This is a genomic window from Enterococcus avium (assembly GCF_002891025.1).
Taxonomy (GTDB): Bacteria; Bacillota; Bacilli; order Lactobacillales; family Enterococcaceae; genus Enterococcus_A; species Enterococcus_A avium.
The window spans coordinates 230,686-346,028 of the sequence record NZ_NBSL01000003.1 but is presented as its reverse complement, the minus strand read 5'-3'; the positions used below and the strand labels follow the sequence as shown (position 1 = coordinate 346,028).

General features: G+C 39.3%; 110 protein-coding genes, 2 pseudogenes, 1 riboswitch and 1 other annotated feature (1 of these 114 running past the window's edge). Of the genes and pseudogenes, 77 read left to right on the top strand and 35 right to left on the bottom strand.

Annotation, left to right across the window (positions count from 1 at the left end; translation table 11 throughout):
* The first annotated feature begins 83 nt into the window (after window positions 1–83).
* A complete protein-coding gene (locus tag AUF14_RS17335; protein WP_048721262.1) occupies window positions 84–1,988 on the top strand; it encodes an alkyl/aryl-sulfatase in 1,905 nt (634 codons plus the stop codon).
* A 57-nt stretch (window positions 1,989–2,045) separates the two neighbouring features.
* Here the strand turns inward: AUF14_RS17335 and AUF14_RS17330 are convergent, their stop codons facing one another.
* From AUF14_RS17330 to AUF14_RS17310, 5 genes are all read right to left on the bottom strand, one after another.
* Window positions 2,046–3,566, bottom strand: a complete 1,521-nt coding sequence (locus AUF14_RS17330; RefSeq protein ID WP_048721264.1) for a chloride channel protein — start codon at window positions 3,564–3,566, stop codon at window positions 2,046–2,048.
* 57 nt (window positions 3,567–3,623) lie between these two features.
* Window positions 3,624–4,709, bottom strand: coding sequence for a replication initiator protein A (locus AUF14_RS17325; RefSeq protein WP_049220254.1), 1,086 nt, complete (start codon window positions 4,707–4,709; stop codon window positions 3,624–3,626).
* Window positions 4,710–5,360: 651 nt separating this feature from the next.
* Window positions 5,361–5,900 carry a hypothetical protein gene (locus AUF14_RS17320; protein WP_049220255.1) on the bottom strand — a complete coding sequence of 180 codons (540 nt, stop codon included), beginning with the start codon at window positions 5,898–5,900 and terminating at the stop codon, window positions 5,361–5,363.
* A 12-nt stretch (window positions 5,901–5,912) separates the two neighbouring features.
* The gene (locus AUF14_RS17315; protein ID WP_016178916.1) at window positions 5,913–6,761 is read right to left on the bottom strand and encodes a ParA family protein; all 849 of its coding nucleotides are present in this window, start codon (window positions 6,759–6,761) and stop codon (window positions 5,913–5,915) included.
* A 1,097-nt stretch (window positions 6,762–7,858) separates the two neighbouring features.
* Window positions 7,859–8,926 (bottom strand): iron-containing alcohol dehydrogenase family protein, encoded by a 1,068-nt coding sequence (locus AUF14_RS17310; protein WP_102866294.1) that lies wholly within the window; start codon window positions 8,924–8,926, stop codon window positions 7,859–7,861.
* 227 nt (window positions 8,927–9,153) lie between these two features.
* Window positions 9,154–9,386, top strand: a binding site (T-box leader).
* A gap of 82 nt (window positions 9,387–9,468) precedes the next feature.
* On the opposite strand from AUF14_RS17310, the gene AUF14_RS17305 reads away from it, so the two are divergent.
* The 5 genes from AUF14_RS17305 (at window position 9,469) to trhA (ending at window position 13,097) form a co-directional block, all read left to right on the top strand.
* Window positions 9,469–10,293 (top strand): MetQ/NlpA family ABC transporter substrate-binding protein, encoded by an 825-nt coding sequence (locus AUF14_RS17305; protein WP_102866660.1) that lies wholly within the window; start codon window positions 9,469–9,471, stop codon window positions 10,291–10,293.
* A 36-nt stretch (window positions 10,294–10,329) separates the two neighbouring features.
* The gene (locus AUF14_RS17300; RefSeq protein ID WP_102866293.1) at window positions 10,330–11,343 is read left to right on the top strand and encodes a methionine ABC transporter ATP-binding protein; all 1,014 of its coding nucleotides are present in this window, start codon (window positions 10,330–10,332) and stop codon (window positions 11,341–11,343) included.
* Window positions 11,343–12,005: a methionine ABC transporter permease gene (locus tag AUF14_RS17295; protein ID WP_049219734.1), complete on the top strand. Its 663-nt coding sequence runs from the start codon at window positions 11,343–11,345 to the stop codon at window positions 12,003–12,005. Before AUF14_RS17300 ends, AUF14_RS17295 begins: the two co-directional genes overlap by 1 nt.
* Before the next feature lie 81 nt (window positions 12,006–12,086).
* Window positions 12,087–12,374: a hypothetical protein gene (locus tag AUF14_RS17290; protein WP_016178921.1), complete on the top strand. Its 288-nt coding sequence runs from the start codon at window positions 12,087–12,089 to the stop codon at window positions 12,372–12,374.
* Between the two features lie 87 nt (window positions 12,375–12,461).
* Entirely contained in the window at window positions 12,462–13,097 is a 636-nt protein-coding gene (gene trhA, locus AUF14_RS17285) for a PAQR family membrane homeostasis protein TrhA (protein WP_102866292.1), read from the top strand.
* Window positions 13,098–13,148: 51 nt separating this feature from the next.
* Here trhA and AUF14_RS17280 read toward each other — a convergent pair whose 3' ends face one another.
* Window positions 13,149–14,324: an AI-2E family transporter gene (locus AUF14_RS17280; RefSeq protein ID WP_102866291.1), complete on the bottom strand. Its 1,176-nt coding sequence runs from the start codon at window positions 14,322–14,324 to the stop codon at window positions 13,149–13,151.
* A gap of 334 nt (window positions 14,325–14,658) precedes the next feature.
* On the opposite strand from AUF14_RS17280, the gene AUF14_RS17275 reads away from it, so the two are divergent.
* Both AUF14_RS17275 and AUF14_RS17270 read left to right on the top strand, forming a co-directional pair.
* On the top strand, window positions 14,659–14,940 hold the full coding sequence (locus AUF14_RS17275; protein ID WP_049219731.1) for a metal-sensing transcriptional repressor: 282 nt from the start codon (window positions 14,659–14,661) through the stop codon (window positions 14,938–14,940).
* 13 nt (window positions 14,941–14,953) lie between these two features.
* Entirely contained in the window at window positions 14,954–16,291 is a 1,338-nt protein-coding gene (locus AUF14_RS17270) for an MATE family efflux transporter (RefSeq protein ID WP_102866290.1), read from the top strand.
* A gap of 159 nt (window positions 16,292–16,450) precedes the next feature.
* Here the strand turns inward: AUF14_RS17270 and AUF14_RS17265 are convergent, their stop codons facing one another.
* Window positions 16,451–17,323 (bottom strand): cation diffusion facilitator family transporter, encoded by an 873-nt coding sequence (locus AUF14_RS17265; RefSeq protein ID WP_102866289.1) that lies wholly within the window; start codon window positions 17,321–17,323, stop codon window positions 16,451–16,453.
* Between the two features lie 380 nt (window positions 17,324–17,703).
* On the opposite strand from AUF14_RS17265, the gene AUF14_RS17260 reads away from it, so the two are divergent.
* From AUF14_RS17260 to AUF14_RS22605, 3 genes are all read left to right on the top strand, one after another.
* Window positions 17,704–18,405, top strand: a complete 702-nt coding sequence (locus AUF14_RS17260; RefSeq protein ID WP_102866288.1) for a MarR family winged helix-turn-helix transcriptional regulator — start codon at window positions 17,704–17,706, stop codon at window positions 18,403–18,405.
* 374 nt (window positions 18,406–18,779) lie between these two features.
* Window positions 18,780–19,223 carry a GNAT family N-acetyltransferase gene (locus AUF14_RS17250; protein ID WP_227656377.1) on the top strand — a complete coding sequence of 148 codons (444 nt, stop codon included), beginning with the start codon at window positions 18,780–18,782 and terminating at the stop codon, window positions 19,221–19,223.
* A gap of 49 nt (window positions 19,224–19,272) precedes the next feature.
* The gene (locus AUF14_RS22605) at window positions 19,273–19,440 is read left to right on the top strand and encodes a hypothetical protein (RefSeq protein ID WP_176674903.1); all 168 of its coding nucleotides are present in this window, start codon (window positions 19,273–19,275) and stop codon (window positions 19,438–19,440) included.
* Between the two features lie 42 nt (window positions 19,441–19,482).
* Here AUF14_RS22605 and AUF14_RS17245 read toward each other — a convergent pair whose 3' ends face one another.
* The 10 genes from AUF14_RS17245 to AUF14_RS17200 form a co-directional block, all read right to left on the bottom strand.
* On the bottom strand, window positions 19,483–19,890 hold the full coding sequence (locus AUF14_RS17245) for a hypothetical protein (RefSeq protein WP_102866286.1): 408 nt from the start codon (window positions 19,888–19,890) through the stop codon (window positions 19,483–19,485).
* 511 nt (window positions 19,891–20,401) lie between these two features.
* On the bottom strand, window positions 20,402–21,064 hold the full coding sequence (locus AUF14_RS17240; protein ID WP_102866285.1) for a hypothetical protein: 663 nt from the start codon (window positions 21,062–21,064) through the stop codon (window positions 20,402–20,404).
* Between the two features lie 324 nt (window positions 21,065–21,388).
* Window positions 21,389–22,102, bottom strand: a complete 714-nt coding sequence (locus AUF14_RS17235) for a GntR family transcriptional regulator (RefSeq protein WP_102866284.1) — start codon at window positions 22,100–22,102, stop codon at window positions 21,389–21,391.
* The gene (locus AUF14_RS17230) at window positions 22,083–23,129 is read right to left on the bottom strand and encodes an ADP-ribosylglycohydrolase family protein (protein ID WP_102866283.1); all 1,047 of its coding nucleotides are present in this window, start codon (window positions 23,127–23,129) and stop codon (window positions 22,083–22,085) included. Before AUF14_RS17230 ends, AUF14_RS17235 begins: the two co-directional genes overlap by 20 nt.
* Window positions 23,130–23,150: 21 nt before the next feature.
* Window positions 23,151–24,533, bottom strand: coding sequence for a PTS transporter subunit EIIC (locus AUF14_RS17225; RefSeq protein ID WP_102866282.1), 1,383 nt, complete (start codon window positions 24,531–24,533; stop codon window positions 23,151–23,153).
* A 257-nt stretch (window positions 24,534–24,790) separates the two neighbouring features.
* A complete protein-coding gene (locus AUF14_RS17220; RefSeq protein WP_102866281.1) occupies window positions 24,791–25,588 on the bottom strand; it encodes a C40 family peptidase in 798 nt (265 codons plus the stop codon).
* A gap of 149 nt (window positions 25,589–25,737) precedes the next feature.
* A complete protein-coding gene (locus AUF14_RS17215; protein ID WP_227656376.1) occupies window positions 25,738–26,259 on the bottom strand; it encodes a DUF2922 family protein in 522 nt (173 codons plus the stop codon).
* A 37-nt stretch (window positions 26,260–26,296) separates the two neighbouring features.
* Window positions 26,297–26,686, bottom strand: a complete 390-nt coding sequence (locus tag AUF14_RS17210) for a hypothetical protein (RefSeq protein WP_102866280.1) — start codon at window positions 26,684–26,686, stop codon at window positions 26,297–26,299.
* A 71-nt stretch (window positions 26,687–26,757) separates the two neighbouring features.
* Complete coding sequence (locus AUF14_RS17205) at window positions 26,758–26,970, bottom strand: DUF2922 family protein (protein WP_016178933.1); 213 nt, start codon at window positions 26,968–26,970, stop codon at window positions 26,758–26,760.
* Between the two features lie 17 nt (window positions 26,971–26,987).
* The gene (locus AUF14_RS17200; protein WP_102866279.1) at window positions 26,988–27,191 is read right to left on the bottom strand and encodes a hypothetical protein; all 204 of its coding nucleotides are present in this window, start codon (window positions 27,189–27,191) and stop codon (window positions 26,988–26,990) included.
* Window positions 27,192–27,750: 559 nt separating this feature from the next.
* Here AUF14_RS17200 and AUF14_RS17195 point away from each other — a divergent pair.
* The 4 genes from AUF14_RS17195 to AUF14_RS17180 all read left to right on the top strand — a co-directional run bounded on the left by AUF14_RS17195 (window position 27,751) and on the right by AUF14_RS17180 (window position 33,038).
* Complete coding sequence (locus AUF14_RS17195) at window positions 27,751–28,590, top strand: Cof-type HAD-IIB family hydrolase (RefSeq protein ID WP_102866278.1); 840 nt, start codon at window positions 27,751–27,753, stop codon at window positions 28,588–28,590.
* A gap of 291 nt (window positions 28,591–28,881) precedes the next feature.
* Window positions 28,882–29,724: a PRD domain-containing protein gene (locus AUF14_RS17190; protein ID WP_048718398.1), complete on the top strand. Its 843-nt coding sequence runs from the start codon at window positions 28,882–28,884 to the stop codon at window positions 29,722–29,724.
* A 4-nt stretch (window positions 29,725–29,728) separates the two neighbouring features.
* Entirely contained in the window at window positions 29,729–31,573 is a 1,845-nt protein-coding gene (locus AUF14_RS17185) for a beta-glucoside-specific PTS transporter subunit IIABC (RefSeq protein ID WP_048718400.1), read from the top strand.
* 19 nt (window positions 31,574–31,592) lie between these two features.
* Window positions 31,593–33,038, top strand: coding sequence for a glycoside hydrolase family 1 protein (locus tag AUF14_RS17180; protein WP_102866277.1), 1,446 nt, complete (start codon window positions 31,593–31,595; stop codon window positions 33,036–33,038).
* A gap of 236 nt (window positions 33,039–33,274) precedes the next feature.
* Here the strand turns inward: AUF14_RS17180 and AUF14_RS17175 are convergent, their stop codons facing one another.
* Window positions 33,275–33,517, bottom strand: a complete 243-nt coding sequence (locus tag AUF14_RS17175; RefSeq protein ID WP_102866276.1) for an AbrB/MazE/SpoVT family DNA-binding domain-containing protein — start codon at window positions 33,515–33,517, stop codon at window positions 33,275–33,277.
* A 195-nt stretch (window positions 33,518–33,712) separates the two neighbouring features.
* On the opposite strand from AUF14_RS17175, the gene AUF14_RS17170 reads away from it, so the two are divergent.
* Together AUF14_RS17170 and AUF14_RS17165 are read left to right on the top strand one after the other, a co-directional pair.
* Window positions 33,713–34,300 (top strand): type IV toxin-antitoxin system AbiEi family antitoxin domain-containing protein, encoded by a 588-nt coding sequence (locus tag AUF14_RS17170; RefSeq protein WP_048718405.1) that lies wholly within the window; start codon window positions 33,713–33,715, stop codon window positions 34,298–34,300.
* On the top strand, window positions 34,297–35,151 hold the full coding sequence (locus AUF14_RS17165) for a nucleotidyl transferase AbiEii/AbiGii toxin family protein (protein WP_102866275.1): 855 nt from the start codon (window positions 34,297–34,299) through the stop codon (window positions 35,149–35,151). Before AUF14_RS17170 ends, AUF14_RS17165 begins: the two co-directional genes overlap by 4 nt.
* A gap of 199 nt (window positions 35,152–35,350) precedes the next feature.
* Here the strand turns inward: AUF14_RS17165 and tnpB are convergent, their stop codons facing one another.
* Complete coding sequence (gene tnpB / locus AUF14_RS17160; protein ID WP_102866274.1) at window positions 35,351–36,490, bottom strand: IS200/IS605 family element RNA-guided endonuclease TnpB; 1,140 nt, start codon at window positions 36,488–36,490, stop codon at window positions 35,351–35,353.
* Window positions 36,491–36,691: 201 nt separating this feature from the next.
* Between tnpB and AUF14_RS17155 the strand changes: the two genes are divergently transcribed.
* The 16 genes from AUF14_RS17155 (at window position 36,692) to alsE (ending at window position 52,454) form a co-directional block, all read left to right on the top strand.
* Window positions 36,692–37,087: a VOC family protein gene (locus AUF14_RS17155; RefSeq protein ID WP_102866273.1), complete on the top strand. Its 396-nt coding sequence runs from the start codon at window positions 36,692–36,694 to the stop codon at window positions 37,085–37,087.
* Window positions 37,088–37,386: 299 nt separating this feature from the next.
* On the top strand, window positions 37,387–39,303 hold the full coding sequence (locus AUF14_RS17150; RefSeq protein ID WP_102866272.1) for a BglG family transcription antiterminator: 1,917 nt from the start codon (window positions 37,387–37,389) through the stop codon (window positions 39,301–39,303).
* Window positions 39,269–39,778 (top strand): PTS sugar transporter subunit IIA, encoded by a 510-nt coding sequence (locus AUF14_RS17145; RefSeq protein WP_048719086.1) that lies wholly within the window; start codon window positions 39,269–39,271, stop codon window positions 39,776–39,778. The genes AUF14_RS17150 and AUF14_RS17145 overlap by 35 nt, the downstream gene beginning before the upstream one ends.
* 47 nt (window positions 39,779–39,825) lie before the next feature.
* Entirely contained in the window at window positions 39,826–40,140 is a 315-nt protein-coding gene (locus AUF14_RS17140; RefSeq protein WP_016178943.1) for a PTS fructose transporter subunit IIB, read from the top strand.
* Between the two features lie 18 nt (window positions 40,141–40,158).
* Window positions 40,159–41,253 carry a PTS fructose transporter subunit IIC gene (locus tag AUF14_RS17135; protein ID WP_102866271.1) on the top strand — a complete coding sequence of 365 codons (1,095 nt, stop codon included), beginning with the start codon at window positions 40,159–40,161 and terminating at the stop codon, window positions 41,251–41,253.
* Window positions 41,254–41,527: 274 nt separating this feature from the next.
* Complete coding sequence (locus AUF14_RS17130) at window positions 41,528–42,805, top strand: class II D-tagatose-bisphosphate aldolase non-catalytic subunit (protein ID WP_102866270.1); 1,278 nt, start codon at window positions 41,528–41,530, stop codon at window positions 42,803–42,805.
* A gap of 137 nt (window positions 42,806–42,942) precedes the next feature.
* A complete protein-coding gene (locus tag AUF14_RS17125; RefSeq protein ID WP_102866269.1) occupies window positions 42,943–43,656 on the top strand; it encodes an HAD family hydrolase in 714 nt (237 codons plus the stop codon).
* Window positions 43,657–44,119: 463 nt separating this feature from the next.
* Window positions 44,120–46,642, top strand: coding sequence for a sigma-54-dependent transcriptional regulator (locus AUF14_RS17120; RefSeq protein WP_102866268.1), 2,523 nt, complete (start codon window positions 44,120–44,122; stop codon window positions 46,640–46,642).
* Between the two features lie 185 nt (window positions 46,643–46,827).
* Window positions 46,828–47,244: a PTS sugar transporter subunit IIA gene (locus tag AUF14_RS17115; RefSeq protein ID WP_102866267.1), complete on the top strand. Its 417-nt coding sequence runs from the start codon at window positions 46,828–46,830 to the stop codon at window positions 47,242–47,244.
* A gap of 2 nt (window positions 47,245–47,246) precedes the next feature.
* The gene (locus AUF14_RS17110) at window positions 47,247–47,723 is read left to right on the top strand and encodes a PTS system mannose/fructose/N-acetylgalactosamine-transporter subunit IIB (RefSeq protein ID WP_102866266.1); all 477 of its coding nucleotides are present in this window, start codon (window positions 47,247–47,249) and stop codon (window positions 47,721–47,723) included.
* A 46-nt stretch (window positions 47,724–47,769) separates the two neighbouring features.
* Window positions 47,770–48,528, top strand: a complete 759-nt coding sequence (locus AUF14_RS22900; protein ID WP_102866265.1) for a PTS mannose/fructose/sorbose/N-acetylgalactosamine transporter subunit IIC — start codon at window positions 47,770–47,772, stop codon at window positions 48,526–48,528.
* Window positions 48,529–49,356 (top strand): PTS system mannose/fructose/sorbose family transporter subunit IID, encoded by an 828-nt coding sequence (locus AUF14_RS22895; protein WP_010741506.1) that lies wholly within the window; start codon window positions 48,529–48,531, stop codon window positions 49,354–49,356. It abuts the gene before it with no gap.
* A 17-nt stretch (window positions 49,357–49,373) separates the two neighbouring features.
* A complete protein-coding gene (locus AUF14_RS17095; RefSeq protein WP_102866264.1) occupies window positions 49,374–50,426 on the top strand; it encodes a galactitol-1-phosphate 5-dehydrogenase in 1,053 nt (350 codons plus the stop codon).
* On the top strand, window positions 50,410–50,964 hold the full coding sequence (gene hxlB / locus AUF14_RS17090) for a 6-phospho-3-hexuloisomerase (RefSeq protein ID WP_102866263.1): 555 nt from the start codon (window positions 50,410–50,412) through the stop codon (window positions 50,962–50,964). Before AUF14_RS17095 ends, hxlB begins: the two co-directional genes overlap by 17 nt.
* Before the next feature lie 49 nt (window positions 50,965–51,013).
* Window positions 51,014–51,757, top strand: a complete 744-nt coding sequence (locus AUF14_RS17085) for an SDR family NAD(P)-dependent oxidoreductase (protein ID WP_102866262.1) — start codon at window positions 51,014–51,016, stop codon at window positions 51,755–51,757.
* A gap of 19 nt (window positions 51,758–51,776) precedes the next feature.
* On the top strand, window positions 51,777–52,454 hold the full coding sequence (gene alsE / locus AUF14_RS17080) for a D-allulose 6-phosphate 3-epimerase (protein ID WP_102866261.1): 678 nt from the start codon (window positions 51,777–51,779) through the stop codon (window positions 52,452–52,454).
* 220 nt (window positions 52,455–52,674) lie between these two features.
* Here the strand turns inward: alsE and AUF14_RS17075 are convergent, their stop codons facing one another.
* Window positions 52,675–53,850 carry an MFS transporter gene (locus tag AUF14_RS17075; protein WP_102866260.1) on the bottom strand — a complete coding sequence of 392 codons (1,176 nt, stop codon included), beginning with the start codon at window positions 53,848–53,850 and terminating at the stop codon, window positions 52,675–52,677.
* A gap of 305 nt (window positions 53,851–54,155) precedes the next feature.
* On the opposite strand from AUF14_RS17075, the gene AUF14_RS17070 reads away from it, so the two are divergent.
* The 10 genes and pseudogenes from AUF14_RS17070 (at window position 54,156) to AUF14_RS22885 (ending at window position 63,205) form a co-directional block, all read left to right on the top strand.
* Window positions 54,156–56,063 carry a beta-glucoside-specific PTS transporter subunit IIABC gene (locus tag AUF14_RS17070; protein WP_102866259.1) on the top strand — a complete coding sequence of 636 codons (1,908 nt, stop codon included), beginning with the start codon at window positions 54,156–54,158 and terminating at the stop codon, window positions 56,061–56,063.
* 77 nt (window positions 56,064–56,140) lie between these two features.
* Window positions 56,141–57,544, top strand: a complete 1,404-nt coding sequence (locus AUF14_RS17065) for a glycoside hydrolase family 1 protein (protein ID WP_102866258.1) — start codon at window positions 56,141–56,143, stop codon at window positions 57,542–57,544.
* Between the two features lie 23 nt (window positions 57,545–57,567).
* Window positions 57,568–58,431, top strand: a complete 864-nt coding sequence (locus tag AUF14_RS17060; protein ID WP_102866257.1) for a PRD domain-containing protein — start codon at window positions 57,568–57,570, stop codon at window positions 58,429–58,431.
* A 419-nt stretch (window positions 58,432–58,850) separates the two neighbouring features.
* Window positions 58,851–59,006, top strand: a pseudogene (locus tag AUF14_RS17055) (family 1 glycosylhydrolase); the annotation flags it as partial.
* Window positions 59,007–59,116: 110 nt separating this feature from the next.
* Window positions 59,117–59,253: riboswitch (FMN riboswitch) on the top strand.
* A gap of 232 nt (window positions 59,254–59,485) precedes the next feature.
* Window positions 59,486–60,541: a bifunctional diaminohydroxyphosphoribosylaminopyrimidine deaminase/5-amino-6-(5-phosphoribosylamino)uracil reductase RibD gene (ribD, locus tag AUF14_RS17050; protein ID WP_102866256.1), complete on the top strand. Its 1,056-nt coding sequence runs from the start codon at window positions 59,486–59,488 to the stop codon at window positions 60,539–60,541.
* 3 nt (window positions 60,542–60,544) lie between these two features.
* Window positions 60,545–61,147 (top strand): riboflavin synthase, encoded by a 603-nt coding sequence (locus tag AUF14_RS17045; RefSeq protein ID WP_049219715.1) that lies wholly within the window; start codon window positions 60,545–60,547, stop codon window positions 61,145–61,147.
* Window positions 61,140–62,321 carry a GTP cyclohydrolase II gene (gene ribA / locus AUF14_RS17040; RefSeq protein ID WP_102866255.1) on the top strand — a complete coding sequence of 394 codons (1,182 nt, stop codon included), beginning with the start codon at window positions 61,140–61,142 and terminating at the stop codon, window positions 62,319–62,321. The genes AUF14_RS17045 and ribA overlap by 8 nt, the downstream gene beginning before the upstream one ends.
* A gap of 18 nt (window positions 62,322–62,339) precedes the next feature.
* Entirely contained in the window at window positions 62,340–62,807 is a 468-nt protein-coding gene (gene ribH / locus AUF14_RS17035) for a 6,7-dimethyl-8-ribityllumazine synthase (protein ID WP_102866254.1), read from the top strand.
* Window positions 62,808–62,869: 62 nt separating this feature from the next.
* Entirely contained in the window at window positions 62,870–63,028 is a 159-nt protein-coding gene (locus AUF14_RS22890; RefSeq protein WP_227656435.1) for a DUF234 domain-containing protein, read from the top strand.
* A 12-nt stretch (window positions 63,029–63,040) separates the two neighbouring features.
* The gene (locus tag AUF14_RS22885) at window positions 63,041–63,205 is read left to right on the top strand and encodes a hypothetical protein (RefSeq protein ID WP_227656375.1); all 165 of its coding nucleotides are present in this window, start codon (window positions 63,041–63,043) and stop codon (window positions 63,203–63,205) included.
* A gap of 228 nt (window positions 63,206–63,433) precedes the next feature.
* Here the strand turns inward: AUF14_RS22885 and AUF14_RS17025 are convergent, their stop codons facing one another.
* Window positions 63,434–64,894 (bottom strand): glycoside hydrolase family 1 protein, encoded by a 1,461-nt coding sequence (locus AUF14_RS17025; protein ID WP_102866253.1) that lies wholly within the window; start codon window positions 64,892–64,894, stop codon window positions 63,434–63,436.
* 218 nt (window positions 64,895–65,112) lie between these two features.
* Here AUF14_RS17025 and AUF14_RS17020 point away from each other — a divergent pair, with 218 nt between their 5' ends.
* Entirely contained in the window at window positions 65,113–66,480 is a 1,368-nt protein-coding gene (locus tag AUF14_RS17020; protein ID WP_102866252.1) for a PTS transporter subunit EIIC, read from the top strand.
* 50 nt (window positions 66,481–66,530) lie between these two features.
* On the opposite strand, the gene AUF14_RS17015 is transcribed toward AUF14_RS17020, so the two are convergent.
* The 6 genes from AUF14_RS17015 to AUF14_RS16990 form a co-directional block, all read right to left on the bottom strand.
* Entirely contained in the window at window positions 66,531–67,370 is an 840-nt protein-coding gene (locus AUF14_RS17015) for a MurR/RpiR family transcriptional regulator (protein ID WP_102866251.1), read from the bottom strand.
* A 248-nt stretch (window positions 67,371–67,618) separates the two neighbouring features.
* The gene (locus AUF14_RS17010) at window positions 67,619–68,050 is read right to left on the bottom strand and encodes a phage holin family protein (RefSeq protein WP_102866250.1); all 432 of its coding nucleotides are present in this window, start codon (window positions 68,048–68,050) and stop codon (window positions 67,619–67,621) included.
* A gap of 89 nt (window positions 68,051–68,139) precedes the next feature.
* Entirely contained in the window at window positions 68,140–68,697 is a 558-nt protein-coding gene (locus tag AUF14_RS17005) for a DUF2922 family protein (protein ID WP_102866249.1), read from the bottom strand.
* Between the two features lie 44 nt (window positions 68,698–68,741).
* A complete protein-coding gene (locus tag AUF14_RS17000; RefSeq protein ID WP_102866248.1) occupies window positions 68,742–69,125 on the bottom strand; it encodes a hypothetical protein in 384 nt (127 codons plus the stop codon).
* 98 nt (window positions 69,126–69,223) lie between these two features.
* Window positions 69,224–69,457 carry a DUF2922 domain-containing protein gene (locus tag AUF14_RS16995; RefSeq protein ID WP_102866247.1) on the bottom strand — a complete coding sequence of 78 codons (234 nt, stop codon included), beginning with the start codon at window positions 69,455–69,457 and terminating at the stop codon, window positions 69,224–69,226.
* A gap of 16 nt (window positions 69,458–69,473) precedes the next feature.
* Window positions 69,474–69,677, bottom strand: a complete 204-nt coding sequence (locus AUF14_RS16990) for a DUF1659 domain-containing protein (protein ID WP_102866246.1) — start codon at window positions 69,675–69,677, stop codon at window positions 69,474–69,476.
* 511 nt (window positions 69,678–70,188) lie between these two features.
* Between AUF14_RS16990 and AUF14_RS16985 the strand changes: the two genes are divergently transcribed.
* Together AUF14_RS16985 and AUF14_RS16980 are read left to right on the top strand one after the other, a co-directional pair.
* A complete protein-coding gene (locus AUF14_RS16985) occupies window positions 70,189–70,437 on the top strand; it encodes a type II toxin-antitoxin system Phd/YefM family antitoxin (protein WP_016178964.1) in 249 nt (82 codons plus the stop codon).
* Window positions 70,438–70,722 (top strand): Txe/YoeB family addiction module toxin, encoded by a 285-nt coding sequence (locus tag AUF14_RS16980; RefSeq protein WP_016178965.1) that lies wholly within the window; start codon window positions 70,438–70,440, stop codon window positions 70,720–70,722.
* 608 nt (window positions 70,723–71,330) lie between these two features.
* Here the strand turns inward: AUF14_RS16980 and AUF14_RS23175 are convergent.
* The 3 genes and pseudogenes from AUF14_RS23175 to AUF14_RS16975 all read right to left on the bottom strand — a co-directional run.
* Window positions 71,331–71,477 (bottom strand): annotated as a pseudogene (locus tag AUF14_RS23175) (DUF6577 family protein); the annotation flags it as partial.
* A gap of 18 nt (window positions 71,478–71,495) precedes the next feature.
* Window positions 71,496–71,642, bottom strand: coding sequence for a hypothetical protein (locus AUF14_RS22595; RefSeq protein WP_016178966.1), 147 nt, complete (start codon window positions 71,640–71,642; stop codon window positions 71,496–71,498).
* Window positions 71,643–72,006: 364 nt separating this feature from the next.
* A complete protein-coding gene (locus AUF14_RS16975) occupies window positions 72,007–72,696 on the bottom strand; it encodes a hypothetical protein (RefSeq protein WP_102866245.1) in 690 nt (229 codons plus the stop codon).
* 646 nt (window positions 72,697–73,342) lie between these two features.
* On the opposite strand from AUF14_RS16975, the gene AUF14_RS16970 reads away from it, so the two are divergent.
* The 14 genes from AUF14_RS16970 to arcA all read left to right on the top strand — a co-directional run bounded on the left by AUF14_RS16970 (window position 73,343) and on the right by arcA (window position 89,607).
* Window positions 73,343–74,458, top strand: coding sequence for a tyrosine-type recombinase/integrase (locus tag AUF14_RS16970; protein WP_102866244.1), 1,116 nt, complete (start codon window positions 73,343–73,345; stop codon window positions 74,456–74,458).
* A 448-nt stretch (window positions 74,459–74,906) separates the two neighbouring features.
* Window positions 74,907–75,587, top strand: coding sequence for a WxL domain-containing protein (locus AUF14_RS16965; RefSeq protein ID WP_102866243.1), 681 nt, complete (start codon window positions 74,907–74,909; stop codon window positions 75,585–75,587).
* Window positions 75,588–75,647: 60 nt separating this feature from the next.
* Window positions 75,648–76,679, top strand: a complete 1,032-nt coding sequence (locus tag AUF14_RS16960) for a DUF916 and DUF3324 domain-containing protein (protein WP_102866242.1) — start codon at window positions 75,648–75,650, stop codon at window positions 76,677–76,679.
* 42 nt (window positions 76,680–76,721) lie between these two features.
* The gene (locus AUF14_RS16955; protein WP_193756251.1) at window positions 76,722–77,018 is read left to right on the top strand and encodes an LPXTG cell wall anchor domain-containing protein; all 297 of its coding nucleotides are present in this window, start codon (window positions 76,722–76,724) and stop codon (window positions 77,016–77,018) included.
* Window positions 77,011–79,566, top strand: a complete 2,556-nt coding sequence (locus AUF14_RS16950) for a WxL domain-containing protein (protein WP_102866240.1) — start codon at window positions 77,011–77,013, stop codon at window positions 79,564–79,566. Before AUF14_RS16955 ends, AUF14_RS16950 begins: the two co-directional genes overlap by 8 nt.
* A gap of 8 nt (window positions 79,567–79,574) precedes the next feature.
* Window positions 79,575–79,802 carry a hypothetical protein gene (locus AUF14_RS16945; protein WP_102866239.1) on the top strand — a complete coding sequence of 76 codons (228 nt, stop codon included), beginning with the start codon at window positions 79,575–79,577 and terminating at the stop codon, window positions 79,800–79,802.
* A 52-nt stretch (window positions 79,803–79,854) separates the two neighbouring features.
* On the top strand, window positions 79,855–80,595 hold the full coding sequence (locus AUF14_RS16940; protein ID WP_102866238.1) for a winged helix-turn-helix domain-containing protein: 741 nt from the start codon (window positions 79,855–79,857) through the stop codon (window positions 80,593–80,595).
* Window positions 80,596–80,841: 246 nt separating this feature from the next.
* Entirely contained in the window at window positions 80,842–81,780 is a 939-nt protein-coding gene (locus AUF14_RS16935) for an Rpn family recombination-promoting nuclease/putative transposase (RefSeq protein WP_102866237.1), read from the top strand.
* A 504-nt stretch (window positions 81,781–82,284) separates the two neighbouring features.
* Window positions 82,285–82,869 carry a hypothetical protein gene (locus AUF14_RS22880; protein WP_227656374.1) on the top strand — a complete coding sequence of 195 codons (585 nt, stop codon included), beginning with the start codon at window positions 82,285–82,287 and terminating at the stop codon, window positions 82,867–82,869.
* A gap of 449 nt (window positions 82,870–83,318) precedes the next feature.
* The gene (locus AUF14_RS16920; RefSeq protein WP_102866236.1) at window positions 83,319–86,774 is read left to right on the top strand and encodes a mucin-binding protein; all 3,456 of its coding nucleotides are present in this window, start codon (window positions 83,319–83,321) and stop codon (window positions 86,772–86,774) included.
* 160 nt (window positions 86,775–86,934) lie between these two features.
* Window positions 86,935–87,546: a helix-turn-helix domain-containing protein gene (locus AUF14_RS16915; RefSeq protein WP_102866235.1), complete on the top strand. Its 612-nt coding sequence runs from the start codon at window positions 86,935–86,937 to the stop codon at window positions 87,544–87,546.
* 125 nt (window positions 87,547–87,671) lie between these two features.
* Window positions 87,672–87,956, top strand: coding sequence for a type II toxin-antitoxin system RelB/DinJ family antitoxin (locus tag AUF14_RS16910; protein WP_016178970.1), 285 nt, complete (start codon window positions 87,672–87,674; stop codon window positions 87,954–87,956).
* A gap of 83 nt (window positions 87,957–88,039) precedes the next feature.
* Entirely contained in the window at window positions 88,040–88,300 is a 261-nt protein-coding gene (locus tag AUF14_RS16905) for a type II toxin-antitoxin system YafQ family toxin (protein ID WP_265331650.1), read from the top strand.
* 113 nt (window positions 88,301–88,413) lie between these two features.
* Window positions 88,414–89,607 carry an arginine deiminase gene (gene arcA, locus AUF14_RS16900; RefSeq protein ID WP_102866234.1) on the top strand — a complete coding sequence of 398 codons (1,194 nt, stop codon included), beginning with the start codon at window positions 88,414–88,416 and terminating at the stop codon, window positions 89,605–89,607.
* Between the two features lie 194 nt (window positions 89,608–89,801).
* Here arcA and AUF14_RS16895 read toward each other — a convergent pair whose 3' ends face one another.
* Together AUF14_RS16895 and mazE are read right to left on the bottom strand one after the other, a co-directional pair.
* Window positions 89,802–90,143: a type II toxin-antitoxin system PemK/MazF family toxin gene (locus AUF14_RS16895; RefSeq protein WP_016178972.1), complete on the bottom strand. Its 342-nt coding sequence runs from the start codon at window positions 90,141–90,143 to the stop codon at window positions 89,802–89,804.
* A complete protein-coding gene (mazE, locus tag AUF14_RS16890) occupies window positions 90,143–90,373 on the bottom strand; it encodes a type II toxin-antitoxin system PemI/MazE family antitoxin (RefSeq protein ID WP_016178973.1) in 231 nt (76 codons plus the stop codon). Before mazE ends, AUF14_RS16895 begins: the two co-directional genes overlap by 1 nt.
* A 172-nt stretch (window positions 90,374–90,545) precedes the next feature.
* Between mazE and fic the strand changes: the two genes are divergently transcribed.
* Window positions 90,546–91,154 (top strand): protein adenylyltransferase Fic, encoded by a 609-nt coding sequence (gene fic / locus AUF14_RS16885; RefSeq protein WP_102866233.1) that lies wholly within the window; start codon window positions 90,546–90,548, stop codon window positions 91,152–91,154.
* A 38-nt stretch (window positions 91,155–91,192) separates the two neighbouring features.
* Here the strand turns inward: fic and AUF14_RS16880 are convergent, their stop codons facing one another.
* The gene (locus AUF14_RS16880; protein WP_176674937.1) at window positions 91,193–92,137 is read right to left on the bottom strand and encodes an AraC family transcriptional regulator; all 945 of its coding nucleotides are present in this window, start codon (window positions 92,135–92,137) and stop codon (window positions 91,193–91,195) included.
* 153 nt (window positions 92,138–92,290) lie between these two features.
* On the opposite strand from AUF14_RS16880, the gene AUF14_RS16875 reads away from it, so the two are divergent.
* The 5 genes from AUF14_RS16875 (at window position 92,291) to ptsG (ending at window position 102,847) form a co-directional block, all read left to right on the top strand.
* The gene (locus AUF14_RS16875) at window positions 92,291–93,694 is read left to right on the top strand and encodes a PTS transporter subunit EIIC (protein ID WP_102866231.1); all 1,404 of its coding nucleotides are present in this window, start codon (window positions 92,291–92,293) and stop codon (window positions 93,692–93,694) included.
* A 1-nt stretch (window position 93,695) separates the two neighbouring features.
* A complete protein-coding gene (locus AUF14_RS16870; protein ID WP_102866230.1) occupies window positions 93,696–96,506 on the top strand; it encodes an alpha-L-rhamnosidase in 2,811 nt (936 codons plus the stop codon).
* 560 nt (window positions 96,507–97,066) lie between these two features.
* A complete protein-coding gene (locus tag AUF14_RS16865; protein ID WP_102866229.1) occupies window positions 97,067–99,982 on the top strand; it encodes a mucin-binding protein in 2,916 nt (971 codons plus the stop codon).
* A gap of 360 nt (window positions 99,983–100,342) precedes the next feature.
* A complete protein-coding gene (locus AUF14_RS16860; protein WP_048718113.1) occupies window positions 100,343–100,762 on the top strand; it encodes a hypothetical protein in 420 nt (139 codons plus the stop codon).
* A gap of 24 nt (window positions 100,763–100,786) precedes the next feature.
* Window positions 100,787–102,847: a glucose-specific PTS transporter subunit IIBC gene (gene ptsG, locus AUF14_RS16855; RefSeq protein WP_102866228.1), complete on the top strand. Its 2,061-nt coding sequence runs from the start codon at window positions 100,787–100,789 to the stop codon at window positions 102,845–102,847.
* Window positions 102,848–103,216: 369 nt separating this feature from the next.
* On the opposite strand, the gene AUF14_RS16845 is transcribed toward ptsG, so the two are convergent.
* On the bottom strand, window positions 103,217–103,777 hold the full coding sequence (locus tag AUF14_RS16845; protein ID WP_016178980.1) for an LOG family protein: 561 nt from the start codon (window positions 103,775–103,777) through the stop codon (window positions 103,217–103,219).
* Window positions 103,778–103,858: 81 nt separating this feature from the next.
* Between AUF14_RS16845 and AUF14_RS16840 the strand changes: the two genes are divergently transcribed.
* Entirely contained in the window at window positions 103,859–104,179 is a 321-nt protein-coding gene (locus AUF14_RS16840) for a MazG nucleotide pyrophosphohydrolase domain-containing protein (RefSeq protein ID WP_102866227.1), read from the top strand.
* Window positions 104,180–104,213: 34 nt separating this feature from the next.
* Here the strand turns inward: AUF14_RS16840 and AUF14_RS16835 are convergent, their stop codons facing one another.
* Complete coding sequence (locus tag AUF14_RS16835; protein ID WP_102866226.1) at window positions 104,214–104,990, bottom strand: glycyl-radical enzyme activating protein; 777 nt, start codon at window positions 104,988–104,990, stop codon at window positions 104,214–104,216.
* Between the two features lie 148 nt (window positions 104,991–105,138).
* Between AUF14_RS16835 and AUF14_RS16830 the strand changes: the two genes are divergently transcribed.
* The 10 genes from AUF14_RS16830 to AUF14_RS16785 all read left to right on the top strand — a co-directional run.
* Window positions 105,139–105,885, top strand: a complete 747-nt coding sequence (locus AUF14_RS16830; RefSeq protein ID WP_102866225.1) for a DeoR/GlpR family DNA-binding transcription regulator — start codon at window positions 105,139–105,141, stop codon at window positions 105,883–105,885.
* Between the two features lie 149 nt (window positions 105,886–106,034).
* A complete protein-coding gene (locus tag AUF14_RS16825; protein WP_102866224.1) occupies window positions 106,035–108,476 on the top strand; it encodes a glycyl radical protein in 2,442 nt (813 codons plus the stop codon).
* 297 nt (window positions 108,477–108,773) lie between these two features.
* A complete protein-coding gene (locus tag AUF14_RS16820; protein ID WP_102866223.1) occupies window positions 108,774–109,721 on the top strand; it encodes a serine hydrolase domain-containing protein in 948 nt (315 codons plus the stop codon).
* A gap of 249 nt (window positions 109,722–109,970) precedes the next feature.
* Entirely contained in the window at window positions 109,971–110,984 is a 1,014-nt protein-coding gene (locus tag AUF14_RS16815) for a Gfo/Idh/MocA family protein (RefSeq protein ID WP_102866222.1), read from the top strand.
* 29 nt (window positions 110,985–111,013) lie between these two features.
* On the top strand, window positions 111,014–111,490 hold the full coding sequence (locus AUF14_RS16810; RefSeq protein WP_102866221.1) for a PTS sugar transporter subunit IIB: 477 nt from the start codon (window positions 111,014–111,016) through the stop codon (window positions 111,488–111,490).
* A 110-nt stretch (window positions 111,491–111,600) separates the two neighbouring features.
* Window positions 111,601–112,362, top strand: a complete 762-nt coding sequence (locus AUF14_RS16805) for a PTS mannose/fructose/sorbose/N-acetylgalactosamine transporter subunit IIC (RefSeq protein ID WP_016178997.1) — start codon at window positions 111,601–111,603, stop codon at window positions 112,360–112,362.
* A 4-nt stretch (window positions 112,363–112,366) separates the two neighbouring features.
* Window positions 112,367–113,182, top strand: a complete 816-nt coding sequence (locus AUF14_RS16800) for a PTS system mannose/fructose/sorbose family transporter subunit IID (protein WP_102866220.1) — start codon at window positions 112,367–112,369, stop codon at window positions 113,180–113,182.
* A gap of 17 nt (window positions 113,183–113,199) precedes the next feature.
* On the top strand, window positions 113,200–113,601 hold the full coding sequence (locus AUF14_RS16795) for a PTS sugar transporter subunit IIA (protein ID WP_102866219.1): 402 nt from the start codon (window positions 113,200–113,202) through the stop codon (window positions 113,599–113,601).
* Window positions 113,602–113,632: 31 nt separating this feature from the next.
* Window positions 113,633–114,442 (top strand): MurR/RpiR family transcriptional regulator, encoded by an 810-nt coding sequence (locus AUF14_RS16790; RefSeq protein WP_048722226.1) that lies wholly within the window; start codon window positions 113,633–113,635, stop codon window positions 114,440–114,442.
* A 385-nt stretch (window positions 114,443–114,827) separates the two neighbouring features.
* On the top strand, window positions 114,828–115,343 hold the 5' portion of the coding sequence (locus AUF14_RS16785) for a YczE/YyaS/YitT family protein (RefSeq protein WP_102866218.1). The gene runs 132 nt beyond the window's last position; the window shows 516 of its 648 coding nt (coding positions 1–516); it begins with the start codon at window positions 114,828–114,830; its stop codon lies off the right edge, out of view.

The following is a 115,343-nucleotide window of genomic DNA, read 5'->3' as shown; positions in this document are numbered from 1 at the left end:
CTTTCTGACCATCAGCTCTAGTTTGACAGTTTATCGCGAAATCGCTTACCATTGATTTATCACATTTTTAAAAGGAGGTACTTATGGAAAAAGCTAGTCATCATACCTGTCAGCATAATCAACATGTGAAATCCAGCTTGCCTTTCAATCATAATCACGAGTTGAATCTTGCCAGACAAAATTGTGTTGCCTCGTTTAACAAACTTGAAATTATCCAAGAAAACAAAGTGATTTGGAGTCAAAAAGCTTATGATTTTTTGGAGAAGGACTGCCCTACTTCCGCAAATCCCAGTCTATGGGAAAATGCCCGCTGTAATCATCAGACAGGATTATTTCGTGTAACAGATAAGATTTTTCAACTTCGCGGCTTTGATATGGCGAACTTGAGTCTGATTTTGACTCCGCAAAATACTTGGGTGATTTTTGACACCTTGATGAGTATTGAATGTTCCCGAGCAGCGATTGAATTTGCCAATCGCTGGTTTGAAGAAAATGACTATCCAATTGTTGACGGACACATTGCAGGAATTGTTATCAGCCACTCTCATGTGGATCATTTTGGCGGAATTCGCGGGTTGTTTCCTGATTTCACGTTAGAGCCAGAGATACCTATTTTTGCTCCAACAGGTTTTACTGAAGCCGCGATTGCTGAAAATTTGATGGCCGGCAAAGCCATGGGACGAAGAGCAGGCTACCAATATGGCACCCTGCTAGAAAAATCCTCCACTGGCTCACTGTCAATCGGGATCGGTCAAGGGCAGTCTTTAGGAACGGTTAGTTTTGAGCTGCCGACAAAAGAGATTACTGAAAATCAAACGCTGGAAATAGATGGATTAGAAATGGTTTTTCAATTAACTCCCGGTACAGAAGCTCCCGCCGAAATGAACACATATTTTCCTCAGTATAAAGCATTGTGGATGGCAGAAAACTGTACCTGTACCATGCATAATTTATATACACTACGAGGGGCGCAGGTTCGTGATGCGACAGCTTGGGCAAAATATCTTCTAGAAGCCCAGCAATTATTTGGAGAACAAGCTCGGGTTATGTTTCATGCTCACACTTGGCCGCGATATGCAACAGCCGAAGTCCCCGACGCAATTAAAGATTACTTAATCTCTCAAGCTCGATTATATAAAGGTATCCATGACCAGACGTTATCCGCGATCAATAAAGGATACACCATCAACGAACTTGAAAGTCAGATTATGCTGCCAAAGGAATTAACGGAAAAATGGTACTTAAGACCTTACTACGGAACACTGAGTCATAATAGTAAAGCCGTCTATCAAAAATATATGGGCTGGTATGATTCGAATCCAGTAAATTTGGACCCGCTGCCGCCGATTGAAGAAGCTAAAAATTTCGTCAATTATATGGGTGGCGCACAGAAAATTTTACAAAAAGCCGCTGAAGACTATCAAAACGGTAACTATCGCTGGGTAGCTAAAGTAACCAATCTGATCGTTTTCGCAGAACCAGACAATCAGGATGCGCGCCTTCTTTGCAATAAGGCTCTCACCCAATTGGGGTATCAGGCAGAGTCAGGTACTTGGCGTAATGAATACTTAACTGGTGCTCTGGAGCTCGCGCAGGGAACAATCAAAAATCCCGATCATTATGCCAATGGATCTCAGGATCTGATCAGTCATCTCACTGGGGAAATGGTGCTCAATTATTTAAGTTTACTCACTATCCCTAGCGACAAACAGCTTTCTGGTATAGTTGTTTTTGAAGATGATTGGACTTTTGAAAATGGCGCGTACAAACAACGAAGCTCTTGTTACCAACTTGATTATTGGCGAGGAATCTTAACTTACTTTCCAATTAATTCAACTAATCTAGCATCACCAGAATATCTTTATCGTGGAAACAGAATACCTTTTATGAATCAGCTTCTCTATACGAAAACAGAGGAACTAAAAGAATGGCGTCAGCTATTTGAAATAAATCCTGACGAACGTTACTTCAATATTATTGAACCTTAATAAAATGGAACAACCAAAAAGCAGCAGAAATTCTCAATAGAAAATTTCTGCTGCTTTTTATTTACGTCGATGGCGACTCATCCGAGTCATTGGTGCATCAGATGAGGGTCTATCTGTTTTGGTTTCAACCGTTCGTTTTGGTTCACGTGAAGGACGAGCTTCTTTTCGGGTTAAAATTTCTTGCTTTGGTTTGGCAACACGCGGCTGCACATCTGAATTTTCAGCCTTTTTACGATCTGCTGCTTTTCTTAATTCTGAAACATCTCGTGTAGCGCTCTTTTCTTCTGTTTTTACTGAAGGTTTTTTAGTTCGCTTCGGCAATTCAGGAAATTTAAAGGATTTAATTGTTTGCTCTTCGTGGAAAAAGGGAATTCGTTGTAAAAACAAGTTGCCCAGATATCCCGCTAACCAGATCCACAAAAATAATTCCACTGGAAACAGTAATAAAAATAAACAGGCTGTAGCAAGTGGCTGTTTCAAGATTACTGCACAAGCGCTAGCTGTAAAAACAGCTACCAATAAGCCAGGTGAGTACGGCGATAGATTCGCAAAAGCCAATGCAACAGCGATACTTCCAAAAATCATCGGAAAGATTGTTCCGCCTCGCCAGTTGCAGGCCAGACAAATCATCGTAATCGCTATTTTACCAAATCCGATTAATAGCAGAATGAAAAAACTCATGGTTTCTGCCTGACGAGTAAAAGACAAGAGACTATGCTCGCCGGAAAATAAAAAGTATGGAGAGATCGTTCCCAATAATCCTAGAAGTACTCCCGCTAAAATAGCCAAAGGCAGTGGATTTTTGATCCGTTGATTCAGCTTGTCGCCCTTTTCTTGTAAAACCAAGAAAAATTTCCCAAAAAGCGCGCCTAAAATAATCATGGGAATAACCAGCAGCAAACCTTGCCAAGTAAAACTGCTCTCCATTCTGCGAATCGCAAACACTTGCTCTTGGTTAGGAAAGAGATTGTACGCTAAAAGATAACCAATGAAACCTGTAAACGTCGTAAAAATGTATAAAACGTATTTTTTAAGTTTACTTTCCGTCACCACTTGCCAATTATCACGTTCCACCGAACGTCCCACACCGAACAATGGTGTCATAAAGATAACACCCATGGATGTCCCGATGCTAAACTCGATCATATCGGTTCGCTGGTCAGCGGAGAGCTTCCTCCGATCAGCCATATACGTGACGAGACCACCAATGATTGCTACCAGAGCCGCTTCAGGCCCTAAGCTTGCGCCAAATAGCAACACGATCAAAGCGCCTAGTAAATTTCGAATCAGCTTTCCATCGTGATAATCGACTCGCTGTGTTTCTTGAAACTCATCAAAAGATTCTTGCAAGGTTCGAGGGTACCGTCCAAACGTTTTAACAAAAAAACCAATAGCTACCCCACCAATCGTACAAAGAATCAAAGGATAAAAGCGCGGATCCCCCAGCGCTTTAGGCAGTGTCTGCCATAAAAGTTGATGACCTACCTCTGCCAGCCCCATAAATAAAGCTATAATGACTCCTACAGCTAATCCTAAAAGCCCACTATAACCAAAAAGTGCTAGTTTAAACTTATTCATAAAATTAACCTTTCTATACTGATAGACTCCGCTACATTATATCAAAGGTTTTCGTTCTTAGGAGACCTTTTTAGAGACTTTTTGCGTTTTTTCAAGCTTTTGCCGCAGATTTTTTTGTTGAATAATTAATTGAACCGATGAAAGCGTTTGTTTAAGATCAGCGGTTAGCTCGTAATGATCAATTAGGTATTGTCGAGTTTTCTCGGTAAAGAAGCCCTTCATGAAGGCAAAAAAGAACCCTTCTGGATTTTTAACCGTTTTATAACGATACATTTGTTCGATAGCCTTAGCAATTGCATCCCCAATGTCACCCTTGAAATATTCGTTGTGTTCAAAGGTTAATACTTCAGCTTCTGCTGGTAATCCTGCTTGGATATATTGCTGTGTGCTGGCATATTTAGCTTTGAAAATAGTATCTACAAACCACCGTGCCTTTTGATAATTTCCCTCGCAAAATGGTAGAAATCGTTGAAAAGCTTGCTGTGGTAATAAATGAGCGTAACGAGCATTCAGGCCTTCGATCAAACTTTGATCCTGCGAAGTAGCTGTAATTTGCGGCGACTTGCTGGTTACTTTTGTTGCATTTGTGGTTTGTTTTGCTAATTGTTTTTGTGTACTTGTAAGCAAATCTTGCGAGCTCCTAGACGCAGATTCTGCTTGTCTATCCACAGTGGATAACTCGGCTTTTTTTTCAGGAACTGAGTTTTCCACAGGAGTTAAGGTTTTTGTGCTCATATAATTTTTAAAAGACAATTGAACAACCATTCCCTTTTCAGGTGCTTTAGGATTAGAAACATAGATACGATAGTTCTTTAACCCATGACGCAGAACCTGAATTAAGCCCGCTTTTATCAATACATTTTTCAAAGTTGTTATTTTTCGTTCAGACACACGTAACAAAGCTGCCGCTTCTTCGTTTGAAAAATAGATATAAGGAATCCCTGCTTCATCTAGCCAGCTTCCGTCTTTTTGGGAGTTGTAAATACTGCAAGTCATGCGCATTGTGTAAAGGGCATGGAGCATCATTGCTTCAATAGAAAGCTTTTCATATTGTGGATTATTAATTAAATTCATATCAATCGGAATATAATTTCCGTTGGGTAAGTTTGTTGCTGTCATGATATTTTCTAAATTTGTGGACACGACAAAAAACCTCCTTATTCACTCTCAAAATTATTTACGAAAGTTTTAAAGGAATGCTTACTGTCACAAGATATTTGATTGAGAAAGTATCCAAAATATGGTATACTTAATAGAAGGTTAGGCAAACGCCAATTTTTCTAACCCTTAAACGTTTATCTAAATGTGACAGGCTAATTCGCCAAAATTAGCTCAAACCTTTGAGTTTAAAGATCGCCAAATCTTTAAACTCTTTTTTTCGTTTTTTTCTACATGTATAGAATAATGGATTAAAAGCCTGTTGTAAAGCGATTCCCTACCATCTTTTTTTAGAGTAAACTTTTATTATGTTTATAAAACAAATTAAGGTTTACTCTAATATAGAGATAAAAACAATTTTGGTTTACTTTATTAAAGGATATAAAAGTATTTATAGTAAACCTTAAATTAAGTATTGTCTTCCCCCTGTTCGAGTTGTAATGTGGATAAAAAGTAATGTGGATAAGGACTTCTTTAGTTATCCACAGCCTACATAGAGAAAGCTCGTCTTTAGGAAAAAGTAAACTTTAAAAAATAATAAACAATAATAAAGGTAAACTTAAATAACAGATAACTTTTAAAAAAGTAAACCGTAATGCAAGATGAACTCTACATTACGGTTTACTTTTTTTACGTCTATTTCTCATCATTTTCTAATTCTTTGAATAATTTTTGGTACTTTGGCTTCTCTTTATACTCTTCCATCGAGGCTTCTTCAAGTTGATTTAAGAAACTTCGATCATCTCTTGAAAGACCTTTTTCAAGATAATAGTCGTATAAGAAGTCAATCATTTTATCTGGTGTATACCCATCGAACTTTGCATTGATTAAATTTTGCATGCGAATCTTAGTTCGGGCAGAGATTTTTTGCATTTCTAAAGCTTTTAAACGTGGATCGTAATATTGACGTTTACGCCCTCTCTTCCCTGCTTCTGATTCTTTGGGTTGAGGAGGATGTTGCTGAATTTGATTTCTCTCATTTAATTGTCTCGATTCATCGTGAAATGAAGAACGACGAAAATCTGTTTCTGGGCTTAGCGTACGTTTTGCTAAGAGGTCTTGAGAGCTAGGTTTCTTCTCTTCTTTATCTTGATTGGAATACTCAGACATTTTTTCAATGCCTTTATTCTTTTTATTCGCCGTTAAAAGCGAATCTAGCTTCATTTTTTTCGCCATTTAACGTCTCCCCTACTCTTCACCGCTCAATATAAGGCGATGTTCATCAATTTCGTCCAAAATATTGACGAAAACCTCGTGTGCGCGCTTGTCCCATTGCTCAACTTTACCGTTTTTGTTGATTTCATAGGTTATTCCGGACCCATCGTAGCGTTTCAAACGGCTTTGATTTAACACAACCGTATCTAAAAGATGCGCACCGTAGATTTCTCTTGCTGCAGTATAGATCTCTTGGTCAACGGAGTCCCGCTTTTGCATCATAAATGGAACAATCCCTACGACTTCAAGATCTGTTTCGTACTGTTCAATGAAGAAATTCATGTAATCAATGTAATTTTGCGCTCCTTTGAGTGATTTCACCTGTGTTTGCAAAATGACGATAACATATTCTGCTACATACATGGCGGCATTTGAATAAGTGCTGATTGTCGGAGGCACATCAATATAGATGACATCATAAATACTCTTAAGTGGTTCGATCAATTCCTCCATGTATTTAAATTGAGACAATTTATCGCCAGGATATTTCTCAATCATATAATCAGGAAAATCAGAAAATGAAATATTCGCCGGGATCAGATCCAAATTCGGAATGATCTGGTAAATTGAGGACTGAATGTCACCAGAACGAACAGCCTCCCAAATGGTTGCATCAAATTCGTCAGGCAAGGTATCATTGCCAAAATTTTCAGCAGTCAGCGACAATACGTCACTTGTATTCCCTTGAGGGTCCAAATCAATAACTAATGTCTTACGATCTTTCCGAAAAGCACTCTCGAAGGAAAGCATTTGAACGGTCGTCGATTTACCTACGCCCCCTTTAAAATTTCCTACTACATATGTCTCAGCTTTTTTTGGCATACTAATTCTCCAATCGTAATTTCTCAATTTAAAGTTTACTATAAAACGATAATAATATCAATAAGGTTTACTATAATTCATTAAATGAGGTAAACTATAATTGGCTATGGAGATAAAGTTTACTGTAATTACATAAAATAGAGTTCACTTTAATTAATAAATGAGGTATACTCTATTGTATCAAATGAGGTAAACTTTATCTTATATGTAGTTTACCTCATTTGATTATTTAAGTTAACGTTTTTCTATATAAGAGTATACTTGAATTTAATAAAAAGTAAACTTTATCTGTAGCAATATCCTTTAATATCAGTATTTATCTTTCAAAAAAGTCTACTTTAAAAAGAATATAGGTAAACCAATGATTAGTTAAAAGTAAACCTTATATTATTTTTAATCTTAATAAAGTAAACCGTTTTAAATTAAAGTAAACTGCATTTATTTCTATTAAGGTAAACTATTTATACTTATAAAAGTAAACTCTAAAATTATCAATATTATGAGGTAAACTTTTTCTATATGAAATTAAGTAAACTTTTTTGAATAAGAAAGTTTACTTAAATATTCTAAATTGAAGTTTACCTATAAATAAAAAGTCAACTTTAAATCGAATGTTTAAGGTAAACTGTATAATATAAATTTAAAGTAAACCCTTATTTAATTAGAGTAAACCTCAATGCTTAATAGGGTTTACTTCATTTAAAATAAATTGAAGTAAACTGTGAATTTTATCTATTATATAAAAGAAATCGAGATTAAAATAACTACTTAGAAACAGTGGTAATTGAAACAGCGATGAGAGGCATATTTCATTAGGGAATTTAAGGTAAACTTAAAAAGAAAATAATCTATTTGATAAAGTAAACTTTAAATTAAAGAAATTCATTTAACGTAATGATATTAGAGTAAACCTTTATTTAAAATACAAAAAAGGTTTACTTTAATTAAAATGCTTAATTAATAGTGTTATTAGAGGTAAACTCTATTAATAGATAGAAATTTATTGTATTTGAGGTAAACTCTATATTGGAGTGATAAAAGGTAAACTTAAATAAAATAAGCCATTGAGGTATACCTCAATGGCTTAAAAGTAAACTTTATAAAAATTCTATCGTTTGAATCGCTCGATAGATCTGATCCGCGGTGATATGAGGATCAACCATATTAAAGGTTTCATTTGGCGAGGCGGCATGTTCGATTACTGGTGTTAAAGCGTTCTTTGATGTGTCGAAGACTTCCAGATCTTTCAGTTTTAAAGGCAACCCGATTTTTTTATAAAAGGGTCTAAGCTTTTCGATTTCCTCTAGGTCTTTTGTGTGTGCTAATTGAACCAAAATACCATAGGCGACTTTCATGCCATGAAGCTGATTATGAGTTGCTTCTAAATAAGAGAGACCATCATGGACAGCATGAGCACCCCCAGAGCGGCCATAGGATGCAGCAAACCCGCCTGTTTCTCCAGCTAAACCAATGATTGTATCGGTAACACGACTGAAGGCAGGGGTTGCTTGGTGATTTTCAAGATCTTTGATAGCAGGAATGGCATCTTCTAAAAGAAGCTGCTGAATGGCTTTCGCACTGGCGATCCCAAGTCGAACATAAGCGGATTTTTCATCTTCGTCTAGATTTCGTGTAATTCCTTCAATTTCATACCATTTTGCTAGTGTATCACCGATACCGGCAACAAAGTAATCTTTTGGTGTTGCTAATAGGAAATTTGAATCTACGAGTGTTAAGAAGGGCGCGCGTTTCATAAATCCCATCGCTTTAAATGTCCGATTCGGATGATAGACTGCGACAATTGGAGTAAATGGAGCACAATTAGAGATCAATGTAGGAATCACCATTAGCTCGGCGTTTAGCTCTTCAGCAACCATTTTTGCTGTATCAATGACACGTCCGCCACCGATTGCAAGAATCAACTCGGCATGTCCAATCTGAGTGGCTAATTCCACTGCGTTTTCGTGGCTTGAACTGCCATCGTAACGATATGTTGGGTAATGTAGTTCCTTGTGATAGTATTTTTTGAATGCTTCAGAGGATTTCTCGCCGGTGATAACCGAGATTTTCTTGAAGTCAGCTAAATAGCTGGGTAAATTTTGCAGGATATTTGCACCGCTGGCATAGCGATTGGCGCCAGGGCGTACTTCGGTAGTGATGTCCATTGAATTCAACTCCTTTTTATATTGAAGAACAAGCCGTCAGTGGAAGACTTGCTCCATTTTAAACGAATACCGAGATGATTAAATGAAACATGGTATCTATTCGTTTGGTGAGATTTCAACTAGTTTATGCTTTGTTAAAATTAAAGTCAACTGTGTTTTTAATGATAAAAAGTATTGACAGCTTTTATTTTAACCTGTAAGATACGATTTAACAATTTGCTAAACAAAGAAACGTGATGAAGAGAAAAGTATAAATGACGAAGCATCAAAGAGAGTCCGGGCAGGTGAGAGCGGATATGCGGAAGAATTTAGAAAATGGTCTCTGAATGGCATTGCCGATAAGTAGGCAATGACGGGGCAGCGCTCGTTACCAACGCTCAAGTATGATTGTACTTGTTGAGGCAAGAGTTGTGAGGCTTTTGCAAATGAAGGTGGTATCGCGAGTTAGCTCGTCCTTTTCCAACACATAATGTGTGGAAGAGGGCGGGCTTTTTTCTTTGGCAAAAAAATTATACTTTAAAACGAATATGGAGGAAATGATGATGAAAAAAATAGGAAAAGGAATTTTATTAGGTGTAGCGGCATTGGCAGTTAGCGGAATCTTGGCAGGCTGTGGAACAAAAAGTGAGGCGCAGCCGTTGGATGAAAAGAAAGTAACGATTGGTGTGACGTCGGGTCCTCATCAGGAGATTTTAGAAGAGGTTGCTAAGCAAGCGAAAAAAGACGGACTTGATATCACAGTAAAAAGCTTCGACGATTATAATACGCCAAATACTGCATTAAACGATGGGGATTTGGATGGAAATAGCTATCAGACGTTCTCTTTTCTTGAGCAGCAGGTGAAGGATAAGGACTATAAAATTGAATCCGCCTTTAAAACAGTGGCTTTCCCATTAGGGGTTTACTCTAAAAAAGTTTCGAATTTAAGTAAACTTCAAAAGGGGGATAAAATCGGTGTACCGAATGACCCGACGAATGAGTATCGGGCGTTGAAGCTATTGGAAGAAGCTGGTGTTCTGAAGTTGAAAGAGGGCGTGGAAATTAAAGCGACCAAGAATGATATTGCGGAAAACCCTAAGGATATTGAGATCGTTGAATTAGAGGCTTCACAGATTCCGTCTCAGCTAGGCGAGCTGGCGGCAGCAGCAATCAATACCAATTTTGCCTTTGGTGCGGGATTGACCATTAACGATGATGCAATCTACCACGAGCCATTAAAGGATAACCCTAATTACAATGTCTTCGCAGTTCGCACAGAAAACAAAGATGACAAGATCGTTAAAGAGATTAAGAAATATTACCAATCAGACGAAACGAAGAAATTTATTGAGGAAAAATTCAAAGGCTCTGTGGTTCCAGCTTTTTAGTAATACCAGATAGATGAATGAGAAAGGGAGCTTCACATGATTGAACTTAGAAATGTGTCAAAGGTTTACCAACAAAAAAAGCGTCGAATCGAAGCGGTAAAAGAGGTGAGCCTAACGATCCAACAGGGCGAGATTTTCGGCGTGGTGGGTTATTCTGGTGCTGGAAAATCAACATTGATTCGCATGATTAATTTTTTGGAGCCGCCAACAACAGGACAAATTTTGATTAATGATCAGGATTTGGGCGAGCTTAACAAAAAAGAATTATTGTTGACTAGACGTAAAATTGGGATGATTTTTCAAGGGTACAATCTGTTATCGACAGCGACTGTTTATGAAAATATTGCCAAGCCCTTGAAGCTGGAGGGAGTGCCTAAAGAGGTGATTGCAGAGCGTGTGGACAGGTATTTAGACTTAGTTGGCTTAACGGATCGAAAAGACAATTATCCCGCACAGTTATCCGGCGGGCAGCGACAGCGGGTGGCAATTGCCCGCGCATTGGCTCATGAACCTGAAATATTATTATCAGATGAGGCTACCAGTGCGTTAGATCCTGAGACAACAGAATCCATTTTGACGTTATTGACGAAGATCAATCAGGAGCTGGGGATCACGATTTTTCTGATTACTCATGAGATTGACGTGGTACAGCGTATCTGTGATCGTGTAGCGGTGATGGAAGAAGGTAAGGTCGTCGAGGTAGGTCCTGTGATCGATCTGTTTACCCGTCCTGAAGAGGAAACGACGAAACGGTTCATTGGTGCAAATGATGGCTACAACGTCCCAGAAGAGGTCCTAGCGTCTTATAAGGGAACTGGCAGGCTGGTTCAGCTGCAATTTATTGGAGAAGAGGCGACGGAACCTGTTTTGGCAAAGGTCGCGAAGGATTTTCCTTTATGTCCCAATATTCTCAGCGGGAACATCGGCTATTTGAAGGACAAGCGTCATGGTCAGCTGCTGGTTCAGTTTGACGGCGGAACAGAAGCCGATTTCCAAGCGGCGAAGGAGTATATTGAAAATCAAGGAATCATCGTTGAGGGGGTTGTGTAATGAGCGAATTTTGGAATCAGTGGGGCAATGTCGTAATCGAAGGATTGGGTCAAACGCTTGTGATGGTGTGTGTGGCGTTAGGGCTGTCAATCGTTATTGGGATACCATTGGGAGTACTGTTAGTCATTGCTCGTCCTGGCGGTTTGAACAGCAATTTGCCTCTATATTCGATTTTAAACAGTATTATTAATGTGCTGCGCTCGTTGCCATTTATCATTTTATTATTTTTGATATTGCCAGTGACTAAGCTGATTATGGGCACCACTATCGGTGTACAGGGCGTCCTTTTGCCACTGATCATCTACACGGCGCCTTATCTGGCTCGGTTAGTAGAGACGTCGCTTTTAGAAGTCGATGGCGGGGTGATCGAAGCCTACCAAGCAATGGGAATCAGTCATTTTCATATTATCCGCAGTGTGCTGTTGAGAGAGGCGCGGGGCGGAATTATTCGCGGCTTAACGATCGCCATGATTGGTTTGATCGGAGCTACCGCAATGGCCGGTCTAGTCGGAGCAGGAGGACTAGGAAGCATTGCCTATCAATATGGTTTTTTACGCAATGAGCCGGCAGTGATGTACACCACGATTATTTTACTGATTGTACTGGTTCAGATTGTTCAGTCGTTAGGCAATACCATCGCTAAAAGCTTGGATCGAAGTTAAGAATATTACGATGAACCGAAGGAGCGTTTTCCCCGGGTTCATCGTTTTCTTTTTGCTATAATAAAAGTGGAGGTGAGGTCGTTGAAAGCCAAAGATTTATTGACTGCAATCCAGATAGATGCGGCGGGTGAGCTGAAGAAACTGTCTTCATATACTTATGTTTTTGTGAAGGATGGAGACAAACAGACGAATCATTTAAGGATCAAAACAGAAGAGTCAAAGATTATTTTACAGAAGCAGCAAAATCAGGTATTAACACTGAATGAACTGATCAAGGTATTGAATACGGCCAAGGAATCAGAAATTTATGTAGAGGACGAGCTGGTTTTTGGCTATAAATTGGTTAAACAGGGAATTTCCTTAGGATGAGCTATCATCTAGTTTTATAAACTAGATTGAATTATTTTGTTAACTATGATATAGTATCTTTAATAAATTATTCGAGGTGACAAATAAATGAATACACAGTTTAGCCGGAAATATCTGATCACAAATGAAGTGTTGAATGCGGTGACGCATGGTATAGGGGTAGTGTTGAGTATTGTTGGGTTTGTTTTTTTGCTGAAGAAGGCGGATAGCGGGCTGCATTATGTATCATTTATTATCTATGGCGTCTCGCTGCTACTACTGTTTTTAGCTTCAACGTTGTATCACAGCTTGATTTTCACCAAGGCGAAGAAAGTTTTTCAGGTCTTTGATCACTGTTCGATCTATCTGCTGATCGCTGGAACCTATACGCCATATTGTTTGCTCTATATTAAAGGAACGATCGGAATTGTTTTGTTAAGTGTCATTTGGTTGGCGGCGATCGTCGGGATTGTCTACAAAAGCTTGACGCTAAGCAAAGTTAAATCGGTCTCGAAATTGTCTACGATCATCTACAATGTGATGGGATGGGTAGTCGTGATTGCTTTGCCAAGTCTTTATCATAGTGTTGGATTGAAGGGCTTGCTGCTGTTAGTTGGCGGAGGCGTCGCTTATACCGTCGGATCGGTCTTTTACAGTATGAAGAATCGTCGCTATATGCATGTTGTTTGGCATTTGTTCGTGATGCTTGGCGCGATGCTGATGTTCTTTTCGATTTATCTATAAAAAATAATCAAAAATGAGTTGTCTCCAAATTGCGGAGACAACTCATTTTTTTTATAGATAATCATCTTCGGAAAAGCCAGTGTTGCGATAGGCTCCTTCATCAGCGAAGTACTTATTATAGCGCTGCTTGAACTTGCGGAAGGTGAAGACGACGAACAATTTGATCATGGAGTAGATCGGGATACCGAAGATTACACCGACTAATCCTAATAGATCCCCCATTACCAATAATACGACTAGAATCGTGATTGGATGAATCTTCAATTTGTCTCCCATGACCCGCGGTACAACCAAATCCCCATGAAGTAGCTGAACAACAAACCAAGCGATCACGAATTTTACCACCATCAGATTCGAATCCTGAAAGGCAATGAACATTCCTGGCAGAAAGGCCAAAAATGATCCGATATATGGGATGATACTCAAAATCCCTGCAGCCAGTGCAATGACTGTCGCAAATTCCAGCCCTAACAGCAGGAAGACGATCCAATAAATCAAGCCTAGCAGCAAGGAAGCGATCACTTGTCCTTTTAAGAAGGCGCCTAATTGTTGATTGGCTATTCGGATCAAGGCGCTCGAATCTTTTCTGAAACGTGGCGGAATCAGTTCAATTACTGCATTGTACAATTTATACGGACTTTGCAGTAAAAAGAAGGCGATAATCGGTCCGGTAAACAAGGTAATAGCGGTACTGGAAACTGCTGAAAAGATTGTTCCCAAACCTTTGGCACCGTCTTGCCAGTTATTTCCTAGATAGGTAAGGGCTTCTTTTGCCAGCTTGTCCAACGAATCCAAAGCCTGATCAGAAGAAGTCGCAAATGGTGTGGCATCCAAAATATTCCGAATCGATTTTTGGAAATCATCGACATAAGAAGGGAACTGCTTAATCAACTCTTGCGCTTGATTTTGGATTACCGGTATAAGCCGCGCACCTCCAAAGAAAAGCATTCCGAAAATTACCACATAGGTGAGAACGATGCTGAGGGTGCGTGGTACACCTTTTTTACTCAGAAAATTGACTACTGGATTCAGTAAATAATACAGCAGCAAAGCAAAGATCATCGGCGGCAGCACCGTTGTAATAATGACCACCAGTGGTTTAAAAATGAATGACACAGTATTTAATAAATAGATGGCCAAGGAACTCAAAATAATCAGTCCAATAATGTAATACGATGTTTTCCCGCCAAAAAATTGAATGATTTTTGAGGGTTTCTCTTTTTCCATAGGATGAGTCTCCTTCTATGTTTAATTCGAACGTCGTCAAGGTCTCAATGGGATAGCTAATAAAAATATCAGCAGGTTGGGCCATAGTAAATTACTGAACGAACATCCGCATAAAATAGTATACCGAAAGTAGGTAAGCATGTATACTTTTCAGAGTTTTTGGAGAAACGAGATTAAAATATTAGCATTCTTATGCCCTCCATCTGTTAACAGTGGATTTTGACTTTATTACTTGAAAGTTTTACAATAACCATATGGGGTGTGGGGGTATATAGCATATGATGAGTGCTGTAATATACTCAAGTTTTATCAAAGGAAAAGAGGAGGAACAAACATGTCACATAGACCGGATCATCAGGTGGATAACCTTGTAAAACGAATCAATCGGATCGAAGGACAAATTGGCGGGATCAAGAAAATGATCGTTGATGAAAAGCCTTTTGACGAAGTGATCATTCAATTGAATTCTGCTAAGGCAGCGATACAAAAGATTTCTCAAATATTACTAGAAGCACATGCAGATCATACCTTTATGGATGCTGTGGAAAGCGGGAAGACCGAACAGGAATTGGAAAGTTTAAGGCGGGCGATTCATCAATACAGCAAGATGCTATAAGTGAGGTGATTAGATGCCTTCACTCAAAGAAAATAAAATTTTAGCATTGGCGATTCCAGCGACGATCGAAAATATTTTGCAGACGACAGTAGGATTTATTGATGCTCTGATGATTTCAAAGATCGGCTTAGTGGCGGTGAGTGCAGTCGGCATTGCTAACACGGTCTTGAATGTGTATTTGGCCCTTTTTATCGCGCTAGGTGTCGGGGCTTCAGCCTTGATTGCTCAAAAAATTGGGGCAAAGAAAAGTGACGAAGCACAAACAGTTACCAATCAATCTGTTCTTTTAACCGTTGCAATCAGTGTGCTGCTTGGTATGCTCTCGATATTTTTTGGTAGCTCGTTATTGCGTGTGATGGGAGCATCGGCAGCTGTTTTGCATGAGTCGCTGCGGTTTTTCACTGTTGTAGGCGGTGGCGCGATATTCATGGGTCTGATGACGATTTTTGGCAGCATTTTACGGGCAACCGGAGATACGAAATCACCTATGCAGGTCAGTGTTGTGGTGAATATTGGGAATATCGTGATCGATTATCTCTTGATTTTCGGTATAGGACCTATTCCCGCTCTAGGCGTTTTAGGGACAGCGATTGGTACGGTTTTATCCCGGCTGCTGGGATGTTGGCTGCTTTATCGAAGGGTACAGCTTTCTAAAAGTCCATTGGATTGGTCAACCTTGTTTACTGCGGGGAATTATCGTCCGCTGATCAATTTATCGATTCCAGCAACTTTGGAACGGTTAGTGATGCGACTGGGACAGGTGCTTTATTTTGGTTTGATTGTCAGCATTAGTGCTAAGACCTTTGCGGCTCATTCGATTGCCGGAAATATTGAGAGCTTCACATATATGCCCGCATATGGTCTGGCGACAGCAGCGACGACTTTAGTAGGGAACGCTGTTGGTGCACGGGATTACTTGCAGGCGAAAAAATACGGCTATTCGGCGGCTAAATACGGTGTGATCTTTATGTCACTGCTGGGCGTGATTCTATTTTTCGGTGCGTCATTTTTTGCCTCGTTGTTTACTTCAGATCAAGAAGCGTTGCGACAGATTGTGATTGCCTTGCGGATCGATGCCTTCGCACAACCGGGATTGGCGATCAGCTTGATTACGACGGGCGCTTTACAAGGAATGGGAGATACCAAGTCGCCTTTATACAGCACAGCATTTGGCATGTGGGGAATTCGGGTTGTGGGTGTGATCATACTTTCTAAGTACTTGGGGCTTGGGATCGCTGGTATTTGGCTATCGATCGCGATTGACCTGTACCTGCGTTCTTTATTCCTAGTCTATAAATTTAACCATAATCTTAGTGGCGAAGTAATAACCATCAAAGAACCTTCTGAGTAGTGACTTGGAAGGTTCTTTTTAACGGAAACTACATGCAAACTGAGATTGACAAGCCTAGAATACGGCAGTGCTGAAAATGTACGACCGGTTAAAATTCTTTCTGATAAAAGCGCTTCGTTTCCTCCGGGTTTTGTAAGGATGAAACGAAGCGTCTTTTGTTTAATCACTCGGTTCAACATGGATATCGGTCTCGAAAATTTGAAACTTCTCTTGCAACAATTTCTCAATTTGATCGGTGATGTCATGACTTTCTTTGACTGTTAGATCAGGCTTCATGGTAATGGTGACGTCGAGATAGACATTAGCGCCGTAACTGCGACCCTTGATACTTTTAACTGCTTGCACTTGTTTGATCTGGCTAAGCGCTTCATTGTATTGATTCAGTTGTGTTTGGTCAAAGCCGTCAGAAAGTGAAAAGACGCTTTCTTTGAAAATATCCACAGCCGTTTTCAAGATCAGTAATGCCACAACGATGGCGGCCGTACTGTCGAGCCAGCCCAAGTTGAAGGAAGCCGCAAAAACCGCGATGGCTGTCCCGATACTGGTCCATGCATCGCTGCGATTATCCTTGGCAGCGGCCATTAATCCAGGACTTTTGACTTCTTCGGAAAGTCGTTTATTGAAGAAATAGACACCATACATAACAATAGCCGAAATAATTCCGACTATTGCCGCAGTGATATCTGGTGCTTCAGTTTTTTTATTGATTACGGAAAGAATCGAACTGTAAAGCACCTGCATTCCTACCAGCAGCATAATAAAGGAAGTCACTAAACTAGCGACATTCTCTGCTTTCCAGTGTCCATAGCGATGATCCGCATCCGCTGGTTTTTGCGCGATCCGTAAGCCGATCAGAACAGCAACGGAAGCGAGAATATCGGTGAAATTATTCAGTCCATCGGCTCGTAAGGCTTCGGAGTTAGCTAAATTGCCTACTATCAGTTTCATAGCGGAAACTAGGATATAGGTGGCGATACTAATCAGCGCGCCTAACTCCGCTTTTTTTAATTGTTCATAACGGTTATTTACCATAATTTACACCCCAAAAAATAAAATGTTTTATCACTATACACTTTAGTTCATCGATAAAACAAGCATTTTTCTAAACTGTAATCATTTTGGGGCAGCTAAACTATTTTACGATTGGCGCCATGAAAAACCCTTCTAAGCTTAGCTAATTTTATTGCTCAGGACTACTTTTGAATGATTCCGAAGTATTTATGCCCAAAAAATTGACGGCTAATCCTTGATGTAAGAGGTTTTTAGCACTATTGATAAAAAAATCATCAAAAAAAATAAAAATTTTTCAGTTTTATTCATTGACAATGATTAGGTACCGAAGTATAATAAATTCAAATAAAAGGTTAGGTACCTAAAATATAGGTACCGAAACAAAGGGAGGATGAGTGACGATGAGCGAGTATACAAAAGAATTATTGAAACGTCTATCCTATGTAGGAAGTGCCAGTCGTCAGTTGATGGTTGTAGGTAATTGTCAGAAGAGTGCACCCACCCAGCAATTGGTTTTAGATATTTTGGCAGAAGAGGATGGTGTAACCTCTGGGGTGCTAGCAGAAATTTTGGATATGCGTCCAAGTTCGGTCACCGAAATTTTGAACAAGTTGGAAAGCCGGGGAGAAATAAAACGTCGCGAAGATGAACAGGATAAGCGGATTAAACGGATCTATATCACAGAGATCGGCCGCGAGAAGGCCAATTTAAACAAACCACAAGAACGCTCGGAAGAATTCTTCGCCGGCTTAACGGATGAAGAATTACATACTTTGGATCAATTACTGAATAAGGTGATTGATGGCTGGAGCGAAGATTTCGGCGGTCGACCTGAATTTCCAAATGATCCATTTGAAGCGATTGAAGCGTTAAAAGCGATGAAGCTCCAATTCGAGCCTCATATGAAAGAGTTTGGTCGAATGTCACAAGCTGAACGCCGCCAAATGAAGCGAGCGTGGAGAGAACAAATGCGTAATCAATTCGGCAGAGACGGCTTTGGCCCAGGTCCATTCGGTCCAGAGCATCCTAGAGGTCCGAAAGAAGACCATAGAAAAAAAGACCCGCATGATCAGTCCAAAGATAAAGATTGGGAAAATTGGTAAACAAATGCGGCTTGAAAATCAAACTAATTTTTCCTCGGAAAAATTATTCTTTAATATGAAAAAGGATGTCAGTTCCACTTTTCGCAGTTTATACGGTGGGGAAACGAATAAAAGAGTAATGACACTCAACAAAAGAACAACTAGTGGAATGATATACGGCTTGAAAATCAAACTAATTTTACCTCGGAAAAATTAATTCTTTAATATGAAAAAGGATGTCAGTTCCACTTTTCGCAGTTTATACGGTGGGGAAACGAATAAAAGAGTAATGACACTCAACAAAAGAACAACTAGTGGAATGATATACGGCTTGAAAATCAAACTAATTTTTCCTTGGAAAAATTAATTCTTTAATATGAAAAAGGAGGTCATTGATGATGAGAATCGAAATGGCTGAATTATTTAGCAAGGAACACACTAGCGCAGTAAAATTGCGTAAACAAGTATTAGGTGGAAAAATTGACTGGGACAATGAAAAGAATTTACACGTTTTTGTCGCAATCGAAAACGATGAGGTTGTTGGAACTGCGGCGATTCAATTATATCCTTTTGGGATTGCACGTGTCCGTCAAGTGGCAGTAGCACCAGAATATCAGGGCCAGCACATTGGTGATCAACTGATGAACAGCTTAGAAGAATTTTCTCAAGAACACGGGCATTTGCGCATCATTCTAACAGGACGTAAAACAGCCCAATTGTTTTATATGAAACGTGATTACCAGCGAATGTTGTTTTCATTTAAAAAGCATGAAATTGAATTTTTATGGATGACAAAGACATTGCCAACAGTAGAAGTTCCCGTCTTTTCTGAAAATTAGTCGAACAATTGTCTGCCTCTCAGTGTTATGAAAAAGGAGGAAATCTGTTATGAAGGAGTTATTTGATCCGAGAAGAAAAGAAAACGAACCAAAGAAGCATACAAGCAAGGAATTTGAAAAAATTCGTGTCGAATTAGAAGCTAAATCACGCCTCTTCACCACGACACTTGGAATAGTGAATTATCAAAAGTATCACGAATTATACGATTTGAATTAATAAGAGAGAACACACATGTGTCCTTCTCAAAACTTTTTTACGTTAGAGAATCTGTAGCAAAAAAATGATACCAACAACGCCAACTACGATGCTAAAAAGCACGATGACCACCCGTTTAACCAGGTTGTTCTGGATTGAACGGGAGCTGGTAATTCCTAGAATGGAAAAGATCCCCATCAAAGCAATCAACACATTACAAAAGAACGGATAGTAGCTAAAGGGTAAAGGTGTATAAATTGCGACAAAAGGAAATAAACATAAGACCCCCAAAAGAGACAGAATTGTGAAGCTGATAAACAGCAATGATCGGGCCTTTTTATTTTTGATCAGAAGCGCCGACGCCGTTCCACCAAAAATACTGATCAGAATCGAAGATAACCCAAATAAAAGTATCGGAAGAATAATTCCACAAAGAATGAGGGGAATTAGAATCAATATGACATGAAACATAGGACGACTCCTTTCGCAAGTACGCTGATCAACCATTCCATTCATCTTGTTTAAATAAAATGAACGGATAACAGACATTTCCTATTATTATTATCTGTGAAAAAGGCTTTGAAAACAACCATTGGTAGGCCATTTGTATTGTTCGAGATTGGAAGTCATCACTTTTTAAAATTTTAAAATCAAAACAGCGAAGACTTTTTCAAGGAAAAAGATTTCGCTGTCTTTGATTATCGGGCATGAAACGCTTTGTGCAGTAGCTGGGAAATAAGAATGATCACAATTATCCCGAAAATGGCCGAGAGCAAGGAGTTTTGTCCAAATAACAGCCAGAGACTTATGGCGATGATTTCTAATCCAAAGATCACGTACTTCATTTTCGGCCCACTTTCTTTTTGTAAAGAATAGTTGTTAGAGCGTGAAAACGTCAATTGGTTTGCTTCTGCATATGCGAATAGGGGTTTGTGTCTATTATCTACAGTCTAAATGCTGAAAACTTCTTACCTTCTAAAATCTACTGCACTGCCTCTAGCATGACATCCATCTGATCAGGCTCTACATTGCCGGCATAGTTAGGGGTAATAAGAGATAATTCGCCATTTTTATTATTGATCAGATACATCACATTGTTTTGATCTTGTCCGCCGGTACCTGAAAGATGCTGGGTTAGGGTGATTTGAGTGTTTACTTTGACTGTGCGAATGCCGCTTCCGTCCTGAGAGAAAACACGGATTTCCTTTGTTGGAATCGTATCAACTTGGGCCGCAAATTGATCTCCAGAATTCGATTGACGACTAGCAAAGGTTACAGTCGTTCCGCCATTATTTTGCAAAGTGATTGAAGGAGGAACGTTTACTCCCCGTAAATTAAAGGTAGCAGGGCTACTGAATTGAGTGACATCCACTGCATAGGGTGCTGCTTGATTAACGGCTGCACTTTCTGATGATTCGGTACTACTAGAAGAGGCCTCTGTGCTGCTAGAGCTTTGTGAGGATTCACTTGAATTGCTGACCGAACTTGCTGATGATTTGGAAGAGGACGCACTGATACTGCTCTTTTTAGTGACTGATGATTCAGAGACTTTAACTTCCTTGTTGTCTTTTTTGTTATTGCAGCCTGCCAGAAATAGTACGCAAATAACAGCAATAGTAGCGATAGAACTTAATTTTTTTAACATGTTCTCCGTCCTTTTGAATAATTTTTTCCTAAAATGCGATGTTTTTTATGAATGACCTATATAGGATAAAAGAGCGATTCATTCTTTGAACGATAATAAATGAAAACCATCACAAATTTGGATAACTATTATTTTATAGTAAATAGATCAGAAAATACATAGTCATTAATCTGCATAGTAATGTTGGAAAATGAATAATTAAAAAATGTTTTTTAGAGAGAATTTGTGGGTGTTGGAAAAGATGAGCTGTTTTATTATTTATAGGGTTATATGAAAATATAAAACGTTCCTCTACCATACTAAGCAAAGGAACGTTTACTTTGTTTATGGAACCTGCAACTGTATATTGTAACGATAACGGTCTCCGCGATAAAAGAATTCGGTATATTCGATTAACCGATCCTTTTGGTCTCGTGTAACTCTTTCAACATACAATAACGGTTTGTTTTCTTCTATCTCTAAACATTTAGCTAGTTGTTTATCTGAAATGACTGACTCGATCGTTTCTTGAGCTTTTGTAACTATAAAGCCTTTTTCTCGTAATAATTTGTATAAAGAAGCATCGGGAGCTTCGAGTTCATCTGCTGACAATTCAATGAACGAAGGGCAATACACTCTTTGGAAACTGATGGGAATCCCATCTACCCAACGAATTCGTTCATGACAACTAACTTTAGCGCCTTTTGGTAATTCCAAATGTGAACAAACCGTTGGATCTGCCACAATCGATTCAGTAAAGGAATACAGAGACGAATGTGCATCACGATCATTGTTCTCTTCGGTAAAACTCAATAAAGTTTGTAATTGAAGCGATTCTTTCTGGCTCAATACAATCGTACCCACACCGTGAATGCGTTGTAAATAGCCTTCATCTACTAACAGCTTAACTGCATTCCGAACGGTAATTCGACTGACACTGAAGCGCTGTTGCAGCTCAGGTTCTGCAGGGAATGCTTCTCCAACTGTGTACACGCCATTAATAATTTCTTGTTTTAATTCTTCATAAATTGCTAAATATTTAACACTGTTTCCCTTCATGAAACCCCACCACATCTGCTAATGAATTTGCTAGTTGAACTAGATTAAAATCATTGGCAGACTGGACAATTTCTAATAAAGATTGGAATTGCGAATTAGATTGATCAATAAAAGCTCCCACCATAGAACCAACGATGGTTGCGATGGTATCTGTATCATATCCAATATTTACTGCATCAATGACTGCTTGCAGTACATTCTCTTTATTTAAAGCGATAATGCCAAAGGCACAAGGAACCGCTTCCGAAATATGCAACCCACTGCCAACGACTTGCGAAAGTTGACGCAATCGTTCTTCTTTCGTTCCGACACCGTTAACAATAGTATACGCTAGTTGAATACGTTCGACAACACTCGGTCCAGCCACTTCACGAGAGACTTCTTTTGCCAAAGTTTCGCCTCGAACAGCACCATAAAACCCTGCGGACAGCACATCGTCAACTGTAGCATGTGAAGCTAAAGAAACACTTGTTGCCGCTGCGACAGCACACGCGCCAGAAATTGCCAATGAGTTATCATGGGTTACTTGTGCGATTGATATTGCTGCATTAATAGCACCCTCTATGTTGTTTGGGAATAAAATTCCAGCAGGGGCAATCTTCATGGCCGCACCGTTAGTTGCTTTAGATGCGTAGTCTACGGTGACAGCACCTGGCAGAGGTTTCATTTCCAAGGAAGGGTCTTTGTACATAGCAATAGCGCTTCTTGTTGTTGGACCGGCAAATCGATCAAAATACAACGGAACATCGGACCAAGCTAACATGGCTTTGATAATCGTTTCTTTTTCTAACTTCCCATCGTTCGCTAAAATTTCATTACATAAAAAATATATTTGTGAAAAATCGTCAGTAACTTGTCCAGCCTCATTTCCTAAAGCAAAGGCTGTTTCACCAGGTTTTTTAAAATCAGTCACTTTTCCAAAAAGAGCCCGAATTTGGTCAAAAGATAAATTTTCTGTTGCAGCGCCCATTGCATCTCCAATTGCCGCCATTGCTAAAGTTCCTAAAATTTTTGAATGTAAAGTCATTGTATTTTTTCCCTTCTTGTTCTAATTTTTTGTCATTTCTGCTTCTGAATCTTTTACACCTAATAAAAGGGTTAAGATCATTCCGCCAATAAATGAGATTATCAGACCAACGATATATGCCCATAAAGTAGGTCCGGCAAATGCTGGAATTGTCGTTAATCCACCGAAAACAAAGGCGTTTCCGATAACGTCAAAGGCGCCCATAAATGCTCCGCCCAGCGCAGCACCCAAACAACCTGCGATCAAAGGCGTTTTAAACTTAACCCCCAAACCATAAATAGCCGGTTCAACGATCCCTGATAAAAAGACCGAAGTAATCGCTGTTAAAGAGAAGGTTTTAAGCTTCTGGTTTCGAGAACGTAGAAAGATGGCAAACGCGGCGCCTGCCATTCCAAAGTTAGCAGTCGCACCATAAGCAATAAAGGCCGAATGCCCAGTACGTGCGATTTCTGGAATGATTACCATCGTATTCGGTGCCCAGTGAACTCCAAACATAATCAAGATGTTCCAAATCCCTCCGATGACAGCACCAGTTACGATTTGATTAATATTTGCTAACCAACCAACAATATTGGCAATCCCAATACTTAGATAATTTCCAAGAGGTCCAAATACACTTACAGCAACTGGAACTAGCACTAACAATAAAATGGTCGGAATCACAATCATATGGAGACTATTCGGTAGTTTTTTCTTCATAAAATGCTCCATAACAGATTGTAGCCAGACAGTTAAGATAGCTGGAATTACTTGACTGGTGTAATTAAATACAGGAATGGAGATTCCAAAAAGCTGGATCATATTTCCACCATTACCTTGGATTAAATTAATAAAATCAGGCATAATCAATGCGCCTAGAATAGCTACAGCAATGAAAGGACTTGTTTTAAAACGATTTGCTGAGGTAATCGCTACCAATAGTGGTAAGAAATAAAAAACGGAAGTAGCAGCGAGTGTCAACATTAGATTTGTTGTACTTTCGGTAGATAACCAACCCAACTCGTTCGCTAAAATCGTAAAGCCGCGTAGTAACCCAGATCCTGCAAGTAATGGCAATAAAGGGGAGAAGATACTAACAACCAAAGCGACAAAATCATTTAAAAAATGTCTTTCCTTTGGTTCGGTTTTCAAATTTCCTGCTGCGGGAGAAGTGTGGGTATCTAGTGTTTGAATAAATGCCTCATAAACTTCTCCAACATTCGTACCAATAACCACCTGAAAACCCGAATCTTTATCAACAATACCAGTAACACCATCTAAATCTTGAATTTCCTTTGTTTGTACTAAACTTCGATCAATGAATTGCGGCCTTAGTCGTGTGGCACAATGAGTAATTGATTGTACATTTTCTGAACCTCCCATAAGTTTCAATAATTGTTTTGCTAAAACATCAGACTTTTCCATCACATTTTTCCTCCTTATCCTAAAAAATAATTGCGACATTGGATAAGACGTTATAACGTCTTATCCTTTAACAGAGTATACAACATAAAATAGTCAATGTAAACGCAATCATTTATGTTTTTTTAATAATTTTGAAAATTACAATATCTTTTTTGAGGATTCTAAATACAATAAAATACTTGATGCTTTCCAAAATAGATATCTCACACATCAAATACCCCTTGAGACTAAGCACTCAAGGAGTATTTTTAGATCATCTACACCCGTCCTTTATTCAATCTATCTTGCAGCACCTTCACACAATCGGATATGGGACTGATCAGGCCATCTCGTTTTGTGCCCATTCTTTTTTGCAATGCTAGACAGGTGACAGGACCAAAGTTTCCGTCTACGGGCACACGTAAATAAGCTTGGAGCGCGCGAATCATGTTCGAGCCGCCTGAACCATACTGAACGGATGGAATAAACTGATTTGCAGGGTTTTTGATTTGACCGCTGATATTTCCATCTTTGATAGCGCAATTCAGCACTTCCTGTAAACGTCGAGTGGTGGCGGGACCCCAAGAACCATCAATCGCTAGGATTTTTTGCTGACTGCTGGTTTGGCTAGGTCCAACGACGGTCGTTTGTTTTACTCGAAAATAACGAACAGGTAGGCCTGAATAATCACCCATCCAACCAATTGCTTTAGTAACAGCGATGTTTTGACAGCCTTTGGAGTAGGTACAATGCAGGGCATCGCCATTGATAGCTCCTAAGAACCAGCCGCAATGTCCAGCTGATCCTAGCGAGGCACCTTCGTAACCTGCGACCCATAAATCCCCTCGTCGGACTTCTTGCCGGGTGATTTCCTTAAGTAAAATCCCGTTCAATCCAAAGAGCGTTTCTGTATTGCCGATGGCGGTATATTTAGGTAAAAGGCCAGCTGCGATCAATGAACGGAAAACAAAGTTGGAGCAATCCATGGCACCTGCTCCAAGACGATTCGACATGGAATAACAGATTTTTCCGCGCAAAGCCAAGCCATATTGTAAAGCTGCTTCTGTATTTGACATTGAATCACCTCTTTTATTATGATGTTTTATTCGTATACAGCCAGACATTACATTAAATGTTTTAGCTGCAATTTTTCCGAAACTGTTTTTGCACGTGCAAATGCATTCGAATTTTTCCTACACATGATTGAGTAGACAGTGCCCGGGATTTAGTTATCGGTAGGGTCTTCCTTATTTCGACTCCTTCGTCTGAAAATCCGTTGGAACAGCCCTCTATCTTCAGCTGCTTTTTTCGTTGGTTCTGTCACTTGTGGTGTAGGGTACTCCGCCGATTGAACGGAAGCTAAGTGATGCTCCATTGATTGATTTTCATGCTGCTCTTCTAAAGAGACTTTATCGGTAAGAACCACTGTTGGAAAGACGGCTAGTTCCTGTTTGTTTGCTGCGTTAAAAAAGCTGACTGGTTCATTAGCTTGTTCTATTTCAGGCTCAGGATCGTGTTCCGGATCAAAAAGCACTTCTTCCTCATAAATGCGGATTTTTGCGGTGACAACAGAATCAAATAGTTTTACGCCGTCTTGTTCAAAAATATCTAGTGTTGTTAATAGTTTGCAAGCTTCTTTGATTTCTGGTGCTGACAGATTTGGGTCTAGGCCTTTGTAGGTCCAGTCATGGGTGCCGCCGTTGCTTTTCCCAAATGTTGCGACTAAATCTCGGGTCATTTTTTTCATTTCCTTTCTCTCATTTTTTCTGCGTAGGTTATTCTTATCAGGTTTCGGTTGTTTCTGTTTCTTCAGGTCGGACAATTGAGATTAGTGAACGGACGATGGACACGGTCTTTTGACCAAAGTTACGTAATGGAAAAACTCTCAAGTTTAATTGTTTCCACTCGGATTCCATAAAATAATCCTCAAAGTAATAGAAAAATCGCTTCATGGTGCGAGTGGCCTTGGTATTCATAAACAGATAGCGGACGAGATCCTTTAGAATGTGGGCAAACTCCTGCGCACCTAGTTTGAATCTCACGCGTAAAGCTAAAATATATTTGATAGTCAGGCTGCTATTCTGTGTTTCTTGATACTGCTCTATGATGCGTTTTTCTAATGTTTCCGGTTTTAACGAAAATAGTTTTTGATGTGACAAAAGCTGCTGATTCATTTTTTTCTCCTCCTGTGTTCTCTATTTAATGAAGAAGGGCGAGAGCATCGCACCTTCTCCAAATAGTCTCTCTAAAAAATAGTGATCTCGGTAATTTTGACATATTTCGCGCTTTCAACTGTGTCGAATAAATCAGCGCCGTCTTTATGAAATAGCTTTACCTTCGTTAGACGTTGCAACAAGTCTTTGACCTCAACCGCTGATTTATTTGGATCTGGATTATTGAGGCTCCAGGTTTGACGTTTACCTAAGCTGGTTCTAAATACTGTGACAAGTTTAAACATGTATATTTTCCTCCTTATTATTTGGTATATCGTGATTGACTAGTTAAGATAACGCCGTCTAGGGCGCTGCCTGCTGGTGAAAGTTCTGTCAGGATCGCGCCTAATTCCAGAACCACCTCTTCGGTTGGTTCATCGATGACATTTGGAAAACTGACTTTTTTTGGCTTGTCTTCCCCTGAATCAATCTGTACCTGCAATTTGTTGCCGAGTTTTTGGATCATTTTACTTCCTCCATATTTTGATATTTTTTGTTCCGGCCGGTGATTTAACGATAAAGGCCAAACACAAACTTGGTCAAAACCGGAAAAATTACATTTGGGGGTCAAAATTGCACGTTTCTTGCTCCCTTTTCTAGAAGAAATCGCATAAGAAGGGGATTGCGTAAAAAAAATACTCCGAAAACCGTGCAATTTTCAGGGGTAAATGCAATTTTGCCCACTTTGACACATTTTATGTTTTAGGCATTGGAGAAGAATGTTGTATTGATCGCTTTTCTGCACGGAAAATCTTTCGAAAAAAATTTCCTTTTTTGTTCTGCTTAATATTTTCTTAATAATTTACAAACAAAAATCATCTGAACAGATAAGAGGAATTTATTCCGTCGATAGATTTAGGATGGCTAATAAAGTTTGATAAACGCTGGAATTAAAAATTTTTTCAATTATAATGAGTAACTATCAGGCAACCTGTGAATAAGTGAACAGATCGCGGCGGAAAGGATTATAAAAACGAGACTTATTTAGAGCCTTATAAACAGGTTTTTTAGAATGGAGATATGAAATGAGAAAGATCGTTTTTTTAGATATCGATGGAACACTGTGCAATGATAGTGGCGTCGTGCCAGCTAGTACTGAGAACGCAATTAAGCAGGTACATCAAAATGAGCATCGCTTCTTTTTATGTACGGGGCGTTCAAAAGCAGAAATACCAGCGGAGGTCCTGGATTTACCTATCAGCGGAATTATCGGAGCAGGTGGAGGCTACTGCGAGGTCGAAGGTGAGGTGATTCTTCATCAGGTGTTTGATTCAGCGGAATTAAAAAAACTTATCGGCTTCTTAGAAGAGCACGGTGTGGAATACTATCTTGAGTCCAATCAGGGCTTGTTCGCGAGTGCGAATTTGCGTAGTTGTTTAGTCAAGCTGACGTTGAATGGATTAGCGGAAAATTCAGTAGAAGGGCAAGCAAAAATAAACGAGATCAAATGGTTTTTAGATCTTTTGATTGAAGATCCATCGCGCATCGACTATGAAGATGTTAACAAGCTGTCCTTTGTAAACCATGCAATACCTTATGAAACCATCCACAAAAAATACAATGGTGATTTCTACATGCTGCGAAGCACTGTTCCTGCCTTTGGAGCAGACAGCGGTGAGATCGGAATAAAAAATATCAACAAAAAAACCGCAATCGAAAAATTGCTGGCGCATATCAGACAGGGGAAAGAAGATTGCTTAGCTTTTGGCGATGGTGAGAATGATATTCCAATGTTTGAAGCAGTCGCAACCGGTATCGCCATGTCAAATGCCAGTGAGCGTCTAAAAGCAGTGGCTGATGAAATCACGTATAGCTCAGATGAGGATGGGATTGCTTATATGTTGGAGAAAATGGGGCTTGTATGATTAGTGTTTTAGTTGAATTTAGACTAACAGATCCTTAAAAATTAGTGATATTTTTTTGTAGTAAAGTAAATAACAAATAAATTTCTTTTACTTATTTTTCATTACTCTTTTGAGAGTCATATGAAAAAAAGGATTGACACTCTTTTTAACTATGCTATTATGTTTCTATAAATAGAGAACGGTTGCAGACGTGCTGTAACCTTGAGGCGTGTTACTGTTAGAAGGCAAACCTCATACTGTACCCAAGGGGTGGAGTATGAGGTTTTTTAGTGTCTAAAAATGGAGGGAAACATGAAAATCAAAAAGTTTTTAAACAATAACGTAGTGTTATTGAAAAAGGGTAGCAATGAGATTATCGGATTTTCTACAGGCATCAGCTTCAAGAAAAAAGCAGGAGATGATGTGGAGGAGAGCGATTTTGAAAAGATTTTTGTCTTGGATACCCATGCGATGCTGGAGCATTTCAGCTATCAGTTAAGCAAGTGTGATCCAAAATATGTAAAGCTGGTTACTCAAATCGTTGAGTATGCCAAACAAAATTATCACCTAGGAGTTAATGACTATATTTATCTGACTCTTCTAGATCATATTGATTTTACAGTGAGACGTTTGAAGGAGAATATGACTTTCAAAAGTCCATTACAATATGAGGTTCGGCGTTTTTATCCTGATGAGTATGCGATTGGGGTATACGCGGTGCAATTATTAGAACGAGAACTTGATTTGGAAATTCCAACTGAAGAAGCCATATCAATTGCCTTACATTTTGTAAACATTCAATCAACGAAAAGAGATATGACAGTCACCAATAAAATCACAAAATTTATTGAGGATGTGTTGACCATCGTGCGTTATGAATACAATCAAAGCTTTGACGAAAGCAGCTTTCATTTTTCACGATTTGTCACACACTTGCATTATTTTGCTCAAAACGTGATTAATCATACCATGCCTAGCTATGAGCAGACGGACTTATATGAACAGGTGGAAAAAATGTATCCTCAAGCGTTTCACTGTGTCGGAAAAATCAAAGTCTATATCGAAAATACTTACAACATTACGATTTCTGAAAATGAAGAAATTTATTTAACCTTGCATATCCAAAAACTGACAGAACAAATTGAAAAGGGGTAAATTTATGGACTACAAACAATTAGCTGCTGACATTTATGAAAAAGTTGGCGGTGCAAAAAATATTCAACATGTTACTCATTGCGCAACACGTTTACGTTTTACCTTAGCCGATATTAAAAAGGCAGATGGAGAAGGAATTAAACAGTTACGAGGTGTAACAGGATTAGTTGAGGGAAATGGACAATTCCAAGTAATTATTGGACCGGACGTTTCTAGTGTATACGCTCAATTACCTGGGGCGGGATCGGCTGAAGAAAGGGCAGGAAAACAACAATCAGTTGTTTCGCGTTTGTTAGATTTTATTGCTGGCTGCTTTACACCAATGATTGCAATTGTGGCGGCCGGCGGGATGTTACAAGTATTACTGTCGCTACTACAACTTTCTGGGTTGTTAGCGGAAACAGATGATACCTATCTTGTTCTCTATCAAGTTTCTCAAGCGGCATTTTTCTTTATTCCAGTATTTTTAGGAAATTCGGTTGCTAAACGATTAAAAATTGATCCGTTCTTGGGTAGCTTTATTGGGGCCATTTTTGTGATGCCGGGATTGACTGAATTGATTAGTCAAAAAGGCGGAATCTCTTTATTAGGTTTTGCGATTCCCAATGTCAGCTATAATGCATCTGTACTTCCAGTATTATTAAGCGTTTGGTTCATGTCCTATGTATACAAATTTGCAGATAAAATTTTACCTAACAGTGTCAAATTTATCTTGCGTCCACTGATTTCAGTGATTGTGATTACGCCTTTTGCTTTATTACTTTTGGGTCCCCTGGGTGTGATGATTGGTAATTATGTAGCAGAATTCTTAAATTACTTAACAAATAATTTTGGACCACTGGCAGTCTTGTTTATGGGAGCCTTTGCGCAATTACTTGTAATGACGGGGATGCATACGACATTGACACCGATTTTATTAACTTCTTTAGCAACCTATGGCTATGACAATTTGATTGTACCAGGAATGCTTTTAGGCTTAGCAGCTGAAGCGGCGATTTGTTTGGCTGCCGGAATCAAAGCGAAGGACACTGAATTCAAACAGCTGAGCTTTTCTTCTGCGATAACTGCTTTAATGGGCGTATCAGAGCCTGCGTTATATGGTGTGACGTTGCGTTTGAAAAAGCCGATTGTTGGTATGATTTTAGGTGGGGCAGTCGGCGGCTTATATTTCGGCTTAATGAATATTAATACTCCTGTCGTAATCGCTTCTTTTGTGGCACTACCTTCTTACAGCAATGTTTTACATGCGGCGATTGGATCATTAATCACTTTTGTTATTGCCTTTGGCTATACATGGGTCATGGTAAAAGACGCTGATTTCCCGAATGCGAATATACCAAGTGACCAGCCTGTTGAAAAAGGAGAACAAAAAACACCACCTTTGAAACCAGCAGCAGAAAAGATGATCATGGCACCATTATCAGGTACAGTGATCCCTTTAAGTGAAACGAACGATCAAGCCTTTTCTTCTTTAGCTTTAGGGAAGGGGTTAGCAATCAAACCGGCAGACAATAGAATTGTCGCGCCGTTTTCTGGGACAGTATCAGCGGTATTCCCTGGAAATCATGCTATCGGTTTGATTAGTGATGCTGGAATCGAGTTGTTGATTCATATTGGAATTGACACTGTGAACATGAAGGGCGAATCCTTTATTCGAGAAGTCAATGAAGGAGACAGTATTCATCCTGGTCAGGAATTACTTCGTTTTGATTCGCAAAAGATTCAAGAGGCCGGTTATGAGGATACTGTGATGATCACGGTAACGAATACGTCAAATTATTTAGACGTTATCCCAGCTACTGAAATGAAACAAGTAAGCGCCAGCGATCAATTTCTGGCAGTATTTTAAGAAGGGCGGAAAAAGATCAATGAGTTTTCCAACGAATTTTTTATGGGGCGGCGCCTCAGCTGCTAACCAATATGAAGGCGGCTATAATGAAGGCGGAAAAGGCTTAGCCTGTGCGGATCTTATCAGCGGAGGAAGTCATACTGCTTCACGCCAAATTACGACGAATGTTAAAGAAAAACTGCTCTATCCGAGCCATGAAGCAACGGACTTTTACCATCATTACAAAGAAGACATCGCCTTGTTTGCGGAGGCGGGCTTTAAAGCTTTTCGTTTATCGATTAACTGGACGAGGATTTTTCCTAAGGGAATGGATCAAGAGGCCAATGAAGCGGGACTGCAATTTTATGATCAGGTGTTTGACGAGTGTAAAAAATATGGCATTGAGCCTGTGGTAACGATTGCTCATTTTGATGTCCCTGCGTATTTAAGTGAACAGTACAACGGGTGGGCCAGTCGAGAAGTAATTGACTTTTATGAACGCTATGCAACGACGATTTTTGATCGCTATCAAGATAAGGTCAAGTATTGGATTACCTTCAATGAAATAAATACAGCGACATTAACCATTGGAAATTTTCTTTCTCTCGGTTTACAGGTTGGCGAAACAGCTTTTATTGAACAATCCGATAATCCGCAGCTACGCTATCAGGCGTTACACCATCAGTTTGTTGCCAGTGCGAAAGTGGTGAAGCTAGCACGGGAAAAATATCCGCATTTTCATATGGGCTGCATGATTTCCTATATGCCTAGGTATCCATATACTTGTCATCCCAACGATGTATTATTGGCTAAACAAGAGGAAAATATGCATTCAAAATTCTGCGGAGATGTTCAAGTGACCGGTAAATATCCGTACTATGCAAAGAGTTATTTTGCAGAACAAGGAATTGAGATTGCATTTGCTGAAGAGGATGCAGCGATTCTTGCAGAAGGAACGGTTGACTATTATACATTTAGTTATTACTTAACCTTATGTGTCTCGGCTGATGATGCAGTAGAGAAAAACGGTCATAGTATGATCGGTGGTTCGGGTGTAAACAATCCTTATCTAGAGCAAACAGAATGGAATGCCATGATCGATCCAGTTGGCTTACGGATTACGTTAAACGATATCTATGATCGCTATCAGTTGCCAATGATGATTGTGGAGAATGGAATCGGAGTGTCCGAGGAGCTCACACCGGATGGTCAGGTTCACGATCAGTATCGGATTGATTATCTGAAAAAGCACATTATTGAAATGGAAAAGGCATTAGCTGATGGTGTTGATCTATTCGGCTATACGATTTGGAGTGCGGTGGATATCGTGAGTGCCTCCACTGGTGAAATGAAGAAGCGTTATGGCTTGATCTTCGTTGACAAATACGATGATGGTACCGGGACTTTGAAACGTTACAAGAAGGATAGTTTTTATTGGTACAAAGAGTTAATTGAGTCAAACGGGGGTAATCTGACGTTAAGGTAAAAAATGTGTAGCGTCGTTGCTTAAGCAATGACGCTTTTTGTGCAAAGCAATATGAAGAGACAGCTTTAATTAAAAGAGAGGGTCTAATGAGATTTGCAAAATTATTTTAAGAAAGTCTATTTACGATAAATCGAGACCTGTATGGGATTGGTGGCTCTATGATAAAATACCTGTTTCGTATGCATAGAAAACAGGTATTTTTGGTGAAATATCTTCTGCCTTTAAATAGTAGATCGTTATCTATCCACCAATTTTTTATAGAGTTCATTGTGCTTTTGAACGGATGCGGCGGTCAGCAACGCTAAACTATTGCGCTGCGCTTCTTTAACTTCTTTCTTTACAAAAGCGTCCTTCAGCTTCTCTTCGTCGACGAAAACAATATCCGATTCATTCACTCCAATACTCTCTAAAAATTCTTTTGAGAGAGTAATTCCAACAGTATTTCCAATTTTTCGAAGTTTTCTTTCGTGAATTACCATATTAAAACCGCCTTTCGTATAGTCAGTATATCATGATCGGTGATGTGTAAAAGTATAACTTCTGTTTGTCAACGTTAGACATGAGAGAGTCTTTTTTGATAGTGAAGAGGTCAGAAAATAGATTACATAGATTAAAATAAACTACTATTGTGCTATAATGAAACATAGTAGATAGTACGAAAGTAGGTTTTTCAAATGAATAAAAAAGATAAAGTCTTAGAGATTGCCTATAAGAATAATGGAATTCTATTAACTAAACAAATTACTGATGCGGGAATTTACCGGAGTGCTCTGCAAGAACTGGAAGCAGAGGGAAAAATAATAAGAGTTCAACATGGTGTTTATGTCACATCTGATGGATATGTTGACGATTTTTTTCTGCTACAACACAGGTTTCCAAAAGGGATTTACTCTCACGAAACAGCATTGTATTTATTAGGTTATTCCGATCGTGCGCCGCTTAAAATCGTAATGACTTTTCCTCAAGGTCAGTCATCTACAAGGATGAAAAAAGCCCATATTCGACCAGTGATGATTTCAAACAATTATGAAATAGGCAAAACAATTATTAATAGAAATGGTACCGATATTTCAGTCTATACTATTGAGCGAACCCTCGTAGATTTACTAAAGCCGCGCTATGATACCGATATGGAGCAATTAGTACCAGCGTTAAAACGTTATGCCAACAGTACAGAAAAGGATGTTAACAAATTATTTCGATATGCAAAACTATTTGGTGTGGAAAAAAAAATGAATGACTATATGGGGGTGTTATTGTGATTTTCAAAAATGCTATGAGTTTTAAGGCAAAAATTAATCAAATTGCTAAAGAAAAGGGGATACCCGCACAACAAGTACAACAAAACTATCTAATAGAGATATTTTTGGAGAAATTAGCTAGATCTAAGTATAGAGATAACTTTATCATTAAAGGCGGTTATTTGATTGGCGGGATGATCGGGTTAGATCTGCGAGCTACAATGGATCTGGATACTACAATTGTCGGGATTGAATTAAGTTCTGAAAATTTGTATTCAATTGCCGAGGAGATAGTAAAGGTTCAAACTGAAGAATCCTTCCATTTATCAGTATTCGGCGTAGAAAATATACGAGAAAAGGACCAATACCCAGGATTAAAAATAAAACTAATTGCCAATTTTGAAAGAATCCATGAAGTAGTAACGATTGACGTTACAACAGGAGATGCGATCACCCCAAAAGAAATAGATTTCAAATTTGAAAAAATGTTTAGCAATGAAGAAATTCAAGTTTGGTCCTATCCCATAGAAAATGTTCTTGCAGAAAAATTAGAAACCATTTTATCTAGAGGGATTGCTACAACTAGACCGCGTGATTTTTATGATGTTTTCATATTGAGTAGTGTTCGTTCAAACAAAATAGATTACGTCATTTTAGGTAAAGCGTTAGAAAACACTAAAGAAAAGAGAAGATCCACTTTTGACCTTAAGGATCATGATTCAATATTAAGTGAAATTCAACTATCGGACTTTCAACAACAATTATGGATTAAATATCAGAATCAATATCCCTATGCAAAAGAGATTAGTTTTGATTCAGTTATCCATTCAATAGCAAAACTAATATCAAAATTTTATGAGAACGATCATTGAAGCATTACTGTTTTATAATTACGAGAGCCTTGCAATCGTATAAAAAACTTTCCACAAATGGTACACTGATTGAACCTCTCATGACTAAAGTCACGAGATTCTTGGGAACAGAGCATACTTGATAGCGTATGTCTTTACTACCAGCGGTGTCTCTTATTGACCAAGCTATCCCCGTAGTTCCTACGGTTCTTGAGTTTATCTAAGCCAATGTTTGTAATCGTAATCCTTCAGCCAAAATATTTTTACTGGCATTGATGTCGCGATCATGATGCGCGTGACAAACAGGGCAACTCCATTCTCGAATGTTGAGTGACTTCTTGCTGTCTTTGTGCCCGCATTCTGAACAAAGCTGACTAGACGGAAACCATTTATCTACTTTGATGATTTCTCGTCCATACCATTCAGCCTTGTATTGTAATTTAGTGACAAAGCTAGACCAAGATACGTCTGAAATACTTTTTGCCAGTTTATGATTTTTCGACATACCTTTCGTGTTTAAGTCTTCGATACAGATAATATCGTGGTTTTTGACAATCTCTGTACTCCACTTATTCAGAAAGTCCGTGCGTTGATTGATTACTTTTTCGTGCAATCGAGCGACTTTTTGCTTTTGTTTTTGATAGTTTTTCGCTTCAAATAGTTCTTTTCCTGCTTTTTTCGCGTTTAATGCTCGGCGAGACAATTTTCGTTGTTCACGTTTAAGTGTCTTCTCCATTTTGGACGTGAAGCGATTATTATCGATTTTTTGACCACTAGAAAGAATCGCAAAATCAGTGATGCCTAAATCAATTCCGATTTCTAAGTTTGTTTCAGGTAATTCTGGGACTTCTTCTTCACAAAGGATTGAGACAAAAAATTTCCCACTTGGATTTTTCCGAATGGTCGCGTTTAAGATTCGCCCTTTGAGTTCTCGACTTTTCGCAAACTTAACAATTCCTAACTTCGGTAATGTCACGAAACGATCTGTAATCGTGATATTATTGTTCACATTTTTCGTCGTATAACTTTGAACGGGATTCTTTTTACTTTTAAATCGCGGTCGGTTCGTTTGTTTCTTAAAAAAACGAGAAAAGGAGTCAGAAAGATTTTTGATTGAGGATTGAAGCGCAATACTATCGACTTCTTTTAGCCAACTCGTTGCTTCATTCTTTTTCATCTGAGGCAACATGGCAGAACAGGAATTATAGGTTAAACCTTTGCCATTTTTAGAATATTCTTCATTCCAAAGAGCCAAAAAGTGGTTATAGACAAAACGAACACACCCAATCGTTTTAATGATCAAAACCTCTTGGTCGGCGTTGGGGTAGATTCTGAATTTGTAGGCTTTGTGTCGCAGCATAGCATTCACCTCAATCTGTCGAAATTTTTTCGCATCGAATCCGTTTCCATCATTTTAACATAGGTATATACTAAATTTGAATATGTCGGTCGTTTAACATAGCTAAAGCTATGCCACGACCGAATCCGATTCATCTGCATGAATAAAGTCGCGAGTGTTCTCGGCTAATTCATAAAACGCAATCTTATGGAGGTATTTGCCATGGTGACACCCTATATCTTATTCGACAAGCAATGCGAAGAGGCGATGCAGTTTTATGAAAGGGTTTTTTCTGGGGAAAAGAAGAATATTCTTAGATACAACGATTACGTCCCAGATGGTGTGGAGGAGGATGTCAGTAATTACGTCCTGCATGGTGAGCTGGAGCTTTTTGGCACGCCGTTTACTTTTGCGGATGAAGTGGCTAAGCCAGTTGTTTCCGGCAATAATCTGCACTTGACGATCAATCCGCATGAGGTGAAGGAAGCATCCGAGATGTTTGATGAGCTGAAAGAGAGCGGCGAGGTCTTTCTTCCGCCAGCCGAAACCTTTTATAGTCCGTTCCATGCATCCGTTATGGATAAGTATGGCATCGTGTGGAATATTATTGTTGTTTAAGTATGTTTTATAGAAGAAGCTCCCCACTCACGTCGTAATGATTGGAGTTGTGGGAGTTTTTTTGTTTTTACACGAAAAGTATATCATTATCTTTTTATAGAGTAAGAGTTCATTCGCAGATTATTTGCAAAATTTTAGCCTTATTTTCTGCAACAAGTAACGAGATGTTGTAGCGACTTGTTGCAGGGAAATGTAATAGTCAATCTCAAAAAGCCCATCTATAATGAAGCCATGATCATGATAACGCTATCAAAAAGATTAAGGCCTTTATTCTAGATAGTAAGGAAGTGTTTTTCATCATGCTTACAAAAAGACAAAAAGAATTGTTGGAGTTGTTGGCTCAGCAAAGCGACTTTCAAACAGTGGAGTATTTTGCAAGCAAGCTGGGGGTTTCAAAACGAACCACTCACAGCGAATTAAGGATCATTGAAGATTATCTCCAGAGCTCGGGAGAATATCTTGAAAAAAAGCGTGGCGTTGGTATCGCGATAAAGCGTTTCAAAGAAGTCGAAGCGATCGAGGAAAAAAAAGAAGCCAGTGATATCTATAATACCTTCAATCGAAGAGTCGAAATCATGAATATTCTGCTATTTAATGAAAAGGTAGTCAGCTTCAATCATTTATCAGATAGCTTTATGGTTAGTAAAACTTCTATTATCAAGGATTTTGAATTTATCATGAAAATTCTGAATGTTGGCTCGAGGATTAAGTTATGCAGCGATATTCATGGAACGTCATTAGTAGGAAGCGAAGAAGATATCCAGAAAGCGTTATTACAGTTCAATCGTTATTTACTAAATAATTCTGAACTGTATGACGAGGATTTCGCTGAAAAGATCAAATTACTTGATACGTATTATGGTGAGAGCTTGATCAATGTTTGCTCAAATATTTTGTATACGTATATCCGAGAAAATGTGAACGCTATCTCTGATTATTACGTACAGAATATCTTGAATATTTTTATTATCTTGGTTTTCAGAATCGCTAAGGGGCATCATATTGAAGAGTTGAAAAGAACAGATGCCAGTGAAACAACGATTTTTTTTGAAGAAAGTGCGGTTCGAATGCTGCATAAGGCGGCTTTGCGATTGGAGCTTACTTATACCAATGAAGATGTCCATTACTTATCACTACAGCTCATTTCAAATCGTTTTGAACCGTTACCGGAAGAAGAGATCGATGAAGTAATCGTCGAGCGGCTGCTTTCAAGAGTATCCGCGGCGTTAAATATCAACTTTGCCAGTGACCAAAAGCTGGAAGAGCAATTGAAAAACCACATTCCGCCAATGATCTATCGGTTACGCTCAAACAATAAAACAGAAAATCCGTTTACTTCACAAATCAAGAATGAATTCTCTTTGACCTTCAATGTCATTTGGGTGGTCTTAAGTGAGTATGAGCAGGAATTAGGTATCAGCTTTAATGAAGATGAAATTGCGTTTTTAACGATGTATTTTCAAGCCGCGATTGAACGGGCACGGATGAATCGGAAAATTTTGATCGTTTGTCAAATGGGGATTGCGACTTCGGAGCTGTTGATCAATCGAATAAAAAATGTTTTGCCCTCATTGGATACTTTTGAGGTGGCTTCGGTCGCAGAATTAGAACAGATGCCTCTGAATGAGTATGACTTGATTATTTCTACGATCAAAGTGGATCTTCCGAAAAAGCAAGTCATCTTGGTCTCGCCGTTTTTGACCAAGGAAGATATTGAACGAATCAAACAGTCTGATCTTTTACCAAAGGCTGAAAATAACGTGTTGAAGCTTGTACGAGCCCATCATCTGATGAAATTTGTCGATAAGGATTTTGTCTTTGTAAACACTGATTTTTCTTCTAAGGAAGAGCTGATCGAACAAGTTGGCGAGGTCCTGATTGAAAATGGGTTTGTGACTCAGCAATTTATTCAAACAGTCCAGGAGCGTGAAGAGATGGGCAGCACGGATCTTCCAACAGGGACAGCTGTCCCTCATGGCAATTCAATCTGTGTCAATCAAACAATCATCGTTCTAGTTAAAAACAAAAAGAAATTCAAATGGAATAAATATTATGTTGATCTGGTGTTTTTGATTTGTATCGCGAAGCAGGATACCTTCCAAACGCGGAATATTTTAGCCGATATTTATAACATCATCGATAGAAATGAACAATTAAAACAATTACGTGAGGCAACGACAAATGATGTGTTGTTTAGAAAACTTGGGAGTGAGTAAGATGGAGAAAGTGCAGGAAAACAGCAAAGGTGTTATTACAACTGATTTAATTTTTTTAGATAGTGATTTAGACAATCAAGAAGAAGCAATCCAACACATCGTTGATACGGCAGAGTTTGTCGGATACGTAGAAGATGCAGATACCTTGTTTCAAGCAGTGATGAAACGGGAGGATGAAGTACCCACCGCGATCGGTTATGATATCGCGATTCCTCATGGAAAAACAGAAGCGGTGTTGAAGCCTTTCATTGCTTTTTTACGAGTGAAGCAACCCTTTCAGTGGGCGAAAGAAAATGAAGAAATGGTTCGTTTGGTCTTTTTGATCGGTGTGCCGCAAAACAGCGAAAGCAAGATGCATCTAAAATTTATCTCGCAATTAAGTAAGAAATTACTGGATGATGACTTTAGAAATAAATTATTGAAGGAAACAGACAAGCATAAAATATATGAACATTTAAGTTCTATTGAAATTTAAAAAATGGTATACGAAATGAACACAAATACGTTAAGGAGGAATACAAAATGAAAATAGTTGCAGTTACAGCATGTCCGACAGGGATCGCACACACCTATATGGCACAAGAGGCGATTGAAAAAGAATGCAAAAAACGTGGACATGAGGTCCAAGTAGAAACACAAGGCAGTATGGGGATTGAAAATGAGCTAGAACAAGAAGACATTGATCAAGCAGATGTATTGATCTTGGCGGTGGCCATCGATGTGGAAGATGGCGAACGTTTTGAAGAAAAGATCGATTCTGGCAAATCGTTGTCAGTGGAGCCAGGGGATATGATCAAATACCCTGCCAAGTACATTGATGAAGCAGAAAAATTATAGAAAGGGAGACTTAAAAAAATGAAAAAAGAGAAAAAGTTCGTTAAAGACTTACAAAAAGCCTTTAATACTGGGGTTTCTTTCATGTTGCCATCAGTCGTTGTTGGAGGTATCTTCTTAGCCGTCGCTTTAGCTACCGGTAAGGCGACTGATGCTGGGATGGAAATCACCAGTCCCTTCATGCAAAACCTGAATGATTTGGGTGCGGCAGGTTTTGCGATGATGATTCCTTTGCTTTCAGGTTATATCGCGAATTCATTAGCGGGTAAACCAGGTTTAGTACCGGGGATGATCTTAGGTTTTGTGGCGAATAATCCGATCGGTGCAGGTCAAGTCAAGACAGGCTTCCTTGGTGCGATGATAATGGGTGTGGCCGCTGGTTACTTTGTTCGCTGGTGTAAAACCTGGAAGGTGCCATCAACAATCAAAACAATCATGCCGATCTTGATTGTCCCGGTAGTGACGACCTTTGTACTGGGTATGTTCTATATTTACGTTATCTCTGTGCCGATCGGTGTAGCGATGGATTGGTTAGTTGAAGTTCTTGGGCAAATGCAAGGTGGAAGCGCACTTATTCTAGGCTTGATCTTAGGTGCTATGACGGCGGTCGATATGGGTGGACCGATCAATAAAACAGCGACCGCATTTACATTAGCCTTGATGGCCGAAGGCGTCTACGAGCCAAATGGCGCGCATCGTATCGCTTGTGCGATCCCGCCATTGGCAATGGCAATCTCGACATTTGTTGATCGGAAAAAATATACCGCCGAAGATAAAGACTTGGGAATTTCGGCATTCTTCATGTCCCTGATCGGTATCACAGAAGGCGCGATTCCATTTGCGGCAAAAGACATCAAACGGGTCCTGCCAGCAATCATTATCGGGAGTGCAGTCGGTGGCGCCATGGGTATGGCGACTGGTGTAGAAGCGTTAGTTCCTCATGGTGGATTTATTATCTTGCCGGTCGTGAACGGTAAATTATGGTATGCACTTTCCATCATCGTTGGTGCAGTAATCTCAGCAGGGATTCTGCATTTCACGAAACCAAGTTTAGTTGATGAAAAAAGTCAGGAAAAAAAGCCTGATGCTACTGAACAGGCGGAAGTAGCGAAGTAAAAATGTGTTTATAATGAAGCGATAAAGCAAGATGGAGTTTAACATCCTCTTGCTTTTTTAGTGTAAATATCATTATAAAAATAACAGATAAAAAGTATAGATAGCTCTAATCAATTGCAACAAGTTCCAACCGATTCTGCAACAAGTAACGGCGCTGATGCATTGACTTGTTGCAAACAAATGTAATATTCACGCCTGCATTTCCACCTTATACTTTAAGTGTGATAAGAAACATGGACTCAAATTTAATTACATGAAATGGAGATGTCAAGGAATGGAAAAGCTACCGATTAAAACAGTCGTAGAAGGGTTACTTGATTTACAGGCAACAGGAGAAAGTGCTACTTTACTAGGAATTGGACCGATGTCAAAAAACTGTGTTCAAGCAACACTGGAGCTATCAAAAGATGATGATTATCCTGTAATGTTTATTGCCAGCCGGAATCAAGTGGATGCAGATGAATTGGGCGGCGGCTATGTAAATGGTTGGAATCAATTTACCTTTGCTAAAGCGGTGGAGGAAGTTGCAGCTGAAATCGGCTATGACAATCTATACTACTTATGTCGAGATCACGGCGGGCCTTGGCAGCGTGATAAAGAACGCAACGACCATCTGCCAACCGAAAAAGCGATGGAATTAGGGAAAAAATCATACGTTGCCGATATTGAAGCCGGCTTTGATTTATTGATGATCGATCCAACCAAAGATCCGTTCGAAGTTGGGAAAGTCATTCCATTAGATACTGTATTGGAACGGACAGTGGATTTGATTGAATTTTGTGAACAAGAACGTAAAGCGCGGAATTTACCAGAGATCGGCTATGAAGTTGGAACCGAAGAAACCAATGGCGGCTTAACTTCAACGGAAACCTACGAAACATTTATTCTTAAATTGAAGGAAGAGTTAGAAAAACGCGGATTGCCAATGCCGACCTTCATCGTTGGACAGACAGGAACGTTGACCCGTAAGACTGAACAGGTCGGAACCTTCAATTTTAAAAACGCCTATGATTTAGCCCAAATGGCAAAGAAATACGGCGTTGGATTGAAGGAACACAACGGCGATTACTTAGATGATGTGACACTGCTAGAACATATTCCTTCAGCAATCACTGCAACAAATGTGGCGCCACAATACGGTACGGAAGAAACTCGGGCGTACTTGAATCTGGCGGCAGTCGAAGCAAAATTAGTGGAGTATGGTTTAGTCAAGGATGCTTCAAACACACGGGATGTTTTATTAGAACACGCGATCAAGAGCGAACGCTGGAGAAAATGGATGGTTGGCGAACAGAAAGAATTAACCGTTGATCAAATCATGGAACAAAATGACGCCGAACTTCAAGCGGAAATCCTAGACATTGCCGGTCACTATACCTTCAATGACGATGAAGTAAAAGCCGAAATCGAAAAAATGTACAAGAACTTGAAGGCGCATAATATCGATGGCCAACGTTATGTAGTCGATCATATCAAACGTCCAATTCGTGACTATGCAGAGTGTTACAACCTAAATGGTGTAACAACACGTATTAAGAATAGCGTCAAATAGATAGACGATTAGTCAAACAAAAAAGCAGCTGACATAGCATTACTGGATAAATAGGAAAGTCTAGAATGAACTGGAACGAGCACGATTTATGAGTGTTTCGTTTCAGTTTTTTAGTAGATATATAAGGAGAAGTTAAAGTGACGGCAATAATTTTTGATATTGATGATACATTATATGATCAGTTAGCTCCCTTTAAGCGAGCCTTTGAGAAGCATTTTTATTCCCCGGATATTCCAGTCGAGGAACTTTTTAAGTTGAGTCGTATGTACAGCGATGAAGTTTTTGAGGAGTCAGAAAATGGCACGATGACTCATACTGAAATGCATATCTATCGCATTCGAAGAGCGTTAGAGCACTTTGATCAATCCATTACGGATCAACAAGCAAGAACTTTCCAGCTGGATTATCAAATAAATCAAAACAATATCCAATTCTTGCCTGAAATGCGAGAAGCCTTCGACATATGCGTCAAGCATGGCATTCAGTTGGGAATTATTACCAACGGTCCAGCAGACCATCAGTTAGAAAAAGTCAACACGTTACAGCTACACCAGTGGATACCAGCCGAGAGGATAGTAGTCTCTGGCGAGTTAGGCTATTCAAAACCTAATTTAAAAATATTTCAACATGCTGAAACGATCATGGGATTAGATAAGAATACCACCTATTATGTGGGAGACTCATTTGTTAATGATGTTGTTGGCGCCAAAAATGCTGGCTGGAAAACAGTGTGGATAAATCGGAGAAAACACGATATTTCTGGGTACGATGTATCGCCGGATTATACAGTTGATGAGAATAGGACGATGAAACAGGTTATTTGTTCGGCTGTATCAAGTGGAAATCTTTAAATACCCTCCAACTAAAGGAGTAAAGAAGGCAAATTCAACAATATCAAATGTCAATTTTGCTCTCTTTTTGATTTCTAATCTAACATCCTTATTCAATTTTTGGTTTAGGTAGTTGTTCAATGTATTCTTTTATTGGTGAGAAATCATCATTGCTTGATAAACTAACAAGGTACATTGTTCTTGCAAGATTGCACCGTTTACTCTCAAATCCACCTATTAAAATTTGGTATAGATTGCAATTGTCTATCTTTTTCGATGATTTATGATAATCACACAAGAGTTAGATGTCACAACTGTACAAAAATTCCATTTTAATAATTTTTGATTTTTTACTTAGAAATACGAACTTTTATATGTGATATTACAAAAAACAATCATCCATTTAAACGGTTGATTGTTTTTCTATATTGAAAGCGCTTCTTAACCTGTGTACAATGTCACTAAACAAAAGGGGGTAGGGAGAATGGGGAGAAAGGCGAGTATTTTTACTTTCTTATGCAAACAAACAGAGGCCTTTATTTCTGGTGAACATTCACCGAAACTTGATTCTACTAGTATCTCTGGAGAACTGGGAATAGCACGTTACAATGTAAGTCGGGATCTGAATCGATTAGCAGAAGAAGGAAAAGTGTTAAAGCTTTCCGGTCGTCCAGTATGCTTTCTTACGAAGGAAACGCTCGAACAGCATATGGGAAACGGATTGAAAATGGATGCTGAATGGACGCTGGACAAGCTAAGAGAATTATTGAAAGAAGACTCTAAAAATAGTCTCAATGATTTTCCTTTTACGGAATTGATCGGGTATGATGGTTCCTTGGAAAATGCAGTTAGACAAGCTAAAGCAGCGCTATTGTATCCACCATTTGGCTTACATTCTTTATTAACGGGACCGTCTGGCTCAGGAAAAACAACATTTGCGCGCTTTATGTATCAATATGCGAAGCATGCGGGAAAATTGCAGGAGGATTCTCCTTATGTGGTTTTCAATTGTGCAGATTATTCAAATAATCAACATTTACTATTAGACCACCTATTTGGTCATGTAAAACATGCCTTTACAGGAGCAGAGTCAGATAAGGACGGATTAGTTGCAACAGCCGACAATGGAATTCTTTTTTTAGATGAAATTCATCGCCTACCGCCAGAAGGTCAAGAAATGTTGTTTTCGATCATGGACCGAGGAGAGTACTATCGCCTAGGAGAGTCAGCAAATCCTCGAAAGGTCCGTGTATTAATCATTGGTGCTACTACGGAGGAAATTGAAGGAAATATTTTGTCTACATTCTTAAGACGAATCCCTTTAAAAATTTCTATGCCCAGTGTAAAAGAACGAGGATTAGCTGAGAAAATTAAGTTGATTTATTTTTGCTTTAAGCAAGAAGCGAAGAAAATTGAACGTAAGTTACAGGTCAATGAAGATGTCATTCGTTTCTTTCTGCAATATGACCCAGTTGGCAATATTGGACAGATGAAAAATGATATTCAATTGTTGTGTGCCAACGCCTTGGTGGATAGTATTTCCAATAATCCTGAGCTCATTCAAGTAAAATTATCACATCTTTCAACGTATTTGATTGATCAATTTTATTATGCGCATTCTCCCGAAATTAATGGTGAGTTGCGAGAAAAATTGAAATTGCTGCAAATCGACGAATTTGTCTTCACTCCGGAAGAAGATCGGGATTACGATCCATTTCTTTTAGTTGATGAAGAGGAAAGTGTTTCTCATGATGTGTTAGAAACTTATCATAAATATTTAGATGGAAAGGGCTCTTTGTCACCGTTAAAGTCAATTATTCATGGAAAAGCACAGGAGTTGGCAGAAAAACAAGGAAATCAGCAGCAGGCAATCTTCAAAATTGTCTCCCGAAAAAATTATGAGGTTACGGTCAATATTTTAAAGAGAATCGCTACAAGAGAGCATTATCACTTAGAAGAGAGCAACATCAAAAGTCTAGCGTTGCATTTAGATACCTTGATTGAAAAGATTACAGAGGGGTATTCTTTTAGAGATAATTCTTTTTTAGAGCATAAACGACCAAATGAGTTGGCAATGGAAAAAGAAATTGGTGTAGCTGAACAAATCTGTCGTGAAATCTCCAATCAACTTGAAGTTCAGTTACCCGAGAGTGAAAAGTACTTTATCTCGTTGTATTTGAAAGCAATGAATGAAAAGTATACTGAGAAAAAAATCGGAGTTTTGATTTTGATGCACGGAACAAGTGCGGCTACTGACCTAGCCAATACGGCCAATCAATTACTGAATGTTGATCATGCAGTCGGATTGAATATGCCTTTGTCTCAATCGGTTGGCGATACGCTGGAAAAAGCTACCGAATTGATCCAAAAAGTCGATCAAGGAAAAGGCGTCGTGATTCTGAGTGACATGGGTTCGCTGAACATGTTTGGCGATATCATCACCAAAAAGACCGGAATTCCAACGAAGACGATTAAAATGGTGACGACTCCAATGGTCATCGAAGCAACTAGAAAATCATTGTTGCCGAAAATGTCGATCACCGAGCTTTCGGAAGATATTGTTGAGCAAAGTGCCTATATTGGGAATAGTGTAGAAGACTTTCAAGTAAAGACAATGGAAGAAAAAGGCACGGTGTTTACAGATGATCGTCGCAGTAAAATCATTTGTATCCTAGAAGAGAGCCTGATCTTCTTAGATGGTGCCACCATTTATGATCTGTTGGAGATCGAAGCGAAAAAGATTGCCACAGCTTTCCAGATTGAGCATTTCGAAGATTTTTGGATTAAATTTCTTTTTCATACCAGCAATATGATCGAACGAGCGATTCGTAAAGAACAATTTTTGCGAGAAGATACGGGTGTGATTGTTGAAAATAATCGTGAGTTGTATCAATATCTTAAAGATCTACTAACACCTATCGAAAATCGTTATGCAATTGTTGTCGAGGATAGTGAAATTAGCTATTTAATGGAATTGATCGAAGTAAATACAGATTTAGTTTACTAACCGACACACTGTATGAAAGAATAGCAGCACACTATTTTTCATTTAACAGCACACTAACAAAATAAGTTGTTCATTCGAAAGCATTAAATACGTTTTGTCGTTGAAACGTTGATTTAATGCTTTCTTTTTGTCTGTTCATAAAGTTGGCACGTTTATTGCTCTATAAAAAGTGAGGAGGTGAAAGGATGATCGGTGTATTACTACTAACTCATGGGGAACTTGCTGCTGGTTATCTTTCAGCATTGAGGTTAATTACTGGAGAAGCGGAAAATATCGATACATTAGGTTTGTATCATGAAACAAGTATTGAAGACTATAAAGAAGAGGTCGCTGCCAAAATGCTGAAAATGGAGCAAGGGGAAGGGGTCATCGTTTTTTGCGATATCTTTGGCGCAAGTCCCTACAACGTAACCGCTCAAAATTATCAAGTATTAAAAGACAAGGTAAACTATCGTTCAATCACTGGTGTAAATCTACCAATGGTGATCGAAGCAGTTTGCAGCAGAGAAAATATGGACTTAAATGAATTAGCAAAACATATTCAAACAGTCGGAAAAGAAGGAATCAAAGAACTTTTTGAAAATTATGGGAAGGATGAATAAATATGAGTGAAATCGTATTAACCAGAATCGATGATCGCCTAATCCACGGCCAAGTAATGACGGCGTGGGTGAAAAAGACGCGAGCGAATCAAATTTTGATTATTGATGATGAAGTCGCAAAAGATGATTTTATGAGTGAGATTTTAAAAATGTCGGCACCTGCTGGAATCGATATCGTGGTAAAAGGGTTAGAGGATGCTGTAACTTTTTTAAACACGCAAGAAAAAGAAAATAAACGGTTGATTATTTTAGTGAAGGCGCCGGTCACTATCGACACGATCGTGGAAAAAGGGATCGCGATCGACAAATTAGTGGTAGGGGGAATGGGGGCTAAAGCGAACCGACGAGTGTTGTACAAAAATATTTCAGCCTCTGATGAAGAGCGCGCCACCTTCAAAAAATTAATTGATCGTGGCATTCCTGTTGTGATTCATATTATTCCGGATCAAAAGGAAACCGATCTTTCAAAATATCTATAAAAAGTAAGGGCTATAAATAGTTTTTAAAGGAATAGGAGGAAGAAAAATGCTTTTATCTGCAATATTAGTTGCTATTATTTCAACGGTTTGTAATTGGTGGCCGAGCCATTTAATCACTCGCTCATGGCTTTATCCGATTTGGTCAGGGTTTCTAGTGGCGCTTGCAATGGGAGAGCCGATGATTGGGATGCAAGCGGCGGCTTATATCAACTTGGCTTATCTAGGTTGGATCACCGCAGGGGGAACCATGCCGGGAAACTTGCCAGTCGCAGCAGTATTTGGTACGGCGATGACAATTTTATCAGGTGCAGATCCAAGTTTAGCGGTAACATTTGCGGTACCATTCAGTTTGTTTGGGATTTTAACCTTCCAATTAACAATGTCTATCAATGCTCTTTGGGTCCATCGGGCAGAAAAATTCTTAGACAATGGAAATATTCGAGCAATGCGCCTAATGAATTATGTTCCATCAGGGATTTTAAATTTTCTTGTTACAGGGGTTCCAGCCTTTATTCTTGTCTATTTTGGAGCAGAGCCTATGAAGAACCTGTTGAATATGATTCCAGATTCTTTTGTTAACGCGATGCAAGTGGTCGGAGCGATCATGCCTGCATTAGGGATTGCGATGTTGATCAGTTTTATGGGGAATAAAAAGATTATGCCATTCTTCTTCTTTGGGTTCATTTTGGCAGTCTACTTGAAATTGGATGTCATGGCAGTCACGGCTGTTGCCGCAATCATGGGCTTTGTGTTCTATAATACTGGATTTCTTGATATGAAACCTGCTGGAAAGGAGCAATCATAAATGGAAGCAAAATTAACGAGAAAAGAATTATTAAAAAATTGGGCGCTGACTTATTCGAGTGAAACCGCTTATAACTATGAACGTCTGCAAGCTTTAGGCCAAGCAAACGCGATGGTTCCAGTCATTCGGAAGCTTTACCCTGAAGACAAAGAACGTCAAGTACAAGAATTGAAAAAATATTTTGTCTTTTATAACACGGAACCTTCTTTCATTGGAACAATGATACCCGGAGTTGCCGCAGCAATGGAAGAACAACGTGCCAATGGTGCTGAAGATATCACGGATGAAACGATTAATTCATTACGGACAGGTTTGATGGGACCAATCGCAGGGATTGGAGATACCGTCAGTCAAGGGATCGTTTATCCGATCTTGGCAGGTATCGCGTGTTCATTAGCCATTGATGGTAGCTATGTTGGACCGATCTTCTTTGAAATCGCCTACAAGATTTGTTTGATCGGCTTTGGCTGGAATATGTATCGTTTGGGTTACCAAAAGGGGAAATCCTTTATTTTAACGATGCTGCGTGAAGGAACGATTGCTCGTTTGACAGAGATTTTTAGTATGGTCGGTTTGATGGTTGTCGGTTGTATGACGGCTTCACGAGTGAATATTGAGATCCCGATGATCTTGAATATTAAGGGAGTCAAACTGGGGATTCAGGAACAGGTGATCGATGCGCTGATGCCAGGGTTAGTTCCCTTAGCGATCACGATGTTGGTTTACTGGTTAGTCCGTAAAAAGGTAAATATCAATTTAATCATTCTGATTATCTTTGTATTAGGGATCTCATTATCCTATCTAGGTGTCTTAGGAATTCCGAAATAAATGGGAGGAAATAATGCATGAAAGCAGTCGATTTAAAAGCAATCAATCAATTGGAACTAGTAGAAAAAGAGAAACCTGTACCCAAAAAGGGGGAAGTATTGATAAATGTTATGGCCTGCGGTATCTGCGGATCGGATATTCCGCGGGTTTACGTAACAGGCTCATATCATTTTCCGACTGTATTGGGGCATGAATTCTCGGGAAAAATCGTAGAAGTCGCTGATGATGTTAGTTCAGATTATTTAGGCAAGAAAGCTGCCGTTTTTCCACTTTTACCTTGTAATGAGTGTGAGTATTGTCAATCTGGCTATTATGCCCAATGTAAAAATTATAATTATTTTGGTTCAAGAACAGATGGCGGTTTTGAAGAATACTTAGCGGTTCCCTTGTTCAATCTGGTTCTTTTAGAAGATCAAGTGAGCTATGAGGAAGGGGCGATGGTCGAACCAGCTACTGTGGCTCAGCACGTCATTAATAAAGCCGAACTAACTGTTGGCGATAACGTGGTGATTTATGGGGCGGGTCCGATTGGTGTCATGGTGGCACAATGGGCTCAAATCAATGGTGCGGGGAAGGTTTTATTGATTGATATTGACCCAACGAAAGTTGCTTTCGCCCGAGAATTAGGCTTTGAACATGTCTGCAATAGTCAGGAAAAAGAGGCTGAAAGCTTTATATTAGAAACCTTAGGCGGAAAGTTAGCGGATGTTGCGATTGAGGCCACAGGTTCTAGCGGGGCTTTTGATCAATGTGCGCAATCCATTCGAACATTTGGACGAGTGGTCTTGTTGGGAAATCCTCATTCGGATATGGTTCTTAAGCAGAAAACGTATGATCAATTCATGCGAAAAGAAGGCACAATCGTCGGAATGTTCAACAGTGTGTACGAACATTTTCCTAAAAATGAATGGCAAGTGACTGCTCAAGCAATTGCTAATAAGCAGTTAAATTTGAAACCGTTAGTGACCCATAAAGTTCCAATCGAAGAGCTGATTGGAGCATTTGACATGATTCATGAGAAAAAAGAATTTTACAATAAGGTGTTGATGGTCAATGAAAAATTATTATGAGAACAGTCAAGCAGTAATGGAAGAATTGGAACATTTATTAGAAAAAATTTCCAGTGAAGAAATTGATCAATATGTAAAAGCATTATTGGAAGCTCGTGAGGTCTTTTTTATCGGTGTTGGCCGAGTGCGTTTGTCATTAGAGGCGGCGGTTAAGAGACTGACGCATCTGGAAATTAGCTGTCACATGGTTGGTGATTTAAATGAACCACCGATTACCGATAAGGATCTTTTAGTTGTGGGCAGCGGCTCAGGGGAATCAGTTATACCTTTGGAAATTGCCAAAAAAGCGAAATCGTATGGTGCAACAGTCATACACTTGACCTCCAATCCGGATAGTTCGATCGCAAAATTGGCTGATCACATTGTTAAATTTGATAGTCCTTCGAAAAGCAATCAAACCTTTACCTCGATTCAACCGATGACAACTGTATTTGAACAAGGACTGCTCATTTTCCATGATGTATTAGCCTTACGTTTGATGAATGAAAAGCAGATGACCATGGATGATCTGAAAAATCGTCACGCGAATTTAGAATAGCGATCTGTTCTAGTTTTGTAGTGAGGTTATTCCAAAAGGAGCTAAATAAATGAGTAATGAAAAGAAAATTGCTTTTATCACGGGTGCTGCCGGTGGTCTCGGCACGTCGGTAGTCAAAAAATTACTAGATAAGAATTTTATCGTTTTGGTTAATGATAACAATCAAGAGAATGTTCAACCCTTATTAGATCAATTCAAAGAACAGGAAATACACGCATTCTGTTTCGATGTGACAGAAGAAACAGCTTGGGAAAAAGCAGTCACTGAAATCAAAGAGCAATTTGGTAAAGTAGACGTGCTATTCAATAATGCCGGCATCTTCAAAATCGAAACGATTGAAGAAACCAGTGTAGAGCTATGGAAGAAAACGATGGATGTCAATGCATTGAGTATTTTCTTAGGGGTCAAGGCAATGTCTCCATTACTAGGCGAAGGCAGCAGTATCATTAATACCAGTTCGATCGCGTCATTTTTAGGATCGAAGAATCGGATTGCCTATGCAGCTTCAAAGGGTGCTGTTTCCGCTTTGACTAAAGCGGTGGCCATCGAATTTGCCCCTCGTGGCATTCGAGCCAACTCTGTTCATCCGGCTTACATCAAAACTCAGATGGCTGAACATGCGGCAGAGGCTACGGAACGGACAATGGAAGAAATGGGCAGTCGAATCCCCTTATATCAACGAATCAGTACCGCTGATGAAGTCGCCGATGTGGTTGTTTTTCTGGCATCGGATGCATCCCGCTTTATGACTGGATCTGAAGTGGTTGTTGATGGAGGACAATCGGTTAATTAATAGGAAAGAGGAACAAAACATGGTAAAAATATCTCCGTCCCTGATGTGTATGGATATCAGCAAATTTGAAGAACAGATCAATTGTTTGAACCAGATCGTGGATTACTATCATATCGATATTATGGATGGGCATTACGTTAGCAACATGACCTTGTCTCCGTGGTTCATTGAACAGTTAAAGGAGCATACAGCAATTCCTTTGGATGCTCACTTGATGGTGACGAATCCGATTGAGTATGTTGATCAGTTATTAGATTTAGGCGTAGAAGTGATCAGTATTCATGCAGAATATCTGAATGGGCATGCTTTCCGATTAAGCGAAACAATCAAACAGCAGGGAAAGAAAATGGGCGTGGTTTTGAATCCTGAAACTCCGTTGACGATCATTTCTGATTATCTTCATTTGATTGATATTGTGACAGTAATGACGGTAGACCCTGGTTTTGCCGGACAGACATTCATTTCAGAAAGCTTGGACAAAGTACGAAAACTGAAAGCTTGTCGTGAAGAACACAAGTTAACGTTTGACATTCAAATCGATGGGTCTTGTAATGAAAAGACGTATCATACTATGATTGAGGCTGGAGCAGATATTTTGATTGTAGGTTCAAGTGGGCTATTTAATTTAGATAGCTCAATTGAAAAATCGGTGAAATTAATGCAGGAACATCTTTCAACGGCTACTCAAACAAAATAAGTTCGTTTCGTCTGCTGGATAAAAAGTTAAGTGAAAGTATAATTTGAATTGCGGAGAACGACGTATTAGATGTTCTCCGCTTTACACATTTAAAATATTAATGTTTTTTCTGTTCTCCTGACCTAGTACGTTCACTTATACACTCAAGGATCAATCCCCTTTAATACAATTTTTTTATTACCCTCAAAAGTCAGTTTCGAGCTAATTTTCGAGGGTCGTTTCAGAGAGAGTTTTCTTTCTTCTTTTGAACAGTGTAATAAACAAGAACAACTACCCCACCAACAAGTGAAGAGATTGACAATACCCAGTAGGCGATTTTCAAGTTCAATGCATTATTGATGGCACCGACTATAACAGGAAAAAGCGTCATACCAATCGCGTAGATTGCCTGAAAGAAGCCCATAGCGCTTGATTTTTTATTGAGTTCTATGCCTTCCATGGCTTCAGAAGTGAGTAATGAGAATAGGATTCCAGTACCGACACCGGGAATGAGTTGTAAAAGATAAAAAACTAGCAGGGCATTTGCCAATGGAACAGTAAAACAATAAAGTGCCAGCAGGCCAAATGATGAGAAGGTTAGCCATTTTCTGCGCTGATAATTCAGAGAGATACCTGAACCAATTCGAGAAAAGATAACTGCTGATAACATGTAAGTGATCGAGGAGAGTCCAACTTGAAAATCAGTCGCACCTTGTTCTTTGAGTAATTGATTTGTAAAGGACATAGTTGTAGACATTTGAATTCCTTGTTGAATGAGAGCTAAAAAAGAGAATAAAATTAATTTTGGCTGCTTGCCAACAGCTAGTAGCTCTTTTACATTAACGGCTATTTCAATGTTTGTGTCTGTTTTTTTTAGTTTTAATGAAATAACAAAACCAGAGAAACCTCCTAAGACACTCAATAAACAAATATTCGTCATGCCAATATGATTATATAGTAGGCTGCTCGTAATAAAACCAATCAGCATGCCAATATTATTCGTCATGATAATTTTTCCAGTTGCTGCGGTTTGCATTTGGTTATCATGGAGACTAAGGTAGTAAACCATGAAAGAAATCCAAGTAGCACTGGCAAAGCCTGAGAAAACATTACCTAATAAAAAACCAGTGCCGCTTTGAAAAAAGATGCGAAATAAGGAAGCAATTCCCGCACACAAAGTGCCCAATGAAATAAATAAACGGTGGTTCGGCCGCAAATCAGCCAAGATACCCACAGGCAGGCGTAGTGCCAACTGAGAAATGCCGTAAGAGCCAACAATCACGCCGATGAAACTCGTAGAGACATTGATTGCTGCTAAGTAAGGAGTCTGGTAAGGGATATAAACATATTGGGCAAACCAAAATAACGCGACTATTATTAATAATATTTTTTGTTCTTGTTTTTTTATGATGAACACACCCTTCGTGATTTAAAAATTCAAGGACAAGCATAACGTAAAATGAGAAAAAAATGCAAATAAAATTTTTATTTTGAATTCGCTTGCATTTGAAAAAATCACATGCTATAGTGTGGATGTAAATTTAATAACCGCGTTCGTTTGACGCGTTACTGGTAATGCAGGCGAGATCAAGTGTACGTAAATGATATCCATGGCTCATGGTGTTATTTATGTATATTTGATCTTTTTTTTGTTAAAAAACGCGGACCTTTGGCCAAGGGAAATCGAAGATCACAAAAAATAAATTTTTGGAGGATTAAAAAATGGATAACCACGATGTGGCACAACGAATTTTAGAAGATGTCGGCGGGAAAGAGAATATTTCCAGCTTGACCCATTGTTTTACTCGTTTGCGCTTTGTGCTAAAGGACAAAAGCAAAGCAAATAAAGAAGTCATTTCAAATTTGGAAGGGGTCATCCAGGTTGTTGAGGCAAGCGGGCAGTTTCAAATCGTCTTAGGGAATAAAGTTGAAAAGATCTATGATGAACTGATGCCGATGGTGGGTGAGTTAGAGGAAACGAACAATGATGATGGCGAAAAAGTTGGTATTGGGACGAAAATTTTAAATACAGTAGCCGCAATCTTTACGCCAACGGTTCCGGCAATCGCAGCATCAGGTATGTTAAAAGGGATCTTAGCCGTCGCAGCATTGATTGGGCTGAATATGTATGGTGTCGATATTAAAACATACAACACGTACATCATTTTAAACGCAGCTTCTGATGCACTCTTTTATTTTATGCCGATTATTTTAGCACGTTCAGCTGCGAAAGTTTTCAAAACCAACGATTATATCGCTATGATTTTAGGAGCGACGCTTTGTTATCCGGCAATTGTTGATTTAATGACAGGTGAGAATCCAGTGACCTTATTCGGTATCGGAATTACACAAGCAAATTATGTATCGTCCGTTGTGCCGATTATTATTGCTGTTTTTGTTTTGGCATACGTAGAGGGCTTCGTCAAAAAAATCATGCCGGAAGTATTAAAAGTCATCATGGTTCCAACGTTGTCGTTATTGGTGATGGTGCCGGCAACCTTAATGATTTTTGGTCCAATTGGTATTTATTTTGGTAATGTAGTGAACTGGGCGTACTACTATATCATGGGGTTGAGCCCAATCTTATTAGGCGCCTTCATTGGTGGAATCTGGTGTGTGTTGGTTATCTTTGGTGCGCATCGGGCGATTATTCCGATCGGGATCAACGATGTAGCCAAAACCGGGCGTCAAAATTTACTAGCTTTTGCTGGAGCAGCTAATTTTTCTCAAGCTGGAGCAGCTTTAGGGGTATTTTTGAAAACGAAAAATAAAAACTTAAAAACAGTCGCAGCTTCAGCAACGGTAACTGCGTTGTTCGGAATCACTGAACCGGCAATTTATGGCGCCAATTTACGTCTGAAAAAACCAATGATTTATGCCGTGATCAGCGGGGCGCTGGGCGGAGCATTGATGGGCTGGGGAGGCTCTTATGGAAATGCGTTTGCTAACCAAGGAGTGTTGACGATCCCAGTATACGCAGAGGCAGGAACGAAAGCCTTTGTTTGCTACCTGTTAGGATGTTTAATTGCTTTTGGCGGTGCTTGTATTATGACGGTTGTTTTAGGGTTTAAAGATCTTCCAGAGGAAAATGCAAAGAAGGTTCAGGAAACATTGACGGATGCGGTGAAGGAAGCGATTAACGATGATTTGGTATTTGAGGACAGTGATTTAGTCGTAGATTCACCGGTAGAAGGTCGGACAATTTCCTTAGCGGATGTCCCAGATGAAGTTTTTGCTTCTGGAGCAATGGGCAAAGGAATCGCCGTGTATCCAAGCAAAGGTGAGATCGTAGCGCCAATGGATGCAACGGTCAGTGTACTTTATCCAACCATGCACGCCATCGGCTTAACATTAGATAATGGCGTTGAGATGTTGATTCATATTGGAATTGATACAGTGAATTTGGATGGGAAATTCTTTGAAAAGCATGCGAATGTTGGAGAGCATTTGACTAAAGGACAGCGAATCGTTTCCTTCAATATGCAAGGAATTGAAGCTGCGGGATATGACTTAACGACATCAGTAATTATTACGAATTCGAATAATTATGTAGCGATTGGTTCAACCAAAGATAATCATATTGAAACAAACAGCAGCTTATTATTTTTGCTGACGAATTCAGCAATTTAAACAACCCAAGAAGTGCAGATGAGCTGTATTCTGATAAACATCATGTATTTGAAAAAGTATGAAGGAGCTAAAATTATATGAAAAAATTTGATGAAAACTTTTGGTGGGGAGCTTCTTCCTCAGCCTTTCAAATAGAAGGAGCTTGGGATGAGGACGGCAAAGGGGAATCTGTTACTGACCACAATTCATTTACCCGTTCTGCTCAACAGGCGGACACAAAAGTAGCGAGTGATTTTTATCACCGTTATGAAGAAGATATCAAGCTGATGAAAGAATTAGGATTAAAAACGTATCGCTTCTCGCTTTCATGGGCGCGCATTATTCCTGATGGAGACGGTGAAGTGAATGAACGAGGAATAGCCTTCTATAATAAGGTCATCGATTGCTTGATTGAAAATGAGATTGTTCCTTTTGTGACCTTATATCATTTTGATTTACCTTATGCGCTTGCTGTAAAGTATAATGGATGGGAGGCACGAGCTTGTGTGGATGCTTTTAGACGATATGCCCAAGTATGCTACCAAGCGTTTGGTGATCGAGTGAAGCACTGGCAAGTGAATAATGAACAAAACTTGATGATTCGCGTGGACGAACGAATGAATATGTACGATGTGAAGCCAGAGGACCGAGAACGTGTTCGGGCGCAAATGGATTATCACATGTTTGTGGCTCATGCCCATGCGACGAATGATTGCCATGAAATGATTCCAGGCAGCAGCATCGGACCAGCAGTTTCATCAACGATGACCTATCCGGCTTCCAACAAGCCGATGGATATTTGGGCAGCTAAAATGAATGATAATTTTAAAACAAATTATGCGTTGGAAATGTATTGCTTCGGACAATATCCTGGTTATTATCAAACTTATTTAGAAAAGGCAGGCATTGCACCAGTTATACTACCGGAAGATAAAACGATTCTTAATGCGGCAAAACCAGATTTTATTGCGCTGAATTACTATCGGACACTCGTAGCTAGCTATTTGCCAGCTGATGAAACGCACCCATTCGGAACCCGGGAAAAAGATGTTGATTTTGATCTGTATGGATACTTCCGAGTGGAGAAAAACCAACATTTAATCGCTACAGAATACGGTGCACAAATTGATCCAATGGGGTTACGGCTGGTCCTGAATGAGTATTATCGTCAATTCCGATTACCGTTGATTATTACTGAAAATGGATTAGGGACAGCGGATGTGTTGACTGAGGATGGAAAAATTCATGACCAATATCGAATTGATTATCTTCGCGATCACATTGCAGCTTGTTATGATGCGATTCAAGACGGAGTTGAATTATTCGGTTATTGTCCGTGGTCAGTGATGGACATATTAAGTTCCCATCAAGGCTTTAAGAAGCGTTATGGATTTATTTATGTAAATAGAGCGGATCACGATTTAAAGGATTTAAGACGAATTCCTAAGGATAGTTTTTATTGGTATCAAAACGTGATTCAAAATCACGGGCTGACAGATTAGAGAAAAGATAAGGCGGTGAGCCAATGCAGGTGCTAAAAGTGATGAATAATTCTCTCGTTTTAGCCTTAGATGAAGCAGGGACTGAATGCATTTTAATGGGAAAGGGCATTGGGTATAACAAAGCGATCGGTCATGAAATACAAGACGATGAAATCGAAAAGGTGTTTATTTTAACAGATAACAAAATGCTAACCAACTTTGTTCAATTAGCCAGCACCCTGGATGATACCTATATAAACTTGGTGAAAAAGATTATCGATCATGCCGCTACCAGCTATCAAATAGAGGTAAAAGACTACCTCTATTTGTCTTTATCCGATCATATCTCATTTGTCGTAAAGCGTCTCAAGGAGGGAAACGTAGGTGAAAACTTCAATTATCCTGATGTGATGCTCTACCACAAAAATGAATATCGTATCGGCAGGTATGCAGTGGATTTAATAAACAAAGAGCTTCAAATTCAACTACCAGATAGTGAAGCTACAGCCATTGGACTTCATTTTGTTAACGCCAAGCTGGAATCTTCCTCCCATCAGAGAGATCAGAGTATTACCAAACTGATGAATAATTTTGAAAAAATCGTTCAAAGAATCGTAGGCGGAAAAATAAACCGTGATACCTTTACTTATTCTCGCTTTTTGACCCATCTAAACTATTTCAGTGAACGAGTCTATGAGGGAAATCTCTTTCCTGATGAGGATAAGGAAGAGCTGTACCAAACGTTAGCCGTAAAAATGACCAAAGAAGTTGCTATTATCAGAGCCTTTGAAATTTTTATCTCTAAGGAATACGGCTTGGATATCACAAAACAAGAGAAAATCTATTTACTCGTCCATCTTCATCGAATTGTGGAGGAACAGGAACGAGAAAGGGAAAAAAGTATTTGAAATAACTAAATGGATTGTTTGGGAAAAATCGTTGATCAATTCTAGATCAGAGAAACAAATTAATCGTGGTTCAACTATCGGAAGTGGTAGTTGAATCACGATTTTCTGTATTTTTATAGTGAAACATTTCCGTCAAGTAAATGATCTTCCCCAACAGAGTCAGTTCATATTGCAAAGTTTTAGCTCTTGTAGGTTGGCACTTAGGAAACGACAATCAAATGAAATACTAAAGATAATTCCATATAGAATAATCTTGAATAGAATTATTCTGAATGGAATAAATATTACGCACTAACGGCTAATGATATACATTTTCTCACAACGGTCAATTAGATCATAAATCTCATTGCAATCCGTCTTCTTAAGATAGTTCATTGTATCTGCTAAGGAACTTAGAATAGTTGACTTGGAAGCAAAGGTTAATTTCTGCGGGAACTGGTGAAATGAGTAAACGCTATGGGTTTATTTATGTGGATCGTGATGACCAAGGAAGGGGATCGTTAAAACGCAGCAAGAAGAAATCATTTGACTGGTATAAGCAGGTGATAGCAAGTAACGGAGAGAATTTAAAATAACGGTTTAATGATCTGTTTTTCTAGAGATTATAATTGATGTTTTTTGTTATTTTAAAATTATTCTGTTGACGATTCAAAAAAAGAATAGTAGTATTTTTCGTGAATTGAATAGTATTCTTCGGGGCAGGGTGTAATTCCCGACCGACGGTGACAAGGCGTGCCTTGAAGTCCGTGACCCGCATTTTTTGCGGTTGATCCAGTGTGAGTCTGGAACCGACAGTTAAAGTCTGGATGGGAGAAGAAAAACTTATCTGAAATATGATGGGGAAGGTCTATCCTTTTTTCATTATGGTTTCTTTGAGTTTATCTGTTACGGCCTCGTGTATGTGCTTACACGAGGTCTTTTTTTTGGCAGTTTTTCTTCCTGCTTCAGCAGGTTAGAAAAATGCTATGCGTAACGAGAATAGAATTATTTTTCCCGTTTTTTGAAAAAAATAATACGATAAAGCGAAATAGCTGTTTGGAAAGGAGGAATTGGTATGCATGAAAAATTTATGCGGCTTGCGATCAAGGAAGCGTTAAAGGGCAAAGGCAAAACCTTTACGAACCCCTTAGTTGGCGCAGTGATTGTCAAAGATGATCAGGTGATCGCAAAAGGCGCGCACTTAGCTTATAGTCAGCCTCATGCTGAAAAAAATGCGCTGACATCATGTGAAACTCCCGAAAAACTATTAAATTCAACACTCTATGTCACGCTGGAACCGTGTCATCACTATGGCAAGCAGCCGCCATGTACCCAAGCAATTCTAGAAAGTGGGATCAAACGGGTAGTCATCGGACAACTTGATCCGAATCCCCTCGTGGCAGGAAAGGGAAAACAGTATTTAGAAGAGCAAGGGCTTGAGGTGGTTACAGGGGTTTTAGAGGAGGAGGTTCGAAGTCTGAATCGTCATTACAATTTTTATCATGAGCAGCAACGGCCGTTTATCACGTTGAAGCAGGCCATGACCTTAGATGGGAAAATTGCGTTAGCTGGTCAAAGAACACCCTTAACAGGAGAAGAAGCATGGGAACGAGTTCGTAAAGAACGGGGGGATTATCAAGCGATTTTGATTGGAAGTCAAACCGCTTTGATCGACAATCCAACCTTAGGAACGACCGACGAAGATAAATTTCCTCCTTACCGAGTGGTCTTGGATCGAAAAGGAGAAGTATTGGCCCATAAGGAACTCGCACTTTTTCAAGCTGACAGCAGTCCGGTGCTCATTTTCACCGAAAGGGATGAAGAGATTCCTCTGCCTGAGCATGTCGAAGTCATTCGAAATCAGGCTCTTTCCCTGTCTTTTGTTGTGACAGAATTAACCAAAAGAAACCTTCAATCCCTTTATGTTGAAGGCGGTGCTGCTATCCATGATGCCTTTTTAGCAAGCGGCTATTGGGATGAGCTGGTTACCTATCTTGCGCCGAAAATTATCGGCGGGAATGGCACAGCTAGTTTTACCGGCACACGCTTAGTGGAGCAGGTGACTGCACTAAGCGACATATCAATTGAACAATTGGGATCAGACATTCGAATCGCCGGAAGGAGAGTGTAGCAGATGTTTACAGGACTTATTCAGGAAAAGGGCAAACTGACACGAATCATTCCTCGTGGAAGGACCATTCTGTTAACCTGCCGAGCGTCTAAAAAACTACTAGCAGATTATCAGATTGGCGATAGTATGGCGATCAATGGTGTGTGCTTGACCGCTGTCAAAAAATCAGAGCAGGAATTTACGGTTGAAATTATGCCAGAAACGTATCAACGAACGTCTTTTTCAAAGGCAAAAGTTTCTGACGAAGTAAATTTGGAACGTGCGTTAGCCTTCAACGGTCGAATTGAAGGTCATTTTGTCGCTGGACACATCGACACAACGACCCGCTTAGTCGAAAAAAGAGTGTTAGAAAATGCCTTGATTTTAACGTTTGACTACCCAAGAGAATTGACTGGTGAAATTATTTCTCAAGGCTCGATAGCAATTAATGGTGTAAGCCTGACCGTAACAGAAGCCACGAATCGCCTGTTTTCTGTGAGCCTGATTCCCCACTCGAAGGATCAAACCAATTTGGGGAGTTTACAGCGAGGAGAATTGGTCAATATTGAAACGGATTTGTTAGGAAAATATGTCAAAGCCCAAAGAAAGGACACGTCGTATGAATAGAGAAAAAATCGAAGCCGCCATTGAACAGTTAAAAAAGGGTCAACTTGTGATTGTAGCAGATGATGACGATCGTGAAGCAGAAGGAGATTTAGTAGGAATTGCAAATCTAGCGACTACTGAAACGGTCAACTTCATGACAAAACATGCTCGAGGATTGATCTGTGCACCGATCTCCGAAAAAATTGCTCAACGATTGCAGCTTTCTGAGATGGTCGAAAGAAATACCGACAGCTTCGGGACAGCCTTTACCGTAAGTGTTGATCATCAGTCAACGACAACTGGGATTTCAGCGGATGAACGAGCAAAAACAATCAAAGCACTAGCCGATCCCCAGGCAAAAGGAACAGATTTTAACAAACCGGGGCATATTTTCCCTCTGATTGGGAAAGCTGGAGGCGTGCTTGTGCGAAGAGGACATACTGAAGCCGCGTTAGACTTGGCGAAAATGACGAATCAAAGTGAAGCGGCCTATATTTGTGAGATTTTAAATGCCGATGGCTCTATGGCCCGCCGTCCACAGCTGGAAAAACTAGCAGCAGAATGGCAGCTGCCAATGATCACAGTGGAAGAACTAACGCTCTATCTGACAGCACAAGGCAGGACGACGGTTCAGCTTCCAACTGAATACGGGTCCTTTGAATTAACATTGTTTGAGGATGGACAACAGCGAGAGCATTTGCTTCTTTCAAAGGGTGATATTTCAAACTCAGAACAGCCATTGCTGGTGCGGCTTCATTCGGAATGTCTAACCGGAGATGTCTTTGGCTCTCATCGCTGTGATTGTGGTGAGCAGCTCCATGAAGCGATGCGCATGATTGAAGCAGAAGGAATCGGCGCGATCCTCTATTTGCGACAGGAAGGAAGAGGCATTGGCTTGAAGAATAAGCTGCGCGCCTACCAGCTTCAGGAACAAGGTCTAGATACCTATGAAGCCAATGTCGAACTCGGTTTTGAACCCGATGAACGGGAGTATCAATTTGCTGCAGAAATATTAGCTTCTTATGGTATCAAGGAGATTCGCTTGTTAACCAATAATCCGGAGAAGGTGAAAGAACTAGAAGAACGAGGCATCCACGTTCACCAACGGGTTCCATTAGAAACAGCCCCTTTAAAGGAAAACAGCGCGTACTTAAAAACGAAAAAACAAAAATTTCATCATTTATTATCGATTTAAGAAAGGGAGAGAAAAAGAATGCCACAATTTGAAGGAACATTTGACGGTCAAGAAATCAAGGTAGGAATCGTTGTTGCACGCTTTAACGAATTTATTACTTCTAAACTATTAAGCGGAGCGATGGATAATTTGCTGCGGCATGGTGTAAAGGAAGAAGATATTGATGTCTATTGGGTACCAGGAGCCTTTGAGATTCCCTTTATCACAAAAAAATTAGTAGCAAGTGGAAAATACAGCGGTTTGATCACCTTAGGCGCGGTGATTCGCGGAGCCACCACCCATTATGAACTGGTTAGTAATGAAGTCGCAAAAGGGGTGGCCCATATTGGTCTAGAGTCAGAGATTCCCGTGATGTTTGGCGTATTGACCACAGAAACGATTGAGCAGGCTATCGAAAGAGCTGGGACCAAAGCCGGGAATAAAGGAGCGGAAGCAGCGCAGGGCTTGATTGAGATGGTGACGTTGAATCAAAAACTCTTTGGTTAACAGCACATAGTCATTTTGAACGAAAATCGTCCTCGTGGAACAATAATAATAGGAAAGCGTAAATTCTTTTCTTTCCTAAACGTACAGGTTCATGGCGAGGGAAGAAGCAAAAAGGGGATTCTGATGAACGTGAATTTGATATTGTAATGGAGAACAAGAAAGAGCAAAAAATTTTGATTGGTGAATGCAAATGGCGCAATCAATTGAAGACGGTGAAATAAATTAAAAAATTAATGAGACATGCATCCTATTTACCAGGATACGATGAGTATTACTTCTATTTTTTCTCAAAAGCGCCTTATCCAGAGCAAGCACGTGAACTAGAAAAAATCCACGAAAACCTCGTATTAGTGACGATTGATGATTTGTTTGATCAGAAGATCATTGCGCTTCATTGAATGGGATGAATACAAGAGGTTGGTGATTTTTATAAGTCATCGTTGTTTCTTAGAATAGGTTGTTGCCTAGTATAGGAGACTCCAAAAGCTCCAGAAATTGACGAGTGTCCGTCGTTTCTGGAGCTTATAAGGTGAGTTCCGATGTTCACCAATTGTTTGATATAAACTAACACTTTAACTCTTTTTCTCCCATTTTTCAAATAAGATTCAACTTGAAAGCTTTACAAATTAAATTTCTTCGCCATTTGATGCAATCACTTGTTTATACCAATTGAAGCTCTTTTTCTTATATCGGTTGAACGTTCCATTTCCGAAATTGTCAGCATCTACATAAATGAAGCCATAGCGTTTGGAAATCTCTGAGGTAGACATACTAATAATATCAATCGGTCCCCAAACGGTATATCCGATTAAATCCACACCGTTTTTAATAGCCTTTCCCATTTCATTAATATGACTGCGTAAGTAATCAATTCTTTGAGTATCCTCAATCTCGGTAGTCCCATCAGAGTGCTCTTGAAGTCCGATACCGTTTTCTGCGACGAATAGTGGAAGTTGGTATCTATCATAAAGCTTTTCCAGTGTGATCCGAAGTCCGACTGGGTCAATTTGCCATCCCCATTCGTTGCTTTCAAGATAAGGGTTCTTAACACCATTCACCAAGTTGCCTGTTGTGAGTTCAGTATCTTCATCAATTTTATGTTTAGAAAGAACAGTCATGTAGTAGCTGAAGGAAAGGTAGTCGATAGTGTTTTCCTTCAGTAGCGTCTCATCTGTATCTTCCATAATAAGATTAATATCATTTTCTTTAAAGAAGGCTTTTATGTAGCTTGGATAATAACCTCTCACTAAGACATCAGAATAAAAAAGATTTTTCTGATCGTCCTTGATTGATTCCAGGACGTCAAGTGGATCACAGGACGCTGCGTATCCTTCTCGGCGCGCTAACATGCCCCCCATTTGTGCATTTGGAGAAATATCTTTTAGTATTTTTTTAGCCATTGCACTGGCCATAAAAAGGTGGTGAATCACTTGGTATTTATCCGTTTTTTCGTCCTTTATATAGTCCGTTGGAACAGCGCCGCCTACATAAAAACTATGATCAATCACATTTATTTCATTAAAGGCCATCCAATACTTGACCGAATCTTTGAACTCAGATATGACTGTCTCACAATAATGAGAGAAAAACGTCAGCATTTTTCGATTGATCCAACCTCCATACTTCGTAGCAAGATATGCAGGTGTTTCATAGTGGGAAAGAGTAACGATTGGTTCAATATCATACTGTTTTAACGTTCGGAATACGCGATGATAAAAATCCAAACCGGCTTTGTTCGGCTCTTTTTCATCACCTTTAGGGAATATCCTTGACCAAGAAATAGACATCCTTAGCGCTTTAAACCCCATTTCAGCAAATAAAGCAATATCCTCTTCGTACCTCTCATAGAAATGAATGCCCCATCTCTTAGGATAAATATCCTTTTTATCGGCTAATCTTTTTTCTATTTCCTCAATTGATAATTCATCGAAAGCAGCATATTTAGCGTAATCTTGATTTTCATAGTATGGAGCAGTATCTGCTACCGATGAACCGCGCCCATCCTTGTCCCAAGAACCTTCTGATTGATTTGCGGCGATAGCCCCACCCCATAAAAAATGTTCAGGGAAAAAAGTATCTTTTGCCATATTTTTACCTCCTTATCGTTATTTTAATCTTAAGACAAGGGAATGTTATAATCAATGGAAATTGGGCTAGGGTGCAAATGTTGTCCCCTGTATAAAGCAGGGTGCATATTTTGTCCCCCGACAGAAATGAAAAGAAAGTATGCTGTTAGTATAAAGAAATTGTTCTTTATAGAAATCGTTTGTGTAACTTTCGACAAATAGTATGAAGGAGGAAAAATATGAATTACCAATCAGTTTCTCAGGCGTTACTGGATGTTATTAAGATCGAAAACATTCGTAACATCACACACTGCGCAACCAGACTCAGAGTGAATGTCAGAAATATCGACCAGATCGACACAGAAAAGGTTGAACAAATTGAAGGGGTCTTAGGTGTCGTCAAACAGGGTGATACGCTGCAAATTATTTTTGGCCCGAATGTCCAAGGAGTCTACGATACGTTTAATCAATTATATGAGTCAAAAATTTCTACAACTAAAAGTAAAGAAGAAGATTCTACCAAAAGTAAAGAAGGACCATTTTCTAGAGCGCTGAGCTTTTTAGCCGCCGCATTTTTACCTACGATGCCAATCGTGGTTGCTGTGGGACTAATATCTGCAATTCTTAATATTATCATTCTTGCGACTAGTTTATCAGCAGAGTCACCTACCTACGAATTGATCAATGCAATCGCATCTACGGGTTTCTTTTTCCTTCCGCTCTATGTCGGTTATGGAAGTGCGAAGCAACTGAATATCAATCCTGTTTACGGCATATTTTTAGGGGCGGTATTACTAAATGAAGGAATTAACGGAGTAGAAGGTCTGAGTCTTTTTGGTCTGCCCATTGTCGCAACCACGTATTCTTATACCGCGCTTCCGGTGTTATTGGGCGTGATTATAATGGCTCAAACGCATAAACTTATTTATAAAAGAATTCCAAGCTATTTTAAAGAGGTCTTGATTCCATTAATTGTCATTACAGTCGGAACACTTGCTACGTTGCTGTTAGTAGGACCTTTAGGAGTCATTTTAGGAAATTGGATGACTGCTGGATTTGTATTTATTCATGATAAAATTGGTTGGCTGGCTCTGGGATTAGTTGGTGCACTATTTGGCTTTACGGTACTTACTGGAACAAACAAAGCGCTGGTTCCGATCATGGTTACTTCTCTCGCTGCTCAAGGGTATGATACATTCCTTATTCCTGCGATGCTTGGTACCAATATCGCGATTGCTATGGCCACTTTGGCTGTCGCTTATCTTGAAAAAGATGCGACGAAAAAAGGGACACAGCTGTCAGCCGGAGTGACTGGTCTTATGGGTATTTCAGAACCATCCTTATTCGGAGTGCTAATCAATGATAAACAGGCATTATACGGCTCGATGATCGGAGGAGCTATTGGAGGGGTAGTGGCAGGTATAACGAATTTGGCACAAAACTCAATTGTTTCAGGCTTACCCGGATTAGCAACAATGGTTATCTCGAAGGCTCCATATACGGGTCTATCGAATATGTACGCAGGCATTTTAGTCATTGTCGTATCAGGAGCTGCAGGATTTTTGGCAACGATTTTTTTAAAAAGAAGAAAATTGAGCAAAGCATAAGATATGACCACTTAATTTCAAAACACACAAAAAGAAGCTGGGTGATAAAACTATCCATCAGCTTCTTTGTGTGTGTGTTTTTCTTCCTTATCGATATTTGCGTATTCATAGTATAAAAAGTCAAAGAACAAATTTGTCGCGTATCTTCTGTTTACGACCTCTTCCTTGACCGTTTCATTTGAAATTTGATCCGTAAAATTGTAAAGAGTGCTGTCTGTTAATCGGATAATGTCGGTAAAGACTGAGTGAGTATATTGATTATTCAAAGTAACAAGATAGATCGGACACGTCATTTCTTCCAGATCTGTAACAATCGAATGCGCCATGACACTGCTGGAGGATAGGACGATGACTACATCATTTTCTTCTATTTGTATGTCGCTATCCTTCTTGTAATTGATGATGATATCCCAAAAAGAGTTAAATCTCAAAAATTGCATTTGCATATCCTCTACCATTCGTGTTGTTGAAGTAGAGGTAAGCCAGTAAATATTTTTAGCATTATGCATGACTTTCGCCAATGTTCTAATTTTCTCAAGAATCTTAGAGTTATTATTCAAAAAGAATTTCTGAATCTCATTTATTTGCTGAATGTGTTCTTTTACGTAGTCTTTTCTATCTAGTTCCTTTTCAAACATACTGATATCGTATGGGATCGTAAACTCATTTTTGAAATCCAAAAAACTCTCATGATCCAGTTTTGAGAAAAAACGCCGAACAGTGGCTCTTGAGACGTGACAATCCGCAGAAACATCGTAAATATTGATGCTTTTTATATCATCAAATCGCTTCAGAAAATATTTTGATAGTATTTTCTCCGTTGAGTTTGTCGGCGATTCATTGTACAGCCTCAGTAATAGTAAAAACGTTCCATATCTTTCAACTGACATTTTATTTCCCTTTCCAAAAAGTATTCTGCTATCATTTTATCATTTATTTTTGTTTTTCTGAGAAATAAATGGGAGGAAATACGAGCAGGTGGAAAGAGTGTTGTCATGTTACAAGAAGGGGAAATTATATCAGACCAACAACTGACGGATTTTGCACATTATTTATCATTCAAGCCAGACTATATTTCCCCACGCAAAGACAACCCAATTACAAGTCCACTTCAGCACTTGCAATTGGCTTCTCTTTTTTATTGTACATTGTTCTCTTGATCATCCTTAGCAGGAAAATCCCCGACATCCCGTTCAAAAACTCGCAGCCATTTCTGAAGCCATGCGATTTTTAGACCAAAGGCATGGGCATTTTCTAAGATCGAACCGATCTCGTACAGAATCAGAAGAGCAGTCCAAATCAAGGCGACATTGATAGGCAGTGCGATGCCAACAACAGGAGCGAGTTTTTCTAATGCTGCGGCGCAAATAATGGTTGAAAACGTGATGAACTTGGTAAATAGTCCGTATAGATTGATAGAGGAAACCCACGTATGGCTTTTCAGTGCTTTAGCGTAGCCAGTAAAAAGGTCTAAGCCAACCATCGTCAAAAATACACCCATGATCGGGACACTTCCGCCAAATAAATAGTGGACGAACGTTCCTCCTGATAAAATTGTTAAAACAGTCATTTCAAATTCCTTCTTTCATTTGATTTAATCAACACCTACGATCGTAACAGTAGGTGTCATTTGTCCTACGCGAAATAGAATGGAGCAATCTAACTACTAGATTCATGATTCGCTGGGTCGTCTTTATTCCGCTGTTTTCGCCTGAACATTCGTTGGAGCAGGCCTTTTTTGTCTTTTGCTTCTTTCCTTGTTGGCTGTTCAGTCGATCGTTTGACAGGTGCGGCTACAGTTGCTGGATGTGCGACGGGTTCATTCGTTTCTAACGATAATTGTGTTTTACTAAATGGCACAATCGCCACAGGAATCTGGAGCGGCACGTGTTCGGATTCCTCCTGTTTTTCTGACACTTCAAAACAGCCAACCTCTTCACAGGTCGCTTCATAAAACGGTTCAGTTTGATCCACATCAATCTCGTTTTTCAGGTCAAACAGCGTGGTTACCTTCGTAGAGACAAACTTTGCCGTGACAACAGAATCAAATAGTTTTACGCCGTCTTGTTCAAAAAGGTCTAAGGTCGTTAATAGTTCGCAAGCTTCTTTGATTTCTTCAGCCGACAAGCTCGTATCCACGTCCTGATAGGTCCAGTTGTGTTTCTTTCGGTCACTGTTAAAAAAAGTTGTGACCAATTTTGTAGACTCAGTAATCATTTTTCATTTCTCCTTTCATTCTTTCTACGTAGGCTTTGATTTTTTCAAGGCTCCGTATTTTCTTCAGGTCGTACAAATGAAACCAATGAACGAGCGACAGACAAGACTTTCTTGCCAAAATTTCTCAAAGGGAAGACCCTCATCGTCAGCCGTTTCCATTCAGGCGCCGCAAAGTAATCCTGAAAATAATAAAAGAAGCGCTTCATGGTACGTGTTGCTTTGGTGTTCATAAACAAATAGCGGACAAGATCGCTAAGAATGTTCGCGAACTCCTGCGCACCAAGTCTAAAACGGATGCGTAAAGCCATAATATATTTGATCGTTAAGCTGCTGTTCTGGGTTTCTTGATAATAGGTCATGATTCGTGCCTCAAGTGTCTCGGGTTTCAGTGTAAAAATCTGTTGGTGCGTTAAAAGTGGTTCATTCATGGATCTTATCCTCCTTATTTGTTTTAAAGTAATAGAGAAGAGCGGTACGTCTACCGCAACTTCTCAAGTTCCTTTGTTTTTTTAGTCAAATGTTGTTGCTACGATTGTTCCTGTGTGTTATCAAATAGGATCGTTTCAGTTGTTTCCACATATTTCGCGCTTTCGACCGTATGGAAGAGATCGGCGCCGTCTTTATGGAAAAGCTTGATGCCTGTCAGACGTTGCAATAAGCTTTTGACTTCGCCTGCTGTCTTGTTGGGATCAGGGTTGTTCAGGCTCCAGGTTTGTTTTTTTCCTAAGCTGGTTGTAAAGGTTGCGACAAGTTTAAACATCTAATTTTCTCCTTCCTTATTTGGTATACCGTGATTGGCTGGTTAGGATCACGCCGTCTAGGTTGCTGTCTTCTGGTGAAAGTTCTGTCAGGATGGCGCCAAGTTCTAGCACCGCTTCTTCGGTTGGTTCGTCGATGACATTTTGGAAATTCACCTTTCTTAATTTGTCTTCACCTGCGTCGATTTGTACTTGTAATTTGTTGCCGATTTTTTGTTTCATTCCTCCGTTATAATATTTTTTTGTTCCGGCCGGTGACTTAACGATAAAGGTGAAATACAAACTCGGTCAAAACCGGCAAAATTACATTTGGGGGTCAAAATTGCAGGTGTTTTCATTCGATTTTTTAGCTAAATCCCATAAGAACGGGCTTTTACTTTGTGAAAAATGAAAGAAGGGTGCAATTTTCATAGCCTCATGCAATTTTGCCTACTTTGACACATTTTGGGTTTTATGCGTGGAGAAGTAATGTTGATTTGATAGTGTTTGTAGAATGGAAACATCTTCTAAAAAAACTAAACATTTTTATTTGGCTTAAGGTTTTCTTAATGAATAAAGGAGAAAGTTGAAATGAGGAAGGTCTAGAAATAGTGTCGTGATTTAAAAAGATGACGGCTCCAAAAATTCAAATGGAGGCTTATTTTGACGGTTATAAGGAGTTAGAAGCTTGATAAAATTAAGGATGTACGTTATAATGTACGTGATAACGTACATGTGGAAAGAGGGGCTTGTCATGGAAGTAATCACACCAACGAATTTAAGAAAGAATTTATTTGAAACTTTGAAGGGCGTAGCAACTGATAACAGCGAGATTGAAGTTACCTTAACGAATAAAGAGGGGGTAAATGATGGAGTAATCATGATGTCTAAACGTGAATGGAGTGCGATTCAAGAAGAATTATATTTGTATAGAACAGGTACGCTTGATAATGTATTTAGCCTTATGGAAAGCGAATCTGAGGATGATTTTGAGGAAGCATAATTGAGCGATTGGAAGGTATTAGTCCATAAAGAAGTTAAAAAAAAGCATTTACCGCTGTTAGAAAAAATAAATCTGCTATCTGACTATGAAGAAATCATCGAAACGCTAAAAAAGAACCCTTATACTCAAATTAGAAATTTTGAGCAATTACGTCCAAAAAACAAGCTAATGTATTCTATGAGAATCAATGGAAAGCATAGAGTTGTTTATACGATTGATAAGAAGAATAAAGTAGTTAAGGTATATTCTGCTTGGTCACACTACGAAAATAATATGCCAAAATAGAGAAACACGAAAAAAACCGTTAGGGAAACCCCCAAGCGGTTTTTTGTGGCAAACAGGATGAAAGAATAGACGATGCAATAGATCAATCAGCTCATATGCACGTGATTTTAGAGATAGTCCTTGTTCCGATTGAAAGGTCGATTGTTCCGATGTAGAGATGTTTCTCCTAACAAAAAGAGCGTTTAGTCCCGTGTGTCGAGTCAGTATTTCCAGTAGTAGACTTTGCTCGATCGGTTTAAAGATCAAAAATATTCTAATTCCAGACTGAAGCAATGGCAGACATTCTATTTTAGCAGCTGAGATCAAAAAAATTTCATACCGCTACGCGATGAATATGGGTAGTGGCAATGAAATAGCTCGTTACTCTAAATACATTGAAAACTTTTACAATTTTTACTTTGATTTAGCTTGCTTATCTTTATATAAAGAAGAATCTGATATCAGTGATCTTATCCTATTAAGTAAATCATTTGTATCAGGGGCGGCATTTGATTATGACAAGTAGTATCAGTGAAAATTGCATCAAAAATACGATTTTAGAGTATAAAGAGATCTTTCTGTGTACTTTTTTATTTTGATCATGAGGCTCAACAACTAAGTTAGCAGCCCTAACTTTCAATCAATAATTTTTCAAGTTTAGGTGTATAGAAATTGTCGTTAACTTTATTCAAAGAAGCGTCTACGTGTAATTGATTTACGATCATATTTTCTTCTTGTGGAGAAATGTAATAGTTATACATTTTCTGGTCTGGAGATAAAAAAGTGTTGGGATGCTACTCTTTCAAAAAATAGAATGCCGCATCTAATACATCAGCGTCGATTTCAACAATGAGATTATTTGTCTGAATCAAATGAGTAGCTACAATCGGGTTTTCTTTAAAAAAAGATAGTAAGTCTTTCTCGTGTAATGCATCTTCCATAGTAAATTTTCCTAACCAAATAATTGGGTCATAATCAAATTTAGACCTAATTATTTGGTGTCTATCTACTCACAATAATAGAAGCAATGCTCTAATTTTTTTAATGACGCCATTCACAAAAGCTGGTGCAACATAATAATCTTCATCACGTAATTAAGTTACGCAAAAAGCGACGGCTCTTTTTTGAGAAAATACTTATTGACCGATTCTAATAAAACAATTTCACTCCGATAATAATAAGTTGCTGAAGAAAATTAAACCTAGATGTTCATCCAAACCAAATAAGACCAATACGATCCTTTCGTTTTGGTCTTAATCGCTATTCTTCCATTAAAACAAAGAGATAGAAACACTCATTCTTCTATTAATTCTTCTCCTGATGCTTCCTCAATACCTCACTTAAATACCTCTGATGAAAAACACCTCGATCCGTCATCCAATGCTGGAGAAGGGGACGATTCCGTAATGACAATAGAAAAGGGGTGACCGGCAATTGAAAATAATCCAGCGGACCACCTTTATAATTAAGCGTGATGGAATATTCACGCCGTAAATAACACAAGGAATAAATCGCCTTTTCAGCTTGATCCATGAAGCTGCGCTTTTGAATAGGTAGCTCGATGATCACGCCGTTTCGCAGCTCCGCAAAACAGATGCCGCGAATGGTCTGCGTCTGATATACCTCCAGCGGATTGACCCATATCCCATTCTCCGGTGATTCCAATGGACACAAGACAAAGTTCCAGTTCACAAAAGGTACCTTATAAGAAGAAAAACCGTCAATAACTTTAAAGCATCGCCGTGTCATCGAATAATCAAAAAAACGATGAGTCTGATAGAAACTCCGCAAGGTCTCTAAAGTCCCACGATCATAAAAGGAATGCTCCTCCTCCCGTAGCACTAGCGTTCCCAAATCACAAGGCGCCGATAAAAGGGCTGTAATCGGTTTCAAATCAAAGCGATTAAATGCTGGCGCATCCTCCAATAATGATAACCAATCCTCTGACATTTGTTTGTTATACAAAATTTTCCCATAATACTCTTCATTTGACATATGCATCACTCCTCAACTCTTAATGCCTCTAGTATACCTAAAAATAACTACACTATTTTGCTAAATTCTTTTCAAAAATAACGATAAATACAATTAGAAATTAAAGTAATTTAGTTTAAGTAAACATTTACATAGATAATCGACGTTCTATTTGCGGTATTATATCCTCTAAATGCGTAAACAATACTTGATGATATTTGTTATTTATAGTGAATCTTAATAATTGGAAAAACAAGTGCTTGATAACAGGTGATAAAGAACTAAGAGAGGGAATCCATAAAGAAAACACCCAAGAAAAGGACGTTTTCTGGGTGTCTGTAGGATTCATTTTTATGTGAGGCTGGAAAATGAAAAAAGTAAGAAATACAATCAAAAAGTAATAATTCTTTTTTCTTGTTTTAAATAAAAATAAGAAATCTGACAAATAACCAGAAAAAAACTATTCATATTTGTCTTCCAATAACTTTATATTACAAATTATAGGATATTATAAAAGGAATTGCAATAATAATTTAAAGATTATAGGAGGTATTTAACATTTGGTGTTAGTTAATGGTGGAAACTTACTAGAAAGTTTAATGAAAAGTAATAATTGCAGGTCCCGTCAGAAATAATCGTCAACCCAGATAGAAAGCGTGGTTATTTTATGAACAAGCAACGAATTAAAGGAGAAAACATTTATTATAGAAAAGATGGACGATGGGAAGGCCGCTATGCGATCGGCAGAAAAAGTAATGGTCGACTCAAATACGGTTATGTATATGGAAAGACGTATCAAACGGTGCGAGATAAACTGCTTCCGTTAAAACAACAAGCCAATCGGATGATCGAACTGTACGGGAAAAGTCTGATGACGTACAATGAATGGATTGTTCAGTGGAAAAAGGAGATTCGTATGTCCGTAAAAGTCTCGACATACTCGGACTATTGTTACAAGTTGTCTCGCTACTTACTTCCTCACTTTGGCGACATCCCGCTTTATCAAATCACTTCTGAACGCATTCAACAAGTGGTCGATACCTTTATTGAAGAAAAACTCTCACCAAACAGTATTCAAATCATTCATTGTTTATTGAAGAAAACTCTCAATGACGCCAAGAAACAAGGACTACTCTATCAGAACCCTTGTGAGGCGGTGCAATTACCAAAAAGAATTCCGAGAAAGGTTCGTGCATTAACGATTGAGCAACAACGTTCACTGCTAAAAGTAGTAGATAAAAGCGATGATGACAAAGATCAAGCGGTAACTTTGGCGTTAAATACCGGCATGCGGATCGGGGAAATCGCGGCATTAAAATGGACAGATGTTGATTTTAACAGGGGGATTATTTCCATCACCCAAACCTGTAATCGCGTCAAAAGTGGTGACAATCAGAGAACAATCGTTAATTATGATGCGGTAAAAAGTACAGCTTCCCATCGCATTATCCCCATGAACCAAAAAGTATGGAAGCTTTTAAAGAGGTTGAAGGAAAAGAGTGATGCAGAATTTGTCTTTTCGATTGGCGATAAAGGGTGTGAACCGAGAGTCTTAACCTATCATTTTCACCAATTGCGGAAAAAAGCAAGACTAGAGAATATCCATTTTCATCAGCTCCGCCATACCTTTGCGACCCGTTGTTTAGAGGCCAAAGTAGGGATTACTTCTGTCAGTGCACTATTAGGACATGCCTCTACGAAGATGACGTTGGATGTGTATTCTGATTCGATGCTGGAAGATCGAGTGACGGCGGTTTATGCGATTGAATCTATGGCGAGTTAGTTAATTATTATTAAAACTCACATAAATTTTAATGAAAATAACTTAATCTTTTTCTGACGGAACAACCCGTTTTTGCTTTATCGAAGTAAGCGCTAACAATCATAAGTAAAGTATAAATGGATGAAACCATTCGAATGAAACGCTAAATATTAAGAAAATATTAAGAATGAACACACATATAACTATTGTTATGTTATTTAATCGATCGCTTGTAAAATACGTCACCCGTCAAAACAAACCGTCAGGGACATTTTGATGCGTCATTCTGCGTCTTATGAAGTATTACTTTTTTTTATTTAAAACAAGAAAGAGATCAGACCGCCGAAAATAACTCGTACTGTATAAGTCTACCATTTCTTTTTGATTATTTTTCAGTTTTTTTGGTATCAATAGCGTTGGCTGTTCGATATAGATATCTCAAAAAAATAAAAAGAGGGAGAGACAAGAGATGAAGAAAAAAATAATTAAAGGGTTGATTACGACCTCATTAGTCGGAGGAATGGCTGTTGGTATGGCACCATTTGCTTCAGCGGATTCATTAGATACTGATACAACAGTCGGATTTAAAACCGACACTCATATTCCTCCAGTAACACCTCCTGGACAAGATACACTAGCCTTGTTGTGGGCACCAACTAAGTTTAACTTTAAACAAGGTCATGTGGCAGGGTCAACTGGTCCTGCAATCGCACAAAAATCGGATGTAAATTTAGCTGGTGGAAAATCTTTTGTAACTGTGCAAGATGGACGACCTACCGCTGCAAGCGGCGAATGGAAATTAACGATGAAAGCAAGCGAACTGAAAACATCAGCGACGAAAAAACTGACGAGCGCTACTTATACATTGGCAGATAAAGACGCGATTGAATATCTTGGTACTTCTTCTCCAGAATTGACAGCTTCTCAAGGTTCAGTCGATGCTGCAATCACGACTGATCCAGTTGCGGCGTTACCAGCGGATGGAGCAACAGAAGTAAAAATTGCTTCTGCGGCAACAAGTGCGCAAAAAAAATGGTCTATTCAGGTTGATGACTTGACCTTGAATGTTCCAGCAACGGATGTCGCTGCGGCAGTTGGTGGGGAAAATTATAACGGAACGATCACTTGGACATTATCTGATACTATCTAATATCGTATTTAGGGCAGGGAATCAGCCTCCCTGCCCTTTTGTCATGTAGGAGGATTTTTTGTGAGGAAAAGACGAAACCTTAAAATATGCTTCATTTTTGGAATCATGTTCTTACAATTGTTTGTTGGGACAATTCAAGGAAGGGCAGATAAGAATCAATCCAGTGAGGAAGTCGGGTACACGGTTCGCGCACTTTTGCCTGAGACACAAATTGATGCGCAAAAGTCATTCTTTTATTTTCAAGTTCGTCCAAAAGAACCGCAGACAGTCAAGGTCCGAGTAACGAGTTTGAAAAAAGAGCCAGTGACTGTACGAACAGCTTTGACGGATGCTTATACGAATGGCTTAGCGGAGATTGGCTATACCTCGAATAAGAATCTATTAGATTCATCGCTTACTGATCCGCTTTCCAAATACGTTACAATCAAAAATCCAGAAATCACTGTGGAGAATTTTGAATCTAAAGAAATTGACATTGAGGTAATGCCGACAAAGAGCTTTGCGGGAATTAAACTTGGCGCATTAGAATTCTCAACGAAAACTGAGAAGAAAAAATCTGGTATAGGAAGTTCTTATGGTTATCGCATCGGTATGATGCTTTCAGAGGATGCGGGAAAATATGAAGATGCTAAACGTTTGAACTTAGTCAATATTTTTCCAACCTTGAATCACGGAAAACGAGCGGTCGCCTTAAATTTTCAAAATCCTGATCCGCAAATCAATAAGAAGATGATTTTTGATGTAAAAATCACCAAAGAAGGAGATTCCGATTTTAAAAAGGAACTTAAAAAAGAGAACGGTCGCATGGCGCCAAATTCCAAATTCAGTTTAATGATGGACTGGGGCGTTGAACAGATTCAGGCAGGAAAATACCAAGCGAAAGTCAAGGTGGTGTCTGCTAGTGGAATATGGGAATGGGACGAGTCCTTTGAGATTTCTGGGAAGCAAGCCGATAAGGTGAATAAAGGAGCAAGCTACAATTTAACAATCCCAAATTGGATCAAATATCTGCTCATTGCTTTGGGGATTCTTTGGTTTGTTTTAATTGGTTATCTATTGACTCGCAGGAAACGTTGGAATAAAGGAGAATGATCTATTATGAAAAGGAGGCTATTCCTACTTTTAACACTTTTTATGATCGGGGTAATCCTTCCTCAGGATGTATTTGCCGATTCAAAGGAAACGGCAGTCAGTATTCAATTTGCGGAAGGAAAAGCGGATGATATTCCGATTTCAGCAGAACCAAAAGATCAGTTGCCAAAATCTGGAGGAATCCAACCTTATAATACTAAGACAAGCACGAGAAAGCTGTTACCTCAAACTGGGGAAATATTATCTTTTTCAAGTCGTCTGATTGGACTCTATCTACTTGGATTATTTTTACTACTTATCCTTGTTCGACGAAAAACGAAGGAGGAAGAGTATGAATAGAGCAAAATTAGTCACACTTATTAAACTATCAATCCTGTTCGGCTTTGTATTACAGGGACTTGCTCCTGCTTTGGCAGTAGCCGAAACAACAGGTACAAGTAATGAGAAAAAGGAAGAGACGACAGAGTCAAGTATTCCGAAGCTGTCAGAGTCGGTGGAACATGTGTTGAAGGAAATGCAAGATAAACCTGCGACAAAAAACACCACAGAGAGTATTGAAGTTCCAAAGAAAGCTGATGCTGAAAAAGAGGAACCTAAAGCTGATACAGAAGAAAAGAATAAAAATACCAAAAATTCTATTTCGCCGTTTGGAATAGGAGTTCAATCGATTAATACTTTAGATGTTGTTACTGATGGTCTTGATATGCGGGTTGGGAATGACAGTCGCTTCAAGTTGGTTAGCGTGGAAGATAGTAATAAAAACCCTTGGACGAAGGTGTTCACTATCTATTATGATAGAGCATCTGCTGATACTCCAGAGGTGGGAATATTTATTTATTGGACTAATGATGGTGGTGCAGGTAATTATCACCGCAAGATATACTATCGGACGTACAGTGATTATATGTCTGACCCAAATTTTATAGCAAATAAGTTAATTCAAATCGAAGTCTCAATTCCTGCCAATTTAAGAAATCCAGCCAATATATTCAGATACAATCCTACTAAACGTGCTCAAAATTATAGTAATGGAAAAGTTTGGGGGTATAGAACAGGAAGGGATCACGATAACAGACCACAAGAAGGGACGTTTAGTGTTAAATCAGCGAGCGGAAGTATCACACCTAATAGACCAATCAGTTTAGCCGCGGGTGGTACAAGTGTTTCAGGCTCCGCTAGTTACTCGTTAAATAATCTGGCTTTTTTTTCTGGTTCCGTACCGCCTCGGATTTACTTTTTTGAGGACAGAAATCAAGCAGCTGCTAGTATACCAAATCTTGGACAAGCTCAAGCGTATGCAGATTGTGGAGTAATGGGGTATACAATAATCTTCTCTAACAAAGCTTTGACTCGAGGAAAGACGTATTACTACAGATATGTTATTACGACAAATTATTCAGATATTACCATATATTCAGACTTCAATGACGGTTATCGAATAACCATGCCGGATATAACTTTAACTGGTAACTTAAATCGAGTGCTAAAATCTGATGGAGTGAGTGTGGATATGAGTCAATACTATTCCTTGGTAAGTCCTTATGAAGGAACTGCTACTTCTATTGTTCCAGCAAATAGCAGATTTCGCTTCTACACGAGTTATAACAACGCTGTAACAGATAATTTGTCTGGTGGAAGAGACCTCCTACCAACTAGTGTAGATACAACAAATGGACTATTACATTTATCGAATTATACTGGATTAGACCCGGGGGTAACTTATTGGTACCGCGTATTTTGCGCTGTTAACTACACGGGTATTTCTGCGACGAATATTGCACACGATACTTTAAAAGTTACCATGCCCAAACTAACATTATCTGCGCCTACTGTGACGCCAATTGCAACGACCGGCTCTATCAATGCAACTGTTACTTCCACTTTAGTAGGTTCAGGAGCGACGTACCCTGCAAATACTTCAAAGGTTTACATTTTTGATAGTGAGCAAAAAGCCAATAACAAAGAGACAGCTTCAAGAGTTCTGGAGGGAAACTTGGCTCAAAGTGGGGGCCAAATGGTGATCAACAATTTATCTGGATTGACTCCGGGGAAAAAATACTGGGCTCGTTTTTATGTAAGTTCTAACTATACAGCGATCAATCAGTGGTCGGATGTCGTTCCTTTTTCGATTCCTTATACAGTGAATGAAGATTATTACGATCTGGCAGGAAACCATATAAAAAATGAATCAGTAACGATTTCTAATGGTTCGACCTATCAACCGAGTCAGGCTGACTTTAACCACAGTGGAACGGATTATGTATACTATGGCTGGCTAAATGCTAGTGAAACACCAGGAGTGGATACACCAAGAAATTCAACCTTTACAGCAACTAGTAATACCACTGTAAAATTGATTTATTTGGATAAAAATACGGCATTCTTCTTACGCAGTGTACCGAAGTTTGATTTTGGTACAGTCACCGCCACAGATACTAATCAGGATTATTCATTGGATTCAAACCGTTACGGTGGAAGTACCGATGATTTATCGGTGGAATTTCTGGATAAACGTCCAACGTCGACGGGATGGTCATTGAAAGCTCGAATGAGTGAGTTGGAAATGGTTCAATCTCCTTCTGATAAATTAATAAATGCTAAGCTGACCATGGCTCGCAAAATGCAACGATTAGATGGCGCAAATAATTGGGGGAATACGTTACCGAGCGGAATCAATGATTACGGCGGCGGAGAGCTAACCTTAGATGCTGGGGGTAGCGAAGTGAATGTCTTAAGTTCTGGGACAGCCAGTGCCGCAGATTGTAGTGGAATCTGGCGTAACCTAATTGATTTTGATTCAGTTAAATTAAATGTTCAAGGCTCAACCGCTTTAGCAGGAGCAAAATATTCAGGAAAAGTAACTTGGACACTGGATAATACGCCTTAGGAGGAAAAATGAACGTATATTTATGGATATTAGGTGCAGTAATCATTGGTGTTTTTTATCTAGGCGGATTTATATTTTTCTTTCCATCTGATAAAAAAATGCTGGAAACACAAGGAAAAAATAAAAAGTCATTAATCATTGATAGTCTGTTAGGTGTGATATTTGTGGTTTGCCTCATTTTAGCTATCTACATCTATACGATTATCAATCAGCAATTACTTCAGTATAGTCGATAATTTTCAGCCCAAGTTTCAACTTGGGCTGTCTAAAAAGGAGAGAACTGTGTGAATGAAACCTATGTTGATTTTGACTAAGAATTTAGTCCTTGAACAAGAGCTGCAGCAGCAGCTTCAACACCTGAGCTACGAGGTTTTTTGTTCAGTGGAGCTGCTAGAATGCTTGAAGGCGAGCAGGCATCAGAAGAATACGACAACCGATACGCTGCAACGGTATCTCTTGAATTATCAAGCAATCATCTTAAGCGAGACAATCGCGGATTCCGAGATTCGAGAGCTATTGCCAATTTTGAAATCAGAGAAATGGGGCCTGTTGCGCAAGCTGGGCACAAAGCCAAATGCTAATGAAGAGGAACAGTTACACTCTTTAGGTGTGATCGATTGGCTAGTTGTTGATCATTCCATTGATTATTTACGGGAGCAGCTGTCAGAAAAGCTGGCACCCTATCAAAAGGATGAGACCAATATTGTCTTTCTATATAAGAACGAGTCCATCCAAGAAATGGGCAATCTTGTCCAGCTCAAAAGGAGCCTGACCAAACGGGAACAGACAACTTTGGATTGCCTGATCCAATCAAAGGGCAGCGTGGTGTCCAGAGAGGAACTGTGTTCACAACTTTGGAACGAACGGCCGAATAATTCTCATCTTTCCCAGACTTCTGTCTTGATAAAGCGGATCAAGATGAAGCTGGAGATCGCAGGCTTTGATCCAGAGATGATCAAAACCATCTGGGGCAGCGGCTACGTGTTGAAGAAGGGCGTCTTTGAAAAGGACTTTTTGGTAAAGATTTAGCTGCCATTACATAGGGTAGAGTGGTGGAGGGCGAAATAACTGAATGATTTTATGCGAGATGGCTGATGGATATTGGCGTCTCTTTTTTTAATGCTTGAATGAAAATTCAAAAAAAGGCGATCATTAATTGATCCTAATACTTTTCATTTTTCTGCGTATTTTAGAGTAAAAGGACTTTGATAGCGGTTGTTTTGCCATGTTATAATGTAGGCGAGAAAACCTGCTGTCTGAAAGGCAGGAAAAGAGATGCAAGTGTATTTACCAACCAACGATCTATTATTCAGAAAGTTGCTAACTTCGGAGGATTCCCAGCATATTCTAAAAGCATTCGTCAAAGATTTATTAGGCTTAGAATTCGAGAGACTGATGCCAAAGCAGACCTATCACATTGACAGCTACAAGAAATCCTATGAGGAACGAGAAAAGATGGAGGTAAAGCTTACCGAGGTTGACATCCTGGCAGTCGCTGAAGATGGAAGCTATACCACGATTGAGTGTCAAGTTCAGGCGCAAAAGTATTTTCATGAAAGAAGCCTCTTTTATCTCGGGGAAGCTTACCGCTCGCCTTTTGGCAACCTCGCTAAAAATGAGGTGAAGAAAAGCAATTTTTCGAGTCTGCGCCCAGCGTATGGTATCAATATTGTGAACTTTCATTTGTTCGATGACACAGAGAGTGCCCTGCAATTGTTCCGTTTAATGAATCCCGAAACCAATCGCCTTTTTCTAAATAAAGAGGGAAAAGAGCTGCTGGTTCTTTGTTTTCTTAGTTTGAAGAACGACGTACTTAATACGCAACATGCGGCGTATCACTGGCACTACTATTTCAAGACAGGAGAAGTGAAGACTGACGCCCCTGACTATATCAAAGAAGCGAAAAAGAAGACAGACTTCTTAACACTGGAAGAGGAGGAAAAGGAAATGATCATGAAAATCGATAAAGCCCGAGCAATAGCAGAGGCAGAGTTGGAGTATGCTCGAGATGAAGGCATGGAAAAAGGTCTGGAGATAGGCATGGAAAAAGGTATAGAAAAAGGTATAGAAAAAGGTATGGAAAGAGGGAGACAGGAAGAAAGGCGAATGCTGATTCAAAATTTAATGAAAACCGCGCTCTCATTGAAGGAAATCTCAGAGATAAGCGGCATAGATATTGAGACGCTGAAAAAGTGGAAGGTGGAATCGGAATAACTGAGGGAAGAGTTTGATAAGCTAGGAAGGAGCGGAAGGCGAAACAACTGAATGATTTTATGTGAGATGGCTGATGGATATTGGCGTCTCTTTTTTTAGAAATTTCAAAAGTCATCAGGAGAATAAACAAGTGTTCAGAAGGCCTAGTGATTTGTCAAAAGTTACTTGAACGGTTCTATTTTCAGTGTTCTTATCTTTCGCTACCATCGCTCATCACCTCGTCCTCTGACTCTTCGCCTTTACTATATCACGAGGTTTTTATCGTTTGAAGGTGATCTTCAGAGAATTCTTTTACAAACCTTCGCTGAAAAATAGACAAACTTCCGAATAAATAAAAGCTACCTACGCAAAAAATTGGGAAATGTTCGTTATTAACCGAGTCAAATTATTAATTAATAAATTAAAAAAAAGGGTTCTTATTTCTTGAAAAAAACTAGTCGTCCTCGATTCTCTCATTATATAATTTGGATGGGGAACAACAGTCTGGTTAAGGAGGATGAAACGATGAGAGTGGAGTATCAAAAAACTCAGCTATTTTATGGCGACTATCGTCCAGGGCGCGTGATTTGGATCACTCTGTTGAATGGACTAAAGGTGTTGAAGTTCAATCTATTGGACCAGGCTGGGAATATTCTATACAGTCTTGAATTAAAATATGATGAAGATGAAGAAGAGATAATCTACAATCGAATCACTTATGGGGCAATAACCAATGAGCAAATAAAAGATATTCAAGAAATTCTTATGCGAAATGACCCTTATTATGATTGGTGTGACGATGGTAAAGAGGATAATCTAAAGTGTTTTGCCTGTGAAATCATGCTAATTGCTGATTCTAAGAAGCATTCACTGAAAACTGGTGATCTGCTGGTCATTTATGATATTTACTCAAGCTATGAAGGAAATGAAGGGAAAGAAGTATCTAATAAGGAGTGCTATGAAGCGGGTACGATTACTAGAGCCGAGATCGAAAGTGATTTGGTTTATAGACTTTTGCAGCACAAGGAATGGGATACGATCGAAATGAAGATCTTCGAAAACGGTCAGATGTATAGCTATCTGCTGGAGTTTGAAGATCGGGATGAATGAGAAGGACTTGCGGAGGTGAGTCCTTTTTTATTTGCTTTGGGTTCAAAAAAGAAAGGCTACTCTGTAAAACGACAAATAGGTAAAAAAAACAGAAGGGATGTGGCATTTTACTTTTAATTGTTGAGTTAACAGGGATTAGAACAACTTTTTCTACTTAATAATAAAGTACAATCGTGTTTTATTGTTGTTTTGTTTTGAACTAGGTGTAGTATTTTTCGCATATTTTTACGTATTATCGTGTTTAAATGATTGTTTTTAACAAAACAAACCGAAATTATTACTAATAATCATAAATGATGACGCTTCGTTAACTATCCTATCGATTATGATACATTTCGTAAGGAAAAAAAGAAACGAAGTGAAATAGCTTATCGTGCTGTCGTTTGACGGCTTTTTTCGTTGGCAAGGTTATTTATTTCGTTTAATTTATAGAAAGAAGGCAAATGTAAATGAAGAAATCAACCAAGCAAGAACGATTGTCACGTGTCCTTGTCTTTTCCTCTTTTTTTGTGTTAACTGGTCCTTTTGTTACACAAGCGTTGGTGAGCCTTCCTGTATCTGCGGAGACGATTGTCGCTCCAGCAAGAACAGAAGCGTCATTGGACACAAGTGAGGAATTGCCTGAACAACAAGAAAATGCAGAAAAAACACAGACGACTGGAGATGAGAATGTCGTAACAGAAGCTTCCTCAACGACAGAATCACAGGTCACAGAAAATACAGAAACAACAAACAGTGAAGATAGTGCAGAAGCAGCCAATGAAGAGACAACGGCTTCTTCTGAAAAAGAGAAGGTAGAAAAAGCTTCCACTAAGGCAGCAGGTGTACTGAACGCTATAAGTGCGGATATTAGTTTGCTAAAAGGAAATACGACTGAAGCACAGCCTGCTAGTCAAACATTGGCAGGAAATAATTATGCTTTTTTAGGAGCAAAAGGAACGTTCACCGTTGAAACTAGCAATTTAGTGGCTGGTAATTCTATTATTATTGCTGAAGTTACTCAATCCACTACTGAACTTTCAGAAGCAAAGGCTAATTTTGATTCCCATGGGACTGGCGTTACACTTTTGGATAACAAGGGCAACCCTGTTGGGAAAATCCAATATGATAATTCCTTGAAGGCTATTACATTGAAGGTAACAGATACAGTCACTGCGGAAGGGGATATTCAGTCCTACAGCTTTATGGGACCGTACATGATGGGAATCAATGTTCACTCACCGAATGATGTGATCGCAAAAATGCCCTTTTCTAACACTATTTCCGTTTCTGGAAAAGACTATACCTTCGACTTTACGAAGATCGATTCTGATGCAGCAACGAAGATAAACTCAGACAGTTTAGGATTTGATAATACACCAACAAATTTAAGCTTCAATAATTTTCTGTTTCATAAAGATATTGCTGACGAGTCTGTACTGAATGAACTTCAAAGCAGTAATGGAGCAGCAGGGGCGGTTTTAGGCAATACAGGAATAAAGTATTCCTTTAAAATCTCTACAGAGTCAGATTTTTTATTTACAGGTGCGCATCTCGTTCTTGGAAATTATTATGTTTCTGCCGCAACGAACAAAATTCAGACGCTGGAAGGCGACACGAGAGCGACAGCTAACTGGAACAAAGTGGCTAAGAAGATTTCGTTGGTCAACCTTGGGGACAACGCGACGTTAGACGAACTTTCTGCCAGCGCCAATAGCACGGGTATTTACTATTCTCTTCAAGCTGATGGTAATTATCTGGTGGTGGAATATATCAGCCCAGAAGATACTATACTTACAGATGAAGAGATCATCGCCAATACTCGGGCACATCCTTTAGCTGGAACCAGTTCGGATGTGGAAGCAGACATTCAGGCAACACTCGATTATTATCACGGAGTCTTAGGAAATCGAGCTTCTTGCGTCATTCCAGCTTTAAGACTTAAATGGGCGGACGAATACTCATCAAACACCTTAACGGCTAATCAACTTGATGAAAACGGAGAAATCACTCGCACAGTATCAGCGACTAGCACCCCTAATACTATTGCCTCTGGGAATACTTCCGTAAAAGTTCATTATGCGGATCTTAATGGCAGAGCGTTAGATAGTATCGTGACAAAAGCGGGACCACCCACAGGAAAAGCCAATGAATTAGGAGACTTCTCCAATGCTGAGGCTACAGTGGACCCGAAAACAATCACAGGCTACCAACTCGTAACAGATATTTCGAAGCTGACTACTGAACAAAGGCATCAGCTTGAAGCGACACTTTCAGGACTTGGTTTGTATGCGGCGACAGCGAATGTGAAGCAAGATAAGACGGTCTTTGCCACAAGCCAGCTCAATGTTCCTTATCCTGGATTTGCGGATACCAGCTACGATGCTTCAGGAAATATTGTCACTGATGGCTCTGGAACAAAAGGCTACGGAGAAACAGATGTGTATTATTTTTACGTGGGCACACCGCAAAAGGTTGTGTACAACGTGATTGACGATACTGACGAGAAGAGCTTAGAAAGCGACGTTGAATTTGATGTCGGAACCTCCAATGCTAATCTAGCTAAGAAACAAGAGGATCTACAAGCGATTGCGGATGAGTACCTGTCAAAAGGCTATGAAATTGTTTCAGTAGATCCTGTACCAGGTGTTTTTGACACTGATGATTCAAAGGATCAGGTAGTAACGATTCATCTGAAGCATGCGATGGAGGTCAAGGAAGAGACAAAAACCGTCAAGCGAACGATTCATTATGTCTATGAAGACGGCACAGAAGCAGCGCCAGATCAGACAGATACAGTTACCCATATCCAGACAAAGACGGAAGATCGGGTAACTGGAGAGGTCGCTTATACCGATTGGGCAGCAAAAGATAACGACACTACCTTTGACGAAGTGAAGAGTCCGGAAATTGACAATTACACGCCTGATAAAGAAGCCATATCCGAAGTTACGGGTTTAACGGAAGACTCAAAAGACATTGAAGAAACCGTCACTTATACTGCGAAAAAAGAAACGACGATAGAAACAAGAGAGGTTAAACAAACCATTCACTATGTTTACGAAGATGGTATAGAAGCGGCGCCAGATAAGCTAGATTCCGTTACCTTTACTCGGACAGTCACGACCAATGAAGCAACAGGGGAAGTTACTCACGGGGAATGGGTAGCCAAAGATGATGATACCACCTTTGACGAAGTGAAGAGTCCCGAAATTGACAATTACACAGCAGATAAGGAACTGATAGGAAAAGTCACTGATTTAACAGGAGAGTCTAAAGACAACGAAGTGACGGTCACCTACATGCCAAAAATCGAAGAACGAGTTGAAACAAAAGAAATCAATCGAGTGATTCATTATGTCTACGAAGACGGTACAGAAGCTGCACCTGACAAAACAGATACAGTTACTTTTACTAGTATCGTAATGAAAAACCTAGCAACTGGTGAGATCACTACTGGAGACTGGGTAGCTACAAATGACGACACCACGTTTGACGAAGTAAAAAGTCCAGAGATTGATGGATATGTAGTGGATAAAAAGGTAGTTGAAGAAGTGAAAGATGTTGAAGCTGATGATAAGGATTTAGAAGAAACGGTGACGTATAAGAAGCTTGCTTCAGCACCTTCAAATGAGGAGCCAAGCGATTCAACCACACCATCATCAGAAGAAACGACTCCTACAACTGATTCTACAACCGCATCGAGTGAATCAAAAGACAAAACGACAACCGCTGTACCAAAGAGTTCAGGTGGAGGAACGACCAATCAGGCGACCATCACTACAAAAACATCTACTTCATCAAAGACTCTTCCAAGTACCGGTGAAAAAGTTCGTCATTATCTAACTTGGTTCGGTGGATTTGCGGTAGCCGCAGCGGCGATCCTGGGAGTATTAGTCAATCGCTCGAAACGTAAAGTAAAATAAGTGTTATAAAGTCGTTTTTAGAGAGCTATGCAGGATAAATACTGACTTAAAATAGGAATGAGCTTCTCTATTTAACGCTCAGGCTGTAGACAATGTCCGATTTCTGGATGATGCCTACAGCCTGAACTTATTTCAGATAGAACAACTGGAGGAATTTTATATGAGAATATTGGTGTTAACCAAGAACATCCATCATGAATTAGTATTACAACGAGAGTTGCAGGTTTTGAATCACGAAGTCTTCGTGACACGAAATGAACGGAGCATTTGTTTAGTAAATGAATGTGAGCTTGTATTTGATTGTTTATTTTTGAGTGAAACGTTATCAGAGAAAGAATTTTTATCAATAACCAAGAAAGCTTTTTCCTTATTTAACGAACAAATTATTCGTGTGATTCCTGAAAACGGAGAATACCCTTCACACTCAAAAGAAGCTTCGACCGTATTATACGTTAGTCGTTCATTTGTCGATTTGCGAGATCTTTTAGCCACGCTCATTACTAAAAATGATGAATACAAGGAACAGGCATCATTAGAACAATTTATTCGAAAATTAAGCAACAATGAACAGTTATTTTTTGAACAACTACAGGAGGAGCAACCGATCACTCGCCAACAATTATGTCAGATCATTTGGCAAGGAGACGAATCAAAATCGAGAAAATCCCAGCTCTCGTACATAGCGAAGAAAATTAATACAAAACTTGATGCGAGCAACTATACAGACAAAAGAATCAAGACCTACTGGGGGAAAGGGTATATCCTTCAGTAGTTGGAAGTGTTGAATTTTCGATGGTGATAAACGGGGCTATCTATCGTCATTTTGTTGCTATATGTAGCTTTTTGTATACGAAAGCATTATAATATAGATAGTTAATAATAAGAGGAGGGAGCAAAATGGCAACCATTCGCATTGATGATGAGTTGAAAAAAGAAGCCGACGAAATGTTCGACGAGGTGGGAATGAATACTTCAGTTGCGGTGAAAATTTTTTTGACACGATTTGTTAAAACTGGGAAATTTCCATTTGAAATAGAAACAATCGATCACCAGCCCAACGAGGAAACATTAAAAGCCTTCAAAGAGACCGATGAAATGATTAATCAAGGAAATTTAGGGAATAACGAAGAATTGCAGGCCTACTTTGATAGAATGAAAAAGGAAGCCGATTTGGATGCTTAATTATCAGACAACAAAACGTTTCGATAAAGATGTGAAAAAAATTGATTAAACAAGGGCGATCGATAGAAAAATTGCAACAGGCGATGGAGTTACTGATAAATGAAGCGGAGCTGGGTCAAGAGTACAAGCTTCATCCATTAGAACCCAAGAATCAGATTCCAAAGCGATGGGATATACATATTGGTGGACGGAATAGTGATTGGATTGTTATTTTTTATTATGTGTTCGAAAAGAAGATAATTATTTTTGAACGCACAGGCAGTCATTCTGACCTTTTCAGAGAATTGGATACTTTGTACTTAAGAGTCTTTCGAGGCTCTTTTCTTTTTTGCAATAGCAAGTAACTTGGATTATCTGTGATTCTCATCTATATTTTTATTAGGCATTCTTTTTTGAGTAACGAATATCATGCCTATAATTGAAAACGTGTACATGTCGAGAGGAAGGGGAAGAATTTATGAAGAAACCAATCCATGTTTTTTCGGAAATTGGTCCATTGAAACAAGTGCTCTTGCATCGGCCTGGACAGGAGCTGGAGAACTTGATGCCCGATTATCTGGAGCAGCTGTTATTTGACGACATCCCATTTCTTGATCAGGCGAGAATGGAGCACGATCTATTTGCGGATACCCTTCGCTCTAAAGGGGTCGAGGTTCTTTACTTAGAAGATTTAGCTGCGGAGTCCCTAACAAGTGATGGCATCAAGCAGGAATTTTTACAGGAATACTTAGATGAAGCCTTCATCACTGAGGGAGATATCCGCAAAGAAATCACGGACTATTTTTCAGCTATTAAGGATAACCGCATGTTTATTGATCATACGATGGCAGGGTTGAAAAGGAATCAGCTATCTGACAAGTCGGATGAAGCGTCACCTTTTTATATTGATCCAATGCCGAATTTGTATTTTACTCGTGATCCCTTTTCGACGATCGGAAGCAGTATCGCACTGAACAAAATGTATGCCGAGACTCGTCGTAGAGAGACTTTATATGCCAAATATATTTTCAACCATCATCCCATGTTTGCGCAGAATCCTGTGAATCTGTTGTACGATCGTGAAGACAGTACGAGACTTGAAGGCGGCGATGTATTGGTACTTTCAAGCAAAGTATTGGCTGTGGGGATTTCCCAAAGAACTGATATGGAGTCCATCAAAAAATTAGCCACTCGCATTTTTGAAGCGGAACCAAGCTTTGAACAGGTATTGGCCTTCAATATTGGCGAAGAACGAAAATTCATGCACCTAGATACCGTCTTTACGATGGTGGATCAGGATAAATTTACGATCCATCCTGAGATCGAAGGAGATTTGGCGGTCTATTCACTAATTAAGACCAATCAAAAAGTGAATATCATTGAAGAAAAGGATACGTTAGAAAATATTCTGTGCCGCTATCTCGATCTGCCTGCTGTAGAATTGATTCGCTGCGGCGGAAACGACATCACCGCAGCTGCTCGGGAACAATGGAACGATGGCGCAAACACCTTAGCTGTCGCCCCCGGCGAAGTAATTGTCTACGACCGGAACACGATCACGAATAAGAAATTAAAAGAAGCCGGTGTCAAAATAAACACGATCCCAGGAAGTGAACTCGTTCGCGGACGCGGCGGTCCACGTTGTATGAGTATGCCGTTTGTTAGGGGATAGGTGAGGTTTTGGTGGGTTCATTATATGGGAAAAGGAAATTGGTTGTTAAAAAAACTACATGGCATCGAATTGGACAATTTTTGATATGAGTGATTTTTGTTTCCGAATTTATATAACGTGATTCTCGCAAGACATATGAGAAAAAATCATAGTAACAAACTCGTTGTACTAATAACAACAGCTCCTTACTATGATTAAAATATATATTCAATAATTTGATCTATTTTAGCCATATCTTGCAAAGGTAAAGATTCAATTTTTTTGAGCTTTCTCTCTTTGAAATCAAGTGATTTTAATTGAGAAATAAGTATTTGTCCCGTAGTGTCTAAATCGTTTGGTAAAGAATAACGTGTTGGTAAGTTTCTTATTGTAGAAGTAATCGGGCAAATCACTGCAAACAGCGTTTTACGGTTAAACTCGTATCTAGATACGACCAACCCAGGACGTCTCTTTTGAATCTCTTTTCCTGCGGAAGGATCAAAATCAATCCACACAATATCTCCTTTTTTAGGAACATAGATTTTTTCTTCAGTCATTATAAAATCTCTCTTCCTTCAGGAGATAAATCTGTCCATTCGTCTTTTTCATAATACTCCGCTTCTTCTCCACCACTGAAGGGATCTTCGATTTTGGGAACTAATGTGATTGTCCCATCATCAGAATAGACAACAATATACTCTTTGTTTTCTTTAGGTTTCTTCCCATTATCCGAAGGTAAGGTTATCACTACAGAGCTTCCTTGTAATCTAGATTTTGCAATAAGCATAGTACCACTCCTTTATATCAATTTTACCATGCAACACTCAATCACGCAATGGGTGCAAATTTCATTTTAGTGTCTAGAGAAAATGCTAATTTTATATAGAAAGAAAAACCAATACGAGACAGATGTTTAGTAAAAATCATTATGATGTCTTTTTGGAAGAGGAGAACAGGTCATGGCTATTTTAGAGAACTTACTTGGCATAGACAATCAAACAGAGCTTGCCAAAGCCACAGAAAAAGTAAGTAAAACCAGAGCAAAAGAACTCGTAGAAAAGAATGTCATTGATTCGTTTGAGGTAGGCACCTTTAAAGGACTGGCTCAAATTCATCATTATCTGTTTCAAGATATTTATCCTTTCGCGGGAAAAATCCGAGAGGTTGATTTAGCAAAAGGTCAGTTTAGATTTGCGCCAGTGCTGTATCTTGAACCCGCACTGAAAGAAGTAGAGAAGCTCGAACAGACGACTTACGAACAAATTATTGAAAAATATGTAGAGATGAACATCGCTCATCCCTTTAGAGAAGGCAACGGTCGCGCCACTAGAATTTGGTTAGACCAGCTAATGAAGAAAGAAATAGGAAAGATGGTAGATTGGAATGAGGTAGACAAGGATAAGTACTTTTCCGCAATGATCATGAGTCCGGTGAATGATCTTCCTATCAAAGAGCTATTGAGACCTGCCTTGACCGACAAGATTGCTGATCATGAAACCTATTTTAAAGGGATTGATGCTAGTTATTATTATGAAGGATATACAGAGTTTAAGACAGAGGAGCTATGACAAATGTATTGTCACAGCTCCTCTCTTTTTTTAAATAGTTATCTTAATTCCCCCGGCAATGAATGATAAGTTTCTTTAAACTTCTGATTAAAAATATTTAGATTGCTATAACCGACTTCTTCGGCAATTTCATAAACTGGAAGATCTGTTGAAAGTAATAATGTATGAGCAGCAGCCACTCGCTTTTCATGGACTAACTGTTTAAAAGTCTTTCCGACATATTTTTTTAGTAAACGGGATAAGTGAATAGTGGAAATCGAAAAGTCCTCTGCCGCAGCTTTTAGAGACCCCACCTTATAATTGTCTTCAATATATTTCAAAATATCCGGGATATAGCTGTAACTCCCTAAATTTAAGTATTCTTTATTGACATAGAAATCTGTAGATCGTAACAATTCCCCAAAAAAGATGACCATGTAAGCTTTCATCATTTCAGAGGAGCCGGCCTTTGGGTGAAAGTGCTCATTTAGCATATTATCGATCGTTTGTTTGATTCGTTCATTTTTTTCAGTATGGAAAATAAGGAAATTCATTTGGTTGCTCTTTTCAAGTAAAGAAAAGAAGGTGGAGGCTACGATAGAGTCACTGGTAAATTGCTTGATAAAACTGCCTGAAAAAAAGGATTCAAACATTTGTAAATTGATCATAATGTCGTTCTCACCAGTCGTTTCAATCGCGTGAGGTACCAGTTGGTCCAATACTACAATATCTCCTTCTTTCAAAAGAAACTTTTTTCCATCAATCCATTGAGTGACGGTCCCACTGTACACATAATTTATTTCGGATGTGGCATGGGTGTGGAGTTGAACGGGTCGAAAACGTTCATGGACAGATAGGTAATAGTTCATACCATAGAGGTTAAAGTATTTTTCCGTATCAATATGAAAAGGTGGTGAGGTAAAGTCCACTTCTTCATTTCCAACTTTTTCGCGATTAATTCGTTCTTGTTTCGATAGATGAAATAGATTCGTTAAGTTGTCCATGATATTCCTCCTCAACATCATTTTAAAATGTTTGTTTTTGATAGTCAATATGAAAGTTAACGATATTGTAACCCTTTTCAATCGGCTGTATCATAGGTTTATAGAAATTATAGTTAGATTGTTTTAGATAGGGATAAAAATGGAGGAATCATCATGGAAAAAACAGCAAAAGAGATTGTAAAAAATGTTGGTGGTCCGAAAAATATTCAATCATTGACACATTGTGTAACACGTCTACGTTTTGTATTGAAAGATGATCGCTTGGCTAATACTTCTACAATTGAAAAATTAGATGGCGTCATGTCTGTGTTAAAACAGGGTGGACAATATCAAATAGTGATCGGGCCGAAAGTATCACAAATGTATGAACAGGTTCAAAAACTGTTAGGAAATGAAGTAGTTGAAGAAAAAAGTAGTAATGACCAAAAGGAAGAAAAAAAGAAATCGCCAATTGATCGATTAACAAGTATGTTGTCGGGTATCTTTTTGCCAGTCATCTCAGTATTAGCCGGTTCTGGATTAATTAAAGGCATACTGACATTACTTAGCCTGACGGGTGTATTAAATACAGCCGGAGGAACCTATACGGTACTTAGTGCTATAGCGGATTCAATGTTTTATTTCTTTCCTATCATTTTAGGCGCAAGTGCAAGTAAGTATTTTAAGGGAAATATGTGGCTTGGAGCTGTGTTGGGTGCAAGCTTAGTTTATCCATCAATCATAGAGATGGCTGATACGACTGTAAAATTTTTTGGTTTACCAATGAATGTCGTTAATTATACTAGTTCGGTATTTCCTGCTATCGTGAGTGCATTTCTTGCGGCGAAATTAGAAAACTGGTTAAAGAAATTCATTCCTGAAATTATTAAGTTTTTTGTAGTACCAGCAATTGTTCTGGTTGTTATTGCCCCGATTACGTTATTAGTTTTTGGACCAGTAATTTCTTGGTTGACTCAGATGCTGGCAAATGGTATTCAAGCGATTTACAATTTTAGTCCTGCTTTGACAGGATTACTTTTAGGCGGACCTTGGATTCTGCTGGTCATGCTTGGGCTGCATTGGGCAGGAATTACCGTATTAATCATTCAATTTTCAACATTAGGACATGCGCCCTTGGGAGGAATCTTGATTGCCAATCAAATGGCGATGGCTGGAGCGGTATTAGCTGTTGCAATGAAGGCAAAAGAAAGTAAGACGAAATCTTTATCAATATCGACAGCCATTTCTTGTTTCTTAGGAGTGAGTGAACCGGCATTGTATGGTGTTTTAGTACCTAAGAAAAAACCATTGATAACCGCTATTATTGCTGCAAGCTTAGCGTCAGTGCTTCCGGCAATTTGGGGCACGAGCACTTGGGTATCGGCTTCTGTCGCAGGTATTTTCGGAATATTTGGTTATATGAATCCTGCTGGGATTGACTATGGTTTTTATGGTGCCATTGCAGCAAATGTTTTAGGCTTGGTTCTCGGTTTTGCTCTGACGTACTTTTTTGGAACGGATAAAGAAACGGAGAACGAGGAAAAAGAGGCAGTTGATATCGCGTTAGGAGAGAATTGATATGAATATTTCTTCAATTCGGGTTAATGGGCTACGAGAACCTTTGGGATTTCATTATGATTATTTATTTATTACGTATGAATTAGTTAGTGAGATGCCGATAGAACGTCATTCAGCACAGGTGCGTGTTAGCTTAACCGAAGATTTTACTGATGTTGTTTATACAAGTGGAGTTATACCCAATAAAGAGGATTGTTCATTTGAAATCGACCTTTCATTAAAAAGTCGTCAACGTTATTTCATTGAAGTTCAAGTCGGAGAATCTAGGGGTGTCTCTTGGTTTGAAACTGGAAAAATGAACGAGGAATGGAAAGGTCAGTGGATCACGCCCCAAGATACAGGGATTACGCATCCAGTGCTTTCAACCTCATTTAAAATAAGCAAGCCCCTTCAACAAGCCCGCCTTTATGCGTGTGGTTTGGGGCTGTATGAAGCAACGATAAATGAAAAGAAAGTAGGGGAGGAATTTCTTGCTCCAGGTTACCATGATTATCACTATTGGCAACAGGTTCAAACCTATGATGTTACGGAAGCAATTGCATCAGAAAACTGTCTCTCATTTCATCTAGGCGATGGGTGGTATAAAGGAACGTTTGGCTTTGGCGGAGGAGAGAAGAATAAGTATGGAAAGGCCTACTTATTAATAGCGGAGCTGCATCTTTTGTATGAAGATGGGACGACTGAGATTCTATTTACCGACAGGGATTGGTCTTGCGCAGCATCCAGTGTTCTAGCAAGTGGTATCTATTACGGAGAAGCGCGCGATGATACGCTTATTGCAAAAAAAGAGAGCAACGTGATGATTGCTCACGATCTGACTCATGAAAAACTTTCAGATCGATTAAGTCCACCGATAAGGATTATGGAGACGAGAAGCCCTCAGGAAATTTATTGGAATCATCAGCAAGAATTGATCATTGATATGGGACAAAATATGGTAGGATGGCTGTCTTTTCTGAATAACCTGCCTTATGGACGTAAGGTTACTTTTCAATTTGGTGAAATTTTGCAAGACGGTCAGTTTTATCGGGAAAATTTGAGATTCGCTGAGGCATCTTTTTCATATGTATCAGATGGAGTACCCAAACAGATCCGACCAACCTTTACTTTTTTCGGTTTTCGATATGTTAAGGTTGGCGGAGTAACATTAGAAGAGTGCCAAGCGCTTCATCTCACGGGTGAAGTCATCTATTCTGACTTAGAGACAACTGGTCAAATTGAAACCAGTAACCCAAAGATCAACCAACTTTTCAGTAATGTACTTTGGAGTCAGAAAGGCAATTTTGTGGATGTTCCTACTGATTGCCCACAAAGAGATGAGCGAATGGGATGGACCGGCGACGCGCAGGTGTTTAGCCCGACAGCTTCCTATAATATGTTAAGTCTGGCATTTTTTAAGAAATACCTTCAAGACTTAACACTCGAGCAAGGCGATAATGGAGCGATTCCTATGACAATTCCAGCACTTAGCTCTGAGGAAACGACCAGCAGTTCAGCGGTTTGGGGCGATGTCTGTACGATCCTGCCATGGAATCTCTACAAATTTTATGGTGATAAGCAGTTATTGAAGAAGCAGCTCCCCAGCATGAAAAAATGGATTACCTATATTCAGGAGCATTCAAATGATTATCTGTGGGACCAAGGCTTTCAATTTGGGGATTGGTTAGCTTTAGATGGTATCGATCCTAATTCACCTATGGGAGCAACGGAGGAGGCATTAATAGCCAGCATTTACTCATACGTTTCTACTTCAATTGTTGCTAGGTCATGTACGATTTTAAATGAAAAAGACGCGGACAAATATAGTATTCTAGCCGAGAATATCAAGCAAGCGATTCAAGATGAGTATCTATCGAAAAATGGCCGTTCTGTGATCAATACACAAACCGCCTATACGCTGCTTTTGTATTTTGATTTATTTGAACAAGGTCAAGAAAACGTTTTGTTAAGACAATTCAAGAAATTGTTACGACAAGATAACTACTCTATTAAAACAGGTTTTGTTGGAACTCCCCTGATATGTTTGGCGTTATCCAAATTCCAGGAAGATGAATTGGCTTATACAATTTTACTGAATGAGGACTGCCCAAGCTGGTTATATGCGGTCAATATGGGAGCGACGACGATTTGGGAACGATGGAATTCCGTCCTTCCAGATGGACAAATGAATCCAGAAGGAATGAACTCCTTAAATCATTATGCAAATGGCAGTATTGTTCAATGGATGTATGAGTATATGTTAGGAATACGGCAAGAAGAAAGCAGCTGCGGATTTAACAGGATCATCATTAACCCGAGAATCAATTGGCGCTTGCAGAATGTCTCTGGACATTATAAAACATCTCATGGCAAGATTTCTGTGGCGTGGCTACTTAAGGAAAATAATCGGGTCAAGTTGAACATAACTGTACCACAAGTAACTCAAGCGACCTTGATTTTAGACAATGCCAAAGAAAATTCTTTTGCAGGATATGAAAGCAGGAAAATGAATGGACATGTTGAAATTGCTTTAATAGCAGGAAAGCATGAGTTCAATTATGAGTTATCCGAACAATTCACTATTCCGAGCGTGGACTCAAGCATAGACACGTTAACGCAGATTCCAGTAACGTATCAATTGTTAAAGAAGTATCTACCTGAATATTTTAGATTGAAGCCTTATAAACAGATAAAATTAGCGAATAAAACAATTGATTCTCTGATGGATCAGGATATACTTTCTGTTTCTGAAGATACAGTGACGCTATTGAGAAATAAGATAGCTGTATTAAGCAAAAGGCCTAACAACAAGGTACTAACAAAACTTTCATAGAAAAAAATGATTTGCTGAAAAAATACACTCTTCGATAAAAATGAGCGACGGATAGGCGCTTATTCATATATCGAAGGGTGTTTTTCTATTAGTTTCATTTAAGAGCTTCAGAAATGGTTATAAAGGAAAAGTCTCATCCTTTCAATAGCTTTTATAAAATCATTATTTTTCTCAAAAGTGACAAAATGGGAAAAAAAACGTGAACGAGTGTCTTCATTCATAATAAAAGCTAAATTAACAATGTTTGCAATATTCAAACATTTCAAAAAATAATGGTAGACACGCAAAAATGACGATTGTTATGACAAATATTTATTAAATTTATTTTTATTATGGAGATTTTTTTATCAAAAAACATAAAAAAAGGCAAAAAAATTGACCGCAACAAAGAAAAGCGTCGTTTTTCTAACGGTTTAATAGGTAATAATATTATTAGAAGGGAATTTCAAAGTTGAATGACCTTCGAATAGCTTTTAGGTAGGCTGGCTATTACTAGACGGCCTTTTTGTCGTGGAAAAGCTTTCATACCCATTCTCTTTATAGAAAGAAGGCAAGTGTAAATGAAGAAAACAGCAAAACAAGAAGTTCTATCTCGTCTGCTTGTGTGTTCGTCCTTTCTTGTGTTGACAGCTCCGCTCGTTGCTCAAGCGGTGAACAGTGTTCCTGTTTCGGCGGAAACAGGAACGACTCAAACAACAAAGGAAGCTTCGGCTGAAACAAGTGAAATAATATCAACACAAGAAAGCAATGTGGTGAAGGAAGCTTCAACGGAAATTCCAGTTGAATCAGAATCTGAATCGGTTGAAAGTACGAAAGAAAATTCAACAGACTTAGAAAAAACACTGGAAAATACAACAGATTCTTCTGTGGCGCAAAATGACCGTCAAACTAAAGCGAGTACAATCAACGCAATAAGCGCTGATCTCAGTCTGCTAAAGGGGCAAACAACAGAGAATCAGCCTGACAACCAGACTCTTGCGGGCACGACAGCGCAAAGATTAGGAAGTAAAGGTAATTTTGTTACAAATACAAGTGATCTAGTAGCGGGAAACACCATCGTTATCGCAGAAATCACGCAAACGACAACAGATCCTTCAGGAGCGAAAGTTCATTTTGCTAGAGACAGTTCTCCGTTAACACTTTTAGATAATGATAGTGGCGAAATTGTCGGTACGATCCAATACGATGGTGCATTGAAAGCTATAACGCTAAAGGTAACGAATACGGTAGTTAACGAGGCGGATACTCAGAATTATAGCTTTGTGGCTCCTTGGCTTATGATAATCAATTATGAAACGCCCGGTTCTGTCATAGCCAAAATGCCATTTTCAAACACACTTTCAATTTCAGGGAAGAATTATGTTTTTAATTTTACTAAGATTGCTGCAAATGTTGCGGCGTCGATCAAGAATGATGTTTTCCGTTCAGATGGTGGAGCATTAAAGTCCACTTTTACGAGAGATTTATATCATGAAGATATTGCAAGCAATCAGGTTTTAAATGAGCTTCAAAATAGTGGTGGAGCTAAAGGTGCTGTATTAGAAAACTTGGGAGTAAAGGAATCGTTTAGAGTATCAAGCATTTCAGGCTTGTTAGGGGTTGCCGATAATACAATTAATATGAAAACGTATTACGTTTCAGCGGACACGAATAAGATTCAAGCGTTAGACGGGCGTATCGAAGCCTTAGACGGTTCAACCGGATCGACCATTCTTGCTACGGTTAATTCGGGGAAGAATTTAAGTCTAGCAGAACTACAGGCACAGGCAACAAGCACAGGGGTCTATTATTCTCTTCAAAATGATGGCACCTATCTTGTTGTGAACTATGTAAGTCCTGAGGATACAGTGCTTTCAGATGAACAAATTATTGCAAATATCAAAGCGAATCCGCTAAGTGTAGTTAGCGCTGATATTGACGCGGATATTCAAGCCACCTTGGACTATTACCATGGGGTGTTAGGAAATAGAGCGTCAGCAATTTCTATCAAGAATAGTTTCTTTTGGGAAGACGAATACGTAGCAAATACTTTAACTGTTCAGCAATTGGATGATAGTGGAAATGTTATAAACACGGCGACTAGTACCAGTACCCCTAATGGAATTGCTTCTGGCAATACACCAGTGAAAGTTCATTATTTAGATCTCAGCGGCCAGGCATTAACGGGTGTCGTTACAAAAGCAGGAGCGCCAACAGGAAAAGCCAATGATTTAGGAGATTTCTCTTACACTGAAGCTTCAGTAGAGCCAAAAGTAGTAAATGGGTACACCCTAGTGTCAAGTTTAGATGGACTGACTGCAAACCAAAAGAGTCAACTCGAGAACACCTTAACAGGTTTGAAAATGGCTGCGACTAACTTAGATAATGTTAATGATCAAGCTATTTTTGCTACTAAAAAGAATACAGTTCCTTATCCAGGCGTTGCAGGTGTCTATTACGATGCTTCGGGGAGAAATGTCACTGATAGTTCAGGAATAGAAGGCTATGGGCAAACGGACGTCTATTATTTCTACGTCGGAAATCCACAAAAGATCGTCTACAGCGTGATAGATGATACTGATGAAAAGACACTAGAAAATACGGTTGATTTTGATAATGGAGCGACAAATGAAAATCTGAATAAAAAGCAAGAGGATTTGCAAGCTATCGCAGACAGTTACTTATCAAAGGGCTATGAGATTGTTTCGGTGGATACTGTTCCAGGCGTTTTTGATGATGATGAGACAAAAGATCAGATTGTGACTATCCATCTGAAGCATGGAGAAGAAGTGAAGGAAGAAATAAAAACAATAGAACGGGTAATTCACTACGTCTATGAAGATGGTTCGAAAGCTGCAGAAGATAAAACGGATTCCGTAACCTTTACTCGTACAGCAACAAAAGACCTTGTCACAGGGAAAACAGTTTATAGCGATTGGAAGGCCAAAGATCAGGATTCGACTTTCGATGAAGTTACTAGTCCAACAATCAAAGATTATACAGCAGATCAACCGACTGTTGCAGAAGTTACGGGTCTAACCGCGGATTCCAAAGATAGTGAAGTCACCGTGACATACAGTAAAAAGACAGAGGACACATCGACCTCATCAAGTGAATCAAGCGAATCAAGTGAATCAAGTGAAACAAGCGAGTCAAGTGAGTCAAGCGAATCAAGTGAGTCGAGCGGATCAAGTGAGTCGAGCGAAACAAGTGAATCGAGTGAAACAAGTGAATCGAGTGAATCGAGTAGTATATCAACAAGCGAGACCACATCATCTACACAAACAAACGTTGTAGGAGCACCATCAAAACCAAATGGTCCAGGAGCAGCTTCGAATCATACGACGGTACACACAACGAAAAAAGTGAGCTCTTCGAAACGACTGCCTCGTACAGGAGAAAAAGTTCATTCGTTTGCCTTGTATGCTGGCTGTGCATTCATTGCTGCAGGATTTATTGGATTTATGAGGAATAGATCAAAAAATAAGGCAAAATAAAAGCGATATTCAACATAAAAATCCCTTAGAGTATTCGTCACTCTAGAGGATATTTTTTTAGGAGTTGATAATAAATTCGAACAAACTTAAATGATCAACTGTAAAAAGTGTTTTTATAGCTTTAGTATTTCCTTCTCTGTTCAACCATTTTAAAGGAAAAAGGACCACGATTTGACCATTCATCTACTAATTAGCACAAATGTGCATTTCTATTTCAAAATAAAAATGTTTAAGAAAAGCACAAAAGTGCAATTTAGAATCTATTTCACAAGCTTCGTTGACGAAATCGCTTTCAGGTGATAACTTTTTACTTACGAAAGGACAGTAAATACTTTCGAAAGAAAAAAGAAGGAGTGACGTATGAAAAGAAAGCTAAAGAGTAAAAAGGTTTTTGCTACTATTACTGACCTGTTTATTTTCTCCGTATTTGCAAGGGTTATCCTTTATGGATGCCATCAAATCGGACTTGGGATGCAGCTTTCATTACTCGTTGGTCTATTAGTTGGAGGGATAATCAATTATGTATTGATTCCTTTATTTTTCAATAGACAGACCATCGGAATGAAGGTTAATCATCTTGCTTATGTATTTGTGAATAGTAGCACTAAACGTGATGGCATCGTCTTGTTGCTGAGGTTTTCATTGCAATTATTGTTGAACGTTGTTTTTCTTGGAATTCCCTTAGCAGTAAATCTGTTTCTGCTTGTTTGGAGAAAGGATGCTTTTACGCTAGTGGATCAGTTGTTTTCACGTGTCATGGTGAATCAGGAGTTACGTTAGAGAATGGAAAGGGATGAGTGATTTATGAAAAAATTATTTGGGATTCTACAAAAGGTCGGTAAGTCGTTAATGCTGCCTGTTGCTACTTTGCCGGCTGCTGGGATTTTACTCGCGTTTGGGAATCTGTTCCATCAGGAAACGGTCTTGAACCAATTTCCAGTGTTGCAGGCCGGCTGGTTTCAGATTGTGGCAGATGTAATGGAGCAATCTGGTTCGATTATTTTCGGCAATCTGCCGCTGCTATTTGCAATTGCGGTCTCCATTGGATTAGCTAAAAATGATGGAAGTGCGGCCCTTGCTGGGGTTGTTGGTTACTTGATGATGAACATGGCGATGGGGGCTATTTTAGGAATTACACCAGAAATGGTGGCTGAAAATGGTCAAAAATATGCGACGGTATTAGGGATTCCTACGTTGCAAACGGGTGTCTTTGGCGGGATTATCGCCGGGGTGATTGCATCCAACTGTTTTAATAAGTTCTATAAGATCGAGTTGCCGCCGTATCTAGGCTTCTTTTCAGGGAAACGATTTGTCCCAATGGTAACGGCGGTATTCTCACTGCTGATTGCGGGAGTTTTATGCTTCATTTGGCCGCCGATTCAGGATGGCTTGAATGGTTTTTCTTCGACCGTTATTGAAACGAATCAAACGTTGGCTGTCTTTATTTTTGGAGTAATCGAGCGGGCATTGATTCCCTTTGGTCTTCATCACGTATTTTACGCGCCCTTCTGGTTCCAATTTGGTTCTTATACGTCGACTTCAGGAGCCATTATCCACGGCGATCAGCAAATTTTCTTCCAACAAATGCGTGACGGGGTTGCGCTAACCGCTGGAGCCTTCATGACAGGGAAATTCCCATTCATGATGTTTGGCTTGCCAGCTGCTGCCTATGCTATGTATAAGGAAGCAAAACCAGAAAGAAAAGTGTTAGCAAGTGGGATTTTACTATCAGGAGCCTTAACCGCCTTCTTAACAGGGATTACGGAACCATTAGAGTTTTCTTTCCTATTCATCGCACCGGCTTTGTACGGTATTCATTGTTTATTAGCCGGAGTTTCATTTGCGATGATGAATATTTTAGGGGTAAAAATCGGGATGACCTTATCTGGCGGGTTAATTGATTTCATTCTCTTTGGTGTTTTAGTCAATCGTACCTCTTGGTGGTTGGTGATTCCGGTTGGTTTAGTCTTTGCGGTTATTTATTATTTTGTCTTCAGATTTGTGATCGTCAAGCTGAATTTGCCAACCCCTGGTCGTGAGGAAAATGTTGACGACGAAGAGGCCGCGGCTGTTTCCTCTGGCGGCAATCTTGTGGTCAGCTGGAAAATCATTGATGCATTAGGCGGCAAAGCCAATCTTAAATCGGTGGAAGCCTGTATCACGCGGTTAAGAACCGTATTGGTGGATAACTCGATTGTGGATGAAGAGATGTTAAAAAAATTAGGCGCAGTGGGTGTCGTGCACGTTGGCGATGGCTTCCAAGCGATTTTCGGCGCAAAATCAGATATTTATGCGACAACTATCAATGAAATCATCGATTCGAATATGGAACGACCTGCTGAAATTGATTTGGAGAAGACGATTACTGTGGAGGAGCCGTTAGAAATCAAGCTGGATGACGCCTGTGCGAATATTAAAGAAAAAGTTGTTTCACCAGTAGCTGGAAAAATCGTTCCCATGAGTGAAGTACCAGATCCAGTCTTTTCACAAAAAATGATGGGCGATGGATTTGCCGTTATTCCAGAAGATAATGTGATTGTATCACCGATTGATGGAACGGTTGTCAATGTCTTCCCAACGGAACACGCGGTAGGCTTAGCAACTGATTGCGGCATTGAATTGATCGTGCATGTTGGTCTGGATACGGTCGCGCTTAAAGGCGAAGGCTTCCAAGTGATGGTCAATGAAGGAGACCAAATTCATAAAGGCCAACGCTTGTTCATTGTTGACTTTGACTATTTGAAAGAGCAAGGGAAAAACACCATGACGATTGTTGCCTTTACCAATCTAGCGAATAAAGAGATCAAAATTGTCTCCGGAGATTCGGTTTCTTCCAGTCAAGCGGCGATTGTTGATTTAGCGTAAAGCAAGGAGTGACTTTAAAATGTACATGGTATTTGATATTGGTGGAACATTTGTAAAATATGCAATTTTAGATAGGTCTGGAAATAACTTCATTCAAGGGAAATTTCAAACGCCGCTTTCATTTTCCCCATAATAAACACCCCTAACTAGGACGTAATTATTTCCTTGTCCTCGTTAGGGGTTAATTTATCAGATTAAGATGATTTGGCTTCATTCAATGTATTTTCACGATAGAAAAACTATTGTATTACATTTAGATGGTACAAAACAAAAGGTGATTTATGAAATTTGTATAATCTCTCAGAGTCATAGAAGACTGAGCGATTTTAATCAACGAGGCACAATCAGCTTGTGTTTCATTGATTAAGGTTAATATGTTCTGATTTCTGGAGGTGTGTAATTTTTTATAAATTGATCGATTTCCTTTAATGAAACAGAAAATAGCGTCTTGGCTCTGTCTGCTTCAGTAAGAAATTCGTTTTCCACCATATTATCAAATAGATTCTTCAATGGATTATAAAATCCACTTTCATTGAACATAATACATGGATTTGGATTTTGACCAATCCTTGACCACGAAATCATTTCTGTAATTTCTTCCAATGTTCCTGGCCCGCCTGGTAAAGCTATGCAGGCATCTCCTAGAGTGAACATTTTTTGCTTTCTTTCAGCCATATTTGCAACGGTATACATTTTGGTCAACTTAGGGTGAGCCAATTCTCTTTCCATTAAAAATGTGGGCATTACACCGATAGCAGTTCCATTTTTATCAAGCACCGCATCAGCAACAACTCCCATCAATCCAGCTTTTCCACCACCATATACTAACGAATGACCTTGATCAGCGATCCATCCCCCTAAGTTCTCAGCGGTTTTCTGAAAGATTGGGTCTTTCCCCGTATTAGCTCCACAATAAACGATGATATTCAAATATTTCCCCTCTTTCTTTCATAGTTAGTTTAGTGTACCATAGAAAAGAGAACTTATGTTCCTAAAAAAGGAGGTTATAGATTGGAATTAAGAAAGTATCAATCATGGATCAGTGAATTTTATAAAAAAAGAAATTGGTATCAATATGATCCATTTATTCGCTCTAATTTTTTATCCGAAGAAGTCGGGGAAGTCTGCCGCGCAATTCGAGCTATTGAAATCGGCCGTGATCGTCCTGATGAACAACAAGCTGGCTATCAAGAATCTCTTGAAAATTTGACAGAGGAGCTGGGAGACGTTCTTGATAACTTATTAATTATTGCGGATAAATACAACATTTCTTTTGATGAAATCATGACTACCCATAAGAAAAAATTAGAACAGCGATATAATCATAAGTAAAGGCATTTTTAGTCATAATGCTCGCACGCCTTATTTAGTGAACCGAACAGGAAATCTGATGGTCCTCAAAGATCGCTTTAAAGTAATCCAAATCTTCCGTATGAAGCTGAGGGATATCGTGCATCGTGTACTCTCTCTCAAGGTATTCGTATTTTTTTTCTCCAAACTGATGAAAAGGCAGCAGCTCGACCGTAGTGATCCCCATCTGATTAAATAGTTGAGCAAAGGCTTCGGCATTTTCCTCTCCGTCATTATAGTTCGGGATGACCGGAATTCTTACTACTAAATTGGGATGCTCGTTGAGGGCGTAGGTTAAATTATTTAAGATAGGCTTCAACGACACACCCGTTCCTCTTTTATGTTCGTCTTCATCGTGGTGCTTCACATCAAAGTAGAGAATGTCGACTTGCTCGATATATTTTTTAAAGACTTCAGCTCGAGCGAATCCCGTCGTCTCACTAGCGGTATGAATGCCTTTCTCCTTTAATTGTCTAAGTAATTCGGTAGCGAACTCTGCCTGATAAAGGACTTCGCCGCCAGATAAGGTGACACCGCCGCCGGATTCTTCATAGAATGGTTCGTCCTTCATCACTTCCTCAATGATTTCGTCTAAGGTTTTGTATTCACCTACAGTAGTGACAGCTTTTTTTTGGTTATCCCACATATTTTCTGGTTTGCCGTCCTGAGACTCCGGATTTGAACACCAGTAGCATTTCAATGGGCAGCCTTTGAAAAATACGACGGTTCGGATACCAGGGCCGTCATGAATACTAAATTTTTGGATATTAAAGATACAGGCTTTGTCTTTCATGGTAAGACTCCTTTCCTAACTCACTTGTATTTTAACAAATAATATTGTATTCGTAAATACAATATATTACGTACGAAACATAATGATTTTAAAATATTGTTGCGTGATAGGAAATATGGTAATCTAAGAGGGATAAAGGAGGTTCACTATGACAAGAGAAGAGGAAATTATTTCGATAGTAAGTCAAAAGAAAAAAATTGAAGTAAATGAACTTTCGGAATTATTAAACGTATCCAAAGTAACCATCAGAAAAGATCTGGATAAATTAGAATCACGAGGCCTTTTGCATCGCCAGCATGGGTTTGCTTTATTGAATAATATGGATGATATTAACTATAGATTGGCTCAAAATTACGATTTAAAACGAAAAATCGCCTTAGAGGCAAGTAAGATCGTTAATGACGGCGACGTGATCATGATCGAATCTGGATCCACTTGTGCGTTGTTGGCAGAAGAGTTGGCTTTCAATCGAAACGACATTACGATCATTACGAATTCATGCTTTATTGCTTCCTATATAAGGAAAGCGGATTCGGTGAAGGTGATCTTAATCGGCGGCGAGTATCAAAAGGAATCTCAGGTGAACGTAGGGCCGCTGGTAAAACAGGTAATTAGCGAATTTTACGTCGATAAGCTATTTGTTGGCATTGATGGCTTTGATTTGAAGCGGGGATTTACTGGCAGTGATATCACGAGATGCGACACGACGAGAACCTTAGCAACCGCGGCAAAGCACACGATTGTCTTAACGGATTCCAGCAAATTTACTCAAAATGGCGTGGTATCTGAATTTGGATTTAATGAGATCAGCAAGATTTTTACCGATGATGGGATTGAAGAAGCAACACGCACTTTCCTGAATAAAAATAAAATCGATGTCGTCACAGTGAAGTAATGGATTACCTTTAAAGAGAATTGCACATTTGTGCAATTCTCTTTTTTCTTTTTTTGTTCTGGATTCATATTGACGTATTTTACCAGTGCATGGTATCATAACTTCGAAAGAACAATAAAATGGTTACGAACGAAACAGGAGGGCTTGATATGAGTATTCAAACAAAAGAACGTGAAGGTACGAACAGTCAACCGTATTTTGGTCATTTAACAAATCGTATGAACGAGTATCGGGAATCTGTACTGAACAAGAAACCCTATATTTGTGCAGAACGCGCATTATTAGCTACTGAAGCCTATAAGGAAAATCAACATCAGACAAATGTCATGAAACGGGCATTGATGTTAAAAAACATTCTAGAAAAAATGTCGATTTACATTGAAGATGAAACCTTGATCGTCGGAAATCAAGCAGCCTCCAACAAGGATGCACCGATTTTCCCAGAATATACGATGGAATTCGTTTTAAATGAACTTGATCTATTTGAAAAACGTGATGGCGACGTCTTCTATATAACTGAAAAGACCAAAGAGGATTTACGTTCGATTGCGCCTTTCTGGGAAAACAATAATTTACGAGCAAAAGCGGGCTGCTTACTGCCTGATGAAGTTTCTGTATTTATGGAAACGGGCTTCTTCGGAATGGAAGGAAAGATGAATTCTGGCGATGCCCACCTAGCCGTGGATTATCGGACTGTTTTAGAAGTTGGCTTGGAAGGCTATCGCAAACGGACCTTGCAAGAAAAGGCGAACCTAGATCTGACAGAGCCGGAAAGCATTGATAAATACCAATTTTACAATGCGATTTTGATTGTATTAGATGCTGTTCAAACCTACGCAGAACGTTTCTCTGCCTTAGCAAAACAGCTGGCCGAAACAGCGACACCGGAAAGAAAAGCGGAGCTGTTAGAGATTAGCCGTATTTGTGCAAAGGTTCCCAATCAGCCAGCGGAAACCTTTCAAGAAGCAGTACAATCAGTTTGGTTTATTCAATTGATCTTACAAATTGAATCAAATGGTCATTCGCTTTCTTACGGACGCTTCGATCAATATATGTATCCATATTTGAAGTCTGATTTAGAAAAAGGCGCCATTACTGAAGCGAAGGCGGTTGAGCTGTTGACCAATCTTTGGATCAAAACATTAACCGTCAATAAAGTAAGAAGTCAAGCCCATACTTTTAGTAGCGCGGGCAGTCCACTTTATCAAAATGTGACCATCGGCGGCCAAACGCGGGATAAGAAGGATGCCGTGAATAAGCTTTCTTACCTTGTTCTTCGAAGTGTGGCGCAAACAAAATTGCCGCAACCGAACTTAACGGTTCGTTATCATTCAGGGCTAGATAATAACTTTATGAATGAATGTATCGAGGTGATGAAGTTAGGTTTTGGGATGCCTGCTTTTAACAATGATGAAATCATCATCCCTTCATTTGAAAAAATTGGTGTCACAGAAGAAGATGCCTATGATTATAGTGCAATCGGCTGTGTCGAAACGGCTGTTCCAGGTAAATGGGGCTATCGCTGTACCGGAATGAGCTACATGAACTTCCCTAAAATCTTAATGATTGCGATGAATGACGGGATTGATCCTGTTTCAGGCAAACGTTTTGTTAAAGGTTATGGTCATTTCAAAGAGATGAAGTCCTTTGAAGAGCTGCAGGACGCTTGGGATAAAACCGTACGTGAATTAACGCGTATGAGTGTCATCGTAGAAAATGCCATTGATATTGGTCTTGAACGAGAAGTCCCAGATGTTTTGTGTTCTGCACTAACGGAAGACTGTATTGGTCGAGGGAAGACATTGAAAGAAGGCGGAGCCGTTTACGACTTCATTTCAGGCCTTCAGGTTGGGATTGCCAACTTAGCGGATTCTTTAGCAGCAATTAAGAAGCTCGTTTATGAAGAGCAAAAAGTTACGCAAGAAGAACTTTGGGAAGCATTGATGACAGATTATGCCAGTGAACGCAGTCAAGAAATCCAACAAATGATCCTAAACGATGTTCCAAAATATGGGAACGACGATGATTATACCGATCAGTTGGTGACAAAAGCTTATGATAGCTATATCGAAGAAGTCAAAAAATACCCAAGTACCCGTTTTGGCCGCGGACCAATCGGCGGTACGCGTTATTCTGGAACGTCATCGATTTCAGCGAATGTCGGACAAGGGAAAGGAACGATGGCTACACCGGACGGACGTAATGCATGGGTACCTTTGGCTGAAGGCTGTTCACCATCCCATAACATGGATAAAAACGGTCCGACTTCTGTACTTAAATCAGTCTCTAAGCTACGAACAGAGGAAATCATTGGCGGCGTCTTACTAAATCAAAAAGTCAATCCTCAAACGTTAGCCAAAGAAGAAGATAAGCAAAAATTGATCATGCTGCTGCGGGCATTCTTTAATAAATTACACGGATACCACATTCAATACAATGTCGTTTCTAGAGAAACATTGATCGATGCGCAAGAACATCCAGAAAAACATCGTGACTTAATCGTTCGCGTTGCCGGCTATTCTGCCTTCTTCAATGTCTTATCAAAAGCAACCCAAGATGACATTATTGAACGGACTGAGCATGTATTGTAAGAGATTCTAGTAAATCTGGGAGACATTGTCTCTCAGGTTTATTTTAGGTTTAACCGTAAATGAAAGTTATCTATTAAAAAAGGAATTCATGTTAGGTATAGCTGAAAATGATCACCGACTCAATTAATAGATTCAAAATCCTTTACATATTTACACATCGCCGTTCTTCATGCTATCTTTATTGAAAACTCATATAAAAACTGTTCGAAGTTTGTCGGCTAAGATAATCCAATGCTTTTCTATCCATGTTCACTTTATTCAGGTGTCAATATAAATAACAACTAGGAGGCTGTTCCGATGACAGGATTGGTAGAGGGATTTTTAAAGAAGACAGAGGAAAAGAACCTGTATGTTACTGCTGCTCAGATTCGAAAAGAGGGTCAAGTGATTGATGAATGGGCGAGAATTCCAGGGAAGCCAAGATTTGAAGCATATTCTATTTCGAAAACATTTGCGGCGGCAGGTGTTGGGATTGCTATAAAAGAAGGGCTGATTACTTTAGACGATCGAATTGTTGATAGTTTTCCGGAAGAGAGCTATGATCTCATAAATGAAAACGCTTTAAAAATAACGGTTAGAGATTTATTGACGATGACTTCGGGTGTGAGTGAACGAATGCTTCGCAGGGCTGGATATGAGCGAAAGTATGAACGAGATTGGGTACGCTATTTTTTTAAGCATGCGCCATTTCTTAACGAGCCGGGGACGACTTTTCTGTATAGCAACGCAAACGCCTATATCTTAGGCTGTTTAATCGAAAAGAAATCGGGTCAGAATCTGCGAGAGTATTTGAGGTATCGACTTTTTGAACCTTTAGAGATTCACAATGTCGAATGGACCAGCTGTCCGATGGGGCACACGATCGCGGCCAATGCGCTGCAGCTAAGTGTGGATGAGGTTGGGAATTTTGGTCAACTTTTACTAAATAAGGGAGTATACAAGGGGAAACGCATTTTGCCGGAGGCGTTTATTGATGACATGCTTATTCCACATTATGAAAGCACCGAGTTTGTGCCTAACGATCCTCCGCTTAAGGCAAGCTACGGTTATCAAATATGGATTGATGAGGCCAATGATCTGGTATTTATGTGGGGGATTCTCGGGCAATATTGCATTTTGATCCCTAAGAAGAATGTAGTGATTAGCGTGTTATCCTTGGAACCCACAGATGAAATGGGACACGAGCTGTATCCTTTGTCGCCGCTTCGTCAGATAATATGGAAAGAATTGGTTATGAAAGTGTGATGTAAATACTTGGAGTAACAATAGAACGTGATTGATTCGTTAAGACTATTTTATTCTCTTTCGTAATTCGTCCAATGAAAGTCCAAGTATTATAATAAAAAAATGATGGCAGCATACCGTTCTGGTGTATGCTGCTATTTTTTATTATCCAATTATTCTCCATTTCTATATTGACATAAAATAAAAACCTGCTAAACTTGGCTTATGGATAATTAATCCATAATTGATAAAAACGGAGGATAATTTTTTATGGAGAAGCTGAATGTTGCAGTTATTGGTGTTGGGATTTATGGGATTCATCATGTGGATGTGTACAAGCAAAATCCATTTGTAGAGTTGACTGCTGTTTGTGATTTCAGTGCAGATATTCGAAAAATGGCGGAAGAGAAGTATGGTGTAAGGACGTATGAAACTGTCGAGGAATTGTTAGCAAACGAGAAATTGGATGCGGTTTCAATTGCGACACCTGATCATCTTCATGTGGAGCCAGCGCTGGCGTGTATCAATCATGGGCTAGATGTATTGATTGAAAAGCCATTAGCCATAACGGTGGCAGATTGTACAGCAATTAAGGAGGCGGCCGAGAAAAATAATGTGCGTGTTGCGGTTGATTTCCATAAACGCTGGGACCCAGCAGCGATTTATACCTTCAATCAATTGAATGAATCTGAAAATGGCTATCCGATTCGCGGGTACATGAACATGGACGATATGATTGATGTACCGACAAAGTGGTTCAAATGGGGGAATTCTTCTGATCCAGTTGACTTTCTGGGAGTTCATTGCGTGGATCTGATGCGTTGGTATATGGGCTGTGAAGTTACCGAAGTTTATTCAGTTGGATCAAAGAAGCTCTTGCCTAGCATGAGAGTCGATACGTATGACAGTGTTCAATCGATGATTACTTTTGAGAACGGTTGCACGTGGATGTTGGAGAATTCTTGGGTTCTGCCATCAGGCTTTGCGAAGGCGAATGATAGTCGAACCTCGATTTTGACTTCAGAAAAATACATTCGCATCAACAATCAGGATCGTGGAGTGGAGATGGTAGACAATGAAAAATCACATACACCGAATGTCTTTTTCTTCAATGATTTCAATAATAAAGTGGTTGGTTTTGGGGCAGACCCAATCAATAGTTTCGTTGATTGCTTGATCGATGGGTCTGATTTTGTGGTAGATGTGTATGATGGATTGCAAGCGGCAAGAGTGACCGAGGCGATTCATAAGAGTTTGGAAATAGGTGACCGAGTGAAACTTTAGTCAAAAAAAGAAAAAAGGAGAGAGGAACGATGGCAAAGCAGAAAATTGTCAGAATAGACTATCGATTGATTCACGGGCAGGTTGTAGCAAAATGGATCAAGTATTATCCAGTGAATCGGATCATTGTCGCCGATGACGAATTGAAAAATGATGCGTTCATGTGCGATATCTACAAAATGGCTGCCCCAGGAAATGAAGTGGAGATCGTTGCTTTAGCGGAATTGCAGGCAGCACTGGATAAGAAAAATGATGATGTCATGCTGATCTTCAGAGACATTAAAAATGCGAAGCAGGCATTAGATAGTGGAGTGAGTCTGTCGGAACTAAATGTTGGGGCGGTTCAGACTGGAAAGGGCCGTCAATTCGTGACATCAGGTGTGGCCTTATCCAAAGAGGAGTTTGATTGTTTACAGGAAATTCAACAAACAGGCTTGAAGGTATATATTCAGCCAATTCCTGAAAATGAAAAACTATCGTTAGAAAGTATTGCGAATAAAATCAAGTAGGCAGGATGTCCGTTCCACTGCTTCAGTAATTTTTCATTTTAGTGGAGTGAGATATGTGGTGAAAATCACACCTATTTTCCTGAAAAATAAAATCAGTAGGAGGAATTACTATGGATAATAGTGTAATGATGGCTGTTGCAATGGCGCTGGTTTATTGGTTAAGTCGCGGAATGATCGGGGGATATTTCGCGCTGTTTTTCATTGGAAATCCAATCTTCATCGGGATTATTTCTGGCTTGATTTATGGGGATGTCAAATCGGGGCTGATGATTGGCGGAGGGATCGCGGCTGTATTTGCGGGGATTATTGCTCCGGGAGGCAATCTGCCGACGGATCAAGGGATGGCCGCGGCCACTATGATTCCTATCGCTTTAAATACCGGTTTATCTGTGGAACAGGCGATCGCCTTTGCTGTTCCGTTAGGTCTTTTGGGCGCGCAATTATTGAATTTACGTAAAATCATCAATGTTCCTTTGGTTCATAAGGCCGATGAATATGCTGAAAAGGTGGACACAAAGGGAATCGCTCGAGCAGCAATCTGGTATCCGGTGGCGACTTCTTTCTTATTATTGTTTTTACCTGTTTTTATCGTTGTATTGTTTGGTCAAGATGTGATGCTGAATCTTTTAGAAGTCGTTCCAGAATGGATCATGCATGGACTAGAGGTTGCCGGCGGAGTCTTACCAGCGGTTGGGTTTGCGCTAATCATTAATTCAATTGGAAAACCGCGGCTGATCCCTTATATTATTATCGGTTTTGTCTGTGTTTCTGTGTTAGGTATGAATTCTCTAGTAACTGGGATCATTGCGATTTCGATCGCCTTTATTACCGTGCTGAATCGTAAGCAGCTGTCTGAGCTAATGGGAGGGTAAGAAAATGGAAAAGAATGAAAAGAAACTGACGCGTTCAGATATTAACAAAACGATGTTCCGCTGGTATTTTTCAACAGAGATCTCCTTGAACTATGAAAGAATGCAGTCCATTTCCTTTACGTATGCGTTAATGCCTGTATTACAAAAGCTGTATGATACAAAAGACGACCTAAAGCAGGCTTTGCAGCGGCATTTGGCTTTGTACAACACGAATTGTACGGCTGGAGGATTGATCTTAGGAACGGTTCTTGCGATGGAAGAAGAAAAGGCCAATGAAGGAACCATCTCAGATGAGGCAATTATTGGGATTAAAACAGGATTGATGGGTCCGGTTGCGGCTTTTGGGGATTCATTCAGTGCAGGCACGTTGCAAACACTTTGTATTTTAGCGGCGAGTACCTTGGCGGCGGGCGGGTCATTTTTTGGTTTGCTAATGCTGTTTTTAGGGAATTTTATTTTGATGTGCGAGCTTGTTTTGACGACGAATCTTACCTATATTAAAGGTCGTGAGGCCATCAAGGATGTTTTGTCCTCTCGCTTGATGACTGACGTACTGGAGGGTGCGAATATTCTGGGCATGATGATGATGGGGGCATTGACTGCTTCGATGGTCACATTGGTTACACCATTAGCGGTGACTTTTGGTGAGACGAAAATGAAGATTCAAGATAATTTTGACAATCTGATCCCAGGACTCTTCGCCATTTTGGTCTTGTTTTTATTTTACTTCTTGATTGGGAAGAAAAAAGTCAGCATTTCTAAAGTTATTTTCGGAACCATTATCGTATCGATCGCGCTATCATTCTTTGGAATCGTATAGGGAAAGGAATTGTGTCTATGAAGGGAATTTTATTAGTCAGTCATGGCGGATTGGCTGAGGGCATGAGAGAATCGCTAGAATTGTTTTCAGGCAAATTAGAGCAATTAGCTGCTTTATCGTTATCCGCTGGGCAGGACATTTCGGAATTTAATGAACAATTAGTGCAAAAAATTGCTTCTGTTGATTCAGGAGACGGTGTGGTCGTTTTTTGTGATCTTGCCTTTGGGACGCCGGCGAATGTGGTGGCACGCTTGCTGACCGACCCCAAATATAAGGGGAAACTTCAGATCGTCACTGGAATGAATCTGCCGATGGTTTTAGAATATAGCCAATTAAGGGCGGAAACAATTGATTTTAATGATATGATTAAGGTAGGAAAAGATGGTATCATAAATTTGAATGAAAGCCTAAATCTGTGAGGAAAATATAACTGTTAAAGGAACGAACACAATGAATGCTGTTGATATGATAAACAAACATTATGACGAATTAACCAAATCTGAGCGAAAAGTGGCGGACTATATCGTTTCAAACAAAGACAAGGTCATTCACAACACGATCAGTGATTTGAAGCAGCTCTTGAATGTTGGCGATGCTACGATCAATCGACTTTGTAAAAAAGTGGGCTTTTCCGGCTTTACTGACTTAAAAATCTCGATTGCTAAAAACAATGTCAAGCTGGAGCATGACAGCTTCAATAACACCGACCTGTTGAACAAAATCAAAGAAACTCTGGACAGAACCCATGAGCTAATTGACAAAAATGACTATCGCGAAGTCGTCCGTTTAATCGAAGAGAAACGCCATATTTATATTTTAGGCAAAGGTCAAAGTGGCTTAGCGGCAACGGATTTGGAGAAATTACTTCTAAGAAATGGTGTACAATCAACAGCCCTGTTAGATTCGGATTTTCAAATCAATGCGGCAACGGTAATGACGTCAGATGATCTGCTTATCGTTTTTTCTTTAACCGGCAGAACAGCGGATCTCATTGATGCGATCAACATCGCTAAAGAAAACAACGTAACAGTTATCGGCATTACCAATTATTTGCTATCTCCTATTGCGAAGCTGAGCAATGTCGTGCTGCAAAGCTCTTACGATGAGTTGTTCAATTCACCGGTACCCGGGAGAATGAGCCAGATGTATATCTCTGGATTGATCGTTGATATTTACGAAAACAATCAACACGCTTCAAGAAGCATCGAAATCAGAGAAAAAACACTCAAAAGAATCATGAGCAGACGAGTAGAGGAGTAAAAGTATTTGTTGTTTTCTATAGAAAAATTTTCTATTTGTGAAGTTGCTTTAGTTGAGCCTAATCATCTTAATTGATGGTTGGGCTGTTTTGTTATGAACAGAAAAGGTTAATCCTTTGCCTTCAGAGAACGGGAAGAGCCCTCCAAAAACCAAGAGTACATTGTTACCTATTCTAATGACGAAGCGGAGTATTACGAAAAAGACGAAGTTACTAAGTGTGCTTTGTTTTGACAAAATATGAATTGCTTCTTAATATAGAGAAGGACGTATTTATACATAACACGAAAATACGCGGCGGCGGTTTGTTTATTTCTATGGCTACATTGTTTGAGTAGCTATAGAATAAGCAAATTGCGGCTGTTTTTATTGTGAAAGGAGTCTTGTTATGCTATCAAAAATAAAATCCTTGGTGGTTTTGTTTGTCGGAATTAGCCTGATGTCAATCGGGATCGCATTAGCGAAGCTTGCCCAATTAGGCACCTCGCCAATTTCTAGTATTCCCAATGTGATGAGTTATATCACACCACTATCGATTGGAAACTTGACGATGATTTTCATGGTCTTGATGATTTTTTTGCAAATGGTCATCTTACGTGAGGTAAATCTTCCTATTATCTTGCAAATCGTACCAGGTCTCGCCTTTGGTGGGTTGATCGATGTCTTTGTGGATGTATTTACTAACTTGGGTTTGCCGACACTTATGGGACATTACTTGGAGCAATTGGCATTTACATTGCTTGGAATGGTGGTGCTGTCTCTGGGTGTGTTTTTTGAAGTCAATTCGCGGTCTATTTTGATGCCAGGAGAAGGACTGGTGGTCGCTCTGACCTTGCGCACGAAGAAACCTTTCGGCAAATTAAAGATGTATACAGATTTAACGATGGTGGCAGTAGCACTAGTG

Bases quoted from the DNA above. Each gene is read 5' to 3' on its own strand.
- AUF14_RS17170 (WP_048718405.1), top strand. From the start codon at position 33,713: ATGAATAAAAAAGATAAAGTCTTAGAGATTGCCTATAAGAATAATGGA.
- AUF14_RS17310 (WP_102866294.1), bottom strand. From the start codon at position 8,926: ATGGACATCACTACCGAAGTACGCCCTGGCGCCAATCGCTATGCCAGC.
- AUF14_RS16895 (WP_016178972.1), bottom strand. From the start codon at position 90,143: ATGACTGAAGAAAAAATCTATGTTCCTAAAAAAGGAGATATTGTGTGG.
- arcA (WP_102866234.1), top strand. From the start codon at position 88,414: ATGAAGAAACCAATCCATGTTTTTTCGGAAATTGGTCCATTGAAACAA.
- AUF14_RS17065 (WP_102866258.1), top strand. From the start codon at position 56,141: ATGAAAAAATTTGATGAAAACTTTTGGTGGGGAGCTTCTTCCTCAGCC.
- AUF14_RS17190 (WP_048718398.1), top strand. From the start codon at position 28,882: ATGAAAATCAAAAAGTTTTTAAACAATAACGTAGTGTTATTGAAAAAG.
- AUF14_RS17110 (WP_102866266.1), top strand. From the start codon at position 47,247: ATGAGTGAAATCGTATTAACCAGAATCGATGATCGCCTAATCCACGGC.
- AUF14_RS17275 (WP_049219731.1), top strand. From the start codon at position 14,659: ATGTCACATAGACCGGATCATCAGGTGGATAACCTTGTAAAACGAATC.
- AUF14_RS17120 (WP_102866268.1), top strand. From the start codon at position 44,120: ATGGGGAGAAAGGCGAGTATTTTTACTTTCTTATGCAAACAAACAGAG.
- AUF14_RS16860 (WP_048718113.1), top strand. From the start codon at position 100,343: ATGAAAAGAAAGCTAAAGAGTAAAAAGGTTTTTGCTACTATTACTGAC.
- AUF14_RS17220 (WP_102866281.1), bottom strand. From the start codon at position 25,588: ATGTCAAATACAGAAGCAGCTTTACAATATGGCTTGGCTTTGCGCGGA.
- AUF14_RS16825 (WP_102866224.1), top strand. From the start codon at position 106,035: ATGAGTATTCAAACAAAAGAACGTGAAGGTACGAACAGTCAACCGTAT.
- AUF14_RS17200 (WP_102866279.1), bottom strand. From the start codon at position 27,191: ATGATCCAAAAACTCGGCAACAAATTGCAGGTACAGATTGATTCAGGG.
- AUF14_RS17295 (WP_049219734.1), top strand. From the start codon at position 11,343: ATGAGCGAATTTTGGAATCAGTGGGGCAATGTCGTAATCGAAGGATTG.
- AUF14_RS16810 (WP_102866221.1), top strand. From the start codon at position 111,014: ATGGCAAAGCAGAAAATTGTCAGAATAGACTATCGATTGATTCACGGG.
- AUF14_RS17335 (WP_048721262.1), top strand. From the start codon at position 84: ATGGAAAAAGCTAGTCATCATACCTGTCAGCATAATCAACATGTGAAA.
- AUF14_RS17265 (WP_102866289.1), bottom strand. From the start codon at position 17,323: ATGGTAAATAACCGTTATGAACAATTAAAAAAAGCGGAGTTAGGCGCG.
- AUF14_RS16830 (WP_102866225.1), top strand. From the start codon at position 105,139: ATGACAAGAGAAGAGGAAATTATTTCGATAGTAAGTCAAAAGAAAAAA.
- AUF14_RS17015 (WP_102866251.1), bottom strand. From the start codon at position 67,370: ATGTCAGTTGAAAGATATGGAACGTTTTTACTATTACTGAGGCTGTAC.
- AUF14_RS17195 (WP_102866278.1), top strand. From the start codon at position 27,751: ATGAGAAAGATCGTTTTTTTAGATATCGATGGAACACTGTGCAATGAT.
- ribD (WP_102866256.1), top strand. From the start codon at position 59,486: ATGCATGAAAAATTTATGCGGCTTGCGATCAAGGAAGCGTTAAAGGGC.
- AUF14_RS16875 (WP_102866231.1), top strand. From the start codon at position 92,291: ATGGAAAAAACAGCAAAAGAGATTGTAAAAAATGTTGGTGGTCCGAAA.
- AUF14_RS17175 (WP_102866276.1), bottom strand. From the start codon at position 33,517: ATGGTAATTCACGAAAGAAAACTTCGAAAAATTGGAAATACTGTTGGA.
- AUF14_RS16945 (WP_102866239.1), top strand. From the start codon at position 79,575: ATGAACGTATATTTATGGATATTAGGTGCAGTAATCATTGGTGTTTTT.
- hxlB (WP_102866263.1), top strand. From the start codon at position 50,410: ATGAAAAATTATTATGAGAACAGTCAAGCAGTAATGGAAGAATTGGAA.
- AUF14_RS17260 (WP_102866288.1), top strand. From the start codon at position 17,704: ATGAGCGAGTATACAAAAGAATTATTGAAACGTCTATCCTATGTAGGA.
- AUF14_RS22880 (WP_227656374.1), top strand. From the start codon at position 82,285: ATGAGAGTGGAGTATCAAAAAACTCAGCTATTTTATGGCGACTATCGT.
- AUF14_RS16935 (WP_102866237.1), top strand. From the start codon at position 80,842: ATGCAAGTGTATTTACCAACCAACGATCTATTATTCAGAAAGTTGCTA.
- AUF14_RS17145 (WP_048719086.1), top strand. From the start codon at position 39,269: ATGATGTGTTGTTTAGAAAACTTGGGAGTGAGTAAGATGGAGAAAGTG.
- AUF14_RS16865 (WP_102866229.1), top strand. From the start codon at position 97,067: ATGAAGAAAACAGCAAAACAAGAAGTTCTATCTCGTCTGCTTGTGTGT.
- trhA (WP_102866292.1), top strand. From the start codon at position 12,462: ATGAATACACAGTTTAGCCGGAAATATCTGATCACAAATGAAGTGTTG.
- AUF14_RS17115 (WP_102866267.1), top strand. From the start codon at position 46,828: ATGATCGGTGTATTACTACTAACTCATGGGGAACTTGCTGCTGGTTAT.
- AUF14_RS17215 (WP_227656376.1), bottom strand. From the start codon at position 26,259: ATGAAAAAAATGACCCGAGATTTAGTCGCAACATTTGGGAAAAGCAAC.
- AUF14_RS17230 (WP_102866283.1), bottom strand. From the start codon at position 23,129: ATGACTTTACATTCAAAAATTTTAGGAACTTTAGCAATGGCGGCAATT.
- AUF14_RS17240 (WP_102866285.1), bottom strand. From the start codon at position 21,064: ATGTTAAAAAAATTAAGTTCTATCGCTACTATTGCTGTTATTTGCGTA.
- AUF14_RS17320 (WP_049220255.1), bottom strand. From the start codon at position 5,900: ATGGCGAAAAAAATGAAGCTAGATTCGCTTTTAACGGCGAATAAAAAG.
- AUF14_RS16920 (WP_102866236.1), top strand. From the start codon at position 83,319: ATGAAGAAATCAACCAAGCAAGAACGATTGTCACGTGTCCTTGTCTTT.
- AUF14_RS22605 (WP_176674903.1), top strand. From the start codon at position 19,273: ATGAAGGAGTTATTTGATCCGAGAAGAAAAGAAAACGAACCAAAGAAG.
- alsE (WP_102866261.1), top strand. From the start codon at position 51,777: ATGGTAAAAATATCTCCGTCCCTGATGTGTATGGATATCAGCAAATTT.
- mazE (WP_016178973.1), bottom strand. From the start codon at position 90,373: ATGCTTATTGCAAAATCTAGATTACAAGGAAGCTCTGTAGTGATAACC.
- AUF14_RS16965 (WP_102866243.1), top strand. From the start codon at position 74,907: ATGAAGAAAAAAATAATTAAAGGGTTGATTACGACCTCATTAGTCGGA.
- AUF14_RS16835 (WP_102866226.1), bottom strand. From the start codon at position 104,990: ATGAAAGACAAAGCCTGTATCTTTAATATCCAAAAATTTAGTATTCAT.
- AUF14_RS22895 (WP_010741506.1), top strand. From the start codon at position 48,529: ATGGAAGCAAAATTAACGAGAAAAGAATTATTAAAAAATTGGGCGCTG.
- AUF14_RS17300 (WP_102866293.1), top strand. From the start codon at position 10,330: ATGATTGAACTTAGAAATGTGTCAAAGGTTTACCAACAAAAAAAGCGT.
- AUF14_RS17045 (WP_049219715.1), top strand. From the start codon at position 60,545: ATGTTTACAGGACTTATTCAGGAAAAGGGCAAACTGACACGAATCATT.
- AUF14_RS16790 (WP_048722226.1), top strand. From the start codon at position 113,633: ATGAATGCTGTTGATATGATAAACAAACATTATGACGAATTAACCAAA.
- AUF14_RS16870 (WP_102866230.1), top strand. From the start codon at position 93,696: ATGAATATTTCTTCAATTCGGGTTAATGGGCTACGAGAACCTTTGGGA.
- AUF14_RS17010 (WP_102866250.1), bottom strand. From the start codon at position 68,050: ATGACTGTTTTAACAATTTTATCAGGAGGAACGTTCGTCCACTATTTA.
- AUF14_RS16905 (WP_265331650.1), top strand. From the start codon at position 88,040: ATGGAGTTACTGATAAATGAAGCGGAGCTGGGTCAAGAGTACAAGCTT.
- AUF14_RS16800 (WP_102866220.1), top strand. From the start codon at position 112,367: ATGGAAAAGAATGAAAAGAAACTGACGCGTTCAGATATTAACAAAACG.
- AUF14_RS17095 (WP_102866264.1), top strand. From the start codon at position 49,374: ATGAAAGCAGTCGATTTAAAAGCAATCAATCAATTGGAACTAGTAGAA.
- AUF14_RS17070 (WP_102866259.1), top strand. From the start codon at position 54,156: ATGGATAACCACGATGTGGCACAACGAATTTTAGAAGATGTCGGCGGG.
- ribA (WP_102866255.1), top strand. From the start codon at position 61,140: ATGAATAGAGAAAAAATCGAAGCCGCCATTGAACAGTTAAAAAAGGGT.
- AUF14_RS17155 (WP_102866273.1), top strand. From the start codon at position 36,692: ATGGTGACACCCTATATCTTATTCGACAAGCAATGCGAAGAGGCGATG.
- AUF14_RS17280 (WP_102866291.1), bottom strand. From the start codon at position 14,324: ATGGAAAAAGAGAAACCCTCAAAAATCATTCAATTTTTTGGCGGGAAA.
- AUF14_RS17210 (WP_102866280.1), bottom strand. From the start codon at position 26,686: ATGAATCAGCAGCTTTTGTCACATCAAAAACTATTTTCGTTAAAACCG.
- AUF14_RS16805 (WP_016178997.1), top strand. From the start codon at position 111,601: ATGGATAATAGTGTAATGATGGCTGTTGCAATGGCGCTGGTTTATTGG.
- AUF14_RS22900 (WP_102866265.1), top strand. From the start codon at position 47,770: ATGCTTTTATCTGCAATATTAGTTGCTATTATTTCAACGGTTTGTAAT.
- AUF14_RS17025 (WP_102866253.1), bottom strand. From the start codon at position 64,894: ATGGCAAAAGATACTTTTTTCCCTGAACATTTTTTATGGGGTGGGGCT.
- AUF14_RS16815 (WP_102866222.1), top strand. From the start codon at position 109,971: ATGGAGAAGCTGAATGTTGCAGTTATTGGTGTTGGGATTTATGGGATT.
- AUF14_RS17130 (WP_102866270.1), top strand. From the start codon at position 41,528: ATGGAAAAGCTACCGATTAAAACAGTCGTAGAAGGGTTACTTGATTTA.
- AUF14_RS17235 (WP_102866284.1), bottom strand. From the start codon at position 22,102: ATGAAGGGAAACAGTGTTAAATATTTAGCAATTTATGAAGAATTAAAA.
- AUF14_RS16975 (WP_102866245.1), bottom strand. From the start codon at position 72,696: ATGTCAAATGAAGAGTATTATGGGAAAATTTTGTATAACAAACAAATG.
- AUF14_RS17020 (WP_102866252.1), top strand. From the start codon at position 65,113: ATGAATTACCAATCAGTTTCTCAGGCGTTACTGGATGTTATTAAGATC.
- AUF14_RS22595 (WP_016178966.1), bottom strand. From the start codon at position 71,642: ATGGAAGATGCATTACACGAGAAAGACTTACTATCTTTTTTTAAAGAA.
- AUF14_RS17000 (WP_102866248.1), bottom strand. From the start codon at position 69,125: ATGAATGAACCACTTTTAACGCACCAACAGATTTTTACACTGAAACCC.
- AUF14_RS17085 (WP_102866262.1), top strand. From the start codon at position 51,014: ATGAGTAATGAAAAGAAAATTGCTTTTATCACGGGTGCTGCCGGTGGT.
- AUF14_RS17180 (WP_102866277.1), top strand. From the start codon at position 31,593: ATGAGTTTTCCAACGAATTTTTTATGGGGCGGCGCCTCAGCTGCTAAC.
- ribH (WP_102866254.1), top strand. From the start codon at position 62,340: ATGCCACAATTTGAAGGAACATTTGACGGTCAAGAAATCAAGGTAGGA.
- AUF14_RS17270 (WP_102866290.1), top strand. From the start codon at position 14,954: ATGCCTTCACTCAAAGAAAATAAAATTTTAGCATTGGCGATTCCAGCG.
- AUF14_RS17140 (WP_016178943.1), top strand. From the start codon at position 39,826: ATGAAAATAGTTGCAGTTACAGCATGTCCGACAGGGATCGCACACACC.
- AUF14_RS16985 (WP_016178964.1), top strand. From the start codon at position 70,189: ATGGAAGTAATCACACCAACGAATTTAAGAAAGAATTTATTTGAAACT.
- AUF14_RS22885 (WP_227656375.1), top strand. From the start codon at position 63,041: ATGAGACATGCATCCTATTTACCAGGATACGATGAGTATTACTTCTAT.
- AUF14_RS16940 (WP_102866238.1), top strand. From the start codon at position 79,855: ATGAAACCTATGTTGATTTTGACTAAGAATTTAGTCCTTGAACAAGAG.
- AUF14_RS17305 (WP_102866660.1), top strand. From the start codon at position 9,469: ATGAAAAAAATAGGAAAAGGAATTTTATTAGGTGTAGCGGCATTGGCA.
- AUF14_RS17205 (WP_016178933.1), bottom strand. From the start codon at position 26,970: ATGTTTAAACTTGTCACAGTATTTAGAACCAGCTTAGGTAAACGTCAA.
- AUF14_RS16990 (WP_102866246.1), bottom strand. From the start codon at position 69,677: ATGAAACAAAAAATCGGCAACAAATTACAAGTACAAATCGACGCAGGT.
- AUF14_RS16995 (WP_102866247.1), bottom strand. From the start codon at position 69,457: ATGTTTAAACTTGTCGCAACCTTTACAACCAGCTTAGGAAAAAAACAA.
- fic (WP_102866233.1), top strand. From the start codon at position 90,546: ATGGCTATTTTAGAGAACTTACTTGGCATAGACAATCAAACAGAGCTT.
- AUF14_RS16970 (WP_102866244.1), top strand. From the start codon at position 73,343: ATGAACAAGCAACGAATTAAAGGAGAAAACATTTATTATAGAAAAGAT.
- AUF14_RS17185 (WP_048718400.1), top strand. From the start codon at position 29,729: ATGGACTACAAACAATTAGCTGCTGACATTTATGAAAAAGTTGGCGGT.
- AUF14_RS16915 (WP_102866235.1), top strand. From the start codon at position 86,935: ATGAGAATATTGGTGTTAACCAAGAACATCCATCATGAATTAGTATTA.
- AUF14_RS17005 (WP_102866249.1), bottom strand. From the start codon at position 68,697: ATGATTACTGAGTCTACAAAATTGGTCACAACTTTTTTTAACAGTGAC.
- AUF14_RS16795 (WP_102866219.1), top strand. From the start codon at position 113,200: ATGAAGGGAATTTTATTAGTCAGTCATGGCGGATTGGCTGAGGGCATG.
- AUF14_RS17245 (WP_102866286.1), bottom strand. From the start codon at position 19,890: ATGTTTCATGTCATATTGATTCTAATTCCCCTCATTCTTTGTGGAATT.
- ptsG (WP_102866228.1), top strand. From the start codon at position 100,787: ATGAAAAAATTATTTGGGATTCTACAAAAGGTCGGTAAGTCGTTAATG.
- AUF14_RS17315 (WP_016178916.1), bottom strand. From the start codon at position 6,761: ATGCCAAAAAAAGCTGAGACATATGTAGTAGGAAATTTTAAAGGGGGC.
- AUF14_RS17250 (WP_227656377.1), top strand. From the start codon at position 18,780: ATGATGAGAATCGAAATGGCTGAATTATTTAGCAAGGAACACACTAGC.
- AUF14_RS17225 (WP_102866282.1), bottom strand. From the start codon at position 24,533: ATGGAAAAGTCTGATGTTTTAGCAAAACAATTATTGAAACTTATGGGA.
- AUF14_RS17060 (WP_102866257.1), top strand. From the start codon at position 57,568: ATGCAGGTGCTAAAAGTGATGAATAATTCTCTCGTTTTAGCCTTAGAT.
- AUF14_RS16910 (WP_016178970.1), top strand. From the start codon at position 87,672: ATGGCAACCATTCGCATTGATGATGAGTTGAAAAAAGAAGCCGACGAA.
- AUF14_RS16955 (WP_193756251.1), top strand. From the start codon at position 76,722: ATGATCGGGGTAATCCTTCCTCAGGATGTATTTGCCGATTCAAAGGAA.
- AUF14_RS16880 (WP_176674937.1), bottom strand. From the start codon at position 92,137: ATGGACAACTTAACGAATCTATTTCATCTATCGAAACAAGAACGAATT.
- AUF14_RS16820 (WP_102866223.1), top strand. From the start codon at position 108,774: ATGACAGGATTGGTAGAGGGATTTTTAAAGAAGACAGAGGAAAAGAAC.
- AUF14_RS17330 (WP_048721264.1), bottom strand. From the start codon at position 3,566: ATGAATAAGTTTAAACTAGCACTTTTTGGTTATAGTGGGCTTTTAGGA.
- AUF14_RS17135 (WP_102866271.1), top strand. From the start codon at position 40,159: ATGAAAAAAGAGAAAAAGTTCGTTAAAGACTTACAAAAAGCCTTTAAT.
- tnpB (WP_102866274.1), bottom strand. From the start codon at position 36,490: ATGCTGCGACACAAAGCCTACAAATTCAGAATCTACCCCAACGCCGAC.
- AUF14_RS16950 (WP_102866240.1), top strand. From the start codon at position 77,011: ATGAATAGAGCAAAATTAGTCACACTTATTAAACTATCAATCCTGTTC.
- AUF14_RS17150 (WP_102866272.1), top strand. From the start codon at position 37,387: ATGCTTACAAAAAGACAAAAAGAATTGTTGGAGTTGTTGGCTCAGCAA.